The sequence below is a fragment of the Paenibacillus sp. J22R56 genome (assembly GCF_056269375.1).
The window spans coordinates 576,170-691,512 of sequence record NZ_JBWDNV010000001.1; the positions used below are offsets into that span (position 1 = coordinate 576,170).

101 protein-coding genes, 5 tRNA genes and 1 pseudogene (2 of these 107 running past the window's edge) are annotated in these 115,343 nt (G+C 46.6%); 26 read left to right on the top strand and 81 right to left on the bottom strand.

Going from position 1 to position 115,343, the window contains the following annotated elements; all coding sequences use genetic code 11:
• A protein-coding gene (locus AC0YNT_RS02505; RefSeq protein ID WP_475803175.1) for a serine hydrolase domain-containing protein crosses the window boundary here: on the bottom strand, window positions 1-81 show its 5' portion. 1,056 nt of this gene lie to the left of the window's left edge; the window shows 81 of its 1,137 coding nt (coding positions 1-81); the start codon lies at window positions 79-81; its stop codon lies off the left edge, out of view.
• 169 nt (window positions 82-250) lie between these two features.
• Here AC0YNT_RS02505 and AC0YNT_RS02510 point away from each other — a divergent pair, with 169 nt between their 5' ends.
• The gene (locus AC0YNT_RS02510) at window positions 251-460 is read left to right on the top strand and encodes an H-type small acid-soluble spore protein (protein ID WP_167279478.1); all 210 of its coding nucleotides are present in this window, start codon (window positions 251-253) and stop codon (window positions 458-460) included.
• Window positions 461-632: 172 nt separating this feature from the next.
• Here AC0YNT_RS02510 and AC0YNT_RS02515 read toward each other — a convergent pair whose 3' ends face one another.
• From AC0YNT_RS02515 to AC0YNT_RS02530, 4 genes are all read right to left on the bottom strand, one after another.
• Window positions 633-1,754 carry an FAD-dependent monooxygenase gene (locus AC0YNT_RS02515; RefSeq protein ID WP_475803176.1) on the bottom strand — a complete coding sequence of 374 codons (1,122 nt, stop codon included), beginning with the start codon at window positions 1,752-1,754 and terminating at the stop codon, window positions 633-635.
• 217 nt (window positions 1,755-1,971) lie between these two features.
• Window positions 1,972-2,556 carry a C40 family peptidase gene (locus tag AC0YNT_RS02520; RefSeq protein WP_475803177.1) on the bottom strand — a complete coding sequence of 195 codons (585 nt, stop codon included), beginning with the start codon at window positions 2,554-2,556 and terminating at the stop codon, window positions 1,972-1,974.
• Between the two features lie 625 nt (window positions 2,557-3,181).
• Window positions 3,182-4,009, bottom strand: coding sequence for a sugar phosphate isomerase/epimerase family protein (locus tag AC0YNT_RS02525; RefSeq protein ID WP_475803178.1), 828 nt, complete (start codon window positions 4,007-4,009; stop codon window positions 3,182-3,184).
• Between the two features lie 13 nt (window positions 4,010-4,022).
• Window positions 4,023-5,096, bottom strand: coding sequence for a Gfo/Idh/MocA family protein (locus tag AC0YNT_RS02530; protein ID WP_475803179.1), 1,074 nt, complete (start codon window positions 5,094-5,096; stop codon window positions 4,023-4,025).
• A 165-nt stretch (window positions 5,097-5,261) separates the two neighbouring features.
• On the opposite strand from AC0YNT_RS02530, the gene AC0YNT_RS02535 reads away from it, so the two are divergent.
• Window positions 5,262-6,116, top strand: coding sequence for an AraC family transcriptional regulator (locus AC0YNT_RS02535; RefSeq protein WP_475803180.1), 855 nt, complete (start codon window positions 5,262-5,264; stop codon window positions 6,114-6,116).
• Window positions 6,117-6,161: 45 nt separating this feature from the next.
• Here AC0YNT_RS02535 and AC0YNT_RS02540 read toward each other — a convergent pair whose 3' ends face one another.
• The 6 genes from AC0YNT_RS02540 to AC0YNT_RS02565 all read right to left on the bottom strand — a co-directional run bounded on the left by AC0YNT_RS02540 (window position 6,162) and on the right by AC0YNT_RS02565 (window position 11,570).
• Window positions 6,162-6,329, bottom strand: coding sequence for a hypothetical protein (locus tag AC0YNT_RS02540; protein WP_475803181.1), 168 nt, complete (start codon window positions 6,327-6,329; stop codon window positions 6,162-6,164).
• Window positions 6,330-6,501: 172 nt separating this feature from the next.
• Window positions 6,502-7,125: an FMN-dependent NADH-azoreductase gene (locus AC0YNT_RS02545; protein WP_475803182.1), complete on the bottom strand. Its 624-nt coding sequence runs from the start codon at window positions 7,123-7,125 to the stop codon at window positions 6,502-6,504.
• 139 nt (window positions 7,126-7,264) lie between these two features.
• Window positions 7,265-7,939, bottom strand: a complete 675-nt coding sequence (locus AC0YNT_RS02550; RefSeq protein WP_475803183.1) for a response regulator — start codon at window positions 7,937-7,939, stop codon at window positions 7,265-7,267.
• A complete protein-coding gene (locus tag AC0YNT_RS02555; protein ID WP_475803184.1) occupies window positions 7,936-9,615 on the bottom strand; it encodes a GAF domain-containing sensor histidine kinase in 1,680 nt (559 codons plus the stop codon). Before AC0YNT_RS02555 ends, AC0YNT_RS02550 begins: the two co-directional genes overlap by 4 nt.
• A gap of 26 nt (window positions 9,616-9,641) precedes the next feature.
• Window positions 9,642-10,439: a nucleotidyltransferase domain-containing protein gene (locus AC0YNT_RS02560; RefSeq protein WP_475803185.1), complete on the bottom strand. Its 798-nt coding sequence runs from the start codon at window positions 10,437-10,439 to the stop codon at window positions 9,642-9,644.
• Between the two features lie 12 nt (window positions 10,440-10,451).
• Window positions 10,452-11,570 carry a slipin family protein gene (locus AC0YNT_RS02565; RefSeq protein ID WP_475803186.1) on the bottom strand — a complete coding sequence of 373 codons (1,119 nt, stop codon included), beginning with the start codon at window positions 11,568-11,570 and terminating at the stop codon, window positions 10,452-10,454.
• Between the two features lie 1,120 nt (window positions 11,571-12,690).
• On the opposite strand from AC0YNT_RS02565, the gene AC0YNT_RS02570 reads away from it, so the two are divergent.
• Window positions 12,691-14,043, top strand: a complete 1,353-nt coding sequence (locus tag AC0YNT_RS02570) for a helix-turn-helix transcriptional regulator (RefSeq protein ID WP_475803187.1) — start codon at window positions 12,691-12,693, stop codon at window positions 14,041-14,043.
• Window positions 13,994-14,854 carry a WYL domain-containing protein gene (locus AC0YNT_RS02575; protein WP_475803188.1) on the top strand — a complete coding sequence of 287 codons (861 nt, stop codon included), beginning with the start codon at window positions 13,994-13,996 and terminating at the stop codon, window positions 14,852-14,854. Before AC0YNT_RS02570 ends, AC0YNT_RS02575 begins: the two co-directional genes overlap by 50 nt.
• On the opposite strand, the gene fabF is transcribed toward AC0YNT_RS02575, so the two are convergent.
• Window positions 14,798-16,036, bottom strand: coding sequence for a beta-ketoacyl-ACP synthase II (gene fabF, locus AC0YNT_RS02580; protein ID WP_475803189.1), 1,239 nt, complete (start codon window positions 16,034-16,036; stop codon window positions 14,798-14,800). The genes AC0YNT_RS02575 and fabF overlap by 57 nt on opposite strands.
• A 158-nt stretch (window positions 16,037-16,194) precedes the next feature.
• Here fabF and AC0YNT_RS02585 point away from each other — a divergent pair, with 158 nt between their 5' ends.
• Entirely contained in the window at window positions 16,195-17,052 is an 858-nt protein-coding gene (locus AC0YNT_RS02585) for a helix-turn-helix transcriptional regulator (protein ID WP_475803190.1), read from the top strand.
• A gap of 144 nt (window positions 17,053-17,196) precedes the next feature.
• Here the strand turns inward: AC0YNT_RS02585 and AC0YNT_RS02590 are convergent, their stop codons facing one another.
• From AC0YNT_RS02590 to AC0YNT_RS02645, 12 genes are all read right to left on the bottom strand, one after another.
• Complete coding sequence (locus AC0YNT_RS02590) at window positions 17,197-18,078, bottom strand: fumarylacetoacetate hydrolase family protein (protein WP_475803191.1); 882 nt, start codon at window positions 18,076-18,078, stop codon at window positions 17,197-17,199.
• A 132-nt stretch (window positions 18,079-18,210) separates the two neighbouring features.
• On the bottom strand, window positions 18,211-19,299 hold the full coding sequence (locus tag AC0YNT_RS02595) for a hypothetical protein (RefSeq protein WP_475803192.1): 1,089 nt from the start codon (window positions 19,297-19,299) through the stop codon (window positions 18,211-18,213).
• Window positions 19,300-19,545: 246 nt separating this feature from the next.
• Window positions 19,546-21,027, bottom strand: a complete 1,482-nt coding sequence (locus AC0YNT_RS02600; protein WP_475803193.1) for a hypothetical protein — start codon at window positions 21,025-21,027, stop codon at window positions 19,546-19,548.
• Between the two features lie 354 nt (window positions 21,028-21,381).
• The gene (locus AC0YNT_RS02605; RefSeq protein WP_475803194.1) at window positions 21,382-22,512 is read right to left on the bottom strand and encodes a TolB-like translocation protein; all 1,131 of its coding nucleotides are present in this window, start codon (window positions 22,510-22,512) and stop codon (window positions 21,382-21,384) included.
• 101 nt (window positions 22,513-22,613) lie between these two features.
• Window positions 22,614-24,125, bottom strand: coding sequence for a HAMP domain-containing sensor histidine kinase (locus AC0YNT_RS02610; RefSeq protein ID WP_475803195.1), 1,512 nt, complete (start codon window positions 24,123-24,125; stop codon window positions 22,614-22,616).
• Window positions 24,122-24,814 (bottom strand): response regulator transcription factor, encoded by a 693-nt coding sequence (locus tag AC0YNT_RS02615; protein ID WP_475803196.1) that lies wholly within the window; start codon window positions 24,812-24,814, stop codon window positions 24,122-24,124. The genes AC0YNT_RS02610 and AC0YNT_RS02615 overlap by 4 nt, the downstream gene beginning before the upstream one ends.
• Window positions 24,815-24,918: 104 nt before the next feature.
• Window positions 24,919-25,003, bottom strand: a tRNA-Leu gene (locus AC0YNT_RS02620).
• Window positions 25,004-25,055: 52 nt separating this feature from the next.
• A tRNA-Lys gene (locus AC0YNT_RS02625) sits at window positions 25,056-25,131 on the bottom strand.
• Between the two features lie 51 nt (window positions 25,132-25,182).
• Window positions 25,183-25,257, bottom strand: a tRNA-Glu gene (locus AC0YNT_RS02630).
• A gap of 74 nt (window positions 25,258-25,331) precedes the next feature.
• Window positions 25,332-25,422: transfer RNA gene (locus AC0YNT_RS02635), tRNA-Ser, on the bottom strand.
• 1 nt (window position 25,423) lies between these two features.
• Window positions 25,424-25,499, bottom strand: a tRNA-Asn gene (locus AC0YNT_RS02640).
• A gap of 114 nt (window positions 25,500-25,613) precedes the next feature.
• Complete coding sequence (locus AC0YNT_RS02645; protein WP_475803197.1) at window positions 25,614-26,087, bottom strand: SprT family protein; 474 nt, start codon at window positions 26,085-26,087, stop codon at window positions 25,614-25,616.
• A 101-nt stretch (window positions 26,088-26,188) separates the two neighbouring features.
• Here AC0YNT_RS02645 and AC0YNT_RS02650 point away from each other — a divergent pair, with 101 nt between their 5' ends.
• Both AC0YNT_RS02650 and cmpA read left to right on the top strand, forming a co-directional pair.
• A complete protein-coding gene (locus tag AC0YNT_RS02650; RefSeq protein WP_475803198.1) occupies window positions 26,189-26,539 on the top strand; it encodes a hydrolase/acyltransferase in 351 nt (116 codons plus the stop codon).
• A gap of 77 nt (window positions 26,540-26,616) precedes the next feature.
• Window positions 26,617-26,769: a cortex morphogenetic protein CmpA gene (gene cmpA / locus AC0YNT_RS02655; RefSeq protein WP_167279456.1), complete on the top strand. Its 153-nt coding sequence runs from the start codon at window positions 26,617-26,619 to the stop codon at window positions 26,767-26,769.
• A gap of 55 nt (window positions 26,770-26,824) precedes the next feature.
• On the opposite strand, the gene AC0YNT_RS02660 is transcribed toward cmpA, so the two are convergent.
• From AC0YNT_RS02660 to uptA, 6 genes are all read right to left on the bottom strand, one after another.
• Window positions 26,825-27,469: a nitroreductase family protein gene (locus tag AC0YNT_RS02660; protein ID WP_475803199.1), complete on the bottom strand. Its 645-nt coding sequence runs from the start codon at window positions 27,467-27,469 to the stop codon at window positions 26,825-26,827.
• Between the two features lie 255 nt (window positions 27,470-27,724).
• Window positions 27,725-28,222: an Rrf2 family transcriptional regulator gene (locus AC0YNT_RS02665; RefSeq protein ID WP_475803200.1), complete on the bottom strand. Its 498-nt coding sequence runs from the start codon at window positions 28,220-28,222 to the stop codon at window positions 27,725-27,727.
• A gap of 75 nt (window positions 28,223-28,297) precedes the next feature.
• On the bottom strand, window positions 28,298-30,535 hold the full coding sequence (locus tag AC0YNT_RS02670; RefSeq protein WP_475803201.1) for a Tex family protein: 2,238 nt from the start codon (window positions 30,533-30,535) through the stop codon (window positions 28,298-28,300).
• A gap of 142 nt (window positions 30,536-30,677) precedes the next feature.
• Window positions 30,678-31,313 (bottom strand): MBL fold metallo-hydrolase, encoded by a 636-nt coding sequence (locus tag AC0YNT_RS02675; RefSeq protein ID WP_475803202.1) that lies wholly within the window; start codon window positions 31,311-31,313, stop codon window positions 30,678-30,680.
• Window positions 31,314-31,337: 24 nt separating this feature from the next.
• Window positions 31,338-31,904 carry a thioredoxin family protein gene (locus AC0YNT_RS02680; RefSeq protein WP_475803203.1) on the bottom strand — a complete coding sequence of 189 codons (567 nt, stop codon included), beginning with the start codon at window positions 31,902-31,904 and terminating at the stop codon, window positions 31,338-31,340.
• A 21-nt stretch (window positions 31,905-31,925) separates the two neighbouring features.
• A complete protein-coding gene (gene uptA / locus AC0YNT_RS02685) occupies window positions 31,926-32,534 on the bottom strand; it encodes an undecaprenyl phosphate transporter UptA (protein WP_475803204.1) in 609 nt (202 codons plus the stop codon).
• Window positions 32,535-32,733: 199 nt separating this feature from the next.
• Here uptA and AC0YNT_RS02690 point away from each other — a divergent pair, with 199 nt between their 5' ends.
• Window positions 32,734-33,180, top strand: coding sequence for a cupredoxin domain-containing protein (locus AC0YNT_RS02690; protein WP_475803205.1), 447 nt, complete (start codon window positions 32,734-32,736; stop codon window positions 33,178-33,180).
• Window positions 33,181-33,259: 79 nt separating this feature from the next.
• A complete protein-coding gene (locus AC0YNT_RS02695; RefSeq protein ID WP_475803206.1) occupies window positions 33,260-33,571 on the top strand; it encodes a dehydrogenase in 312 nt (103 codons plus the stop codon).
• A gap of 52 nt (window positions 33,572-33,623) precedes the next feature.
• Here AC0YNT_RS02695 and AC0YNT_RS02700 read toward each other — a convergent pair whose 3' ends face one another.
• The 5 genes from AC0YNT_RS02700 to AC0YNT_RS02720 all read right to left on the bottom strand — a co-directional run bounded on the left by AC0YNT_RS02700 (window position 33,624) and on the right by AC0YNT_RS02720 (window position 40,395).
• Window positions 33,624-34,958 carry a glycosyltransferase family 2 protein gene (locus AC0YNT_RS02700; RefSeq protein ID WP_475803207.1) on the bottom strand — a complete coding sequence of 445 codons (1,335 nt, stop codon included), beginning with the start codon at window positions 34,956-34,958 and terminating at the stop codon, window positions 33,624-33,626.
• A 141-nt stretch (window positions 34,959-35,099) separates the two neighbouring features.
• On the bottom strand, window positions 35,100-37,409 hold the full coding sequence (locus tag AC0YNT_RS02705) for a YcdB/YcdC domain-containing protein (protein WP_475803208.1): 2,310 nt from the start codon (window positions 37,407-37,409) through the stop codon (window positions 35,100-35,102).
• Window positions 37,410-37,530: 121 nt separating this feature from the next.
• A complete protein-coding gene (locus AC0YNT_RS02710) occupies window positions 37,531-39,858 on the bottom strand; it encodes an S-layer homology domain-containing protein (protein ID WP_475803209.1) in 2,328 nt (775 codons plus the stop codon).
• A gap of 137 nt (window positions 39,859-39,995) precedes the next feature.
• Window positions 39,996-40,178, bottom strand: a complete 183-nt coding sequence (locus AC0YNT_RS02715; RefSeq protein ID WP_475803210.1) for an H-type small acid-soluble spore protein — start codon at window positions 40,176-40,178, stop codon at window positions 39,996-39,998.
• A gap of 34 nt (window positions 40,179-40,212) precedes the next feature.
• Complete coding sequence (locus AC0YNT_RS02720; protein WP_475803211.1) at window positions 40,213-40,395, bottom strand: hypothetical protein; 183 nt, start codon at window positions 40,393-40,395, stop codon at window positions 40,213-40,215.
• A gap of 249 nt (window positions 40,396-40,644) precedes the next feature.
• Here AC0YNT_RS02720 and ku point away from each other — a divergent pair, with 249 nt between their 5' ends.
• From ku to ligD, 3 genes are read left to right on the top strand one after another with little or no spacing between them, the layout of a single operon-like run.
• A complete protein-coding gene (ku, locus tag AC0YNT_RS02725; protein WP_475803212.1) occupies window positions 40,645-41,571 on the top strand; it encodes a non-homologous end joining protein Ku in 927 nt (308 codons plus the stop codon).
• Window positions 41,571-42,512, top strand: coding sequence for an ATP-dependent DNA ligase (locus tag AC0YNT_RS02730; RefSeq protein WP_475803213.1), 942 nt, complete (start codon window positions 41,571-41,573; stop codon window positions 42,510-42,512). Before ku ends, AC0YNT_RS02730 begins: the two co-directional genes overlap by 1 nt.
• Complete coding sequence (gene ligD / locus AC0YNT_RS02735; RefSeq protein WP_475803214.1) at window positions 42,509-43,423, top strand: non-homologous end-joining DNA ligase; 915 nt, start codon at window positions 42,509-42,511, stop codon at window positions 43,421-43,423. The genes AC0YNT_RS02730 and ligD overlap by 4 nt, the downstream gene beginning before the upstream one ends.
• A 7-nt stretch (window positions 43,424-43,430) precedes the next feature.
• On the opposite strand, the gene cls is transcribed toward ligD, so the two are convergent.
• The 4 genes from cls to rfbC all read right to left on the bottom strand — a co-directional run bounded on the left by cls (window position 43,431) and on the right by rfbC (window position 47,386).
• Window positions 43,431-44,867: a cardiolipin synthase gene (gene cls / locus AC0YNT_RS02740; RefSeq protein WP_475803215.1), complete on the bottom strand. Its 1,437-nt coding sequence runs from the start codon at window positions 44,865-44,867 to the stop codon at window positions 43,431-43,433.
• A 114-nt stretch (window positions 44,868-44,981) separates the two neighbouring features.
• On the bottom strand, window positions 44,982-45,854 hold the full coding sequence (rfbD, locus tag AC0YNT_RS02745; RefSeq protein ID WP_475803414.1) for a dTDP-4-dehydrorhamnose reductase: 873 nt from the start codon (window positions 45,852-45,854) through the stop codon (window positions 44,982-44,984).
• Entirely contained in the window at window positions 45,851-46,819 is a 969-nt protein-coding gene (gene rfbB, locus AC0YNT_RS02750) for a dTDP-glucose 4,6-dehydratase (protein WP_475803216.1), read from the bottom strand. Before rfbB ends, rfbD begins: the two co-directional genes overlap by 4 nt.
• Window positions 46,820-46,828: 9 nt before the next feature.
• Window positions 46,829-47,386 carry a dTDP-4-dehydrorhamnose 3,5-epimerase gene (gene rfbC, locus AC0YNT_RS02755; protein ID WP_475803217.1) on the bottom strand — a complete coding sequence of 186 codons (558 nt, stop codon included), beginning with the start codon at window positions 47,384-47,386 and terminating at the stop codon, window positions 46,829-46,831.
• A gap of 190 nt (window positions 47,387-47,576) precedes the next feature.
• Between rfbC and AC0YNT_RS02760 the strand changes: the two genes are divergently transcribed.
• Window positions 47,577-48,026, top strand: coding sequence for a bactofilin family protein (locus tag AC0YNT_RS02760; protein ID WP_475803218.1), 450 nt, complete (start codon window positions 47,577-47,579; stop codon window positions 48,024-48,026).
• A 61-nt stretch (window positions 48,027-48,087) separates the two neighbouring features.
• Here the strand turns inward: AC0YNT_RS02760 and AC0YNT_RS02765 are convergent, their stop codons facing one another.
• The 7 genes from AC0YNT_RS02765 to AC0YNT_RS02795 form a co-directional block, all read right to left on the bottom strand.
• Complete coding sequence (locus AC0YNT_RS02765) at window positions 48,088-48,882, bottom strand: ABC transporter permease (protein ID WP_475803219.1); 795 nt, start codon at window positions 48,880-48,882, stop codon at window positions 48,088-48,090.
• Complete coding sequence (locus tag AC0YNT_RS02770; RefSeq protein ID WP_475803220.1) at window positions 48,875-49,795, bottom strand: ABC transporter ATP-binding protein; 921 nt, start codon at window positions 49,793-49,795, stop codon at window positions 48,875-48,877. Before AC0YNT_RS02770 ends, AC0YNT_RS02765 begins: the two co-directional genes overlap by 8 nt.
• 152 nt (window positions 49,796-49,947) lie before the next feature.
• On the bottom strand, window positions 49,948-50,091 hold the full coding sequence (locus AC0YNT_RS02775) for a hypothetical protein (protein ID WP_167279437.1): 144 nt from the start codon (window positions 50,089-50,091) through the stop codon (window positions 49,948-49,950).
• Window positions 50,092-50,259: 168 nt separating this feature from the next.
• Window positions 50,260-51,228, bottom strand: a complete 969-nt coding sequence (locus AC0YNT_RS02780; RefSeq protein ID WP_475803221.1) for an LCP family glycopolymer transferase — start codon at window positions 51,226-51,228, stop codon at window positions 50,260-50,262.
• 38 nt (window positions 51,229-51,266) lie between these two features.
• Window positions 51,267-52,487, bottom strand: coding sequence for a sugar phosphate nucleotidyltransferase (locus AC0YNT_RS02785; protein WP_475803222.1), 1,221 nt, complete (start codon window positions 52,485-52,487; stop codon window positions 51,267-51,269).
• On the bottom strand, window positions 52,487-53,185 hold the full coding sequence (locus tag AC0YNT_RS02790; protein WP_167279434.1) for a CpsD/CapB family tyrosine-protein kinase: 699 nt from the start codon (window positions 53,183-53,185) through the stop codon (window positions 52,487-52,489). Before AC0YNT_RS02790 ends, AC0YNT_RS02785 begins: the two co-directional genes overlap by 1 nt.
• A gap of 21 nt (window positions 53,186-53,206) precedes the next feature.
• Entirely contained in the window at window positions 53,207-53,632 is a 426-nt protein-coding gene (locus tag AC0YNT_RS02795) for a PilZ domain-containing protein (protein ID WP_475803223.1), read from the bottom strand.
• A gap of 249 nt (window positions 53,633-53,881) precedes the next feature.
• Here AC0YNT_RS02795 and AC0YNT_RS02800 point away from each other — a divergent pair, with 249 nt between their 5' ends.
• Entirely contained in the window at window positions 53,882-54,250 is a 369-nt protein-coding gene (locus AC0YNT_RS02800; RefSeq protein ID WP_475803224.1) for a helix-turn-helix domain-containing protein, read from the top strand.
• A 572-nt stretch (window positions 54,251-54,822) separates the two neighbouring features.
• On the opposite strand, the gene AC0YNT_RS02805 is transcribed toward AC0YNT_RS02800, so the two are convergent.
• The 3 genes from AC0YNT_RS02805 to gltB form a co-directional block, all read right to left on the bottom strand.
• Window positions 54,823-55,347 (bottom strand): GNAT family N-acetyltransferase, encoded by a 525-nt coding sequence (locus AC0YNT_RS02805; RefSeq protein ID WP_475803225.1) that lies wholly within the window; start codon window positions 55,345-55,347, stop codon window positions 54,823-54,825.
• Between the two features lie 18 nt (window positions 55,348-55,365).
• Window positions 55,366-55,839 (bottom strand): DUF2975 domain-containing protein, encoded by a 474-nt coding sequence (locus AC0YNT_RS02810; RefSeq protein ID WP_475803226.1) that lies wholly within the window; start codon window positions 55,837-55,839, stop codon window positions 55,366-55,368.
• A gap of 390 nt (window positions 55,840-56,229) precedes the next feature.
• Window positions 56,230-60,831: a glutamate synthase large subunit gene (gene gltB / locus AC0YNT_RS02815; protein ID WP_475803227.1), complete on the bottom strand. Its 4,602-nt coding sequence runs from the start codon at window positions 60,829-60,831 to the stop codon at window positions 56,230-56,232.
• Window positions 60,832-61,234: 403 nt separating this feature from the next.
• On the opposite strand from gltB, the gene AC0YNT_RS02820 reads away from it, so the two are divergent.
• Window positions 61,235-62,536 carry a stalk domain-containing protein gene (locus AC0YNT_RS02820; protein WP_475803228.1) on the top strand — a complete coding sequence of 434 codons (1,302 nt, stop codon included), beginning with the start codon at window positions 61,235-61,237 and terminating at the stop codon, window positions 62,534-62,536.
• A gap of 46 nt (window positions 62,537-62,582) precedes the next feature.
• Here AC0YNT_RS02820 and kapB read toward each other — a convergent pair whose 3' ends face one another.
• Complete coding sequence (gene kapB, locus AC0YNT_RS02825) at window positions 62,583-62,957, bottom strand: kinase-associated lipoprotein KapB (protein ID WP_475803229.1); 375 nt, start codon at window positions 62,955-62,957, stop codon at window positions 62,583-62,585.
• A 337-nt stretch (window positions 62,958-63,294) separates the two neighbouring features.
• On the opposite strand from kapB, the gene AC0YNT_RS02830 reads away from it, so the two are divergent.
• The 4 genes from AC0YNT_RS02830 to AC0YNT_RS02845 all read left to right on the top strand — a co-directional run bounded on the left by AC0YNT_RS02830 (window position 63,295) and on the right by AC0YNT_RS02845 (window position 68,139).
• On the top strand, window positions 63,295-64,410 hold the full coding sequence (locus tag AC0YNT_RS02830) for an MGDG synthase family glycosyltransferase (protein ID WP_475803230.1): 1,116 nt from the start codon (window positions 63,295-63,297) through the stop codon (window positions 64,408-64,410).
• Between the two features lie 110 nt (window positions 64,411-64,520).
• Complete coding sequence (locus tag AC0YNT_RS02835; RefSeq protein WP_475803231.1) at window positions 64,521-65,936, top strand: NAD-dependent malic enzyme; 1,416 nt, start codon at window positions 64,521-64,523, stop codon at window positions 65,934-65,936.
• Window positions 65,937-66,061: 125 nt separating this feature from the next.
• Entirely contained in the window at window positions 66,062-67,255 is a 1,194-nt protein-coding gene (locus AC0YNT_RS02840; RefSeq protein ID WP_475803232.1) for an acyltransferase, read from the top strand.
• Window positions 67,256-67,284: 29 nt separating this feature from the next.
• Window positions 67,285-68,139: a polysaccharide deacetylase family protein gene (locus tag AC0YNT_RS02845; protein ID WP_475803415.1), complete on the top strand. Its 855-nt coding sequence runs from the start codon at window positions 67,285-67,287 to the stop codon at window positions 68,137-68,139.
• Window positions 68,140-68,178: 39 nt separating this feature from the next.
• Here the strand turns inward: AC0YNT_RS02845 and AC0YNT_RS02850 are convergent, their stop codons facing one another.
• From AC0YNT_RS02850 to AC0YNT_RS02875, 6 genes are all read right to left on the bottom strand, one after another.
• Window positions 68,179-69,066: a cation diffusion facilitator family transporter gene (locus AC0YNT_RS02850; protein WP_167279422.1), complete on the bottom strand. Its 888-nt coding sequence runs from the start codon at window positions 69,064-69,066 to the stop codon at window positions 68,179-68,181.
• A gap of 381 nt (window positions 69,067-69,447) precedes the next feature.
• Window positions 69,448-71,067 carry an ABC-F family ATP-binding cassette domain-containing protein gene (locus AC0YNT_RS02855; RefSeq protein WP_475803233.1) on the bottom strand — a complete coding sequence of 540 codons (1,620 nt, stop codon included), beginning with the start codon at window positions 71,065-71,067 and terminating at the stop codon, window positions 69,448-69,450.
• A 368-nt stretch (window positions 71,068-71,435) separates the two neighbouring features.
• Window positions 71,436-71,798 carry a hypothetical protein gene (locus AC0YNT_RS02860; RefSeq protein WP_475803234.1) on the bottom strand — a complete coding sequence of 121 codons (363 nt, stop codon included), beginning with the start codon at window positions 71,796-71,798 and terminating at the stop codon, window positions 71,436-71,438.
• Window positions 71,799-71,813: 15 nt separating this feature from the next.
• Entirely contained in the window at window positions 71,814-73,295 is a 1,482-nt protein-coding gene (locus AC0YNT_RS02865) for an FTR1 family iron permease (RefSeq protein WP_475803235.1), read from the bottom strand.
• A 335-nt stretch (window positions 73,296-73,630) separates the two neighbouring features.
• Window positions 73,631-74,701 (bottom strand): Gfo/Idh/MocA family protein, encoded by a 1,071-nt coding sequence (locus AC0YNT_RS02870; protein WP_475803236.1) that lies wholly within the window; start codon window positions 74,699-74,701, stop codon window positions 73,631-73,633.
• 129 nt (window positions 74,702-74,830) lie between these two features.
• A complete protein-coding gene (locus AC0YNT_RS02875) occupies window positions 74,831-75,793 on the bottom strand; it encodes an MBL fold metallo-hydrolase (RefSeq protein ID WP_475803237.1) in 963 nt (320 codons plus the stop codon).
• A gap of 174 nt (window positions 75,794-75,967) precedes the next feature.
• Between AC0YNT_RS02875 and AC0YNT_RS02880 the strand changes: the two genes are divergently transcribed.
• On the top strand, window positions 75,968-77,113 hold the full coding sequence (locus AC0YNT_RS02880; RefSeq protein WP_475803238.1) for a virulence factor: 1,146 nt from the start codon (window positions 75,968-75,970) through the stop codon (window positions 77,111-77,113).
• 57 nt (window positions 77,114-77,170) lie between these two features.
• Here the strand turns inward: AC0YNT_RS02880 and AC0YNT_RS02885 are convergent, their stop codons facing one another.
• Window positions 77,171-78,313: a transglutaminase domain-containing protein gene (locus AC0YNT_RS02885; protein ID WP_475803239.1), complete on the bottom strand. Its 1,143-nt coding sequence runs from the start codon at window positions 78,311-78,313 to the stop codon at window positions 77,171-77,173.
• A gap of 546 nt (window positions 78,314-78,859) precedes the next feature.
• Between AC0YNT_RS02885 and AC0YNT_RS02890 the strand changes: the two genes are divergently transcribed.
• Entirely contained in the window at window positions 78,860-80,725 is a 1,866-nt protein-coding gene (locus tag AC0YNT_RS02890) for an LTA synthase family protein (RefSeq protein WP_475803416.1), read from the top strand.
• Between the two features lie 63 nt (window positions 80,726-80,788).
• Here AC0YNT_RS02890 and AC0YNT_RS02895 read toward each other — a convergent pair whose 3' ends face one another.
• The 7 genes from AC0YNT_RS02895 to AC0YNT_RS02925 form a co-directional block, all read right to left on the bottom strand.
• Window positions 80,789-82,540 (bottom strand): glycoside hydrolase family 2 protein, encoded by a 1,752-nt coding sequence (locus AC0YNT_RS02895; protein ID WP_475803240.1) that lies wholly within the window; start codon window positions 82,538-82,540, stop codon window positions 80,789-80,791.
• 70 nt (window positions 82,541-82,610) lie between these two features.
• Entirely contained in the window at window positions 82,611-85,052 is a 2,442-nt protein-coding gene (locus AC0YNT_RS02900) for a glycoside hydrolase family 43 protein (protein WP_475803241.1), read from the bottom strand.
• A gap of 4 nt (window positions 85,053-85,056) precedes the next feature.
• Window positions 85,057-85,896 carry a carbohydrate ABC transporter permease gene (locus AC0YNT_RS02905; RefSeq protein WP_167279411.1) on the bottom strand — a complete coding sequence of 280 codons (840 nt, stop codon included), beginning with the start codon at window positions 85,894-85,896 and terminating at the stop codon, window positions 85,057-85,059.
• A gap of 14 nt (window positions 85,897-85,910) precedes the next feature.
• Window positions 85,911-86,804, bottom strand: a complete 894-nt coding sequence (locus tag AC0YNT_RS02910) for a carbohydrate ABC transporter permease (protein WP_167279410.1) — start codon at window positions 86,802-86,804, stop codon at window positions 85,911-85,913.
• 86 nt (window positions 86,805-86,890) lie between these two features.
• Window positions 86,891-88,303: an ABC transporter substrate-binding protein gene (locus AC0YNT_RS02915; protein ID WP_475803242.1), complete on the bottom strand. Its 1,413-nt coding sequence runs from the start codon at window positions 88,301-88,303 to the stop codon at window positions 86,891-86,893.
• A 298-nt stretch (window positions 88,304-88,601) separates the two neighbouring features.
• Window positions 88,602-89,525 (bottom strand): ArsR/SmtB family transcription factor, encoded by a 924-nt coding sequence (locus tag AC0YNT_RS02920; protein ID WP_167279408.1) that lies wholly within the window; start codon window positions 89,523-89,525, stop codon window positions 88,602-88,604.
• Window positions 89,526-89,738: 213 nt separating this feature from the next.
• Window positions 89,739-89,987 (bottom strand): substrate-binding domain-containing protein, encoded by a 249-nt coding sequence (locus tag AC0YNT_RS02925; protein ID WP_475803243.1) that lies wholly within the window; start codon window positions 89,985-89,987, stop codon window positions 89,739-89,741.
• Between AC0YNT_RS02925 and AC0YNT_RS02930 the strand changes: the two are divergent.
• Window positions 89,953-90,282, top strand: a pseudogene (locus tag AC0YNT_RS02930) (glycoside hydrolase family 130 protein); the annotation flags it as partial. The gene AC0YNT_RS02925 and the pseudogene AC0YNT_RS02930 sit on opposite strands and share 35 nt — an antisense overlap.
• A 303-nt stretch (window positions 90,283-90,585) precedes the next feature.
• Here the strand turns inward: AC0YNT_RS02930 and AC0YNT_RS02935 are convergent.
• The 3 genes from AC0YNT_RS02935 to AC0YNT_RS02945 all read right to left on the bottom strand — a co-directional run bounded on the left by AC0YNT_RS02935 (window position 90,586) and on the right by AC0YNT_RS02945 (window position 94,342).
• Entirely contained in the window at window positions 90,586-91,104 is a 519-nt protein-coding gene (locus AC0YNT_RS02935; protein WP_475803244.1) for a hypothetical protein, read from the bottom strand.
• A 347-nt stretch (window positions 91,105-91,451) separates the two neighbouring features.
• Window positions 91,452-92,444 carry an aldose epimerase family protein gene (locus tag AC0YNT_RS02940; protein WP_475803245.1) on the bottom strand — a complete coding sequence of 331 codons (993 nt, stop codon included), beginning with the start codon at window positions 92,442-92,444 and terminating at the stop codon, window positions 91,452-91,454.
• Window positions 92,445-92,449: 5 nt separating this feature from the next.
• Window positions 92,450-94,342, bottom strand: coding sequence for a beta-L-arabinofuranosidase domain-containing protein (locus AC0YNT_RS02945; protein WP_475803246.1), 1,893 nt, complete (start codon window positions 94,340-94,342; stop codon window positions 92,450-92,452).
• 185 nt (window positions 94,343-94,527) lie between these two features.
• Here AC0YNT_RS02945 and AC0YNT_RS02950 point away from each other — a divergent pair, with 185 nt between their 5' ends.
• Window positions 94,528-95,400: a helix-turn-helix transcriptional regulator gene (locus AC0YNT_RS02950; RefSeq protein WP_475803247.1), complete on the top strand. Its 873-nt coding sequence runs from the start codon at window positions 94,528-94,530 to the stop codon at window positions 95,398-95,400.
• On the opposite strand, the gene AC0YNT_RS02955 is transcribed toward AC0YNT_RS02950, so the two are convergent.
• From AC0YNT_RS02955 to AC0YNT_RS03010, 12 genes are all read right to left on the bottom strand, one after another.
• A complete protein-coding gene (locus AC0YNT_RS02955) occupies window positions 95,393-96,457 on the bottom strand; it encodes a glycoside hydrolase family 76 protein (RefSeq protein ID WP_475803248.1) in 1,065 nt (354 codons plus the stop codon). The genes AC0YNT_RS02950 and AC0YNT_RS02955 overlap by 8 nt on opposite strands.
• Window positions 96,457-97,521 carry a glycoside hydrolase family 76 protein gene (locus AC0YNT_RS02960; RefSeq protein ID WP_475803249.1) on the bottom strand — a complete coding sequence of 355 codons (1,065 nt, stop codon included), beginning with the start codon at window positions 97,519-97,521 and terminating at the stop codon, window positions 96,457-96,459. Before AC0YNT_RS02960 ends, AC0YNT_RS02955 begins: the two co-directional genes overlap by 1 nt.
• A 27-nt stretch (window positions 97,522-97,548) precedes the next feature.
• Window positions 97,549-98,703 carry a glycoside hydrolase family 76 protein gene (locus tag AC0YNT_RS02965; RefSeq protein ID WP_475803250.1) on the bottom strand — a complete coding sequence of 385 codons (1,155 nt, stop codon included), beginning with the start codon at window positions 98,701-98,703 and terminating at the stop codon, window positions 97,549-97,551.
• A gap of 14 nt (window positions 98,704-98,717) precedes the next feature.
• Entirely contained in the window at window positions 98,718-99,641 is a 924-nt protein-coding gene (locus AC0YNT_RS02970) for a carbohydrate ABC transporter permease (RefSeq protein ID WP_243865371.1), read from the bottom strand.
• A gap of 12 nt (window positions 99,642-99,653) precedes the next feature.
• Window positions 99,654-100,541, bottom strand: a complete 888-nt coding sequence (locus AC0YNT_RS02975) for a carbohydrate ABC transporter permease (protein ID WP_475803251.1) — start codon at window positions 100,539-100,541, stop codon at window positions 99,654-99,656.
• 84 nt (window positions 100,542-100,625) lie between these two features.
• Entirely contained in the window at window positions 100,626-101,939 is a 1,314-nt protein-coding gene (locus AC0YNT_RS02980) for an ABC transporter substrate-binding protein (RefSeq protein ID WP_208420425.1), read from the bottom strand.
• Between the two features lie 123 nt (window positions 101,940-102,062).
• Window positions 102,063-103,358 carry a glycoside hydrolase family 125 protein gene (locus AC0YNT_RS02985; RefSeq protein WP_475803252.1) on the bottom strand — a complete coding sequence of 432 codons (1,296 nt, stop codon included), beginning with the start codon at window positions 103,356-103,358 and terminating at the stop codon, window positions 102,063-102,065.
• Between the two features lie 266 nt (window positions 103,359-103,624).
• Entirely contained in the window at window positions 103,625-104,776 is a 1,152-nt protein-coding gene (locus tag AC0YNT_RS02990; RefSeq protein ID WP_475803253.1) for a GntR family transcriptional regulator, read from the bottom strand.
• Between the two features lie 128 nt (window positions 104,777-104,904).
• A complete protein-coding gene (locus tag AC0YNT_RS02995) occupies window positions 104,905-105,594 on the bottom strand; it encodes an SDR family oxidoreductase (protein WP_475803254.1) in 690 nt (229 codons plus the stop codon).
• 24 nt (window positions 105,595-105,618) lie between these two features.
• Window positions 105,619-106,503 carry a family 43 glycosylhydrolase gene (locus AC0YNT_RS03000; RefSeq protein ID WP_475803255.1) on the bottom strand — a complete coding sequence of 295 codons (885 nt, stop codon included), beginning with the start codon at window positions 106,501-106,503 and terminating at the stop codon, window positions 105,619-105,621.
• A 493-nt stretch (window positions 106,504-106,996) separates the two neighbouring features.
• Window positions 106,997-108,004: a LacI family DNA-binding transcriptional regulator gene (locus AC0YNT_RS03005; protein ID WP_475803256.1), complete on the bottom strand. Its 1,008-nt coding sequence runs from the start codon at window positions 108,002-108,004 to the stop codon at window positions 106,997-106,999.
• A 112-nt stretch (window positions 108,005-108,116) separates the two neighbouring features.
• Window positions 108,117-109,136 carry a PocR ligand-binding domain-containing protein gene (locus AC0YNT_RS03010; RefSeq protein WP_475803257.1) on the bottom strand — a complete coding sequence of 340 codons (1,020 nt, stop codon included), beginning with the start codon at window positions 109,134-109,136 and terminating at the stop codon, window positions 108,117-108,119.
• Window positions 109,137-109,341: 205 nt separating this feature from the next.
• On the opposite strand from AC0YNT_RS03010, the gene AC0YNT_RS03015 reads away from it, so the two are divergent.
• The 3 genes from AC0YNT_RS03015 to AC0YNT_RS03025 all read left to right on the top strand — a co-directional run bounded on the left by AC0YNT_RS03015 (window position 109,342) and on the right by AC0YNT_RS03025 (window position 112,623).
• A complete protein-coding gene (locus AC0YNT_RS03015) occupies window positions 109,342-110,475 on the top strand; it encodes a glycerol dehydrogenase (RefSeq protein WP_475803258.1) in 1,134 nt (377 codons plus the stop codon).
• 4 nt (window positions 110,476-110,479) lie between these two features.
• The gene (gene dhaK, locus AC0YNT_RS03020; RefSeq protein ID WP_475803259.1) at window positions 110,480-112,243 is read left to right on the top strand and encodes a dihydroxyacetone kinase subunit DhaK; all 1,764 of its coding nucleotides are present in this window, start codon (window positions 110,480-110,482) and stop codon (window positions 112,241-112,243) included.
• A gap of 185 nt (window positions 112,244-112,428) precedes the next feature.
• Window positions 112,429-112,623, top strand: coding sequence for a hypothetical protein (locus tag AC0YNT_RS03025; RefSeq protein ID WP_475803260.1), 195 nt, complete (start codon window positions 112,429-112,431; stop codon window positions 112,621-112,623).
• 121 nt (window positions 112,624-112,744) lie between these two features.
• Here AC0YNT_RS03025 and AC0YNT_RS03030 read toward each other — a convergent pair whose 3' ends face one another.
• Both AC0YNT_RS03030 and AC0YNT_RS03035 read right to left on the bottom strand, forming a co-directional pair.
• Window positions 112,745-114,349, bottom strand: coding sequence for a response regulator transcription factor (locus tag AC0YNT_RS03030; RefSeq protein WP_475803261.1), 1,605 nt, complete (start codon window positions 114,347-114,349; stop codon window positions 112,745-112,747).
• A 17-nt stretch (window positions 114,350-114,366) separates the two neighbouring features.
• A protein-coding gene (locus AC0YNT_RS03035) for a sensor histidine kinase (RefSeq protein ID WP_475803262.1) crosses the window boundary here: on the bottom strand, window positions 114,367-115,343 show its 3' portion. 736 nt of this gene lie beyond the right edge of the window; the window shows 977 of its 1,713 coding nt (coding positions 737-1,713); its start codon lies beyond the right edge, outside the window; the stop codon is at window positions 114,367-114,369.

The window sequence follows — 115,343 nt, forward strand, 5'->3', positions numbered from 1 at the left end:
ATGCATAACAAGCACTTCCGCCCACGGAATGCGCCAGACGGTGATGCGATCGATAAACCGGGACAGCGGTGTGAAGTCCATAATTTCTCATCCTCTACTAAAGGTTTCCCTTCCATTATTGTACAGGGAAACCGTTCCTGCAAACTATCCCTCCATTGTGTTGATGATATCAAGCCAGTGGTCAGTTCTATTCAGGCACGCGGATAAACAACAGAGGCTCTGTAAACACTTTATATGAGGTGATGACATCGTGGAAGCGTATAGAGCGAAGGAGATCGCCGATTCTCCAGAAATGTTAATCGTGTCTTACTTTGGTGTTCCTGTGTTTATCGAGCATGTTAACCTAGGAGCCGGTACGGCAAGAATTCATCCGCTAGATAGACCGGACGAGGAGCAGACGGTGCCGGTCGACGTGCTAACGGAAGAATTCAACGACGAGTTTGATACACCGTTTATGTAGGACGCCTCCGAAACGGCTGCTGTTCCTGTGATCAGCTGCCGTTTTATTATTCTCCACTAATAATCGTTTCCTAATTTGTTGCATTAATATGTACATTAACAAAATAAAGCTGCCGATCATGCGACCGGCAGCTTTGTTTCGTTTGGCTATTCAAATATCATTCTCCGTTTGCTTAGGTATGTCCAATGTCGGATGGTGGTTGCGAATTTCTTTCGCGAATGGCTTCTTCCGTTCGTGGGACAAGAAACTCTACGCCAAATTTTGCTGCGCTCGCTTGCACCTCCTCGATGAAAGGACGGAAAATCGTATTGTATTCTTGGAACGCAAGTTCAAAATCACCATCGCATTTTTGAAAAGCATCAGCCAAGGCGGCCGCTCCATCTATTGCCAGCGATCCTCCCATACCAGCAGCCGGAGAGGCGCAGTATCCAGCATCACCAACTAGCGCTACTCTGCCTTTTGTCCATGACGGCATTTTCATTTGGCACAGCTTGTCAAAGTAAAAGGTTTTCGAGTTCTTCACTTCTTCCAGCAATTCCGGCGTTCGCCAGCCTACCCCTGAAAACTGATCCAAAATGATATTCCGCTGCTGTTCTTCGTTTCGGTAGTCGTAAGGGATTTCCTTCTCCGAATAGAAACAGAGGACGATATCGGTTTTATTGTTGTAGGCGTTCAGGAAGACTGCCTTGCCCGACTCATTGTACATCTGTGTTGTATTCTCCCGGATCAACGACTTATTCACGATCGTAATAGAGAAATAAGTTTTAAGGAAATGTGAAAATCCCTCCTCCTCACCAAAGCAATATTTTCTGACTGCCGATTGAATACCATCGCAGCCAAATACGAGGTCAAACGAGCGCTTTTGCCCCCCTTTGAAAGCTACGTCGACGCCATTACTTTCTTCCTTCAACGATGTTATGCTTTCGCCGAAAAGAAACTCGACATCATCTTTGACTGCTTCGAACATCATATTCAGCAATACATTTCGCTCGATTTCGTATTCATCTTCCGCGGGCTGCTCACTGTCATTTTGAATGATCTCTAATCTTTCAGTTACATCATCGGAATTTTTGAATTCCATCGATTCCATGATTATTCTATTCGACTGGATTTGGTCGAACAGCCCCATACGCTTTACGATGTCGATCGTATTTCCGCGGATATTTACAGGAGTGCCGCCTTTTTTGAGACCTTTGGCGATCTCAACAACGGTGACGTTATAGCCCAACTTCTTCATCCAGTAAGCTGTTGAGAGGCCCGCGAAACTAGCCCCGCTAATTAGTATATTTTTCATATTAAATTTCCTCATTTCGTAAATTTATCTATGATCCACAATATTTCTGATGATGTTGTATAGATTAAAACAGTTATATAAACAGAATATAAATAGCTCGTGCAGAGCCAGGCGACCGCAAAAAACTGATGGGCAGACGACAAAAAAAACATATACACAAAAAAAGCCGCAGTTTATGCGACTTCCTTTGTATATATGTTCTTGTCGTTTTCCAGTATTAATTCACAATTCTTTTCGCGTAAACCAGTGAAGATGCAAACCATGTGCCTTCCATTGGCTCGTAGGTTACCTTTGCTCGTCCACCGCCGCACTGAAGGACATAATGCTTGCCATTTACGACGCCAGCATAAATTCCGACGTGACCACCGCCTCCACTTGTCGAGCGGTTTAATGTTCCGTCACCGGGATCAGCCGAGTTTTTAAAGAACAGCAGATCTCCAACCTTTAAATTTTTATATTTATTTTTGGAATCTAGGATGACTTGCTTGCCGATGCTGCTGCTGTAACGTTGTGTGCGCGAAGCGCTGGAGAACTTGATTCCGAGCGTGCTGCTGTATACCCAGGAAGTAAAGTTTGAGCAGTCAAAACCGTAGCCGGCCTTTTGTACGCCGCTGCGCCATTTGACACCAAGCTGAGTTTTGCCTTTTGTAATCAATTTACTGAGCTGCGTGCTCTGGACAGTAGATGCTGCTTCGACTTTAGGAGTAGTTACTCCAAATGCAGGTGCTTGTACAACTCCGGATAATGCAATGACGCCGGCAAGAGTGATAATCCCTTTTTTAAAAATTGTTTTTTTAGTCATGTATGTATTCCTCCCAGTATGTGTTTGTGCGAGTATAAGCTGCCAGATCAAGTTTTGTTTGGCACTTTTATACTAAAGACTTTCTACTGGGCAAGTCAGCCAATAAAAGTTACCAATTCGATTGCAAACCTGAAAAATAAATATTCTTTTATTAATCCTTTTTTCTCCTAAAAAGAAAAAAAATCAAATAAATAAGCATATTAATGAATAAAAAAGATTAATTTAAAAGTAATATATTTTATTTTTGAATGTAATCCTATAATTAATTTAGGAAAGGGGATATAAGGTTTACTATTTATCGAATTATGGCGTTACTCTAATGCGACTTTACATAAGGGGATTAGCTCGTTAAAGTTTTTTAATATGGGGTTTCGTTCCAAAATGAACCGGTTATTTATTTTTGTGGCTCACGGTTATGTATATGGCTTTGTAAGATGTTCTTGGCTTGAGCAAACGACAATAACATCTATACAAAAAATAAAAAGCCGCAGTTTATGCGACTTCCGTTGTATAGATGTTCTTCTGGTCCTGCGACAAGTTTGTTCGCTCTATAATACTACGATGCTTCTCCACGATGGCACGCGTGCAAAGCAATTCCGAATCATTACTTGAAATGCCTTTCAATTCAGCTAAATTTGCGGCTGGCCAAATTCCGACTCCTGCTTATGCACTGACGCAGCAGCTTGATCGAACGCTGCGAATCCTCCTTCATGCTTCTTACTGCATGAGTGTCCTCGCGATGCCATAATTCAAGGGTCAACCATCCCTCGTAACTTATTTCATTGAGCGCAGCGACAATCTCAGGAATAGAAAGCTCTCCTTCGAGCAAATCTTCGGTAGGAACCGAACCAAAGGCGTTTCTTATATGCAAGGAACCTATTCTGTCATGATAGTTGCGAATCCATTCAACGGGATTAATGCCCGAAGCATGCGCCCAAGCCGTGTCCACGCATAAGAGAACATCATCAGATGCATATTCGATAACCGATCGAAGGTCGCCCATGCATAACGGATAGGTTTCCGCATGGTTGTGGAATGAAGTCCTCAGCCCATAATTTCTTGCAAGCTCAGCTATAAAGCTCAAATTTTCGCCTTGACGTTTCAACTCATCCTCTGTTTTTAGCTCCGGATTTGCCCAGCTTCCTTTCGGATCGGCATTGACAATTAGATCACGAGCTCCCGCGGCCGACAGCAGCTTTGCGGCTGACCGAACCGATTCTAGCCTGAGTTCCTCCATGGGCTTATGCAGTTCAACACCAACATACCCTGAGGATACTCGGAGCGAGGTTCCTTTTATAGCTTCCAAAATCTCTCTTGTAGGCACTCCCTCAACAGCATTGAAACCGGATTCCTCACATTCGCGAAAGACTTGCTCCAATCTCCACACTTTACCTTCTGTTTTGTACTTTTCGCTCCAGCCAAAAAGATTAGTAGAAATTCCAAAGATATTCATTTAAATACTCTCCTTATCGTTTAATGATGGCATTTCCTCCGTTTAAAGCTGCTTCGTATAAACTGTTCATCACCTTGTATACAAACAACGCTTCAGACTGCAATAGAGCTGGCGATTCCTGTCCTAATACTGCCTTCGTGAAGAAAATAATCGGCTTATGCATCGGATCAATCGGAGTGCTCTCTTCTACAGTGATGATTGTTTCCACAGGCTGACCATCCCGATCGACCGTCAAGCGAATTTCATTGCCTCCCCAATAAGGAGAAAAGCTGATCGCCCCTTTTGTGCCCTCTAGCTGTAAAAGCTTCATCTCTTCCCCATGGGTGCAGGATGAACGCTCATAGTTGATCCAATAAGACTCTCCGTATGGACAGGCTGCTTTTATGCTGGCACCTACATGGAACTCCACGTCCATCAAGACCTTCGGGTCGGCCTGAGTTCGAGGCGCAGCTGCCCATGCTCCCTTAACCTCAATGGTCTTCCACTGCAGAAGTTCATTTAACAAAGCAAAATCATATGGTCCCCAATCAAACAGTGTTCCTCCTCCAGCCCTGCTGCGGTCCAAAAACCACCTGCTTTGCGCCTGGTATTCAATTCCGGAACGCCCCCTTCTTACTTTCTGAATAAAGCTGACCTGGTACAACTCCCCAATTTTCCCGTCCTGCAAAAGCCCTCTTACTTTCTTAATGATTTCACTGCCCAAAAAGCGCATGCTGCAGCATGCTAGAAGAACGCCTGCCTGCTCTGCAGCTGCTGTCATTTCCTCCGCTTCCTCTACATTCATCGCAAGCGGCTTCTCGCACAGTACATGTCTTCCCGATGCCAATGCCTGCAGGACAAGATTCTTGTGCGTAAACGGAGGAGTTGCAATAATAACGATGTCATCCGGCAGTGAAGGCTCGGCAAGCATAACTTCCGGATCCGTATACGGCTCCGCCTCTGGATACTCTTGAATAAAAGCTTTCAGAGCCTCAGGATTAACGTCCGCTATTCTCAAAGCTATAGAATTCATACTGCCTTTCATGCTATAAATGGCCTGAACATGTGTCCTCGCAATTACACCTGATCCGATAATATAAAAACGCAATATAATGACCTCCTGTACCTGTTCTCAAAATACAGTATAGTCACGAGGAAGCGGGCGGTCTTGCCAAACCCTGCTCGAAACTCCTCATTTTGTCCAGCCTGGCAAAATTCAAATATGCTATAGTGAAGTGAATTATCGATGCTGCCTTAAAAAGGGGAACTTATTATGTTTTTCGAATCCATCAGGCTTGAGCAGCCCTTTTCCTTCAGTTCATTTACCGGGGCTTGGACACAACATGAGCTTCATATTCATGATTGTCTGGAGATAGGCGTCATTACGAGAAATCGCGTGAAGTACCGGATTGGTTCCAGAGAATATGAAGGAAAAGAAGGGGATGTATTTCTGCTGCGCCCTTTCGAGCCGCATTGGTGCTTCAGTTATGAAGGAGAAAGTTATGATTGTCAGATGCTTCTATTCCATAGTTCTGCCGTAAGGAACGTGCCCGATGGAGATTTGCTGATTGTTCCTTTTTATTCCTGGGTGGATACGATGTCTCCTTGCATCGATGCCAGTACAGAAGCTGCTTTAGCCATTCGCGGTTGCATCGCCGAAGCTCTAACGGCCTCCGATCAGCAGCTGCCGGGATGGAGAGCCAAGCAATATGCCTCTTTTATTCAAATTCTGATCACGGTTTGCGATATATACAACTTGCGTGTTCCCGAATATTCTGACCATCGCCGTGCCTCGGATATGGCGTCTGCGCTAAAGGGCGTACAAGTCTTTTTAGCTCAATATCAAGAACCTATTACGACTGAGCAAGCGCTGGAAGCATCGGGCTTAAAGAGATCCTCTTTCCATACTTTGTTCCGGCAGCTTACCGGCTTAACTCCCCATGTATTTCTCAGCCGAATTCGAGTCCATGCAGCCATGGATCTTCTCGTTAACAGTAATCTGAGTATCCTTGAAATTAGTGAGGAAAGCGGTTTTCCTTCCCTCAGCACATTTAATAAGCAATTCAAAAGATTTCTAAACTGCTCGCCTAGTATATACCGTCAAAAAACCACCCATCGTCACCAATAAAAAAATAAGCCAGGCATCTATGCCTGGCTGCATCATATAAACATCTTAGATAAGATGCTTCTCTTCTTTTCTTCTTATAAAACCGAACAAGCCCCGCTTCCGCTTCTCCTGCTTCTCCTCCAGAATCCGCTTCACACCATGCATCAGCAGTTTAGATCTAAGCTCGTCCTCATGGCTGATCTTTCTCATCTCCGCAAAAAACTGTCTGTCCATCTGCTACCATCTCCGTCAAATGCATCATGTTGTACACTAGAGTCCTATTGTACTTCCGCACCAATAGATTTGTCAAAATTTGTCGTAAACCAAGAAAAAAGTCCCGTATTCCACCCTTTTCTCAAGGCAAATACGGGACTTTATATTCATTTATTTACACATATTGATAAAATTAGAAGCCTACTGCCACTTGCTCAGCTTTTGCTACGCCTTCAGCAATAATCGCTTCTGCTTTGTCGCTGAATTGGTTATGCCCTTCAACGATAACCGTTTCTAAGTTCGTTACGCCGAAGAAGCCCATGATGTTCTTAACATAGTTAAGGGACATTTCTGCTGCAGCAAATGGACCTTCAGAATATACACCGCCGCGAGCGTTCAGCAAAGCAACTTTTTTGTCGCCTTGAAGACCAACTGGACCTTCTGCTGTATATTTGAATGTTTTGCCTGCACGGTTCAAGTAGTCAATGTAAGTGTGCAGTACAGCTGGAACAGTGAAGTTCCAAAGCGGGAAGCCAAACACTACTTTATCAGCAGCAATAAATTGATCCAGGTATTTGTCTGCAATGCTTACAGCTGTTTGCTCTTCAGCAGTCAGCTCCATGCCTTGAGCTGCTTTGAAGCCACCGTTGATCAGGTTAGCATTCAGGTAAGGAAGCTCTTGTTTGAACAGGTCCAGCTCAATAATAGTGTCTTGCGGGTGAGTTGCTTTATAGCTAGCCAAGAAAGCGTCATACAGCTTAACGCTGACAGCTTGATCTCCACGGTCATTTGCTTTTACGAACAGTACAGTACTCATCTTTTTAATTCCCTCCATAAAATAATTTGCAGTAACTTTTTGTAACTACCTTTATTTTATAGAGATTTAACCCTGCCAACATCGGCAATTAGGCGGAAAATAGTTCTGAGCTGGTCTTACGACTTTTGGCGTAGACCCTTTATGCCATTTGCCCCTTATCTTGAAACAATGGTGCTGCAAACAGCGCTGCCTGCGTACGATCTGTTAATTCCAGCTTGCTTAATATGCTGCTTACATGCGTCTTAACCGTCTTTTCGGCGACAATAAGCGTCTGCGCAATATCCTTATTGCTTTGCCCTTTCGTAAGCAGCTCCAGCACCTCAAGCTCCCTTGGCGTCAGTGCATCAAGCGATTTGTCTTTCATCGGCTGTCTGACCGGCTCCGTTCTTGCCTCCGGCTCCGGACGGCTAAGCAGAGCACGTGATATATCCGGATGCAGCTGGATATTCCCTTTGTAGGCGCTTCGTATCGCCTCGGCAAGCTGATCTGGCTCCACATCCTTTAACATATAGCCGATCGCACCGGTTTGAAGGGCAGGAACGATATGGCTTTGATCAGAAAAACTAGTCAACACCAGCACTTTGATATGCGGATGCTGCTCCTTAATTAAGGCGCTTGCCTCAATCCCGTCCATAATCGGCATATTCAGATCCATTAGGACGATATCCGGCTGAAGCTCTGCCGCCTTTTCCACGGCTTCCTGCCCGTTATGTGCTTCCCCGACCAATTCGAAATCTGGCTGCATCGAAAGAAAGAATGAGATTCCTTTTAAAACGATTTGATGATCATCTGCAAGCAAAATTTTGATTTTCATAATAAGTAATCACCGCTGCTTCCCTTCTCTTCTGCGCAATGCGCCTGCACCGATTCAAGCGGAATAATCGCTCTAACAATGGTTGCTTTCCCTCTGCCGCTTGTAATCGTTAAGGAGCCGCCAAGCGTTTCTGCCCGCTCCCGCATAGAACGCATCCCCATCGTTTGACGTCCTTTTTTCCGATCTACTTGAAAACCAGCTCCTTCATCCTTAACCTCCAGCACCGCTGCCCCATCCTGCTGCTTATTGAGCCGTATATAAGCAGTCTCTGTCCCGGAATGCTTCCGAACATTATTTAAGGCTTCCTGACCGATCCGCCAGAACGCTTCTTCAATTGCACGAGGGAGCTCCTTCACCCCGTCCGTCCGGTCATAAACCGTTAAGTTAAGCCCTTGCCCATATTGCTTGAGCGCTGGCACAAGTCCATTCTCGAGGCCTGCCGGATGAAGCTGCCAAATGAGAGTGCGCATCTCCTTCAGCGCCTCCTGCGAGAGCTGCTGAATTTCAAGAAGAGACTTCTGCACAACGGGATCCTTCCCAGCAAGGATGGTCTCCGCTCCTTTCGCAAGGAAAGATAAAGAGAATACCTTCTGTACAACAGAATCATGAAGATCACGCGCCATCCTGTTCCGTTCCTCCATGCGGGCAAGCTCGCTCCGATGCTCATACACCCGCAAATTCTCTACACCTAATGTAAAATGGTCACCAAGTGAATACATAAAGTCTTCATTAAGCCCATCAAATTGCCGCTGATCCGGACTGCTGATGAACATCACGCCAATCGTACGGCTGCGGACACGCAGCGGAATAGCTGCTGCCGAACGATAAGGCGGAATACCAACACTGTTTAACAAACCGCCTTCGATACAAGACGATTCAGTAACCAAACGATTGTCCCGCAGAGCCAAGCTGACAAGACCAGCAGACTCAGTGGCGAGTGACTGCCATTCCTTTGTCACTTTTCCATTAGAATATAAAGCCCTAAGTGATAACTGCTGCCCGTCAAACATAAATAAGGAGACATTCGGCCAGCCGAAGGCGTCTCCAATATATTGTACCGCCTTGATCGGCAGCTGATTAATATCCTGAACACCGTTAATCTGCTGAATCACATCTCCAAGCTTTGCATATAGCATCGCATTCTGTTCTTGCGCCTGATACAGACGAATCCGATTTATCGCTGTTCCAATCTGAAGGGCGATAGCCTGCAGCAGAGCAAGCTCTTCCTCGCTGAATTGTTCCTTGCCAGCCTGCGCAACATTCAGCAGTCCGAACCGGTCTTTGCCTGCCTTAAGTGGTACAGTCGCATGATGGGTAATACCTTCCGTACTGCCCAATTGATGAGTAACTGAATAGTTAATTCTTTTGCATTCAATAATATTAACAGCATGGGTAAGCTTAAGTTGGCGATAACGCTCCACACACCAGCAGTCTTCCCCGCACATAAGCGCATAATTGCCGACCGTTAAAGCGGGAGGCAGGTTATGATGGGCCGCGCAAGTATTTCCAGGCACATCATCATCAATTAAGAAAATCCAGCCTGTCGTAAAATCAGTCACTTCAAGCAGCTTCGCTAACACATCATTCAACATTTGATCCATATCATTGGTCATGTTGAGCATTTCTGCGATTTCCTTAAGCGCAGCGAGCTCGCTCTCCCGAATTTCCCTTGGCATCCGGCATCCCTCCTCTTCTACGACCATTATACACTTACTTTTCCCCATGCCTCCAGCAAAGCATGCCGGAACAGCTCATCCAGCTGTTCATCCGCTAGACCTTCAGCTGAATGTAATGCTTTGGCTGCCTGCTCGTAATAAGTGATTTGGGCTTCCAAATAATCATTAAGCTGCTCGATACGTGGCTCCATGCTGAGCTCTTCTCCGGCACGTTTTCGCACAAGCAGGTTTTGAATGATGCGATACAGCTCGCTTTCAGCGGGCACCAGCTCAGCAACAAGCTGATCGAACAGGATAGGCGGCATTGCGTTATATTTCTCAATCCAGCCGCAGGCAAGCAGTGGACGAAGGACGTAGAAATATTTTTTCACCCGTACCGTATCGCCCTGCAAATATTCCCGGTAATTGCCCTTTGCCATATGAAGATAATGAAACATACAGGACTTTGGTGAAAAGGTAGCTTGGGAAAAGGTACGTATACGTTCAGCTGTTGAGTAAGGCTCACGATACCGGATCGTCGATTGCAGCCATTCCAGGAGAGGTGGATTCGACTTGCTGAACAAGCCCAGCGCCTTACGTAAATCCCAGCCATTAATATCAAGCATCTCACTGATCGGACGTTCGATCACATCCCGGCGCTCCCGGATCGATAAATACCATTCCACTGGGCGTACGTAGAGGAAACGAACGTCATAATCACTGTCTTTCGAAGGAAAGCCCCAAGCCCTGGAACCGGACTCGCAGGCATACAGGATACGGACATTCTCCTCCTCCTCGATGCGAGCAAGCTCGGCTTCGATCTTCAACCGATAGTATTCATTCATGCCGCACTCCCCCTAATTTGTACGTTTGCCGCCCAGCAGCTGATTTAACTGCTCAACTAAATTGCCTCCACCCGTTAATGATACACTTCCGACGTTATCGCATATTTTCTCCAAGAACTCGAGCTCCTTCAAGCGGTACAGCGTTGCGTTCTCATCCATCAGCTTTGCCGTGTTCAGCAGGCTTCTCGTAGATGCGGTTTCCTCTCGGCGGGTAATGAGATTAGCCTGCGCTTTTTTCTCCGCTAGAAGTACCGTATTCATAATGTCCTTCACTTCGCCCGGCAGAATGATGTCCTTCACCCCTGCACTTAGGAACGCAACACCATACTCCCCGCTCCTTACTGCCAGCCGCTCCAGCACAAAAGCACCAATCTCCTGCTTCGTACGAAGCAGCTCGTCAAGCTTCATTGTCCCTACATATTCCCGCAGTATTAATTGAAGCTGGATATACAGCTGTTCTTCGAATCCTTTAATCTCCATCGCCTTAAGCGGATCTTTCATGACATACTGGCTGACAAAGTTTAACCGCAGTGTCACTTTATCCTCTGTCATCATTTCTTGACCGGTTAGATCAAGCTGCTGACGGCGCATATCAACTGTTCGGACGGATACGGTAACTGGCGTGTGCCAGAACCGGTATTTGCCGGGACCAAGCTCGCGCTGCAGCACATTATCATAGAACAAGAAGCCTCTCTCATGTCCTGCGACCTCATGGGTGCTGTAAAGTCCGTTCAGCTTCATCAGATCAGCCGCTTTAAGCGTTGCTGGCAGTTCAATCTCCAGCGTGTTCAACCGAGTGAACGTATGCGTAATTGCGGATTGCCAAAAGGCATGTTTCCCTGCCTTTAGGACGCCCTTGCATCTATTATCTTCATAGTGAAGCACGTATTCATCATCAGCGACATCTACAACAAGAAGCTCTTCCATCAAATTACTGTCATGCAGGAACAACGCCAGCTCCTTGCCCGGTACCACAAATGGCTTCGTCACATCCATCACATAGACCGTCATTTTCGCGAAAAAGGGAAAGCGATGCTTGCCCGGACCAAGCAGACGAGTATAGCTGCCATCCTTGAATAACAATCCTCGCTGGTCATTTTGAATTGTAATCTTGTTTATATATGTAGTCATAGGTAGATAACCTCCTAAAATGAATTACCACACAATTAGCTTGATTTTGTGCTTATGGTGAAAATGCTCCCTAACCAGAAGCGGAGTCCAGCTTAAGAACGGATATTGTTCTGCTCTCCGGCGTACGCATCCAGCAGCGAAACAAGCATTCTTGCCTAGCTTGCTCTCACTCACTTTGTGCAGCAGCCATTGATGCAGTGCATCTCCAGATCGGTATCCGCGAACTGCATAGCTTCCGTGTTTGGTGCAGCTATAAGAGCCTGCTGAGCATTTTCGCCAACTGCATTATTACATGTTTGAATTCACTCGAGTGAAAGTCGAGTATTGGCTCAACCAAGATCGTCTTAACAGGACGATGGAGGAATCGAACCTCCGCTTTGTCGTAAAGTACGTTCCGACTCCGACAGCACACCACGTACAGAGACTGTACCGGCGCTGCGGGATTGATCATCCATCGAAATCCCAGCCCGGTTCGGCCCGGTCGTTGCTTTACAAAACCTATTATCATTCAGATCACACTTCCGGAACATGGTAAAAGTATGGCGATTAAAACTTTTCACAGCGTTTTTCTGTGAAAAGTTACTTCGAAAGCATAAACTTAAAATTTTCCATAGGAAAATTCACTTCGGAAGCATACGCTGAAACTTTTCACAGCGTTTTTCTGTGAAAAGTTTCTTCGAAAGCACAGGCTGAAACTTTTCACAGCGTTTTTCTGTGAAAAGTTTCTTCGAAAGCATAAACCTAAACTTTTCACAGCGTCACCCATCCCTGATGCTACATTGGATTTCGTCCACCTTGCTGGTTAGACTGACGTCACTTGCTCTGCTACGTTGGATTCCATACAGTGAAATACGCTCTTTGATCCGAGTAATTCATGAAGAAGCTTGATTAGGTTGGATGAAATCCAGCATAGAGGATCTCAAATAACAAATGGATTCAAAGCTAATGGATAAAATCCAACGTACCTTGTACTGCCAGAGAGATAGAAACTGTTTTTACCGTTACTTCCTTAAAAAACTTTCATCAGAAGCATTCACTCAAACTTTTCTATCCTCTTCCTCCATCGCTTGTTACAATAAAAGAATCAATCCTCTTCCTTTCGAAAGGGGCCTTAGGAAACGTGGCAAAAGAAAGCTTTGATAAAGAAATTCAATTCCTCCGCATGCTTGTACTGACAAGCGGCGCCTATAATCGGCAGCAGTTTGCTGACCGGCTTGGCATCTCTGTACATACCTTCGATAAGACGATCCGGCGGCTGAAAGATATTGCCGGGTCGGTCCAGCAGCAAGCTGCAGAGGAACCGAACAAAGCAATGTCGGATATGCTCCGGACGAGCTATTACGAATCAGCAGATCCGCTGCTGCTTTTCCTGTTCCGCTCCAAGTCACTTAAGGAATCCGAGAGCTATCGGTTATCCCTCATCATCGCTGTTTTACAGGAGCAGTCGCTCACATCCCTAGAGATATTAGACCTTTGCAGCGAAGGGATACCCGAGGAGCTGTCCCTGCCAGATGAGAAAACAATCCGTTCCGATCTAAAATATTTGGAGCAGGCTGGCGTCATAAGGCGACTATCAGGTGGAAGACCGCAGAAGTATACCGCGCATAATGATTTTGTCAGCGAACTGACGGATGAGGAATTATCGGACTTGTATGCTTTTGTAGACGTAATGGCGAATACGCAAGTCCCTTCCGTTCAAGGATACCTGCTCCGTGACAGCCTGAAGAAGGCGATGAGACGGCGGCAGCTGCCAGATGGAGCAAGCGATCTTTTCTTATATAAATACCATTATCATTCGCGTATTCTGGACGAAGCGCATCTCTATACGATCATGCAGGCGATTGAAGCAAGACGGAAGCTGAGCTTCCATTACTTCACACCAAAATCGAATCAAAGCTATCATTCGAAAAATACAAATCCACTGTTCGCCCGGCAATCCGAAGGCAGGCTGATCGAGATGCTGCCGCTGAAAGTTGCCTATGACCATCAATATGGACGTTGGTATTTGCTTGGCTATAGCTCAGGCAGATCTGGTGTTGCCATCTTCCGGATGGAGGGCCTTACACAGCTTGAGGAAAGTGTTCTAGTTAACGAAGAGGAGTATCAGACGAAGCTAGCCTCGCTTGAGCGGAATACGCAATTTAGCTGGCTGGTCGATATGGGCAGGCCCGTAGAAGTGAAAGTGAGGTTTTTTAATCCATTCGGCTCAAAACGCAACTTCATCAAAGAACGGGTGCTTCTGCAAGGACAATGGGGAGTAATAACAGAACAGGATGAGGAGTCTTTCCTCTTCGAGATAACGGTTAATGGCACACAGGAGATTAAGCCTTGGCTGCGCAGCTTTGGATCAAGCTGTGAGGTGTTAGAGCCTTCGGCATTACGCCGAGAGCTGATTAAAGAATGGAAGGAGCTGGCGGCTTATTATGAACCTGTTCGAAAAAATATTCAATTACAAGATGATGGCACAGCTTGATGAGCATGGTGCCATTGCCGTTACTACACAAGAACGACGCTGGCTCCTGATAATGCTGGAGCATCCGGAAGCTGCTTCAGCACTTGAAGTCGATACGCTGGCAAGACTTCGGCAAATTCTTGGTATGGATGACAAGCTGCAGGACCCTGAACGTATACGCGGCATTATTGTAGAAAAAGCTGGCAGCGTTTCTTCCTCCATCTATCATCCGCTAATGCGGACACTTCGGCGGATGATCGTGAACAAATCCGGCATGCAGCTCCTCTATTCCCGCAAGGACGGGACAATCTTGCCCCGTCAAACCGGCGTTCCGTATAAGCTGGAATATTCCATGGTGAAACGGGAGTGGTATCTTCTATGGTACAACAGGCGAACGCGCTCATTGATGTCGACCAAATTGAGGAGCATTCAACAGGTGGAGGAGATACCTGTAAGTGCGGAGTTTTTTGATCAGGCGGCCGCAACGCTTGCTAGACAACTCGACAAGCGTATGCAGCACGCAGCAATTGAGATCATTCCGGCATATAACAAAGAGCTTTCACGTATTCTTTATGCCTTCTCCTGCTTTGACAAGCAAGTTCATTATGAAGAGCAGGCGGACACTTATACGATTAAATTGACCTTTCTTGGCGATGAAACGGAATATATTCTGTCAAAGCTTCGTTTTCTCGGCCTTCGTGTCCGTGTGACTGACCATCCTTTTATGAAGTTTCGAATGCGCGAAGCCGCACAGAAATCTTTAGCCCGTTACGGATTAACCCTCGAACCGGCTGAGGACAATAACGGCGTTATGTCCGCCGAAGCCGAATGAATTGGATACCCCAATACGCAGCGGAGCAGATTGTAGATGCGAAGAGACATTGGTAATTCCGCATTCTGGATCCAACTGCTCCAAGTTTATCGTAGGCGGCACGATACCTTCGCGAAGACTTTGTATTAGAGCAATCGCTTCAATGCCGCCCGCTGCACCAAGCATATGGCCTAACATGGACTTGTTCGCCGTCACCGCGATCCGGCTGGCCTCCTCGCCAAACATTCGGCTGATGGCCTGCCCTTCCGAGCGGTCGCCAAGTCCTGTACTTGTTGCATGCGCGCTGATTATATCCACATCAGATGGGCTGATTCCTGCATCAGCAATAGCCGTCCGCATTGCCGTAAACGCCCCTGCCCCTTCAGGATGTGTGGCCACGACATGATAAGCATCGGAGCTCGCTCCATAACCCAAGACTTCTCCATAAATCTCAGCATTCCGTTTCTGAGCATGAGCGAGAGATTCAAGAACAACGATACCTGCTCCTTCTGACATCACAAATCCATCCCGATCTGTATCAAAAGGCCGGCTAGCTGCCTTAGGATCATCATTTCGTGAAGATAAAGCTTGGGCATTGCCAAAGCTTGCAAGAGACAGTTCATTTACCGCAGCCTCAGCCCCTCCTGCAATAACGATATCAGCGATACCAAGCCGAATGAGCCTCATCGCTTCACCAATCGCCGTATTCCCGATTGAGCAGGCGGTAACCGGCGCTAGTGTTGGACCTGTTAACTGGTATCGAATGCTGATGGATGCCGCCGCCATGTTCGCAATCATCATCGGTACGAGCATTGGACTAACACGCTCCGGTCCGCGATCACGTAATATGCGGTCCTGTTCCACCAATGTACTTAACCCGCCGATTCCTGACCCAACATATACGCCAATCCGGTCCCGATCCATTTCATCGAGCTTCAGCCCTGCATTACTGATTGCTTGATCAGCTGCCGCAACGGCAAATTGAACGAAACGATCCATCTTTCTTGCTTCTTTTCTCCCAAACAATCCTTCCGGGTCAAAGCCGCTTATTACCCCTGCCATTTTGGTTTTTAACCTTGCTGTATCAAAAGCCTCTATACGAGAAATACCCGATTCGCCCTGCTTCATCCGGGTCCACATTTCATCAACCGAATTTCCAAGCGGTGAGATAACTCCCATTCCGGTAACAACGACTCGTTCCATATTCATCAACACTCCTTCATTAGATATTGCTTCCTCAGCACTTGAAAATTAGTACCTGATATTAACTCATGTTGCCACAGTCGTTATCCTATTACAAGTTGTTGTTTATCCTAGTATAATGAGTACTATGAACAATCCTAATGGAGGTATCAAGCGATATGAATCATAGAACAAGGCTAGCCGCTCTCTCCAGCTTTCTTAAAGCACAACGCGCCAAACTATCTCCCGAAGATGCTGGTCTGCCACCAGGTATCCGAAGAAGAACACCTGGCCTAAGACGGGAAGAGGTTGCTGTGCTGGCCGGCGTAAGTACGACCTGGTATACATGGCTGGAGCAAGGCCGGGATATTCAAGTATCGCCCAATGTGCTGGATGCCGTCGCTTCCGCGCTGCGCCTCACTCATGATGAACGCAACTACTTGTATGGCCTTGCCATGGAGTCTGGAACTGGAACATTATCCACAAGCGTAGTCCCTTCTTACTCCTCCGATGCTGTCAGTCCGCCGTTACGAAAAATTTTACAGGAACTAAGGCAATGTCCTTCTATCATCTCGGACCGCCGCTGCCAGATTGTTGGCTGGAATGAAGCTGCTGCACATGTCTTTGTTGATTTTGCCCAGATTCCCGAGCAGGAACGAAATATGATCAGACTTCTTTTTACACGGCAAGAGCTGAAGCGTCTCGCTGTTAACTGGAAGCAGTTCGCCAGCGGCTTTTTATCGATCTTCCGTGCTTATTACGGGCAATATGTAGAGGATAATTGGTATGATCAGTTTTTGAAGGAAATGATGGAGCTGCACCCGGATTTCCAAGAGCTGTGGGAGCATAGCGAGGTTCGTACGGCGCCCGAGGTGGTGCTTGAATTCCGGCATGCGAAGGCAGGGAAAATGCTCTTCCATCTCACCTCCTTGCAATTACAAGGCGGGTCGGATCTGCGCTGCAGCATTTATACTCCAGCACCAGACAGCGATACGGAAGAAAAATTAAGCAAGCTGATGCGAGGAAAGCCGTCTTAGCCCTCGATCAGAGGCCAAGACGGCTTTCTTTTTCAAAATATAAGAAAGTATAAGTTTTCTCTATACTGTGCTTATATTTCACCCGCAAAACGTATGCTGCTCCTTACTAAGACCGGTGCAGCCGTTTATGCTTGCACTAACTTATTAAATGTCTGCAACCATACGATTGGTCAGAGCACCAAGCTTCTCGATTTCAATGGTCACAACATCTCCAGCTTTGAGATATACCTGCTTCTCAGGCGGATAACCCATCATAACACCTTCCGGAGTACCGGTAAGAATAATGTCTCCCGGCTGTAGGGTCATACATTGCGAGATATAGCTCACAATCTCCTGGCAGTTAAAGATCATATCGGATGTATTCGAGTCTTGGCGAACTTCGCCATTAACCGTACAACTGATCCGGAGTGTATTCGGATCTCCTACCTCATCCTTGGAGACAAGGTATGGCCCGATCGGCGCGAATTTATCGCAGGATTTACCGGCCAGCCACTGGCTTGTCCGCGTCTGCAAATCACGAGCTGACAGATCATTAGATGCACAATAACCAAATACATAATCAAGTGCTTCATCCATAGATACATTTTTCGCCGTACGTCCGATCACAATGGCGAGCTCCGCCTCATAATCAACCTTCTGCGTGGCCTGCGGCAGAGGCACAGCATCCCCATGAGCCGCCAGCGCGTTATTAAATTTGCTGAACAAAATCGGATATTCCGGCAGCGGCATGTTGGTCTCCTCCGCATGTTTGCGGTAATTGAGGCCGATACAAATGATTTTCCCTGGCTCCGGCACACAAGGACCATAATCGATTTCCGATTCGTTTATGTAAAAGACTTGTTCACCCTCCATGCCCGCAATACATTGTTGGAGCTTCTCCCATTCCGTCTCTCCGCCATGCAATAATCCACTTATTGTGTTTGCTGCTCCTGGAACGCTGCTTGCATCGATGATCCCTTTATTCGTCCAAATTCCCATGCGGTAAGAAGCAAAAGCTTCCTTTTCTCTGAAAGTGACTAATCTCATGAACAAATCCTCCCCATATGAGATACAAAAATAATTGCGGAACTTTCTCCATTATAGCCCTGCTTGATCCCTGGAACAAAATAAAAAACTCCCCGTACAGCACATAGGCTGGACAAGGAGCTGCTGTAATCCTTATTTCAACTTGCCCACACCAGTTGCGATTTGCTCAATTTGAGCATTTGTCAAAGCTTGATCCGCCGAGCTGATTGTTACATAGCGGTCGTCGATTTGGAAGGACAACATTGCCGTGTCACTTGGCTTAAACCATTTCGCTTTTACACCATTCGAAAGCGTTACACTCGTGCTGTCATATCCGAAGGAATAGTCACGCGGCGAGATTTGGACGGTCATATGTTTGAACCAGAAGATAACCGAATCTCCGCTTGCTACTTTTTGAAAAGCATCTCCTTTTGCCATTTGCATGGGAGCGTAAGCAGCTGTAAACCCATCAAACTTGGCATATTCCGCTTTAATTTCCTTCGTCTGTGCTGCCGTATACGTTACAGCAGTTAGATCCGTGTTTTGGGAAGCTCCCACTTTTGTTACGCTTACTACTGCTTTTTCCAGTTGGGATTTGCTCAGCTTCCCGCTCGGGGAGCTTACCGTTACAAAACGGTCATCCACTTTTACAGTCAGCATTTGTGTTTTGCCTTCTGTATACCATTTTGCTTTTGCTCCGTTTGATAAAGTCACCGTTGTACCGTCATATTCGTACGAGTAATCACGCGGCGATACATTTACCGTCATGTTCTTGAAGAGCAGGTTTACGCCATCTGCTGTTGCTGCTGCCTTTTGCAGGGCATCACCTTTGATCATCATTTGTGGAGCATAAGCCGTTTCGAATCCGTCGAAGCCAGCAAAAGCTTTCTTGATCTCGTCGAGCTGAGCTGCTGTATAGTTCGTCAATACCCACTGATCAGTTGTACTTGTACCAATATAGATCGTGTTCGTCTTGCTGTCATACTGGATTGGTGTATTCAACGCATTGGAAAGGGCGCGAACCGGCAGGTAAGTCGTGTCATGATACGTAATTGGTGCAAGCTTATTTCCGTTCTCATCTTTAGGAATATAAGTGCTGCCGTCAACTTTAAAGCCGATGCTGTAGTTCAAAAATGCACTGATCTTTTGCATATTCGTGCCGGCATATACCCCAGCCGCTCCTGAAAACGTCATCCCTGCGATCATCATCGTTGCAACAGTTCTTTTAACGTTTTTGTTCATTTTTATAATCTCCTTTAGAGTGAGTTTTTTGTATTTTTAACTTCTGAACCTTTTATCTCTTTAATTTCTTATAACCTGCATGCGCTTGTTTGAAGCTCCTTACTGACTTCAGTATATAGAGACGATATCTCTAAACCATTTCTGGCTTGTAACGAACCTGTAAACTCTGTAGTTGTATTTCAAAATCGCCTATACAAAAAAACTCCCCGTACAGCTGAAGAAGCTGAACGGGGAGTCCTTAAGAGCTTATTTCAATTTTGCTACGCCAGTTGCAACTTGCTCGATTTGAGCCTTTGTCAGGCTGTTATCAGCCGAGCTGATTGTCACATAACGGTCGTCAATTTGGAAAGTAAGCATCGCTGTATCACTTGGTGTAAACCATTTTGCTTTCACACCGTTTGGCAGCGTTACATTCGTGCTGTCATAACCAAACGAGTAGTCACGTGGTGAGATTTGAACGTTCATGTGCTTGAACAAGAAGTTCACAGAATCGCCGCTCGCTACTTTTTGGAACGCATCGTCTTTTACCATTTTTGTTGGAGCATAAGCGGCAGTGAAGCCGTCAAATTTCGCAAATTCTTCTTTAATCGCTTTTGTTTGAGCAGCCGAATACGTTACTGTTACCAGATCCGTTTGGACAGCGCCCACTTTTACAACGTTAACTGCTACTTTTTCTAGTTGAGCTTGAGTTAACTTCCCGTTCGGGGAGCTCAAAGTGACATAACGGTCATCCACTTTTACAGTCAGCATTTGAGTATCGCCTGGTTTATACCATTTTGCTTTTGCACCGTTCGATAACGTCACCGTTGTACCGTCATATTCAAAAGAGTAATCACGCGGCGATACGTTGACTGTCATGTTGTTGAAGAGCAGGTTCACACCGTCTGCAGTAGCCGCTGATTTTTGCAATGCATCACCATTTACGATCATTTGTGGTGCATATGGTACTTCGAATCCGTCAAAGTTGGCAAAAGCTTTTTTGAGCTCATCCAGTTGAGCTGCTGTATAGGTTACTTTTACTAGATCTGTTTGGATAGCGCCCACTTTCGTTACGCTTACTACTGCTTTTTCCAGTTGGGATTTGCTCAGCTTCCCGTTCGGGGAGCTTACCGTTACATAACGGTCATCCACTTTTACAGTCAGCATTTGCGTTTTGCCTTCTGTATACCATTTTGCCTTTGCTCCGTTCGATAACGTCACCGTTGTACCGTCATATTCGTACGAGTAATCACGGGGCGATACGTTGACTGTCATATCCTTAAAGAGCAGGTTTACACCATCTGCTGTTGTTGCTACCTTTTGCAGGGCATCGCCTTTGATCATCATTTGTGGAGCATAAGCTGTTTCGAATCCGTCGAAGCCAGCAAAAGCTTTCTTGATCTCGTCTAGCTGAGCTGCTGTATAGTTCGTCAATACCCACTGATCAGTTGTGCTTGTACCAATGTAAATCGTATTTGTCTTGCTGTCATACTGGATTGGTGTATTCAACGCATTGGAAAGGGCGCGAACCGGCAAGTAAGTCGTGTCATGATACGTAATTGGTGCAAGCTTATTTCCGTTCTCATCTTTAGGAATATAAGTGCTGCCGTCAATTTTAAAGCCGATGCTGTAGTTCAAAAATGCACTGATCTTTTGCATATTCGTGCCAGCATATACCCCAGCCGCTCCTGAAAACGTCATCCCTGCGATCATCATCGTTGCAACAGTTCTTTTAACGTTTTTGTTCATTTTTATAATCTCCTTTAGAATCGTTTTTTTTATGTTTTCTTCTAATTTCTAACCTTTTTATCTCTCTGATTTTTATAACCTGTTTGCACTTGTTTGAAGCTCCTTACTGACTTCAGTATATAAAGGCGATATCTCTAAACCATTTCCAGCTTGTAACGAACCTGTAAACATTTTGCCTCAACTTGTTTCTAATTCATTCGTTGCTCTCTCCTTCATTGCTTGTTGTTGTTCTTGTTGATAAACCTAGTATAGTAAGCCGATATCTCCAAAACATATCGGGCTTGTATCGAACCTGTAACGTTTATAGGGATAAAAATAAGATAAAAAAAGATCCGGATCAATTGATCCGGATCTTCACTTGAAATCAATAATATGTGTGACAGCTATACCGTTCTTATCCGACACCGTTACACCAAGACGTGTACCTGACGGATTCCAGCTTAGCGGATATTCAGGGAAATAACTTGGTCCGATTGGAGAAACCTTACCGGTTGCCGAATCAAAAATATAGACTCCGTTCATCCCGCTCTGATTCTCAGTATATAACGCCGCCGCAAGCTTCATCGAATCCGGTGACCACGCTATATAAGGGATCAAATCACCTTTTGCAATAGACAGCCCTTCCGCGCTTCCATTCGAATCAAATATACGCAGCTCACTGCCAGCCTTCCCGGCTTCCTTCTGAACTTCGACTGCAAGATGTTTGCCATCAGGCGATAGCTGGAATGTCATCACATTTTTGACCAGCACGGTTGGCTTCGGATCACCAGGTACGAATTGCTTCAAGGTCTGGTTGCTATCCGTGTAATAAATATGACCTTGGCCGGTTCCGAAGTTCGTAAATGGCTGTTCTCCCAGGTCTGGATCATCAAGCTTCAGCAGCGTCATGGTTCCATCGACCTTAATCTGACGGATATCACCAAGTCCGTTCATTGAACCTGCAGCGAGAATATAAGTTGTATTGTCCAGCCAGCCACCGCTCTCCAAATAGTTGCTGCCCGTTATTTCTGTCGTTTTTCCGGTGCTGACTTCTTTAATAAAGTTACGTGCCGTATATTTATCCTTCCACTGCTGGATGAAAACATATTTTCCGTCAGGCGAAGGCTGCTCCTTCTCGACCGTTTCAATCTTCTTCACAGGCTCAACGGCCGATTTCTGCTCGTTATTGCTCAAATCAATCTTCATCGTAGTGTATTCGTATTGAGCCTCCTCCGTAGCTGTAGCTTTCTTGACGATCTTGGTATACATGAGCTGTACCTGATCGTCAGACAGCCACTTCTCCATACTAGCTCCCTCGAACCTGTGAATGCTTTGCACCACAACATCCTGATTCGGTTTTGGCTTTGAGCCTTTAACGACCGTCAATTCCCCGTGTTTATTCGTGTTATTACCATTATTCGCAGGATCACCATTCTGAGTAGAGGAGCATGCTGCAAGAGCTGCTGCGAGCGACAGCACTGCGCCTAATTTTATGATCTTGTTCATCGCTAATCCTCCCGGACTTTATAACCAGTTTTTCTTAGTATAAAAGCCCCTTATGTCGAAAACATCTCTGAATTGTATCCAAGTTGTAACAACCTTATTATTTAGTTACCTACCGGATCGCCGGGCAAGGAAATAACGAATCGGGAGCCTTCGGGGCCAGATTCGGCCAGCTTGATGGAGCCATGCTGCTTCTCTGCCAGACTCTTTACCAAAGCGAGCCCAAGTCCAGTACCTCCGGTTTCGCGTGAACGATCATCACTAACCGTATAAAACGGATCAAAAATCTGACTCTGCAGCTCTTCAGGAATACCAATCCCGTTGTCCGCTACTTCGATGACAACTCGACGTTCGCCAGTCGCATCCGTCTCCGAACGGTTCGATAGCCGTACCCACCCTCCGGAACGATTATATTTCACCGCATTATCAAGCAGATTTGTGACCATATGCATAAGATTCTCCTGGTCCGCCCACACCTGGTCATCGATCAAATCGGAAGAAAGGGAAATACCTCGCTTTTCCGCTTTGATATGTAACCGTCCTAGAGCCTCTTCCAGCAGCGGCTTTACCTCGAATAAGGCAGCATTTGTCTCAAAATCGTAAATATCCATTGATGAGAGCTGAAGCGCCTTCTCGATAAGGGCATATAACCGTTCCGCTTCTTTGCTGATCTGGATACGAGCATTTTGCAGCAGAACTGGATCATCACTGTACATACCAAGCAGATCCGAATAAGCGAGAATCGAAGTTAACGGGGTTTTTAATTCATGGCTGATATTGCCGATAAATTGCTTCTGCTGCTGCTCAAGCTCCTGTAATCGCTGGATAGCGGTCAACAGCTTCTGCTTCTCTTCATTTAACTCGTTAACATAGGAAGAAATGCTGCCGCTCATATCATAAATCCCTTCTGACAGCTCTCCGATTTCATCCCGCCGACGGATAGGCGGCTTATCCAGATAACGGCCTTGACCGATCTCCCGGGCAGCCTGATTTAGTTTCCCAAGGATAAACACTTGCCGCCAAACGTATAAATATCCGAGCAGGAGGCCAACAGCCAATACGGCAGCACCTGTCCCGATAAACAAGTCACGGATATGACGGTAGAACATTTTTTGTTCTTGCAGCGAACCATGGAACTGTACACTGCCAAGAAATTGATCAGCATTATAAAGAGGTGCCAGGTACAAGACCTGATTACCTAGTGTAATGTATGCCGCTTGACCTTTGGCCGTATGAGCAAGTGCTTCCTTTACATCGGTCAGGGGCTGAACAGGCAGCGATGTCCCAGCAAACTCCCCAGCAGCACTATACAGCGTGACCGCGATGCCGCTTTGTCCACCAAGATCCACTGCCAGGCTTTGGCCATTTCGTTCCATAAATTCATCTGGCGATACCCGTTCCCCAGTCAAATACTCCTCACGTACCCGAAGATTCGCCGAATTCGCTAGTTGGGCGAAGTTTTGCTCCATCCTTCTTTGTTGATCCTCACGGATACCCGCAAGCACCAGCATACTCAGCAGCACCACAACAAAAGCGAGCAGCAAAGCGAGAAATAAGGTTATTTTCCCTTTCAGACCGATCCTCAACTTATGCCGGGAAACGGCGGATCGGGTCATGAGTTTGTCCTCGTGCTTTTATAACCGATACCATACACGGTCTGGATGTGTCCTTGCCAATCACCCAGCTTCTTGCGAAGCCGTTGAACATGAATATCTACCGTACGGGTTCCGCCAGCGAAATCCATCTCCCACACCTGCTCGAGCAGCGCCTCACGGGTATATACCCGATCAGGATGCTGGGCTAGCAGCGCCAGCAAATCAAACTCTTTTGGCGTCAAATCAAGCAGTTGTCCATCAATTTTAACCGTGCGGCTGAGCAGTTCGATCAATATCCCGCCAAGCTCGATCCGCCCCTCTTTGCTCGAAGCCGGATCCGGCGTTTCAATCTGGCGCCTTCTGTACAGCGCCTTTACCCGTGCGACCACTTCCCGGATATCAAACGGCTTCGTCATATAATCGTCGGCTCCAAGCTCAAGCCCAAGCACCTTATCTACAATATCGTTCTTAACCGTAAGCAGCATAACTGCTGGTCTGTTATTCTCGTCAAGCTTTCGGCACACTTCGTAGCCATTCATCTTTGGCATCATCACATCAAGCACCATTACATCTGGCTTGAATACTGCTGCCTTTTCCAGTGCTTCCAAGCCATCTCCGGCCGTCTCCACTATATATCCTTCACGCTGCAGCGCATAAGCAATCGCGCTGGAGATACTAACTTCATCATCTACAACCAGCACTTTGATCATGCCGTGTTCACTCCTCGTCCGTATTACTATGTATTCTTTTCATTATAACAAAAACAAAACAAAAAAAAGCCCTTGCTGCGCAAGGACTTGTTGGTTTTAAGATATGGTGCGGTAGACAGGATTTGAACCTGCACGTCCATGGGACACTACCCCCTCAAGATAGCGTGTCTGCCGTTCCACCACTACCGCACATTTTAAATTGTTTTCCTTCATACCACATCACTTCGAGGGAAGAAGTAAATGGTGAGCCATGAAGGACTCGAACCTTCGACACCCTGATTAAAAGTCAGGTGCTCTACCAACTGAGCTAATGGCTCTCATGTTGTAAAACGCACTCTTGAGAGCTTGCTTCACTCATTGAGGAAAATTGGTGACCCGTAGGGGACTCGAACCCCTGTTACCTCCGTGAAAGGGAGGTGTCTTAACCACTTGACCAACGGGCCTTATTTGTTTCTTGTTTCTTGTTTCTTGTTTCTATCGTCATCTCTCTCGAGCGACTTGTCCACCAAGAAAAATATGGCGGAGAGAGAGGGATTCGAACCCTCGCACCACTTACGCAGTCTAACCCCTTAGCAGAGGGTCCCCTTGAGCCACTTGGGTATCTCTCCATGGCTCCCCGAACAGGACTCGAACCTGTGACAACTCGATTAACAGTCGAGTGCTCTACCAACTGAGCTATCAGGGAATACATCCATCAATTGCTGCTAATTTACTTACTTTTGACTTGCTTTTTTCTTTCGTTTCAACCGCTTGTTTACCGCGGCGACAAGTAATAATATATCATGGTCATTTCAGAAGGTCAAGCGTTTTTTAAAAAAAGTTTTCCGCGACATTTTCCACATACATAACGGGCAGGATCAAGCCTTCTTTTACGCGGATATTCCGTACCACAGTTCTGGCAGACAAGCATGTATTTATAAGGCGTAGGCGCCTTTGCCGCACGTTCCGGAAGTGAGTTGCAATAACGGGATCCGCCAACATAAGCGAGCAGTTTTTTGAAATCCTCATCCCGATGCTGATACCCTCTCTTCATAATATGGAGATGATAATGGCACAGCTCATGCTTAATAATTTTTTCGGTTTCTTCAACACCAAACGCAGCTAGCTGATGTGGACTTATCTCAATATGATGTGACTTCGTAAAGTAACGGCCGCCTGTAGCCTTCAGCCTGCCGTTGAACGTCGCCAGATGTTTGAATGGTCGTCCAAAGCTTTCGAGCGATACACGCTCTACCCAGTGCTGCAGCTCTTCATTATTCATTGTTATCGTCATAGTATTCTCCCCCACTACTTGAATTTTAAAGCGATCATAGGCTACACTGTCAAGTAGCAATCATTATAGAACGTGTCTTACGAGGGGAGTTTAATTACACTATGCCTACTATGCGTTATGTCCTTATGAACAGCGGCAGCAACATCTTCTTTGTTGAAATGCCGGAATCTCATGCTTATCAGCTCAGCGCGCTTAATCTGCGTCTTCATAAAGAGATCGACAAGCTGACTGCTGATCATGTACCTCAACTGCCGTACGCTGTCGCAGAATGCGATAATGTAGAGCTGCACGACAGCTCGATCCGGATCGCATCCGGTCTTGATTACATTAATGAACTGGAACGTGATTTTGCAGCTGTGAAGGAATCGGCTTACCCGCTGATTGCCCTGCTTACTGAGATCCGCGCGCTGCAAGCTCAGCTTGAGCAGTGGTACGAGGAAGAAGAAGTCTAAAATAGGACCTGCACGGACATTCGCCCTTCCCCATATCGTATTAGTACATCAGGTATGGCCGGAAGGAGAAGATACGAATGCCACAATGGCTCTGCAATCAAATGATGCGTGCGTTTCAAAAGAAAGATCTAAGGCAGATTAAACTGCTGAATGAATGCTGGTATTTTTATCGCAGCAAACAAACGACGAAAACAGAGGACGGCGACCGTCCCGAAATAACGCTTCACTAATTCAACGAAAAACTCCCGCAGCTAACAGCTCCGCGGGAGTTTTTGCATTTATTTATTATTTCACGCCGTTCCAGAACGTGATCTCTTCCAATGGAAGACGTACGGTTGGACGGCCTTCTTCTTTTGCTTTGCCGATTGGCAGCACGAGAAGCGGCAGGTAACGCTCTGGAATTTCAAAGAAAGCTCTCAGCTTATCACGGTCGTATCCACCCATTGGCACAGTATCATAACCTTTGGATTTTGCAGCAAGCATGATTTGCATCGTTACAAGACCAGCGTCAAACGCAACGATTTCAGTTACACGTTCCTTCGGAATCGTAGGGAACAGCTTCGTGTAGTGATCTGTGAAGCGCTCAGCAATCTCCTCCGTCATATAGCCAGCCTTAACAGCTGCTTCGTTAATCTCGCCAAGCTTTGTATAGAATTCCAGGTCGCCAAGAATTACTACAACTGCAGAGGCATCAACAACTTGCTGCTGGTTATTGGAGATCGGCAGCAATTGCTCCTTCAAGCTCTGATCCGTTACAACGAGGAAACGCCAGGATTGTGTATTAGCAGAAGATGGTGCTTTTGTTGCCAGTTCCAAAATTTCTTTAATTTCTTCATCTGAGATTTTGAACGACGGATCATAATGACGAACAGAACGACGGGATGTCAATACTTCAGTAAATTCCGTTCCAACTTTTGTTTCAATAGCCATTGTCGGTTCCCTCCAAATTTGGTTATCTGTGTTACAGATTGCTCAGTTAAAATCATAAAAAGGCATATAGGACATTGACTGTGATGAATCATTCACAGTATTAACTGCGTATAATTATACACAGTTATAAGCAAACTTATATGCCGATTTCGCCGCTGTAGGTACGCCCGAATCTGTAACAGTTTTGATAACAGTATAAAATTAAGACGGCGGAAAGTCAACTGGGTCAGTGTGACTATTTTTCCGCCGCCAATGTTAATTATTCAAATCCATTCGTTTCAACGTACAGATCCGTTCAGAAAGCTGGGCAATTGTAACTTGCCCCAGCACTTCGATCGTTCTACGTTCCACCTCATCAGTTATCTCCATAAAAGCAACCCGCATTTCCTGACCGAAGTCATGGATACCGGTTGTGTCGAGCATTCCGCTGCATAAAGGCTCCCCTACACGCAAAGCCAAATAAACGTCAGCAAGCGTAATGGTCTCCGGAGTACGCTTTAAGCGATAGCCTCCATCTCTACCCTCTCTTGTCTCAAGCAATTGCTCACGAGCCAGCTTGGCAAGAACTCGGCGAAGCATCGTAGCTTCCGATTTCAAATGCCCAGCGAGCTCAGCGCTTGTGCATGCATTTGGTTTGCGTGATAATACAACAAGTGCTTGCAGAGATAAACCAAACCATTTGTGATTGGGTGCACTGCTGCATCGCTCGGGCTGTTTATCTGATTGATTGTCAGGCTGAATAATGATGTTCATCCTCTCCTTCCCAAGTAGGATCTTAGAGGCTCATCTGTATTATAGTGTTGGTCCTTAAGGCCAGCAAGCACGAAATTATGCCTGTTTGCGCATCGTGAGTGAAACTCTGCCCTTTTTCAGATCAACGCCAAGCACCCATACGGTGACATTGTCGCCTACAGAAACGACATCCATCGGATGCTTCACGAATTTGTCGCTCAATTGCGAGATATGGACAAGACCGTCATTCTTAATGCCGATATCGATAAAGGCGCCAAAGTCGATAACGTTCCGTACTGTGCCATGCAATTCCATTCCTGGTGTAAGATCTTCAATATTCAATACATCCGTATGGAAAATTGGCGGCGGCAGTTCTTCGCGCGGATCACGCCCCGGACGAAGCAAGCTCTCGATAATATCCTTCAGTGTTGGCACACCAACGCCAAGCACAGCTGCAATCTCGACTGGATCAATACCAGACAACTTTTCTTTCAGCTCATCGGTGCCAATCTGATTCAGCTTGAGACCAAGCTGACCAAATAGCTTATCTACAACATCATACGATTCTGGATGAATTGGCGTACGGTCCAATTGATTAGCCGCTTCAGGAATTCGCAGGAAGCCTATACATTGCTCATAAGATTTGGCGCCAAGCCGCGGTACCTTCTGCAGCTGGCCGCGCTTCGCGAACCGGCCGTTCTCTTCACGATACTTGACGATGTTTTTGGCAATTGTAGCATTTATCCCCGCCACGTAAGAAAGCAATGAAGCAGAAGCGGTATTCACATCGACACCAACATGGTTAACCGCCGACTCAACAACACCGCCAAGACTTTCGTCGAGACGCTTCTGGCTAACATCATGCTGGTATTGCCCAACGCCGATAGCTTTAGGCTCAATCTTCACCAGCTCAGCCAGCGGATCCTGCAGACGGCGTGCAATGGAGACGGCGCTGCGTTCTGCAACGTCCAAATCCGGGAATTCCTCAGCAGCCAGCTTCGATGCAGAATAGACACTTGCTCCTGCTTCACTGACAATAATATATTTCAATTCGGCAGCTCTGGTACGCTTGCGGATTAATTCGGCGATAAACTGCTCCGTTTCGCGGGAGGCCGTTCCATTACCGATTACGATCAAAGTGACACCATAGCGGTCAATCATACCGTTAATCGTCCGTTCAGCTTCCGCTACTTTATTGTTGGGAGGCGTCGGGTAGGTAACGGCTACTTCCATTAGTTTGCCGGTATCATCAATAACCGCAAGCTTGCAGCCTGTCCGATAAGCCGGATCGACGCCAAGAACTACATTGCCCCGAACAGGCGGTTGAAGCAGAAGATTGCGCAAATTCTCCGAGAAGATCGAGATCGCATGCTCTTCCGCCTTCTCAGTCAGCTCTCCGCGCACTTCTCGTTCAATGGATGGAGCGATGAGCCGTTTGTAGGCATCCTCAATCACATTAACTAGAACATCTCGAACGCTAGGAGCTGTTTGCTGACGCAGAACCTTGCGTTGAATAAACTCATGAATCCGATCAGACGTCAGATCAAACGTGACGCGCAGTACATCTTCCCGCTCCCCGCGGTTAATCGCTAAAACGCGATGAGGCGGCAGCTTACGTACTGGCTCCTGATAATTGTAATACATTTCGTATACGGATTCCGTCTCAGCATTCTTCACTTCGGTACGAAGCAATGCTTGATCAAATGTATGCTTTCGTACCCAGGCACGGATGGCTGCATCATCGGCAATATTTTCAGCCAAAATATCCATTGCACCTTGAAGTGCTTCTTCTGCTGAAGCAACTCCTTTATCTGCATCTATGTATTTAGCGGCCTCTGCAAGCGGCTCTCCTTGACGTGGTTGTGCCCACAGCCACAGAGCAAGCGGTTCTAACCCGCGTTCCTTCGCCACGCTGGCGCGTGTTTTCCGTTTTTGCCGGTAAGGGCGGTACAAATCCTCAATTTCCTGCAGCTTGCCTGCCGTTTGGATCGAAGCGCGAAGCTCGTCCGTCAATTTGCCCTGTTCATCAATCAGACGAATAACTTCCCGTTTGCGATCTTCCAAATTACGCATATATTGCAGCCGCTCTTCGATAGCCCGGAGATCATTCTCATCAAGCTCACCAGTCATCTCTTTTCGATACCGGGCGATAAACGGAATGGTGTTCCCTTCATCAAGTAAAGATACTGCTGCTTTCACCTTCGTAATAGGGATGGACAGCTGTGATGCCATTCCTTTAATAATCTGTTCGTTCTCAGTAGCAATCTGCTCGGGTGTCCGTTTGCCTGTGCTTGCAGCTTCCTCTTCCACTTGCTTCACTTTGATATCCGCCAAACAACTGCACGTCCTTTCAAGTTCTTTTATGAAAAAAGACCATAACTACATTGTCTCAGATTTGAAACCGCTTTTCCATATTTGTGGAGATGAAATAAAAAGAACCGTCGGTATCATCACCAACGGTCCTGATTTGAAGTTCTTATCTTACATAAGGATTATTCGCCATTTCGAATCCGATTGTTGTCTTTGGTCCATGTCCTGAGTATACCGTAACCTCGGGCGGAAGCTTATACAGCTTCGTCTTGATTGAGTCAAACAAATCCCGTTCACGGCCGCCTGGAAGATCGGTCCGCCCGATAGATTGTTTAAACAAGACATCTCCAGAGAACAGGTCAGTGCCGCAAAGGAAGCTTACGCTGCCCGGTGAGTGACCTGGGGTATGCATCACTTTAAACGTTTGGCCGATGAAGTTCAGCGTCTGGCCTTCATCCAATGCATATTCAGCTGGACTTGTTGTTAATGGCGGTGTTACATCCGACCAGCGGAGCGAGCCGTTCTTCTTCGCATCCGTCAGCCAGTCCGCTTCAAGATCATGAATGTACACCGGGCATCCTGCTGCTGTGCGTACTTCTTCCACACCGCCCATATGGTCAAAATGAGCATGGGTCAGTAAAATTGCTTCAATCTTCACATTGGCGATCCGATCGAGGAGTCGTTTTGGATTCATGCCTGGATCAATAACAATTCCGCGTTCCTCGCCTGTCTGTTCATTTTTCTCCGTCAATAAATAAGCGTTCGTCTGTATCGGACCAAGTGTAAACATCTCTATACGCATTCTTGTAAACCCCAATCTGATGATTTATACCGATTCAATCAAGGCACGCAGCTCTTGAACAACTAAAGCTTGATAACCTGTTCCCTCGCCGTAACGACGCATAATTTCTTGTCTTGTCGCGGTAAGATTCTCCTGATAATCTACTGCTTCGCGATCAGGATTTGCCTTTTTGAAGTTAACCATCGGCTCTTGGATGTATGTAGGTCTTGGCCCCCATGTGCCATGCACATTTCCTTCGGCATCTGCTACAATGACAACCGGCACGGAGCGACCGCCCATCGTGAGGAATTGATCCATCGTGTCGAGATTTTCTTCCATAATGAGAACCTCTGTTGGAACATTACCCGCTTCAAGTGCACGGAATACAACAGGAATATTGCGTACAACGTCACCACACCAGTCAGCCATCAGAATAAGGACACGCAAATCATTACGGCCTTTCAGTGATTCGAAAAATTCACGGTCGCCATTATCCGCCCATTCAAACTTATCATACCAGCCTTGGAAGGCTTCCTTATTCTTCGTCATACCTTCAATAAATTGCTGCGGACTAATACCTTTGTTTACTTTATCTGCAACGCTTCTGCTCATGTTCATCCCTCTTCCTCTGTGTTATACGGATTTCCCTTTGGAGCGAATAAACTTGTAGACGACGTACACAATCAACAGGGCAATAGCAATCAAGATAGCCGGCTGTACATATTGAGCTGCTTTATCGTCGATATCTTCCCAGTTCTCTCCTAATGTTTTACCCAAATGAACAAATAAAATCGTCCATGGAATCGACGCAAGCGCCGTCAGCAGTGTAAAAAGGGAGAACGACATCTTCGCCATACCAGCTGGAACGGAAATAACTTGACGCATCACCGGTATAAAACGAGCCGTAAACACAATACCCGCTCCATATTTCTTAAACCAGTTTTCTGCAATATCCACATGCTTCATCTTAATCTTAATGTACTTCCCGTATTTCTCCACTAGCGGACGGCCGCCGAATCGTCCAATACCATACAAGATCCAGTTTTGCGCGACCGCGCCTATTACACCAAAGATTATAGCACCAAAGTAAGATATTTCACCTTTTGATACTAAATATCCGCCATAGCCCAATACAATTTCACTCGGAATAACCTCTATCATTAATCCAATTAATATGCCGAAATAACCAAGACTTTCAATCCATAACAGAATCTCGTGTAACAGATCCGAAATCCAACCCAACTACATCATTCCTTCCATCCTAAATAATAGCAATTGACTGTATTCTACCATACGAAGTGGATGAGCATCCACCCGACTGGAGTCGGGCATATCCGTGAAAGCGCATTAGGCCCAGCAGTCATGTACGGACAAGCCCGAGCATACACTAGCAACATCTTCGAATCTACTCCCGCTTAAATATAGAAGAGGAGGAATTCTTATGTCTCGTGTATTCATCATTCATAAAAAGCATGTTCAGCTGTTTGTGTTCGTGACTCTTATCATTCTGATGGCTGCCGTCTATCTAAGCTGGGAACGAACACGTACCGCAAGTGGTCAGCCAACAGAGGTGCAGACCATCAAGCTTGTAACCGGCGAGTTCAGTTCGACGACAGAGGACGGCAAGAAGCTGGAGGTCTACCGCTGGGATCCTGGCACAATCAGCCTGCGCAAAGGCGAACCGGTTGAGCTCCAAATCAGCGGCGTAAATGGCAGCAGTCATCCCTTCATCATCGAGGGCCTTGATATTAAAGGAGAAGTGAAAAAAGGGCAAACAACGGTTATCCGATTTACACCCGAGCGGGCTGGCACCTATCCCATTATATGCCTCGTCCATACCGATATGAATAATGGCGGTCCAATGGTCGGCTACATCGAAGTCCATTAACAAACGGTAATACGTATTTCTTCTGTGACCGTCTCATTCTCAGACGCATATTTATGGGTTAGAGAGGAGTCGGTTCACCATGAAGTCACCCGCCCAGAAACATACGACCGGCCTGCCGTCCGCACGAAAAATCCGCCGCGCCTGCAGCAATGAACTATATCGAACCGTCAAACGGTTAAAGGTATATGTGCCGAAGGAGAAGATGGATCAGGCCGAGACCTTGTACTACAAAAAGGTTATTCTAAACCTGCTTTATATTGCGGAGAATGAGAAAAACCGCAAAGTGTTGTCCGATTGGTGGGACGAAAACGTCAGCGAGGAGATCGCTGAGTTGTGGGAGGTCGACCCTACCCAGCTACGTCGGGCGTTCAGAGATGCGTTCGGCGGATAAATAAATACCACGAAAAAGCTGCCGAGCTCGGCAGCTTTTTGCTTGCAGATTCTTATCTCCATATACGCTTAAGCTTTAATAGCTCCTGAAGGTATCCATATATGGAAACAGGACTCATAATAATCTGATAAATGATAATGAATAAAATAAAGCCCGTGTTGTTCCTTCTCACTTTTAGATCCAATGCTCGAAAGACCGACTTCTGATAACGGTACAGAATCATATAACTTAATATAGTAATCGGCAGTACAAGAAGGGTCAAAGGTCCAGCAATCCAATAAACGCCAAATAAAGCCAAAACCAATCCCGGCAGCCAAAAGAACGTATAGGCAGCGTCCACATAAGGCAAGATCAGATTAACGCCAGTTAAATATTTGCCGTACATGCGCGGCTGCTGCCAAGGCTTGACGGCTTTCAGTCCCTCAATCATTCCTCTCGCCCAACGGCTTCGCTGTATGCTGAAGGATTTGAAGGATGCGGGGACGCTTGTAAACGCAACAGATAATGGCTCAAAGAACACACGAAAGCCCTTCTTCATAAACTTCCACGTCAGTACGATATCCTCACCAATGACATCATCCCAGCCGCCAATTTCCTGTACAACCTTAGTTCTATAAAGACTAAATGCCCCTTGGGCAACAAGTGTTTGCTGATACATCCCCTGAAGACGTTTTACAGAGGCTATGGCAAGAAAGTAATCCCACTCCTGAATTTTGGTCCATATATTCTGACGGCTGTTGCGGACAAGTATTGCCCCAGCAACTGCACATACGTCTTCCGGTGCACTCATCATCCTGCAGACGATAAATCGAATCGCCGAGGTGTGAAGCAAAGTATCCGCATCCAAGGTAATCATTAGCTCTGTTTCAACGTACGATAGGGCCGTATTCAGGGCGTAGTTCTTCCCTGCTTTCTTTTCCGTAACAACTTGCATGAAAAGTCCCAGTTCCTTCGCCACCTGATCAGCAGCCTCAACCGTATCATCTGTACAATTATTATCGATGAGTATGATCCGAATATCACCTTCATAATCCTGCTTGGACAGCTGCCTTAGGGTGTCACCGATATTCTTCTCTTCATTCCATGCAGCAATTAGAACAGTTACCGGTTGTTTGGGATACTCCACCTTAAACTCTGGCTGTCTGTCCATGAGCAGACTGCCTAACATAAAGCTGATCAAATAACCGGGAATATAAGCTATACCCGTTATAATCAATATGGCTCCTGGCAATGTGACGACATGTCCAAGCGATACGATCCAGGGTCGAGAAATATAAATTGAAAAAAGCAGCCAAACTAATGCGAAGCAATGACCTATTATAAATTTATATTTAATTGGCACATAAAATTTTGGACTAGACAGTTTGCTCTTGTTGTAAGCCTTCATTTTGTTATCACATCCAATGAATTAACTCTAGCAAAAAGCTCGGATTAATACATTAGAACTATATGGAACGCAATATAAAAGCCCCAAATAAAAAAACGAACAGCTCGTGTAAGCTGTTCGTTTTCGGATCTACTACAAAAGTTAATAGTAGTTGTTCATGATTGGTGAATCGACTTTATTCTGCAAGGAGGCAAGCCTTAAAAGAACCGTGCTGATCTGTGCTTTGGTCACTGGTGCATCAGGATTAAACTTTCCGTTATCTGTTGTCAGCAAGCCAAGCTTAATGGCAATAGTTGCTGCTCCTTTATTCTTAATTTGAGCAGCATCCTTCAATTTTGTCACATCCGTATCGTTCGCCATAAATTCAGACAACTTTTCATATTTAAGCAGCTTTGTGAGCCATACTGCCAAATTGCCGCGGGTCAAAGCCTGCTCAGGATGCAGCTTTTGAGTTGGGGAAGCTTGCAGGAAGCCTCTTTGCACCAAATAATCCACGGCATTCGCATATTCACTGTCGAGCGGAATATCGGCAAAGCGCTGTTTTTCCGGTGTATTATAATACTGACCTGCTACAAAGCTGGCGAGCAGAATATTAACCCAATCCCCGGTATTAACCGTTTGGTCCGGATGGATGAGTCCATCGGATTCCGGTTTGATAATGCCATAATTGAACATAGTCTCGAGCGATTTGGAAGCCCAATGTTTCTTCGCGTCTGCTGGCAGCTCGCCCTTCTCTTCAGGCATACCAAGGAAATTATACTGCTGCTCCAGCTTGCCGCTAATCGCATTTACAAAGATGCTTATGTTGTTCTCGAAATCTTTTAATACAGGTGAATAAACAAGTTTCACTTGCTGTTCCTGAAGCTTGCCAGCAACATAATTGCCGCCGATTGTCACATACTGCAGCTCGGCACTAAGCGCATCACGATACACCTTGAGTGCTTCTTCCTCCGTAACCTTGGCGGTTAAGGAATCAAGTTTACCAAGCGTATCCTCTGGAGTTGTCGTAGAATAATACTGCTGCAAATTACCTTTACCATCGAGGTTAATCTGAACGGTCGACGGCTGGATTGGCTTATCTTTATAGAACTGCTGGAACAAGTAAGTATAAGCAATATCAGGACCGTATGAAAAATTGCCCGGACGCTCAATCAGCTTCAAATCGCCTGATGCGTTCGGATAAAGCTTCGTAACCAGATCTTGTGCTTTGGCTTTGGCTTCCGATTCTGTAATAGAAGACTGTGCTGCTTTCTCTGCTTCATCTCCAGAGGATCCATCAGACGAATAAGAATAGGTGAAAAACTGAATGAGCCGCCCAGTTGCAGCATCTACTTCCGCATGGATTTGTTCGCCGCCAAACGGATCTCCAGATGAGATATTCCAAACCTTATGACCATTCCGATCACTGCTAATTGAGCCTTGTTCTTCCGATAACTTTCGTCCCGAAGCGGCAGCCACAACGGCTACTGCCTCTTCCTTAGTCAGTTCCTCTCCTTTATGCGGCTGGAACGGTGCTGCAGTCGAAGAAATGGTGGAGTAGCCAACTTCCGGAAGGGAATCTACAGCCTGACCATTATCGTCAAGATATTTTCCTGATTTCGCATCAATTAAGCCAGTTCCGCTTATTGCAATATAGCCAAGACGGTAGTCTGATGCCTTGAGCGGAGAGTTGTAATAATCGGAATTCGGGATATAAGCTAACTGAAGCTTAATATTCTTTTTCATTTTTTCACCTGCCTCTGCCGCCGTCAGAGTCGTGTCAGGAGAAGGATAGTTCTTATTTGTGCTGGACCCGTAGTAATTCGTGACATTACCGTTACCGTCAACCGTTACTTGAATTTGACTGTTCGACGTTGGAATGCCATTCACTTGCATCTGATAAATAAAGGTATATTGTACCGGCCCAAACAAGGCTTGTGGATAATTGCTTTCCGTTGGCAAGAGCTCCAGCTTATCAGCCTTAATGGACGGCGCAGCGACTGTGATGAATTGCTTAGCAATCTTCTCCGCATCGTCCTTAGTCACTTTTGCCGGATAATAAGCGTATTCCTGATCAATTGGATAAAAATATGTAAGAATATCTCCTGTTATCGCATCAATGCTGGTACTAAAACCATGTGTCCCGTTGTCTACAGCTACACTCCATTCGATTGTCCAAATCATCTCATTGCTTGGCGGATACTGATTTTGGTTCCCGAGTTGAACACTAACCGCTTCAGCATCCTTAAATTCAGGGAACAGCTTTCTAAACTTTTCGACGGCCTCATCTTTCGAGATTTTCGCCAGGCTCTCATCCAATACTCCCACAGTAGATGAAGATGCCTCGCCAGATGCAACCGCTATACTTGTTACAGAATTTGCTGCATGGACAAGTCCACCAAACAATGGGACCTGGAGCAAACTTAGCGATAGTGCCGTTGCCAATGCCTTACCTTTGAAAGAACGTTTCATTACTTCTCCTCGCCTTCTCTCTAAATCTTGAACAACTTCCAAAATCATACACTTAACAATAAACGATGAACATGGTAGAAAAGTTTCATTTTTTTCCAAATAATTGATGATGTTCAATTTGTTATTCTTGCATAAAGGAAACATCAGCGCTGTTCCAAAATTGCAAAAGCCTAATCATGATTGAGCCAGCCTGCACTTTTGTCACTGGTGTATTCGGCCGGAAATTCCCCTTTTCCGGTGTTAGAAGCCCCAGCTTCATCGCGATTGCTGCCTCTGCTTTATGACTGATTTGTCCTGCATCCTTCAAGGAGTAGAGCCCCTGATCCTGCTGCAGCTCTTCCGGCCAATTCCGCTTTAGGAAGGCAGTCAGCCACAAAGCAAGTTCATCCCTTGTCATTACCCGTTCTGGATGGAGCTGCTTTTGCGTATTCGGGACCGGGAGCCAGCCTCTTTGATAAAAAAGATCTGCCGCAGCCGAATAAGGCCCGCTGCTACCGATATCCGAGAACCTGACCGCTGTCGGAAGGGCGGTATATAACTCTGGTTTTAGATAGTAGCCGGCCAGTATCATGTTCATCCAGCTGCCAATTGTAATCGCCTTATCCGGGTGAAGTAAATGATCCTCCTCGGGCTTCAATACACCAAACGTCAACAAAGTCGAAAGGGTCTTAACCGCCGTATGCTTCTTTGCATCGGCCGGCAGTTCCGTTGCCTTCTTCACAAGATAAGACATGTACATATCACGCTTCTCGAGCTGGCCGCTCACGGCATTGATCACATTACCATTGTCTGAGATGCCATTACTGATTGGCATATAATAAAGCTTCATGGACTGTATGACCGGTCTGCCGCTAGAATAGTCAATCATCGGCAGATACTGAAGCTCTGTCTTTAATGTTGCGCGGTATTGCTCCAGCGCCTTCTCTTTGGATATCTTCGGCTGTAATGCAAGCTTGGTTACCGGAATGTTGTTTCCGATGTAATTAATGAGCTTTCCTGCTCCGTCAAGACCTATTATCACCACACTATCCTGAATCTGGGCGCCACGATAATACTGGACAAAGTCAAATCGAAAGGTAGCCGGATAATCAATGCTGGGAAGCGGATTATCCAATATTCTAAGGCTGCTTGCAGCATTGGGATACAACAAATTGACGAGCTCCAGCGCCTTATTCCTCGCCTGTTCCTTTTTGATGGAAGGTGTCAGTTTAATCATGTCGCCATTGACCTCCAAAGCCGTTATTTGCCCGGTCTTCGCATTAACAGCTGCCGTTACAAAACCTGCACTGCCCGTCCCCGGACGTTTATTCCATACGAAAGTCCATATTTTATTAGAATAAATATCCGTATACTGCTGAACGGATGGCTCTCTGAATTCCGAGCTTAAAGGATATTGTCCTTTAACAATCGCTGATGCTTCATTGCTTGTCAGAACTTTGCCGGTATGGGGTTTAAAGGTTTTACCTGCAGCCTTGAATACCGTATAATGCTCTGCTGCAGCAGGAAGCGGTGTCCTATCTTTGTTAATATATTGACCCTTCTCATCCCTCAAATACTGCCCGGACTTCGCATCCATATAACCAATTCCTTGAACCGGCACGTAAGCAAGGCGATAGTTACCCTTATTATCCAAGCTGTTGTCTGGAAAATAGACGAGCTCCATTTTTAGTTCTTTTTTATATTTTTCTAACGCCTGACTGCTAGAGATCGACTTATCTGTCATTGAAGGATACGCAAGCGCGGAATGAAACCCTCTGAACCCGGTCACTGCGCCATTACCACTTATTTCAATGTAGTTGTCGTCCGCTGCGCTCGGAATACCATTTATTAAGTACTGAAAGCTGAAATGATAAGTAATGTCACCAAACAAAGTCTTTGGAACCGGATCCGTTGTCAGCTTTAATCTAACCTTATCGGAAGGAAGCATCGAAACAGCCGCTTTACGGATAAACTGATGAGCAATCCGTTCTGCTTCTGCCTGCGTAAATTTGGCTGGAAAGTAGGACGTTAGAGGATAGGAATAATACGGCGTTTGGCCTAAACCTAATAATTGATGTTCGATAATGTCTCCGGATATCGCATCAATCGTCGTTACGTATAAGTAAGAACGATTCCCGTAATGAAAGCTCCCTTGCAAATGCCAAATTGCATTATGATTGGATGACGGTGCCGTATAATCTACCTGCCATAGCTCAGCCGTTTCCGGCTGCAAATGACTCACTTTCGGAAACAGAGACTGCAAATGCTTGATTGCCTCTTCTTTTGTAACCTCCGTATCCTTTGTCTGAACGGAAGGCTCCGAAGTACTTGCGTAGATTTGCGCATATAGCTGATCTGCTCGTTCATTCGCGTAAGCTTTTTGTCCCGCATGTCCAACCAGGGGAATCTGCAATATACCAAGTATGATCATTGATGAAACGATTCGCTTGCTGTTAATCAAGCTCAACATGATTTCACTCACCTTTTGATATAATTACCAAATAAATACAACAACTATAAAACGCTGAAATGTTACAAAAGTTGCTTTTCCTTAGAAAATCAAAAAGCCGTTCGGGTTAGACCCAAACGGCTTTCCTCTATTCCTATTTATCTTTCCTGCAAGCGGTCAACAGAAACCGTCTTCGTGTTAACTGGATTGCCTCCAACTTGTACGGTAGCCATCCCATTAGCCTCATCTACATTCTCGATCCATACGGAATCGCCGTCATCCAGATGAACTTTTATCGTAGAATCCGAGCTGTAAATTTCCTTGGCGCGGTTTACGTCCATTACATTGCTGCCTCCTTCAACTTGCCTTTGCAGGTCAATCTTTTGTCTCCGGAACGATATAATCGGTAGTTGATTCATCGATTAACCCGTTTTGAGGGGACACAGTGCCTCCGCCTAAGCCCTCATTCACCATACGGTCAATATCCATAAAGTAATTGTCGCGGCCTTCGTCCCATTTGTCAGCCGGCGCCTTTTCATTATTGTCTTGATCCAACATAGTCGGTTCACTCCTCCCTGCTGCAAGCATTATTGGTTCAAGCAAAATATACCCGATTTGTTTGATTCTCATGCATTGCGGGAACAATAAAGCTTATATATAGCTGCTTTAGAAAGCAATGAATCATCACAATGGCCCGAATGGCCATTTGGGTGATCATTCATTAAGCGCATGCTTTCGAAGCAATGAATCATCACAATGGCCCGAATGGCCATTTGGGTGATCATTCATTTTAGGAGGAGATACCAGATGCATACCGTGTGGAAAGGTGCAATCAGCTTTGGGCTTGTCCATGTACCTGTCAAAATGTTCTCGGCTACAGAAGATAAGGATATATCACTGCGTATGATTCACGAGCCTTGCGGCAGTCCAATCGCTTATACAAGACGTTGTCCAAGCTGCGATGTAGAAGCAGAGTGGAATGACATTATTAAAGGCTACGAGTATGAGAAAGGCCGCTATGTGCTGTTTGATAAAGAAGAACTTGAGCAGTTAGCGGGTGAGAAATCACATACGATTCAAATTTTGGACTTTGTAGCGCTCGAAGAAATTGATCCTATCTACTTCCAGAAGACTTATTATCTGTCCCCCGATCAGGCAGGAGGCAATGCTTACGGCTTGTTACTGCAGGCCATGTCCGATACGGGCAAAATTGGTGTAGCCAAAGTGTCCATTCGTTCCAAAAGCAGCCTAGCCGCTATCCGTGTCATCGATAATTGCCTAGCGATGGAGACGATCTTTTTCCCGGATGAAATCCGCTCAATCTCCCATGTACCCGGAATTCCAGATTCTGTAAATGTAAACGAAAAAGAGCTGACGATGGCCAAGCTGTTAATCGAGCAGCTGTCGACGCCATTCGAACCGTCCAAATATACCGATGATTACCGGATCAATATGCTCGAGGCTATTAACAATAAAGTGGCTGGCCAAGAAATCCGCGTTGCGCCTCAGCAAGAGCAAACTAATGTACTAGATCTGATGGCAGCTCTGCAGGCAAGCCTTGAGGCTGCAAAACTGCCGCCTGGCGGAGTTGGCCTTGATACCGGCGCAGGACAAACGGCAGCTAACAGTGGTGCTCAAACCGACGGCGGCGCTGCCGCAAGCACCGATCAACCAGTAGTGAAGCCTCGTAAGCCAAGAACGAAGAAACCTAAGGCAACGGAGACCGTTTCTTAATGGCCGCATTCGTGCTCCCTTCCGAGCCGATGATTCCGATTGCGGATGATCGTATTCCGGAGGAACCTGGCTGGATTTATCAGATCAAATGGGATGGCGTCCGAATTGTGTCCACCATAAGTGAGGATGGTCAAGTAGACCTGTACTCGCGCAGGCTGCTAAACAAAAACAACGTCTATCCTGAAATTCACAGGACACTTCAAGAGCAAGCTTCGCTTCTTGGTCCATGCATGCTGGATGGTGAAGTCGTCTATTGGGATGGCGAACGGCCAAATTTCCAAATGGTGCTCACCCGTGAACGAAGCTTCGGCAGTGAACCTTCCCCTTCTACAAGCAAGGGGAGGGTTCTGTATGTCTTGTTTGATCTGCTACAGGACGGTGAACAGGATCTCCGTCTACTCCCTTACGCTCAGCGGCACGAAAGAATGATAACGAAGCTGAAGCCCGTTCATTCTGACCGGCTTCTTACAGCTGACCTCTATACTGATGCAGATTCGCTGTGGAAATGGGTGGATGAGCATCAGTGGGAAGGAATCGTCAGCAAGAGACTCGACAGCCCTTATAAGGAAGGCAAAGCACATCGTGATTGGCTGAAAAAAAAGCGAGCACTGCTGCTAGATGTTGGCATCGTAGGTGTCAAACGCCGTGAAGGCCGTGCGGCTAGCTTAATCATGGCCGATCAGGGCCGCTTCATTGGGAGCGTATCACTTGGCCTTGATGATGCGATGCGAGAGCTGCTTGGTGAAATGCTTCAGCTGAGGAAAAGTGATGCGCCATCATGGCCGATGCCCTTCGACACCCTGCCTTCCGAGCTAAAAGGCGAAAGTATCATTTGGCTGCCTTCACCGATGCCCTGCCGGGTAACAGGGCTTGAGCTGACATCGGCCGGATTGCTGCGGCATCCGAAGCTTGTTTCCTTTGGCACAGGAGGCCGCCTATGAATATGACGCGAGCTTCATCGAAACGCTCTGCAGTTGTCACGGTCGAAGGACATGAAATCACGGTCACAAATCCAGAGAAGCCGCTATGGCCGGAGCATGGAATTACCAAACTTATGTATTTGGAGAAACTCACCATACTTTCGCCTTTTTTGCTGAAGTACTGCAAGGATCGTTATTTGACGACCATTCGTTATCCGCATGGATATGCCGGCAAATCGTTTTATCAGAAAAATTGTCCCGTCCCTAAACCGGATTTCGTTCATACTGCTGACAGCGAAGGTATTTCTTACGTTCATCTCGACAGCCTGCCGACTTTACTGTGGCTTGGTAATCTCGCTTGTCTTGAATTCCATGCGTCTTTCGACAGGATTAAAGAGCCGGATTATCCGACGGAATGGATTCTTGATCTAGATCCTTCACGGGAAGATGAGCCAAGAATTATTGAAGCGGCTGCTCTGGTAGGAAAGATGCTGGAGTCTCTGAAGATCCAGTCCATTCCGAAAACTTCCGGAGCAACAGGTGTACAGATTATTGTACCCGTGCAGCCACGTTATACGTTTGATGAACTAAGAAAGCTTGGCCAATTTGTCGGAGACTATCTATCCCGTGCCTATCCGCAGCTATTCACTGTAGAGAGACTGACCAAAAATCGCGGTGACCTTATTTATGTCGACTATCTGCAGCATTACCGAGGAAAAACGATATCAGCAGCTTATACGCCAAGAGCCCGCTTTGGCGCACCAGTGTCTACTCCACTTAAGTGGGAAGAGGTGTATGCCGGAGGGATCAAACCCGCTGACTTTCATCTCCTGAATATTGCGGATCGGCTGCAGCGTTATGGCGACCTAATCGATCTTGCGCAGCCGCAAGATTTAGAGCATGTGCTCAGCTTTATCGGGGGGGCAAAATAAAGACATCTTACAATAACGGTGACAACAAATGGGCAGCGGCTTCCGCTGCCTTTTGCCGTCTCGACCTCATCCTGAAGGTAGGCAAATCCAGCTCAAGACTATCCAGCAGATCCTGCTCATAATCATTTCGAAGCTGATCAATCGTCTGCTGATTGAATAGGACGGCATTTTGCTCAAAATTGCTGTGGAAGCTCCTCATATCCATATTCGCTGTCCCAACTACGGCCAGCAAATCATCCACAATCATCACCTTCGCATGAATAAATCCTTTCTGGTATCGATATACCCGTACACCAGCTTCAAGCATTCGCTCAATAAACGATAAGGTCGCCCATAGGACCAGCTGTGTATCCGCAATGCCTGGTATAATGAGTCGGACATTAACTCCACTTTTCGCTGCATTGCCAAGAGCTGCCAGCAAGCTTTCATCCGGAATAAAATAAGGCGTCGATATATAAACGCTCGACTTTGCTGCTTTCACAGCCGCGAACGCTGTCTCTAGTATCGGCTCACCACTCCGGTCTGGCCCGCTGGATACAATAAGGACCGGCTCTTGCACCGCATCATCCGGATCATGCTCCGGCATATAACCAGCATGCACAGGAAGACGTTCCTTCGCCGCAAGCTCCCAATCCTTCATAAACAGCTCCTGCAGGAAATATACCGAATCCCCTTCAAGCTGAAGCTGCGTATCCCGCCAGAAGCCTAGTCTTTCATCCTTGCCCAAATACTCATCGCCAATATTGATTCCGCCTACGAATCCGATTCTCCCATCGATGACGGCGATTTTACTATGATTACGGCTGTTTAACAGCCTCTTGAACAAAGCGGCTCTTGCCGGCAGAAAGCAGCTGACCTTAACACCTGCTTGCTTTAGTTCCTTAATGTATCGCTTGCTCAAATGAACACTGCCAATCCCATCATAAAGTACACGGACCTCAATGCCTGCTTTTGCTTTTGCCGTTAGCAAGGTTAAAAATTGCTGCCCAATCCCATCATCCCGAATCGTGTAATAATCCAGATGGATATGATGTTTGGCTTCTTCAATTGCATGAAGAATAGCTGCAAACGTCTCCTTCCCGTTTGTCAGTACCTTCACCTGATTCCCTAACGTAATTGGTCTCCCGGAGCATACGTTCAACAGACCGAGTAACTGCTCTTGTTCCAGCATCCCGATATTACCGAGCTCACCTATGCTGCTAACAGAGCTGGACAGCCGTTCAGCGGCTTGTTCATATTCTCTTGAAATGTCTTGGCCTGCTTTCACCCGCTTCGAACGCCCAATCATCCAGTATCCGAAGAAGCCTAGAAAAGGAACAGCCAATGACAAAAAGATCCATGCAATAGCCTTAGTAGCTACTCGCCTCTCAAGCCATAGAATGATAGCAGGCTGAGCACTATATATCAGTAGTAATAAAATAATTGCAATAAGAAAGCCGATCATACCTGCACCCCATTAATCCAATCCATTCAACTAGTTTGGTCGGGCAGCTCCCAACGTATACGGTTATGTATAAAAAACAGCCTGTTCCAGCCACGATGTGGCGGAATAGACTGCTTAAATGTTTTTCGTATTCGATAGATAATGCCGCAGCGCTTCCCGCCATGGCCGAAGTGGCTCCAAGCCATTGCTGCGAATTGCACTATGATCCATAACGGAGTAAGAGGGACGCGGCGCTGGACGAGGAAATTCCGCCGTTGTACACGGTTCAATTTGTGTACCGTACCCACTCTCCTCCATGATAGCCTTAGCAAATTCGTACCAGGAACAGATCCCGCTGTTAGAAGCATGATAGAGGCCGTAATAATCGGTTGCTGCCAGCTCCAGTAGAAATAACGCCAGGTCATAGGTATAGGTCGGCGAACCAAATTGATCGGCAACAACCTTAAGCTGATCCCGTTCAGACGCTAGCTTCAACATCGTCTTTACGAAATTATTGCCGTACGCCCCATATACCCAAGATGTTCTTACAATAAAATATCGATCATGCAGGCTCTGTACGAGCTGCTCTCCTGCCAGCTTGGATTGTCCGTACACCGTTAACGGATTCGTACGGTCGTATTCCTTATACGGGATTGTCCCTGTACCATCGAATACATAGTCGGTACTGATTGCGCATAACTTAGCGCCAACCTCTCTTGAAGCTACAGCGATATTACGTGTCCCTGCCGCATTGATCCGGAAAGCCTCATCAGGCTCAGCTTCTGCTTTGTCCACTGTCGTATAGGCGGCACAATGGATCACCACATCGGGACGCAGCTGGGATAATACCTCGCGGCATTGTTCCAAATTAGTTATATCCAAGACTGAACGGTCAAGGCCTGTAATAGCAAACCTGCCTTTCGAGTCCATCATGACGAGTTCACGCCCCAGTTGTCCATTAGCTCCGGTAACGACTACCTTAAGCGTCCTCTGATCTACTCCGGTCATCTCGACTCCAGCTTTTTCAGCCAATCTTCATTCTGCAGATACCATTCAATCGTTGTCTTGATCCCATCCTCATAGGAACGCTTTGGTTCCCAGCCAAGCTCATTACGGATTTTGCTGGCATCAATCGCATATCTGCGATCATGACCTAGACGGTCCTCTACATGGCGAATGAGCGATTCCGCCTTGCCCAGCTCTTTCAATATGGTCTGTACCACATGAAGATTCGTCCGTTCATTGCTTCCGCCAACATTATACACTTCGCCGATTGTTCCTTGATGGAGCACCAAATCGATAGCATGGCAATGATCCTCCACATAGAGCCAATCTCTCACTTGGAGACCATCGCCGTATACAGGCAGCGGCTTATCTTGCAGAACATTACGAATCATGAGCGGAATAAGCTTCTCCGGGAATTGATAAGGACCATAATTATTCGAGCAGCGTGTAATAAGGGCTGGCAGACCAAAGGTCTCATGATAAGCGCGAACAAGCAGATCTGCACCGGCTTTGCTGGCTGAATACGGACTATTGGGCGCAAGCGAGGTTGTTTCGGTAAACAGCCCTTCTGAACCTAACGTACCGTATACTTCATCCGTTGATACCTGTACATATTTTGACACTTTATACGTTTTGGACAACTCAAGCAGCACCTGTGTTCCAAGCACATTCGTACGAACAAATACCCCAGGCTGCAGGATGCTTCGATCTACATGAGACTCCGCCGCAAAGTTGATAACCGCATCTATTCCATTCTCAAACAATGGAGTAAGTACAGCTTGATCAGCAATATCCGCTTTGACAAACGTATAATTGGGATGATCCTCAATAGACTTAAGATTTTCCAAATTGCCTGCATACGTTAAGACATCTACATTAAACAATTGATAATCGGGATAATGGTTTAACATATAGTGAACGAAGTTGCTCCCGATAAATCCCGCCCCTCCTGTAATTAACAGTTTCACTCTGCATGCTCACCCCTCATATACAAAATTATTTTCCGCTTGGGCAAGCTTAGGATGCTTTGCATCTTTATCCGACAATACCGGCTTCGTTACCGGCCAATCAATGCCAAGTGCTGGATCGTCCCAAGCGATACCTCGATCATGCTCAGCCGAATACAAAGCATCGACCTTATACTGTACTTCACAGTTCGGCACCAAGGTGCAGAAGCCATGGGCAAAACCTTGCGGTACAAGCAGCTGCCTCTTATTCGCCGCACTTAGAATAAATCCCTGCCACTGCCCATAAGCTGGTGAACCTTGGCGCATATCAACAACAACATCATAAATGGCACCTGCTGTTACCCTTACCAGCTTCGTTTGTGCTTTGGGAAGAAGCTGATAATGCATCCCCCTCAGCACTCCCGCTTCAACCGACAGAGAGTGATTATCCTGTACAAAAGTATGGAGGATTCCCTGGTTCCGCGCCGTTGTCTCATTATAGCTCTCCGAGAAGAAACCTCTGTGATCGCCATATACAGGAGGCTCCAGCAATTTGACACCTGGCAGCCTCGTTTCCATCACCTTCATGCTTCACCATCCTGTTATATCAAAACTCCACTATATTATATATATTCGACAAGCTCGTACTGACTCTTAGGCATACGCCATTTTTCTCCCCTCGGAGTCATATAATTCTGGCATGTTTCGAGCTTTGCGAGAATAAAAGTCAATAGAACGTTCCAATACCGGCCGGAAGGCAAGGAGGATCACAACAACTATGTTCAAAGACAATAAGCGCGCATCAGCGACCGATACGTTAATCGGACTTGGTACGCATATAGAGGGCAAATTGAACTGCGAAGCAAATATCCGCATCGAAGGAGAGCATAGCGGAGATATTGAATGTGCTGGTGATGTCATCATCGGAGAAAACGGTATGGCCCGCTCCACGATTACCGCAAGGGATATTACGATTGCCGGAAAAGTATATGGCGAAGTGACGGCAAAAGGCAGACTAACCATTACGGCTACAGGCCAGTTGACCGGCAGTATTTCGGCTCATACTATCATTGTTCAAGACGGCGGTATGCTAAACGGAACCTGTCATATGGAGATGGCAAATGAGATACGGACACGTCCATTGTCGGAAACGGGCAGCGGAAGCAGTTCTACCAGTAATACTAAGGACCAAACTCGCGAGAAAGAAAAAGCACGTCAAGCCGTTTAACAACATAAAAAAACTCCGATCAGGTCCTGTTGGCAGGGTCCTGATCGGAGTTTTTTGGTGATTACGCCGCAACATCTCTCTTCTTGAAAACATACCAAGCGAGTCCTACAAAAATCGCATAATAGATCGCTAATACAAAGAAAGCGAAGCCTAACGTCATGCCATCTCGCATTGGAGCATCGTTCAAATACTGTGTAAGATCAAGGTGGATGAACAATAAATAATCAGCCCACTTGTATTTGAGCGTTGCTAATAATGGCGCAAAGGAGTTGACCCCAAGAATGAGGAACAAGGACAGCCCAATGGATAAAGCTCCACTACGGGACACCGTAGCAAGCATAAACGCAAGAGTAGTCGTTACCACAAGGGATACATATTTCAATAGGCTGTATTTCATCAAATAAGCCGCAACGGATCCCGATACGAGCGGTGAAACGACCTCTGATGCTGTCACATCCTGATAGCCGAATAATACTGTATTTAAGATGAAACTAAACAACAGCATGACGACAGCCATTCCAAGCGCATACAGCAGCACAGCGATATATTTGGATAACAGCACCTTTGATCTTGACCATGGACGGATCAGCAGCAGCTTAATCGTACCGCTTGTGAACTCATCCGCCACACTACCGGAAGCGATAATGATTGTAAATACCGTAATGAGCATATAGGAAATCATTGTCTCGGTAAAAATCATGTTCCAAGCTAAAGTGTTGTGTGTATCGTCTACAAAATAAGTAATAATCGAGATAGCCGCTATCAACGCAAGCATAAGGCCCAACATCACGTAGGTACGAGGACGGCGGTAAATTTTCATATTCTCATTTGTAACCAGCTTCATAAATTTAAACAATGCGTTCACCTCCTGTTACTTCCAGGAATTGATCCTCAAGCGATTTGGTTTGGACGCGTATTCCATATACTTTGATTCCTTCCGCAACAAGTCTTGCATTAAAGGATGCCACGAAGTCACGGTTCGCTTCCAACACAATGCTATCGCCTTCCTTGAGCGCATCTTTACCAAGTTCAGCCGCAACAGCAAGCGCTTCGGCTGGCTTGTCTACTTCAAACAAAATATTAACATCACTCTGAGCGTTAATGCCGCCTTGTTGAATCGTACGCACGTCGATCAGCTTGCCATTCTGAATAATGGCTACACGATCGCACATGAGCTCCATCTCCGAGAGCAGATGACTGGAGACGAATACGGCGATGCCTTCTTCCTTGGATAACTGGCGAAGGTAGTCGCGCAGCTCACGAATGCCTGCTGGATCTAGACCGTTTGTAGGCTCATCTAGAATGAGCAGCTTTGGCCGATGCAGAATCGCTTGTGCAACACCAAGCCGTTGACGCATCCCTAACGAATACGTTTTTACCTTATCGTGAATTCGGGACTCCAGACCAACGAGGTCAATAACCTCCTGAATTCGCTGCGGTGTAACGCCGTCGATCATTCTGGCGAAATGAACAAGATTCTGATAACCGGTCAAATACTTGTACATTTCCGGGTTCTCTACAATTGCCCCAACATGGCGGATCGCCTGCTGGTACTGACTTCGAATACTGTATCCGCCAATTTTGATTTCACCTGAAGTCATCGCCATAAGCCCTACCATCATACGGATGGTAGTCGTCTTGCCTGCTCCGTTTGGTCCGAGGAAACCAAATACTTCACCCAGCGGCAAATCAAGCGACAGGTTGTTGATGATCGTCTTCTTGCCGATCTTCTTCGTGACCTGCTGCAACTGTACAATCGGTTGCTCCATAATATCCTCCTTAAATGAATTATCACCAAGATGACCTTATTAAGCCATTGTGATCATTCATAACCGTCAACTTTTTCCAAAATCTAGTTATATGTATTGTTCGTCTATTATAGCGAATTATTAGTGTGAGGGAAAGTTGCGTGAGTCATTATTTAGACTTGCGAGCAGCCTGAGCAGCAGCCGAGCGGTAGAACGACACGGAAAAAGCCTGTCCGAAACAACGACTTTGCTTCATACATCCGCACCATTTTACCACAGCCCACACAATAGAAATGTTCTTCCAGTTGTACCATCATTACTTCCCTACTTTCATGTAATTATACTTTTTGTATCAATTAGCATAACTTGTTACAATTCGTATCTTAACTTTATTGGATTTAGCGAAAGTTGTCAATACTTGTATACGTTTTGTCGTCTTTTCTTATTGTAAGCGTTTGCAGATTCTGCGATAAAAACAGCGCCCTTTAAGGCGCCGCCGCAGTAGTCAAACTATCTTCCATTTGCTCTTTCATGAGCTCGTGAATACGTTCCCGTTCATCTTTGTTCACGATTAAGTACCATACTGAGTTAATCATGCTTCCAGAACCACTTATCTCAACCATATTGATATTACCGACATCTTCCCGATAATCGGTCATAAAGGTTTTCATCTCGTCGAACGTTATGTTCGTTTTCACACTGGTACCAAGCTCTTTTAATATCTTCTGGATTTGTGTGATGTTGTTGAACTTAAGCGAACTCTTCATCACTTCCATTAAAATATCGCGCTGCCTGGCATTGCGGCCCAGATCACCTCTCGGATCTTCATAACGCATTCTGGAATACAAGAGTGCCAGATCACCATTAAGCTTAAGAGGGCCTTCATTAAATTGATGTTCACCATAATAAAACGAGAACGGGTTATTCACTTCAACTCCGCCTAAAATATCTATTAAATGCTCGAAGCCTTCCATGTTAATTCGGACATAATAATCGATGGGATAATCTAGAAAATGCTCAACCGTATTTTTTGCCATCGTTACTCCGCCAAACGCGTAAGCATGATTAATTTTATCCGTTGTACCGTGTCCGATAATTTCGGTTCTCGTATCGCGTGGGATGTTAAACATAAGAATGGATTTCTTGGCTGGATTAACGGCTAGCACAATTAACGTATCTGAGCGGCCTTTATCATTTTCCCGCTCATCTACGCCCATAACAACAACCGAGAAAGGATGACGCTTCTCTATTAAAGCCTCTGCAACATCCTGTGGTTTTGCCGTCACTTCCGGATCTTTGCTCACATATACAGTTGGCTCAATCGGCTCATATATTTTCGCGGCCGTATCTTTCACCGAGCCGTATAGATGCCAAGCATAACCGGCTATCCCCAATCCAATGATAACGACTCCTGCTCCAACCCCGATAAGTGCTCTTTTCCAGACCCGTTTCACACTCAACTGCCCCCTTCTTTCCTACGGAGACCTATTCTCTATATGGCAGCATAGTCTAGAAGCAGGTCTTCCCAATTGTCTGCCAGGATAATACGGTCATCTTCCATTAGCTCTGAACCGATCTGTACCTCGATTATCGATAGATGTGAAACAGCCCGAATCGTATGCTTCACTCTTGGTGCGATCTCGATCACATCGCCTGCCCGGATGACTCGTCTTTCCTCATTGAGGATAGCTTCTCCCTCACCAGCCAGCACGGTCCAAATTTTTTTTCGTTTCAAATAAAGCTCATAAGCCAGCTCTTTACCCGCCATTACAGTAAGCTGTCTAGTGACGGATTGGTGACCTTCAAGACTTCTTGTAGTGGTATGGATGACCGTCGCATAACCCCAGCTTCCTTCTTCATAACCAGACAAAAACAGCGGCTCTTCTGATCGAAATCCTTCAAGCTCCATCTCGGACTGGACTGCCCCTTTGGCTGCTACGAGAATACCTGCAGAAGACATGGCAATTGTAATGTCGTTCAGCCCCTTCAAAACGATGGGTACTGCCGAATCATTATAAATAGGATCGATATTCGGCAATGCGGTGTGAAGCGCATCCCAGCTGTTGATGTGATAAAAAGGCAGCTCCGGCATCTTAAAAGTAGGGCAGCCCTCAACCAGTTGCTCAACGACCTGAGCTAGGCTGCTGTGCAATTCTTCATAATGCCGATAAAGCTGCTCATATTGGAGCGGCAGCCCTTCTTGCTGCAAGCAAGAAATAACAGTCCCTAGCTGAAATGCCACTATCCCACTTCCATCGCTAGTCTGCACTAGGGATAGCTCATGCTTACGAAACTGCTCCGGTAGCTCCTTTAATGCTTCAAGCCATTCCTCGTCTTCGAGGTACAAATCAGATGGCAGCACTGCCACCGTCTCATAAAGCGGGATGGATGCAACGGAATATAAATAGGCAGCAGCAAGCGCGACGGCAGGATACATCCCTCTAGCCTCAGGCTCACGGATGACATTCGAGCTGCCTTCCATCTGATTGCGAACAGTCTCCACCTGATGACGGCTAATCGCAATAAACGAATCTTGTTGCAAACCGATTTTGCCTAACTGGCTCCAAAGTCGCTGCAACAAAGATTGCCTCGCTCCTTCTTCACCAGTTAATAAGGGAAGAAGCTGTTTCGCTCGCTTGGCATGAGAAAGCGGCCACATCCGCTTGCCCTGGCCGCCGGCGAGCAATACAAGTCTCACCTGCTGCTCTCCCATTACTGCCTCCCATTGGTACCGTAATAGGCGTAGTACAGCTGGTCTTTACTTTTCTTCTTTTTGTTGTTAAGTACAACTCCAAGCAGCCTAGCTTTTACATGTTCCAGACTGGCGTACATTTTTTTCGCTTGTTGGCGCTTTGTCATCCCTACGCTAATGACCGCAACCACTCCATCACATTTGGAAGCAAGAACTAAACCATCAGTCACAATAAGTGAAGGCGGCGCATCAAACAGGATCATATCGTAATGAGCAGACAGTTCCTCTATGAGCAGATTCATTTTTTTGGAGCCAAGCATTTCGGATGGATTAGGAGGAGTAGGACCTGAACCTATGAAATACAAGTTATCTATTGAAGTTGAACGAACAGCATCCTGCCATTCCATTTGATTAGCAAGAATATTCGTTAGACCGCTTTGATTAGATTGTACAAATATCGTATGAAGCGTTGGTCTGCGCAAATCTGCATCAATTAGGAGCACCCGCTTACCTTCCTGTGAGAAAGCAACCGCCAGATTGGCTATCGTGGTCGTCTTCCCGTCGCCAGATTGGCAGGAAGTTACCATTAAGGTTTTTACAGGCGCATCAATTGAAGAGAATAAAATGTTCGTACGTAGTGAACGGTAAGCTTCGGAAATGGGAGACTCCGGATTAAGCGTCGTGATCAGATTGCTTTTTTCCATTGCGGATTGTTGCATGAGTTAACCACCTGCCAGCTATTATTGGTAAGCCTTATGATTTAGAGCACGATATAAAGCGTGGATTTTGTACTGCTGCGGGCTTTGACGTAGAAGTTCTTGATTTAGCATACGGACCAGTACAGCTCGAAGCCTATTAGGCGGATGAAAGACAATGCCATATTCATATTGGTTATCCCGTTTATTCCGCCAAACCACATGACCTCGAAGATTCATAGCAACGCCGGCCAGGTTCATCTGAAAATCCAGCATATAGCCTTTATTCACAGGAAAACGCAAGCCAGACATAAAACAAAGCCCATGACGGCTGATGTTCATGATTAGAACCGAGCATGTTGACGAGGTCAGCAATAAGCCTTGCTCATCCAGCAGCCCTGCCTGAGCAGTTACTCCTTCATGTAAATGAATACGAATGTTGGTCCGTGGAATATAAGGGTCGGAACCCATGATGATGCAACTCCTTGCCTAATTTTCATAGGGAGGAATAACGGCAACGATTAGCGTGAATACTGGAAATCATAATGATACGTTTCGTATCCCTTGTTCTTCTCACTTTACGATACGATCTGTATCATGTCAAGGAAAATTACTAATACGGTAAAATTTTTGCGACGTTTTGTTGCAATAAATGCATTTCTAACGTTTCCGTATTAATATAGGTGTAGCGGAAATCGGTCAAATTTAGGAGGATATGTAATGAACATTGGGAACCGAATTGCTGGCATGAGGGAAGAAAGAAAATGGACACAGGAGCAAACCGCTGCGAAGCTCGGCATATCCAGGGCTGCTTTATCTCATTATGAGAAAAACCGCAGAGAACCTGATACGGAGACATTGGCAAAGTTCGCTGACCTGTATCAAGTATCCATAGATTATTTGGTAGGTAGAACGATGAATTCACAAGCGGCGCTAAGCGATGATATTCGAAACTTTGTCGATCATCTGGAGTTATCTGACGAAGAGCTGCTGGAGAAATATAATTTAAGCGTGGATGGACGTAAGCTTACGGTTGAAGAAACCAAACGGTTTATTGCCTTCGTTCGAGCTGAACGTATGATGAATTAGTCAGGTATCATTTGTTAGGGCTGGATGAGATCTGAAGGCCATTTTTCCGGCGGAATATCCAATTGCATAAGAATTTCTCTAATGTTTAATTCTGTTCGTGTGTCTTCTACATTCGTTACCTGAATTTCTACTTCTCTCATCATATCCGATTCCTACTCTCTATAAATATGAAATCATTAGTAAAACAATAATGTTATTATACCTAACAATTAGACTGGAATATGTCGGAAGTTGTGGTAACTTTAGTTCTTTTTTTGTCGAAAATAGGAAAAACTGCCCATTTATTTTTTGAGATGATGCCTTTTAGATTGGCAATCCCTCATTGGTTAGCAAAAGGTTAGAAGCAGATTGGTTCTGCTCCTAACCTTTTCTTCATTTCTGAAGTCGATTTATCTTCCATTTTTTTGTAAAATAGACGAACATAAGAATCGAACCACCTAGCCATATTATCTACAGATGGTGACGATGGAATATATCTAGCCTTGGCAGTAATTTTCTCTCTTCAACTTTCATTCCTTACTGCTTACATCCTATGCAAGTCCAACACATAAAATAACCGCCCAAATGGGCGGTTATTTTATGTGAAATAATACATGTTTGCAGAGTGGACTAGTATTCTCAACCTTTGGGTGATCAAACGATTTTAAGTAGTTCATACCTAGCTTGCTCATTACATTTTTCGACGGGGTATTAATCTCGGCTGTGAAACTATAAACATCAATAAAACCAAGCTTGCTAAACCCATATTGCAAACAAGCCTTCGCCCCCTCTGTTGCATAACCCCTTCCCCATGCCTCTTGTTTCAGCCGCCACCCAATCTCTATGCACGGTGTAAAATCAGCTTTAAACGTTGCCCGATGAAATCCAATAAACCCGATAAACTCTTTGTTATCTTGGAGCTCCACGGCATATAATCCAAACCCGCACTTTTCAAACTCTGCAGCAATATTTTTGTAGAACACGTTTGTCTCTTCGGCCGATAACGTTTTAGGAAAATACTCCATCACCTTCTCGTCCGCGTTCATCCGGCTAAAAGGCTCCAAGTCCGTTTCTTCCCAGTCGCGTAATCGTAATCTAGGTGTTTCGATGTAGATCATTCATTCTCTCCTTCCACCTCAGACTGTGTGCTCGTTTTCTGACTTCAAATAAATGACGTTTTGCAATAACCGTTCAAGCAAAGCTCCGAATATGGCGATCACAAACGAGGCGAAGATTACAACTAAGCCAAGTACAACAACCCCCGGCGCATCTTCCTGTCTTGCCATGATGTACAAAACAGGCTCCATTGCCACAAAAATAAGACTGATGCTGAACCCGCAGTATTTGATTTTCTTTAATGCCCGGACAGACAGCTCAGAAAAAGCGATCTTTTTATCAATATAACCAATCAATTGAAACGCTTTATACAAAGCAATGAAATAAGGAATAACGGCTGTAAAAAATCCGATATCCGATACTTGCATTTTTCCTGGAAACTGATCAGGGTTATCTCGAATTAATGCAATCACCGCAAATACGCACACAGCAATCGCTGGCAACCCCATCAGAACCACAGTAATCTTCAAAAACAATATTGTAAATCGACTCACAAATAACACCTCATCTGTATAGATTCAGTGATATTATAAACCGTCGTTTATCGTTTTACAATATATATTAATTGTTTTGTGAGATGTTTCTCACAAGGAAATTGAGGGAATGGTTCCACATTCCCGCCTCCCCTTGTCCTATCCATTCAGGCGAGCGGCATTTTGCTTAGCTTGCCTTTTTTTGAGTGGTGGCTACGAATGGATAGAGGAAAAGTATCTCCTGGAGGAGTGCAGCGTTCGCCTTTGAAATCGTGGGACAGCCTCAACCTATTCTAATCAAAGTCCCACGATTTCAACAGCGACCGTAAGGAGATACTTTCCCGGCATCCAGAGTACACAGCCACCATCCTCAAAAAAAACAGGCTGAGCAACTGCCCAGCCTGTTTCCCTTTATCCTCCTGTACGAGCCAACTCTTTCATGCTTGCTTCAAAAGCTGCAAGAAGAGCTTTGTCGTCAGTCAAGCCGGCATCTTCCGCTTTGCGGATATGCTCCAGCATTTTCTTGTAGTCCTTCGGAATAACCTTCACGAATTTGTTAAGCGATGCTTCCCAATCGTTCAGAACACGCGAACCAACGGCGCTTTCTGTATATTCCACATGGCGCTCAACCAAGCCGCGAAGCTCAGCAACTTCTTCTTCTGTCTCGAGACGCTCAAGCAGAACCATCTCAATGTTACAGTTTTTGTAGAAGTCACCATGCTCATCGTAAATGTAAGCAACACCACCGGACATACCTGCCGCAAAGTTACGGCCTGTGCTTCCGAGTACAACAACTCGGCCGCCAGTCATATATTCACAACCGTGATCGCCTACGCCCTCAACAACAACCTTCACGCCGGAGTTCCGAACCGCGAAGCGTTCGCCTGCGATACCGCGGATATAAACTTCGCCATCCGTTGCACCGTACAGCGCTGTGTTGCCGATAATAACGTTCTCTTCTGCTACGAATGTAGCCTTCGGAGATGGAGCAACGATAATTTTACCACCTGATAAGCCTTTACCAACATAGTCATTGGAGTCGCCTTCCAGCGAGAGCGTAATGCCCTTCGGAACGAATGCGCCAAAGCTTTGACCAGCAGTACCAACGAAGTGGTAGGAGATTGTATCTTCAGGCAAGCCTTTCGCGCCGTAACGACGAGTTACTTCGCTGCCGAGAATGGTACCAACTACACGATTCGTATTGCAGATCGGGAATGAGCCGCGAACACGTTCGCCGCTTTCCAATGCTGCCGCTGCTCCTGGAACAAGCTCTTGCATGTCGAGCGAAAGCTCGAGACCATGATTTTGTTCTTGTACGTTATGACGCGCTGCGTCTTGCGGTACATCCGGGGAATGCAGCAGAAGGCTAAGATCAATACCTTTTGCTTTATAATGGTCAACCAGATTCTTCGATTCAAGAATATCAACACGGCCAACCATTTCTTGAATGGTACGGAAGCCAAGCTCAGCCATAATCTCACGAAGCTCTTGTGCAATGAAGTGAAGGTAGTTCACGACATGGCTTGGATCGCCCATAAATTTAGCACGAAGCTCTGGGTTTTGTGTTGCAACGCCAACCGGACAAGTATCGAGTTGACATACACGCATCATAACGCAGCCCAGTACGACGAGTGGTGCAGTCGAGAAGCCGTATTCTTCAGCACCCAGCAAGATTGCAATCGCAACATCGCGGCCGTTCATCATTTTACCATCGGTTTCGATAACGACACGGTCACGCAGATTGTTCAGCATCAGCGTTTGATGCGTTTCTGCAAGCCCAAGCTCCCATGGCAGACCCGCATGACGGATCGAGTTCATTGGAGATGCACCAGTACCGCCGTCATAGCCGCTGACCATGATTACGTCTGCACGTGCTTTAGCAACGCCGGCAGCAATTGTGCCCACGCCAACCTCGGATACAAGCTTCACGTTAATGCGAGCACGAGGGTTCGCATTTTTCAGATCGTGAATCAGCTCAGCAAGGTCTTCGATCGAATAAATATCATGATGCGGAGGAGGCGAGATCAGACCTACACCAGGAGTGGAACCACGAACTTCAGCAACCCAAGGGTAAACCTTACGTCCTGGAAGCTGACCGCCTTCACCTGGTTTCGCGCCTTGCGCCATCTTGATTTGAATCTCATCCGCATTAACCAGATAGTTGCTCGTTACGCCGAAACGGCCCGATGCAACCTGTTTGATCGCACTGCGGCGGGAATCGCCATTGGCATCAGGAATGAAACGTGCTGGATCTTCGCCGCCCTCACCTGTATTGGATTTACCGCCAATACGGTTCATTGCAATTGCGAGGCTTTCATGCGCTTCTTTACTGATCGAACCAAACGACATTGCGCCTGTTTTGAAACGTTTGAAGATAGATTCAACCGGCTCGACTTCGTCGATTGGCACGGATTGCCGTCCATCCTTGAACTGGAGCAGCGAACGAAGCATCAGATGCTTCTTGTCTTCGCCTTGCACCATGCTCGAGAACTTCTTGTAGAGCTTATAGTCGTTCTTACGGGATGCCATTTGCAGCGTATGAATCGTTTGCGGGCTGAACAAATGGTCTTCGCCGTCTTTACGCCATTGATAATCGCCGCCGGAATCGAGTTCTTTCTCCCCGCCCTCTTGGTCAGCGTATGCTTTGTTATGACATTTCAGCGCTTCTTGAGCGATGATATCAAGACCGATACCGCCGATACGCGAAGGTGTCCATGTAAAGTACTCGTTGATCAGCTCTTCTTGCAGACCAAGTGCTTCGAAGATCTGTGCACCGCGGTACGACTGAATCGTCGAGATACCCATTTTGGACAATACTTTTGTTACGCCCTTCGTAGCGGCTTTAATGTAGTTCTTAACTGCCTTATCATGCTTGATGTTGCTCAGCATGCCTTGGCGGATCATATCGTCAAGCGTCTCGAACGCCAGATATGGGTTAACCGCATTGACGCCGTAACCAAGCAGCAAAGCATAATGGTGCACTTCGCGCGGATCGCCGGATTCAAGCAGAATCGCAACCTTCGTTCTTGTACCTTGACGGATCAGGTGATGATGCAAAGCGGATACAGCAAGCAGCGACGGAATCGCAGCGTTGTCTTTATCCAGACCACGGTCAGACAAAATAAGAATATTATGACCCTTTTCAATAACGCGGTCTGCCGCTTCGCGCATAAGCTTAAGTGCGGAGCGGAGGCCTTCTTCGCCTTCAGCAGCCGGGAAGAAGATCGGAAGCGTAATCGACTTGAAGCCAGGACGGCGTACATGGCGAAGCTTCGCAAATTCTTCATTCGACAGGATTGGCGTATCCAGCTTGATATGGCGTGCGCTTTCCGGTTCAGGCTTCAGCAGGTTGCGCTCAGGCCCAATCGTTGTGCTAACGGCTGTAACAATTTCTTCACGAATCGCGTCAATCGGCGGATTCGTTACTTGCGCGAACAGCTGCTTGAAGTAGTTGAACAGACGCTGTGGACGCTCCGACAATACAGCAAGCGGCGCATCGTAACCCATGGAAGCGATTGGCTCTTGGCCGCTGCTCGCCATTGGTTCAAGCACTTTACGTACATCTTCAAAGGTGTAGCCAAATGCCTGCTGACGCTGTTGCACCGTAGCATGATCCAGTTCAGGAAGCTCAGGTGCGTCCGGCAATGCTTCGAGGTCTATCAGATGCTCGTCAAGCCAGTCACGGTAAGGCTGTTCAGCCGCGATTTGTGCTTTCACTTCCTCATCGGAAATAATGCGGCCTTCTTTCGTATCTACAACGAGCATACGGCCCGGACGGAGACGGTCTTTGTACAAAATCTCTTCAGGAGCGATTTCGACAGTGCCGGCTTCAGAACCAAGGATGATATGATCGTCTTTCGTTACATAATAACGGGCTGGGCGCAGGCCGTTACGGTCAAGGTAAGCGCAGATTTGCGTACCGTTCGTAATCGCCATTGCAGCAGGTCCGTCCCACGGCTCCATCAAAGTGCTGTGGTATTCGTAGAATGCTTTTTTCTCGTCGTCCATGCTTTCATGGTTCGACCAAGGTTCCGGTACCATCATCATAGCAACATGCGGCAAGGAGCGGCCGGACAAATGCAGGAATTCGAGTGCGTTGTCGAACATTGCTGTATCCGAACCATCCGGGCTGATTACCGGTTTTACTTTCTCCATATCGCTGCCGAACAGCTCGGTTTCGAACAATGTCTGACGCGCATGCATCCAGTTGATGTTGCCGCGAAGCGTATTGATCTCGCCGTTGTGGATCAGGTAATGGAACGGATGCGCACGTTCCCAGCTCGGGAATGTGTTCGTACTGAAACGGGAGTGAACAAGTGCCATAGCCGACACGACAGACTCGTCGTTCAGCTCTTGGTAGAACGAGCGTACTTGCTCCGTTGTCAACATCCCTTTGTATACGATCTTCTTGCTCGAAAGGCTTGTGAAGTAGAACATTTCTCCGCCTTCTTTGCCACCGAAACGGATCGCAATCTCAGCGCGTTTGCGGATCACATACAGTTTGCGCTCGAAGGACAATTCGTCCTTAAGCTCAGGGTTCTTCGCAATAAACACTTGACGAACAAATGGCTTCACCGACAAAGCGGATTGACCAAGTTTCGAATCATCCGTAGGAACAGTACGGAAGCCGATCAGCGATTGGCCTTCTTCACGGATAATGATCTCGAGCTCACGCTCAAACGAACTGCGGATCGCTTCGTCTTGCGGCATAAACATCATGCCAACTGCATATTCTCCTTCTTGCGGCAGGTCAATCTCAAGCTTTCTTAATTCACGCGAGAAGAAATCATGCGGGATTTGGAGCAGGATGCCTGCGCCGTCCCCCGTGTTAGGTTCGCTGCCTTGACCGCCGCGATGCTCCATGTTCTCGAGCAGCGTCAACGCTTGACGAATGACAGTATGCGATTTTCTTCCCTTGATGTTTGCCACAAATCCCATGCCGCATGCGTCTTTTTCATAGCGCGGATCATATAGACCTTGTTTCGGCGGTAATCCAAAAATTTTCTCTTTCATCGTGTGCAACCTTTCTATCAGAAGATTTTTGGGCAAGCATAGCTCAGCTCAATAACGGTATATCGAACGGCAGCAAACGTGACACATCGGCCAGTTGCTTGCTGTTCTTGCGAGCTTAAACGTGATGGCTTTATGGCCAATTTTCCGCGGACACAAACTTTCCAGAAGCTTAGAGAGGAAAATGTTCGTATCTAGCGGAAAATTTTTAGCTGAATGAAGCTTTCGTTTAAGATTGACCATGTTCCGGGCCGTGTTCCGCCATTGCGGTTATTATATTATTTTAACATCACCCCAAAAGGGAATCAATTTAATATTTTTATGAATGTGATAAAACTTTACTTTACAGTACATTGTTCGTGTTCTTATACTATGGCTAACATTTTATCATTAGGGGGATGAACATTTGTATAGCAAATCAAGGAAACTCAGTATCCGATTCACATTTGTCATGCTTGCAGTCATCATATTAGCCGTCTCGGCTTGGGGAGGTACATACGCATCAGCCGCCCAGCAAGAATCTAGGCCTTACCAAATCGTCGCATTAGGCGACTCCCTTACTGCCGGTTATGAGCATGGTTTTACGGAAAAATCCGTTCCTTACGGTTATGTAGAACAGGTGTACGAGCAAGCTTTGTTCCATGGACTTCGCGCAGAATATGTCAACTACGGGATTATTGGCCTTAAAGCTGAGGGGCTTAAGCTGCTGCTACAGGCTGCCTCGGAAGGACGAATGGTGAAACCCGATGAGATTCAGCAGCAACTGCAGGATCCGCGCAAGGATGTACTCATTGGGCAAACCGCTCAAATGGCCAAATCCATACGTTCTGCCAACCTTATCGTCTTAACGATCGGGGGAAATGACCTTATCCCGGTTATGGACAAACTGGCATCCGGTGCTTCAGATGAGGAAGTCACTAAATATATCCAAGATCTGCTGGATCAGTATGAAAAAGATCTCGAGAGCTCTATCCGAACAATCGCTGGTCTTAATCCGACTGCACAAATCGTCATTGCGGATCAGTACTTGCCGATTCCTGCGCCGGTGAAGATTGGCAACGTTACGATTCCTCTTTACCCAGAAGAAGACCGCCTGCTCCTATTGGACGGTGTAAAGAAAATCCGAAACAAGCTTGACCTGATTAGCAGTAGACTCGCGAAGGACGATATCAAGCTTCAAATCACCAGTGTGAGTGACTTATTCGTCGGCCATGAGCTGGAGTATACCTCTATCGCCAATAAGGACATCCACCCGAATCAACTCGGTTACGCAGTTATGGGCCGCGCATTCGCCAATACGATATGGGGTGATTACCGCACCGTTCGGACACGTCCAGCCAATGTTCAAATGTCTGTCGTTGTCGCTGGCAAAGAGCTTCCAGCCGGAGCTGCCCCGCCTGTTCTGCGCAGCAATCGCAGCTTTGTTGCGATGAGGGACATCGTGGATGCTCTTGGTGCAAAACTTAGCTGGAGCAACACATCACAAAGCGCATCCGTAACCTATAACAGCCATAAAGTGGTCTTTATCATTGGTTCGGCTTATGTAACGATCGACAATAAGAAGGTTAAGCTGTCCACGCCGCCAGCCTTCCTGCTTAAATCCGGTAAAGAAACAAAAACCTACCTGCCACTGGCTTCCCTTTCGGAAGCCCTTGGCCTGCAGGTCATTTATCGCAGCACCCTGCAAACCGCCTTCATTAACAAGTAATTTAAGCAGTAAGCAAGGCAGCATACTATTGTAGCAATAATTCTATTTACTTATAATCCTTCCGCAATTCCTTCAGCAGCTCCAGCCCGCGCGCGGACCAGCGCATCAGCCGGTCCAGCGCGGCGATCTGCGAAGCTACAGCCTCATGCAATGAAGTATTGTAATCCGGCACTTCTCCCTCGTATGGCTTCAAATCACGAAGCAAAACATTCGTCTTCTCTGTATAGCCGAGTGCCCTCCGCTCATGGAACATCGCGACATCCGGATCATAAGGATGATGCAGATCCCCTTGCTCAGGATGCTTCAGCACCGCCAGCACCTTGAATACAGCCCGTGGTCCATTAACCTCTATAATCTCACCAATGTACTGCCCCGATCTTACATCCGCCCGGGCAATCGTGCCTGGAGTTATCTCATTCATATGTAGTCCTCCTCAAAAGAATTGTGAAGCAATTCTTGCTTCGTAAGCATTAGCTTAAAAGAATTGTGAAGCAATTCTTGCTTCATAAGCATGGGCTCAAGAATTTCTTACGCACGCTTCTGATTTCCAATGTGCTATAATACCGCTTAGCGTCCATTCCTATTTTGAATGATTCCCCTATCATATAAAATTTTTTTAACGCAAATCAACCCATGATTTTCTCGGTTGCAGCATGCATGTCCGTACTAGGACTACCGCACCTGCAACTTCAATAGCAGGATGACTTGTTTTAAATCGAACAGAGTCGTAATATGGAACTAGAAAAGTAGGTGACATTATGCGTAAGAAAAGAGTGCTCCTGCTCTCCGAAGGATTCGGATCAGGGCACACGCAAGCCGCGCACGCTTTGGCGGCAGGCATGCGTCAGCTCAGTCCGGATATACAAACCCGCGTTATGGAGCTGGGTAATTTTCTTAATCCCGTACTAGGACCTTTGATTATTTCCGCCTATCGCAAAACGGTCAGCAGTCAGCCGAAGATGGTTGGTCTCATGTACCGCAGCAATTATAAAAAATCGTTAAATCGATTCGCTCAGCTTGCGCTCCATCGCGTATTTTACACACATACCTCGCAAGTTATCGCACAGCTTAAGCCGGATCTCGTTATTTGTACCCATCCTGTTCCAAATGCTGTAGTCAGCCGACTGAAGCGGCTAGGCCTTCATATCAAGCTTTGTACCCTCATTACCGATTATGACGCACATGGCTCATGGGTAAATCAGGAAGTGAATAAATTCTTGGTCTCATCCGCCCTTGTGAAGGACAAGCTGATCAATCACGGCGTTCCTGAAAACCGCATTGACGTAACCGGCATCCCTGTCCATCCGCATTTCTGGAAAGCTCATGACAAGGCTGAGGTTCGTCAGCAGTTTGGTTTGAAATCATTGCCTACCGTCCTTATTATGGGCGGCGGATGGGGACTTATGTACGAGGACAGTTTGCTGGAATATATGACGAAATGGCGCGAGCACATTCAATTTATTTTTTGCGTAGGGAACAATGATAAGGTTAAGGAAAAGATGCTTTCCAACTCTAATTTCCGGCATGAGAATATTCGAATCCTAGGATTCACCAAGGAAGTCAGCAAGCTGATGGATGTGGCAGATGTTCTTGTAACAAAGCCCGGAGGGATGACCTGCACGGAAGGCATGAGCAAAGGAATCCCAATGCTGTTCTATGAACCGATTCCGGGGCAGGAAGAAGAAAACTGCGAATATTTCATTCGTAACGGTTTTGGAGAAATGCTGGAGAAACCAGAGACGGTAGACAAATGGATGGCTGCGATCCAGCAGACCGATGCATCCAGCCGTTACCGCCAAACCCTGCTCGACAAAAGAAATGAACAATATAATCCGACTACGTGTCCGAAAGCCGTCTTGCAGCTGTTGCAGTGACGGCTTTTTACTATGTACATCCTTTTATTTTAGGAGAATAGTACAAGCCATTTCCGGTTATTGTTATAGAGAGGATGTACTTGTCAGTGTAAAAAAGGGAGCGGATAAGGATGAAAGAACGGAGTATGGATGGAAAAACAATCATATTACGACTCGAAATTGATACCCAGCAGGCGCAATTTGGCAAAGCCGTCACAGCCATTGAAGCGGCCGGCGGAGATATAGTCGCAATTGACGTTATCCAAACCGATAAATTGATAAGCATACGCGATTTAACTGTAAAAATTACCGAAGCCGGGGCAGCCGAGCGGCTGCAATCTGTCTTGCAAAGTGTACCTGGCATTCGTCTGCGGCATGTATCCGACCGCACCTTCCTCCTTCATCTTGGCGGCAAAATTACGATTCAGCCTAAAACTCCAATTCAAAACCGCGATGATCTATCCCGTGTCTACACACCGGATGTAGCCAGAGTATGCCAAGCGATAGAAGCGGACCCTAAGAAAGCTTACACTCTTACTATTAAACGAAATACAGTGGCTGTTGTCTCGGACGGAAGTGCTGTTCTTGGCCTTGGCAACATCGGCCCTTACGCAGCCATGCCCGTTATGGAAGGTAAAGCCATGCTGTTTAAGCAATTTGCAGATGTGGATGCTTTCCCTATCTGTTTGGATACGCAGGACACGGAAGAGATTATCGCCTCTATTAAACATATTGCTCCTGCTTTTGGAGGAATCAATCTGGAGGATATATCGGCGCCGCGCTGCTTCGAGATCGAACGCAGACTACGTGAGGATCTGGATATCCCCGTCTTCCATGACGATCAGCATGGAACGGCCGTCGTACTGTATGCCGGGCTGCTTAATGCACTAAAACTAACGAAACGGAAAATAGAGGATACACGTTTTGTTGTATGCGGCATCGGCGCTGCCGGTACAGCTTGCACCAAAATGCTGCTCGCCGGCGGTGCAAAACATATTGTTGGCGTAGATCGTGAAGGGATCCTAACAGCTGATCTAACTTATAACAATCCTATGTGGCAGTGGTATGCCGAACATACAAATGAAGCTAGAATCAGCGGAGGGCTAAAAGAATCGCTTGAAGATGCCGATGTATTTATAGGGGTATCAGCAGGTGGCATTCTTACCAGAGAACATATCTTATCTATGGCACCTGATCCCATTGTGTTCGCAATGGCTAATCCCGAACCAGAAATCCGACCAGAACTAGCCGAAGATATTGTTGCCGTTATGGCTACAGGAAGAAGCGATTATCCGAATCAGATTAACAATGTCCTCTGCTTCCCCGGTATATTCCGCGGAGCACTCGACAGCCGGGCAAGCAACATTACAGAAGAGATGAAGCTCGCAGCAGCCGAAGCGATTGCATCTGTCATCAGTGAAGATGAACTGAGCAGATTGTATATTATTCCAAGTGTGTTTAATACGAGAGTTGTAGAGGAAGTTCGTAAGCGTGTCGTTCAAGCGGCGCAGGACAGTGGAACAGCGCGAAGAAAGCCTAGAGAGTAAAGAAAAAAACAACAATTTGTCTTCGTTTCTCTCTGGGAGATAAAGACAAATTGTTGTGTATGCCTGTCCGTTTATACTATAATAACTAGGTTAATAGTATAAACAGTTGGAAGGATGAATAACGAATGGCTACGGCTTCTCCATCACTGCAGAAACGGGATAACATACCTGAACTGCTACTCGTTCGGGCAATGGCTATCATCGGTGTCTTGTCCGTCCACTCTACTTCGTTCGCTACCGTTGATATGGTGAACTCGAATTACTTTTTCATGTATAACTTCTTTAATATTTTTATGAAAATCGGAACGACGACCTTTATCTTCCTAAGCAGCTTTGTCCTCTTCTACAACTATTACAACCGGCCTTTGGACAAGAAGTTGCTAGGCAGCTTTTATAAGAAGAGACTGCTGTATATTATAATTCCATACCTGGTCTTTTCCTTGTTCTATTTCGCTATTTTGCATTTCTATTATTATCCGGACCGGACTCTACCAACTGAGTTTCATAACTTTATTGATAAAGTACTAACCGGCAAGGCTTATACGCATCTTTATTTCGTCTACATCAATATTCAGTTCTATCTGATGTTCCCACTATTCCTGTGGCTGATGAAAAAGTATCCGCGTACGGTCAAATGGGCCATTCCTGTCGGCTTTGCGCTGCAATGGGGCTTCTTCATGCTTAACAAATACGGCCTGGAGACACCTGTTCCCAACCGCGGAAGCTGGTCGTTCTCTTATTTCTCGTATTATTTGATGGGCGCAGCTCTAGGAATCTATTATCCGAAAATAAAAGAATGGATTATAATCGCCAGAAACCATGCAACTACCCTTCGTGTGATCACATGGATCGCTTTGTGGGCCCTTTGGATTGCAGCAGGGTTAGCGCATGTGTATTTGTATTACGAGACTAGACTTCACCTTGATTCATTCAATACTACATTGTTCGATCTCGTGTGGAATATTCATGGGGTACTAACGGCACTTGTTTTAATGCAAATTGCATTTATTTTATCTCGTAAACTACCAAAAGTCCTAACCAAGCTTATTGGAAGATTAGGTGCTCTATCTTTTGGTGTCTACTTGATCCATCCATTCTTCCTGCTCGTCTACCGGCAATATCCGCTCCATACGGGTACAGCCTGGAAGCTTCATCTCTGGTATCTCGGCGGCTTCGCGCTCGCCCTGGTCGGATCCTGGATCGCTGTTTCTTTCTTTGCCCGTTACGTTCCATTTAACTGGATCGCCTTCGGCAATCTGCCGAAGCCAAAGAAACGCCCTTCCGGGCCAGTCGTTCCAGAAAGACAGCTGGACGCGTAATTCATCCGTAGGAGGAATAAGTCGTGAGAATGAAAGTGATTGCTGCACTCCTCGTCATCGCCCTCGCGATCACTTGGCCGGTGTCCCAGTATCAGCTAAACGCTGCTACTAATAAACCTGCACATTATAAGAACAAAGTTATCGTTCTCATGTATCACCATATCGATGAGAAGGAAAGCGGAGCAACGATTTCTCCAAACCGGTTCGGCACGCATATGAAGCTTCTGAAGGAGAACGGCTATAACGTGATCAGCGTTGAGCAGTTTGCAGATTTCATGAAGAAAAAGGCCTCCGTTCCTGACAATGCAGTTGTCATTACGTTCGACGACGGCTACGAGAGCTTTGATCAATATGCAGTTCCTATTATGAAAAAGTATAATTTTGTTGGTACTCATTTCATAATTGGGGCAAGCAGCGACAAACAAAATGTACACACCAAGCATCTGACTTGGGATACGATGCGTAAGCTTAAAGGTGAAGGCAACAGCTTCTACAGCCATACTTACAATCTTCATGAATATGCTGCGCTCGATAAAAAAGGAAAGAAAAAAGGGCCAATGCTGAGCAATCCAATCTATCTGCCAGACAAGGGCCGGGTAGAAACGAAGAAAGAATACATGACACGTGTGGAAGCAGATGCACAGCTGATGGAAAAACGTTTGAAGGAAGAATTGAACAATTCCTACCAGATGATTGCTTTCCCATTTGGCTCCTACACCTCCAGCGTTAAGCAGCTTGAGAAAAACGCAGGCGTCAATTTATTTTTCACTACCCGCCCAGGTATTAACCGACCGGGATCGGATGAAGTATTCCGCTTGAATGCAGGAACACCGGCTCTCACAGCCAACAAATTCCTCGATATGATGAAAAAGTACGGAAGATAATGATACGAAAAAAACCTTAGCCAAACGGCTAAGGTTTTTTTAATGAGGTTCAATTGCGGTTGCCTCATAAGGCTCTACATGCACATGAATGCTCATAATATTATGCTTGTTCTCCATTCGCTGCTCAATCTCATCACTTATCCGATGGCTTTCGATAAGCGACAAGCCAGGATCAACTTGCACAATTACGTCAATAAGTACATTACTGCCGTGTACACGTGCTTTAATGTCTTTAATCGACCTCACGCCCGTCGTCCGCTCGATCGTCGAGCGAAGCGTCATCAGCTCATTCGCATCAAAGCCGTCTGTGAGAGCATGCGTGGAGCTGTAGAAAATCTCCCAAGCTGTCTTGCAGATAATCCCGCCCACTAACAGCGCAGCAACCGGATCAAGCCAAGGCAGGCCAAATTGAGCGCCTATGATGCCGATAGCAGCTCCGATACTAACCAGCGCATCAGATAAGTTATCCTTCGCCGCTGCATGTAATGCCTGATTATTAATGCGATTAGCAAGTCTACGGTTATAGATATAAACGGCTCCCATACACACTGCCGCAAATAAAGCGACCCATGCCGAGTTCAGAGAAGGTATCTTCTGCTCATCGGAGAACAAGGAGCGTACTGTATTGATAATAACCTGCAGACCTACTGTCGCCATAATAAACGAGGCAATCAGGGCTGCAATGGTCTCCGCCCGAAAATGCCCATACGGATGATCCCTATCAGGCGGCTTCTGTGAAATTCGCAAACCGATTAAGACAGCTACTGATGCAACGATATCCGTTAAGTTGTTAAATCCGTCCGCAACGAGTGCGCCTGAGGCGAACCAATAGCCGGCGCCAAGCTTGATCGCAGACAGCCCGATATACGCGCCAATGCTGACCAAGGCTCCCTTCTCGCCCTGCCTGATCTCTTCATACTGATTCATTTATGTCCCCTAACCTCATTTCACTGTTAATCCATGAATGCAATATGGAGTATCATACCCGAACGAATACAAGTGGGTCTAGAGAAACAGTGTTTACCATATACGTACTTTTATGCATAGAGGCAACTATAAGAAGGATCGCGATTGCTCGGGATTGCTGTGCTGCGTAAAAGCTTTGGCCTCCGATCACTGTTGTTCCCAGATTTCTTTAATCAACTCGCTTAGGCGGTTGAAATCTGGGAACAAAGGCGAACGTTTCACTTCTCCGGCTCAAACCTTTTACTCCGCACAGAGGCTCCCTTACAAAAGCGACTACTTAGTAAAAGTAAAACAAACAAAAAGGCTGTACGGAATAAAACCCGTACAGCCTCTTATTCTTATTTATACCGCGTACATACGCTCGCGGAGCGCTTTAACTTCTTCGCTCTCCAGGTACTCGTCATACGTCATCATTCTGTCGATCAAGCCGTTTGGCGTGATTTCCATGATGCGGTTAGCGATCGTTTGCACGAACTGATGGTCATGCGAAGTGAATAGAACCGTGCAGTCTGTATCTGTCAGACCATTGTTGAGCGCTGTAATGGACTCAAGGTCCAAGTGATTCGTTGGCTCATCCAGGACAAGCACGTTCGCACCGCTCAGCATGATTTTCGACAACATACAACGTACTTTCTCGCCACCAGACAAGACAGTTGCTTTCTTCATCGCATCATCACCAGAGAACAACATACGGCCTAGGAAGCCGCGAATGAAGGTTTCATCTGGATCCTTCGAATATTGACGAAGCCATTCCACGAGGTTCAGCTCAACCCCATCGAAGTAACTTGCATTATCTTTCGGGAAGTAGCCTTGAGTTGTTGTAACGCCCCATTGGTACGTACCCGAATCTGCTTCAAGCTCGCCCATGAGCAGTTGGAACAATACCGACTTCGGAAGACCGTTTGGACCAACAAATGCGATTTTGTCGCCTTTGTTTACAGCAATCGTCAAGTTATCAATGATTTTCTCACCATCGATTGTTTTCGTCAGACCTTCAACAAGCAAAAGCGATTTACCCGCTTCACGGTCGCCTTTAAAGTTAATGAACGGATATTTACGGTTCGACGGACGAATATCGTCAAGCGAAATTTTGTCCAGCAATTTTTTACGCGAAGTCGCTTGCTTGGATTTCGATTTATTCGCACTGAAACGTTGAATGAACGCTTGCAGCTCTTTGATTTTATCTTCTTTCTTCTTGTTCTCGCCGCGTTGAAGCGCGAGAGCCAGCTGGCTCGACTCATACCAGAAGTCATAGTTGCCCACATACATTTGGATTTTAGCAAAGTCGATGTCCGCAATGTGCGTACATACCGTATTCAGGAAGTGACGATCATGGCTGACTACGACAACAGTGCCTTCGTAGCCGGACAGGAAATCTTCCAGCCAACGGATGGACTCAATGTCCAAATGGTTGGTAGGCTCATCGAGCAGCAGGATGTTCGGTTCGCCGAACAATGCTTGTGCCAGCAAGACGCGGACTTTCTCGTTACCGCCAAGCTCAGCCATCTTCTTGTCATGCAGATCAGGAGTGATACCCAGACCGTTCAGCATTTCAGCTGCTTGCGATTCAGCTTCCCACCCGTTCATGTCAGCAAATTCAGCTTCAAGCTCGCCTGCGCGCATGCCGTCTTCGTCAGTGAAGTCCGCTTTCGCGTAGAGAGCGTCCTTCTCTTTCATAACGTCATACAGCTTTTTGTGACCCATAATAACCGTTTCAAGTACAGCGAACTCATCGTATTCGAAATGGTTCTGCTTCAATACTGCAAGGCGTTCGCCTGGTGTGATATGAACTTCCCCGCTGGATTGTTCAACCTCGCCGGACAAAATTTTCAGAAACGTCGATTTACCGGCGCCATTTGCACCAATGAGGCCATAGCAGTTGCCAGGCGTGAATTTAATATTTACATCTTCGAACAGAGGCTTCTTCCCGAAGCGAAGTGTTATGCCGCTAGTACTAATCATTTATTTAATCCCGTCCTTCTTTACCATACTCAATTATCTCGAACCATTATACCACAGTCTCCATCGGAAACGAACGTTCAATTGCACCCAGCAGGGAAAAAGTTAGCTGCCTGCAGCGCTAGTTCCTCTTGACTCGGGAACCCTTGTCACTGCTGCCTTTCGCATCCGCCATATCGCCCATGCGCTTGCTCCATAGAGATATGGTTCAGATTTCATTTTCTCTAGATTGTCTTTTCCCAGAGTAATCTTCGGATGCTTTTCCTATTTTTCTAGTATAAAACAAACCCAGTACGGGTGCGGTACTGGGTTTGTTTTTTCAGATACTGTATTCGTTTTACAGGGCTGTCGAACCCAGCTTCTTTTATTGATTATTTAATTTCTTTAAGGACTTCATTTAATTTGGCGATTTGTTCTTTAAGCACTGCTTGGTCCAGTGGAGTTTCTTTAACACCAGTTTGAATCGCACCCAATGGATCTTCAACTTTACCGTATACATCGGCTTGATTAGCCTTTACATCGTCTTCAAACTTCTCCCAATTCGACTCAAGCTCTTCAGCGTTCTTTGCTGCTTTTGCGGCATCGTTCGCATCCACGTTCTTCTGCATCTCCGTTAAAGTATCCTGCATTTTCTTTGCGCCATCTGTGGTAGAGCTCGAATTTGAATTTGACGAACATGCTGCTAGAACAAGAACCAAACTTACTAATACTGTTAGCCCTTTTAACGTTTTCAAATAAATAACCCCCGATTAAATATGATTTATTTTTGTCTGCTGTTGAATCTTTAACTCTTGTATCCGTTTAAAAACAACTACAAGGATTGCAGCCAGCAGAAGGATACCTTGCGGAATGATATTTTCCCAAGTTGGATACAGGCCAAATACATCGGCCACCGGGAGACTGTCGGAGTGCGTAGCTTTCAATACGCCTGCTAATTGCAGTCCGTGGATTCCCATGCCAAGAAACTTGAAGCATAAGTAAAATACTAGAATGCTGGAGATGAGGAAAAAGGGTCTCATTGGAACTTTCACGCCAACTTTTATGATCAAGAAGGCAACAATAATCAAAATCAACAGCCCGATTGCAATACCCGATAATAAACTGATCAGGCTAATGGAGGAAGCCATACCGATAAAGAAAAGCACCGTTTCCGTTCCCTCTCGGAAGACGGCAAGAAAGGAAAGAATGGCAAGCGACCATAGGCTTCCGGAAGCAAGTGCCTTGGTGCTTTTGCCATCGATATAGGCTCGCCAATTGGAAAGGCTTGATTTGCTGTGCAGCCAATAGCTCATATAAATAAGCATGACCGCAGCAAATAGTCCGGTACAGCCAGCAATCAAAAAGTTATTATTGCCAAATGTGCCCTTAGCGAACAGTTGCTGGACAACGATGCCTAGAATAACGCTAACCAGTGCTCCTGCCCCTAGACCATACCAAATCCAGTTCTTTTTCTCCCCATGGCCTGATTTCTTTAAAAATCCAAGAAGAGCGACGATTACCAAGAGTGCTTCAAGTCCTTCGCGAAGCAGGATCGTGATGACATCGATTATCCCGTAACCGGTTTTAGCTGCCAGCGGCGCTAGATATTCGCTCATGTCCTTCAGTATCTGTTCAGACTTCGCGATTTGGGGAGGATTTGAAGTAAGCAAGGCGTACGAGGAGACCATATCCCGTTCCGCATCCCCATAAATTTTAGAGGACTGCGTGAGTACGATGCCCTCGACATCCAGCCATGAATTACGAAACGCCTCGATCTTGGCTTTCGCCGTCTCCACATCATTTTGGGCTAGAGCCGTATTCGCTTGGTCGAGCAGTTGAAGGATGTCTTCAATCGTTGCATCACCGGATGAGACAGGCTCTGTAAAGGAAGATAAATCGTCAGTTTTAACTTTTTGATTGATGCTTATTAGTTTGTTAAGGCTTTGAACGACTTGATCTTTAGAAATCGGATTCTTGGCAAAGGCATATTGAACTTCGCCCATTGTTTCTTCAATACTGCGATAGGCGCCTTTAGATTTGGATTTTATATCCTGTTCAAAGACGTACCAGCTCTTGTTAAATTGGTCATATTGCTGCTTGGCAAGAACAAAATCATTTTGCTTGGCCGATTCTGCAGCCTTTACAACATGATTATTAGCGTCCGTTAATGCATCAGATGCTTGATCTGCGAATACACCGGATGGCAATAGAAGCATGCAAAAGAAAATGAGAACAGTTAATTTAAACTTCATAAATCCACCCCAAATAAATGAGAATCGTTATCAAAAAACTTTCCACGCTCAATATTACGTATTGGGAAGAAAAATGTCAATAATGATTCTCATCCGCAGCGGTTACAATATATTGAAATTTCTTCAGGGGCGATGTGCAATTTAAAAGGGGTGTCCGAAACGACCGAAAACAGGTTTGGCCATGAGGCTGTTGAGCATGCGGCCAAAGAGATTAAACGCTCGGTTCAGCGACAATACAACAAACCCAGTACCGGTGCGGTACTGGGTTGCTTATTACAGATACTGTATTCGTTTTGCAGGGCTCTCCTTGTGGGGCAGCCCATGTCATGTTCCTATTACTCCCAGTTCAGCTTTACTTCATTGCCTGTACGGGATGATTCATAGATCGCATCCAGAATACGGCTGTTTGTGTAGCCCGAGAGCGCAGAAGAGATTGGCTCTTTTCCTTCGTTGATACATTCGATGAAATGTTTGCTCAATAATACGCGGTCCTCTTCGCCTTCCAGCGGCTCGATATTGCTCTCAACAACCTCGTCGCCTGCATGGGTCACAAATTTGCCGTCATTGCCAACAAGCGCAGCGCCGCCTTCTTTGCCCATCAAATGGATGTACGGGTCTTGGCTCATACCTGCCGCATGAGCAGCCCAGCTCACATCAAGCGACAGCGTCGCTCCGTTATCCAGCTTAATAAGTGCTGTTGCAAGGTCTTCTACATCGTAATAGCCCTCCCAGTTAGGTGTACCCCAAGTGCCAATACCACGACGTTCCGGTCCAAACTCAGCATAAGTGGAGCCGTATACGGATACTGGCTTTGGATTCCCCATTAGGTACAACGAAAGGTCAAGCATATGAACGCCGATATCGATAAGTGGACCGCCGCCTGCCATATCTTTGCGAGTGAACCAGGAGCCCCAGCCTGGGATGCCTTTTTTACGGATCCAGCCGGTCTTGACATTATACACATGGCCGAGATCACCATTCACAACCCGCGCTTTAATCGCACGGTTAATACCGGTCCAGCGCATTTGTTGTGCCATCATTAGTATTTTCCCAGAAGCCTTCTGTGCTTCGTAGATCGTACGGGCAGCTTCAGCATCAATAGCCATCGGTTTCTCGAGCAAGACATGCTTGCCCTGCTTCAGTGCTTCGATTGCGAGTGGAGCATGGAATTGGTTCGGAACACCGATAACAACTGCATCGATTGCCGGATCCTCCAGCAGTGCCTGCGGATTCACATGAACAGTCTTAATCCCGTGCTCCTCTGCTCTTTGTACCGCAAGCGGCAAATATGCGTCCGTAATCGCAGCTACATATACCGACTCTGCACCTACCTTTGCGAATGTTTCCAGATGAACTTTACCTATAGCTCCTGCACCAATAATGCCAAGACGGATTGGTTGACTCATGTTCTCTAGTTCCTCCTAAAATGAATGATTACCCATAAGGTAATCAATTATATCCATGTATATATTAAGTATAGCTTGAGGGACTTTGTCCGTCATTGCGCTTATTTGGCTTACTCTTGTTCTCGTTTGTTATTTTTCGCTCCGTTTCGGGCAGCGCCATGTCTCCCCATGCGGAAGCACCATAACCTTCTTCTCATCGATTCCTCGTTTAACCCGGTCCCGCTCCAGTCGGTCAAGTGCCTCACGAGGTGTATCATCGGCAAGCTTGAAGGCGCCGTAATGCATCGGCACAAACCACTCGGCTCCGGTATCTTCGAACGCCTGCAGCGCTTCCTCCGGCGTTACATGCTGATCCCCCATGAACCACTCCGGTTCATAAGCACCAATCGGCATCAGTGCGATATCTATCTGGAACCGTCGGCCAATCTCCTTAAAGCCTGGAAAATAACCGCTGTCCCCGGCAAAATAGATGGTTGGATCTGAAGAGTCCTTCTCCACCGATTCTAGAATCCAGCCTCCCCAGTGGGAGCTGTTCGTGTCCCAAAGATTACGGCGGGTCCAGTGCTGGGAAGGTACAAAGGTAATACGAATCCCATTTATCACAACGGATTCCCACCAGTGCAGTTCTCTTACGTTTGTAAAACCTTTCAGCCTAAGCTTCGAACGAAGGCCGGCGGGTACAAGAAGCTGCTTACGGCCTTGAAGCCGGCGCAGCGATTGAATATGAAGATGATCATAATGGGAATGAGAAATAAGAATGAGATCAACAGGCGGCACATCATCTATCGGTATGCCCGGCGGTGTTAATCTTCGCTGAAAAGCCATCTGCCCCGCCCAGACCGGGTCGGTCATGATGTTTTTGCCAGCTAACTGAATAAGGAAAGAAGAATGCCCCACCCACGTTAAGGCGGGCTCTTTTTTATTATGATGCAGGAATTCCAAATCCGGCTTTACGTTAGGAACGGAATAGGAATAATCTTTCGTTTTCACTTTACGAAGACGTTCTTGCCGCTCTAACCGCCAACGTTGCAATTGCTTCATGGAATTATGCTGCCGAACTGGCTCGCTATTCGTAAATTTCTGCTGCCTCAACCGTTCATCCCTCCCATTTGTCATGTCCTGTACCTTAAAGATACCAAGTTGAGGATGCCGAGGCAACTGCCTCAAGGCTGACTACTTTATGATTAGGCCTATTCGCACAAGCGGTTTTTTTCATGTACACTATGATTATAATATCGAGTTAGTGAACAGGAGGGCATAATTAAGATGAAACTTATTTCTATAGAACCAACACCAAGTCCAAATTCCATGAAGCTGAATATGGACGAGTCGCTGCCGCGTGGTGTTAGACAATCCTTTACGAAAAAAGAAGCAGAGTCCGCCCCAGAGCCGCTCCGCTCACTTCTTGCCATAGATGGCGTGCGCAGCATCTTCCGCACAGCCGATTTCATTGCCCTCGACCGCGTATCGAATGCGGACTGGGCGCGTATTCTCGCCGATGCAAGAGCACTGCTGCTCAGCGGGGCTGACGGCGACACCGCAGGTGGAGCCGCACTTGCTGCTGAGAGCTACGGCGAAGCACATGTGCTTGTGCAAATGTATCGGGGAATTCCGATGCAGGTGCGCGTGAAGACGGGCGAGCGTGAAGCACGCTCTGCACTGCCGCAGAAGTTCACCGACGCTGTAACCGAAGCGGCTGGTGCATCCATGATCCGCGAACGGAAGCTCGAGGAGTTTGGTGTCCGTTATGGCGAGCTGGAAGAGATCGCTGCCGAGATCGTCAAGGAGCTCGAAGCAGCATATACACCTGAGAGGCTTCAGGAATTGATCGCAGCAGCTCAGGTGCAAGGTCCGGGCGAAGAAGCTCTCGCTCCAGCAAGACCGGCACCACTGTCCGCAGTTGAAATCTCAGAGCGGCTGGATTCGCCGGAATGGCAAATCCGCTATGCCGCGCTTGAGCGGATGTCACCGGAGCCGGAGCTGCTGCCGCTGATCGCAAGAGCACTGCATGACGAGAATATGTCGATCCGCCGACTTGCTGTTGTCTACCTTGGCGATCTTCGCACGCCAGAGGCAATGCCATACTTGTTCGAAGCGCTGCGTGACAAATCCGTATCTGTGCGCCGTACAGCAGGAGACACGCTGTCCGACTGGGGCGACCCTGCTGCTACCGGCCCGATGATTGAAGCGCTTCGTGATCCAAACAAGCTTGTCCGGTGGCGCGCCGCACGCTTTTTGTATGAAGCCGGTGATGAAAGCGCCGTGGAGGCTCTTCGTGAGGCGGCAAAGGACGCTGAATTCGAGATTCAGCTGCAAGCTCAGATTGCGCTGGAGCGGATTGAGCGCGGCGAGGAGGCTGCTGGATCAGTCTGGCAGCAAATGACTGCGGCCCGGAACCGTGAACAGCAATAAGCATCTTAACCAAAGAGCCGTATCCTCAGCAAACGCTAGGGATACGGCTCTTTTTTACTATTGATAATCTAACTGAATCTGAACCAGCATCGAACCATCATTGCTGTATGGCTCGTAACGAGCGGAGTATCGTACCGATACATGCGCTGCCTTGAAGGCAGCCGTCAGATCAGCAGCCAGCTGTGAGCCATGGAGATAGCGGAAATGCATACTTGTCTGCTGTTCCATAACCGCCTCACGAATGTCTTGTTCGAGCTCAACAAGGCTTGCTACAGTATGCTCAGGCTCCGTCCATTGAAGACCAATTGCGGTTTTGAGCTTCTCATACACCGCGGCTTTAGCGCTGTCTGTGCTCTCAAGCTTTTTCAGCTCTTCACTATACGAATGGTTCGCCGTTGGATAGGTTTTCACCCATTGATGATCGACATGCATCTCATCATCTGTCTTCAAATAATAATTGTAGCTGATAGTGGATGCGGCCTGCGTCTCTGTACCAGCCTGCTTAACAATAGGATCATCCCATGTTAAATCCAGATGGTACCAATCGCCATTCAACTGCACCATATTCCAAGCATGGTCACCTGTTTTTACTTTGCCTTCTGCAATCAAAACCGGAATTCCGACAGCTTTTAGCATTTTGTAAGCCAGTAGTGAATAACCTTGACATACAGCCGTTCCTGTCGTTAATGCGTCATAGGCAGTATAATGCTTCAGCGTTTCATCATACTGCAGCTTTTCAATGATCCAGTCGTGAATGGCTTTTACTTTCTGATGCTCATTCATTCCCGGGGTAATAATCTGGGCGATCGCTTTCGTCACTATCTCGTCAACAACGGCCGTTTGCTCCGTTGTCTCGCGATATCTGGCTTCCAGCTTAATCGTCGACAGATTCCCCCAGCTGCGGATTGTATACAAATAGGAGTCGAGAATGTACGCTGTGTAATCATCCTGTGCCAGCGCCAAATTTATCGTATTCTGCAAGCCGTCAGAAAGCTTGTGCTTGTCTCCTTTATATTGCAGTGTAAAATGTTCGGACCTGCTTTGAAATTGCGATGCCAGCTCCTCTTCAAGCTGATCAATCGTGCCGCCTCTTTCTGAGGCTGACGCAAACACAGAGAACAGATCGGATTTCATGTTCAAACCAATTGAAGCAGCAAGAAGCACTGCTACTGCCGTAATTTTCCAACCTGTATTTCGCATAGGTACCTCCCGTTTGCGGGAATATTAGTGTATTACTCCATTTTATGCGATTCCCTTTTGTGTTAAACACAGCAGTACCTAAAATTTATATAAATGTTATATCTACCTTCATCATAACGCTAATTCTCACTATGGCAAGATAAGATTTCGTTGTTAAATAATTGATAGATTAATATACCCTTCCAATGCAATTGCTGGGGTGGCTTGTCGTCATCTTGCTTTTCATAATAGCAATGAATTATAGTAGTTAAGTAATAATTACTAGCTTAATTCATTTGTCATATTAAAGATTTTCTACACCGTGCTCGGAGGTTGATGCTTTACCGTCAAACACCCCGCAGCACTTTTTCGTTTGTTGCGATGCATGTAAGTTAGGAAATTAACAAAGCTATCTAATAAGAAGCAAGTTGCGTGCTGTTTACGGTACATCACCGATGCAGCCGTTCATGTTATAAAGCTTACCCTTAGTTATTACATTAAGGAAAAGGGAGACGATTGGTTTTGAGTAACGAGACGGGATGGAAGGCGCTTCTTAATAAGCCGTTTATGGTCTTTTCCATCATCATGATTTTAAAAATGCTTATCGTCTGGATCATCGTATTTGATGGCGGGACCGGAGATATTATCAAAATGCTGCTTACCGGCATTTCATCTATTGGATTTATTTTCTGCTTAATCGAGTCCTTCGCTTATCGGAAGAAGTTCATGACTTATTTAATAAGTGATCTCATCTTAACTGCTATTTATTTTGCCGTTATTATGTACTACAAGTATTTCGGCGTTATTGTAACTTATCATGAATTGCGTCAAGTCAATCAGGTAGGAGAAGTGAACAGCAGCGTATTCTCGCTGATGGATCCGTATTTCCTGTTTATCTTCACCGACATTGTCGTTCTGTTCATCCTGTTTGCCAGCAAAAAACGTTTCCGTGCTTGGAGCCGCACCTTGTCAGTGAAAGGAAAACGGACCTGGTTCGTCGCTGGACAAGTGCTTGCGGTTGCAGCTTGTGCCACAGCTATTATTCCTTATCGCCAAGATATGAATGAGTTCCAGCAAGCGAAAAACATGGGGATCCTGAACTACGAGATCTATGCAACATTTGCTCCATCTAAAGACTTACCGATCAATGCAGAAGAAGTCACACCTGCGATGGTTGAACAGGAAAAAGGAAGCGCACAGCCCGCACAGCCTGCCTATTGGGAAGCTGCCAAAGGGAAAAATGTCATTATCATTCAGCTTGAAGCATTCCAGAATTTCTTGATTAACTTAAAAATCGACGGCAAAGAAATTACTCCGAATATGAATAAGCTGGCTGCTGATCATTTCTACTTCCCGCATTTCTTCCAGCAGGTTGGCCAAGGTAATACGGCTGATGCCGAGTTCGTCGTGAATACATCGCTTTATGTTCCGCCAAATGGAGCTGCCTCTGAGGTTTATGCGGATAAAGAACTGCCAAGCATGCCGAAGGCTTTCTCCGCTAACGGCTATCAGACTGCATCCTTCCATACAAATAATGTTATGTTCTGGAATCGCGATCAGCTGTATAAGGCGATTGGCTGGGACAAATATTATGATGACACCTTCTTTGGCAAAGAAGATCCTGTTGCTTTTGGCCCTTCTGATGAAGTGCTGTATGCCAAATCAGCCGATGAGCTCGCTCGTATGCAGCAAACTGGCCAGCCGTTCTATGTGCAGCTTATTTCCATGTCCGGCCATCATCCATTCCGTATTCCTGAGAGCAAATATAAAATGGAACTTCCGGAGCGTTATAAAGATACACTTGTTGGCGATTATATCGAATCTCAAAACTACGCTGACTACGCGCTTGGCCAATTTATTGACGAGCTGAAGAAAAACGGCGTTTGGGATAACAGCGTTATCGTCTTGTATGGCGATCATCAAGGCTTGCCGATCTACTCGCTCAACAACGATGAGAAAAAGCTGATGAAAGAAATTTACGGCCGTGATTATACACTGCCTGATATGATGAACATCCCGTTTATTATGTCTGTGCCTAATGAGCAGCATCAAGTGTTTAATCAAGTTGGCGGACAATCGGATATTTTCCCGACTGTATCTAACCTGATGGGCGTATCCATTAAAGATCAAGTCCACTTCGGACAGGATCTGCTGAATCATACAAGCAACATCTTGCCTCAACGTTATTATCTGCCTTCCGGTTCGTTTATCTCGGATCTAGGTGCATTTGTACCAGGCTCTGGTTATGCAGATGGAATCACTTATCCACTAGCAGGCGGCCCTATAACAACTCCGCAGGATACAGAGGACACGTATACGAGAGCACACAGACTGATTAGTATGTCTGACGAATATGTCGCTTCTCTTCCGGAATGGGATAAGAAAGTAGTTAAATCGGAGGACGATGATAAGCAGGTTGCATCAAGCAAATAACAGTTAAACAAAAAAGGCCTTGCAGGTATTGTACCTGCAAGGCCTTTTGGCTTTTGTATCACACTAGATCATATTAACTTCCCGGATTTTTTCTAGCGGGATCTTTGGTTTGCGATCTGCAGTCAAGAGACCATTAACCTCCTGCTGAACATCGGTTACTTGGGTATAGCAATAGCCTACGATGTAATCCTGGTCCTTAATCGCCTGATGGATATTACGGAACCGATTCAGGAATGCATCATCGGATGCGACCTGATTGCCGTATCCCCAGCCTGCTTCCGTCTGGAAGGCGATACCGCCAAACTCGCTTACGATAACCGGCTGTCCTTTATATTCATACCCATCTGCAAAAGCATATTTCCAGTGGTTGAATGATATCTCATTGTTCAGAAGCTCATCCTTATTGCTGTAACGCTTCTCGAACTCTTCCTTTGTCTCCACATAATCATGGAGCGTTAGAATATCCGATACGGTATGCTCCCAGCCGTCATTCGTAATAACCGGACGGTATGGATCAAAGCTTTTCGTCAGATGATAGATGGCTTCGGTAAACTTCTGCTGCTTCTTGTCCTTCTTAATGTTCATGACACCCCAGGATTCATTAAACGGTACCCAAGTGATGATAGAAGGATGATTGTACTGCTGACGTACAACCTCCATCCACTCATTGGTGAACTTATGAACGGCGTTGTCATTAAATTCAAAGGTCGCAGCCATCTCTGACCAAACAAGCAGGCCTTTAACATCACACCAGTACAGGAAGCGTGCGTCTTCTACCTTCATATGCTTACGGACACCGTTGTAGCCCATCGCTATAATGAGATCAATATCCTCTATCAGCGCTTCCTCCGATGGAGGCGTCAGATGGCTTTCCGGCCAATAGCCCTGATCCAGAATAAGACGCTGATACAAAGGCGCATTATTAAGCAAAATACGTCCTTTATCGATTGAAATCTTTCTCATGCCAAAGTACGAATAGACGTGGTCCAGCTTGGTGTCATCCTTGTACAATATAAATTCAACATCGTACAAATTCGGATGCTGCGGCGACCAATGGCTATGCATCCAAGGTCCGTTCATTTCATGAACCAGATCGGCATCCAGCTGCAGCCAAGGGCGGTCGATGCTTAGGCTCATCCGCTTTACTGGCTTGCCCTTCAGGCTGATGATCGTCTCAAGACGAATGTCAGACTGCGAGAAGTCACCTTCTACCTGATATTCAAAACGAACCGTACGAGAATCAATATCCGGCGTCATCTTAACGGAGTCTACACGGACGGGCGCTACAAATTCCATCCATACCGACTGCCAGATTCCCGTTGTCTGTACATAAAAGCATTCAAAGTTATCCTTCACCCAGCGCTGCTTGCCGCGTGGCTGTGTAGCATCCATGCTGTCTTCTACTTTTACCGTGAGCTGATTCGCTCCTCCAACTGTGATATACGGCGTAATATCAAAGGAAAATGCCGCATAGCCGCCTTGATGGGAGCCAACGTAGGAGCCGTTAATCCATATTTTCGCGATGTAGTCAACGGCCTGGAAATGCAGCAGCACTCTTGAGCCTTCCACATCTGCCGGAATATCTAAGGTACGGTTGTACCAAACATAAGGATGATGACTTTCGTCACCAATCCCGCTAGCCTGTGTTTCGTAAGTAAATGGTACATTGATTTTCAAATCACCAGTGAATGCAGTGGGCAACTCGCCGGTATTCGCGTCATCAAAGGCAAAATTCCATTCCCCGTTTAGATCAACCCATTGCTCGCGAACGAATTGCGGCCGTGGGTAATTTTTGATATACATTTTTGTTGTCATACAGCTTCTCTGCTCCCTGTCACGCTTTTATATTGCTGCGTTGTATTTATGAAATTATTTATGAAAAAATTTAATTATCAGATGTTACTGTCATATTGCTGAACAGCCAGCCTGACGAGCTTGTTCTTAGACCTACCCTGCCATGCAGAAATGCGTTCCGGTCCGTCCATTCCAGCAGCGGCTCCTTCTGCTTACCGTCATACACGCTGATCTTGGCGCCGTCCAGTTTGATTCTAAGTGCTCTGGCTTTGCCGTTCGTAAGCTCCAGCACACCCGAAGTCAGCTCCTGATTCACTTCATAGCTGATTTTTCGCAGGATGATTCTGCCGTTACGCAGAGCCAGCTCATAACCGATGAAAGAATCAGCTACCTGATCACGGAATGAAGATTCCATCGTTGTCCGCAGCAGGATCGAAGCTTCACCTTCCGCTGTATCAGTTTGTGTAACCTCGACACCAACCTCCATGTCCGTCCAGCGGGTATCTCCGCCGAAGATCATGGCATTATTGCCGTCCAGCAGCAGTCCAGTCGTCCCGTTATCTTCCTGCCAATCTCCAAAGGTTGAATCTAGGCCAAAGCTGACCTCCTGCTTCCCTTTGGATATAGCTGCTTCACTCGTTTCTATGAACCGGATGTTTGGACTCCCTTTCCCGTTCGTGACGGTCAGCCACTGCAGTCCTTGCTTTAATGAGAATTGACCAAGCGGAACCTTCATCCATTCTGAAGAGTCATCCTCCGTTACGAATGCCTCCGCCTTCAGCTTCACAGACCGTTTCACACCACCCGCCTCGACCTCAAGTGTCGAGCCAACTGAAGCATCGGATACCATCGCTGCGATGGTATAGTCACCATCCGCGCGTACATTTACTGGGAAGGAAAGCTCAGCATCATGGCCAGTGAGCTCAGCCGAATAGCTGCCGTCTGGTGTACCTTCTTGATGAATCGTAATACCTTCCTCACCAATCGATGTTGCATGAACTGCCTCCATCGTACCTGGCACTTGCTTAATCGCTTTATTGTCGCTGCTGCCGCCCGCTTCATTGGCGAATGCTGTGTAATGAAGCTCCGGCGTAAGTCCGCCTTTCCAGGCATAACCGATCCGTCCAGCTTTCGCCGTCAGTTGCTTATTGTCGATAAGCAATAATCCGTCCCAATACACTATCGTACCTTTCTGATCTGCTTCTACCCGAACCGTATGCAGCTTGGCAAAGTCCATGCCTTCAGGTAATGCTGCCTGCTGCAGCACCTCATCTGCTGCTGTATCCCGTAAGGCAATCGATTGGCTGCCTGGATCAATGCGAACACTGCGGTAATTGTCTTCATCGGTATAGGAGAAGATCGTTTCTAATTCACCAGCTGCCATTGAAGCCTGCCCTTTGTCCAAGACTACGTTGTACTCCGCAGTAAACCGGTCTTCCGTCGACGTCTTGGTCAACCAAGCTGCATCTGCTCCGGAAACTTTCACCGATTCCCACTGCTCTGTCTCCGGATTATCGCCAAGCGAATCCCGAAAGGCCGGAAGCGCTGGAGCTGGAGCAGGCATGCCATGCGTGGGACCAACCACCGACATTTTATCGCCGTTGAACGTCAGCCGATCCATATTGAGCTTTCTGACTGGCGGCCCTTCAGCCGATTTGCCTGCCAAATTGTGATAAACGATGTAATAAGAGTCCATATCAGGGCCAAGTACAGTCGCACTGTGGCCAAGTCCGTTAAAATCTTTTTCTGTTGAAATAATAATAGGATTATTGTCAGGTATCATATAAAGGCCGTTTGGCGACTCATGTCCCACCGCGTAGTTCACACGGTAACCCTTGGAGAATACATGGTTGCCGGTATAAGTCATAAAATAAGTACCGTTTCGCTTAATAATCATCGAGCCTTCCGTCCAATGCCCAAGGGAAGTATTCAGCTTGTCACCCGCATCCATCGTATAAGGGTCACTCATACTGCTGGCCATAATCCCACCGGATTCCGCATGGGTAAAATACCATTTGGCATCATCATCGATGAAGACGGAGCCGTCTATGGTCAGGCCGAGATTCTCAGTCTCCACAGTGAATGGTCCTGTTGGACTGTCGCTGCGCAGTACATAATGCCCTTTCCCCGCAGGTGAGGTGTACATATAGAAGGAGCCGTTCCAATAGACTACCTCTGGTGCATAAGCACCTTCAGTGAGAGGATCTTCCGTTACCAGCCCTTCATAGCTCCAATTGACCAAGTCATCGGAGCTCCAGGCTTTTATGCCAACCCGCCAATCTTTGGTGCTGCAGTACAGATAATATTTGCCGTTGTACCGGAGCACATAAGGATCACCAATACCGTAATCCTCCCATTCCTGGTCGAGTGTCATGGGATTCTGATAGGAGCGGTCCATGGTTACGGTCTCTCTAACCTTCACTTGATCTTGATCCTGCTTCTGCGTCATCATCCATATCCCCCCTCCTCCTGCTGCCAGTACAACCGCGATGCTAATGCCGATCAAGGATCGTTTCATTTGCGATGCGCTCATGTAATTACCCCTTAATGCCGCTGATTGCCATCGATTCAATAAAGTAGCGCTGCGCCATAAAGAACACGATAACAACCGGCACAAGAGCAACAACCGATGCCGCCATCAGAGACGGGTAGTTCGAGGTGGAGATATAGTTGGACTGCATGCTTGCGATAAGCACCTGAATCGTTTGACGCTCTGGCGTATGCAAGTAAATAAGCGGACCCATAAAGTCATTCCAGATACCCATAAAACCAAGTGCTGCCTGCGCGGCAATTGCGGGCTTCGCGATTGGCAGCGCAACCGTTGTAAAGGTACGGAAATATCCGCAGCCGTCGATTTTGGCCGCATCAATCAGATCGTTTGGGATAGCCCCCTGCATAAACTGCCGGAAGAAGAAGATCGTTACGATATTACCGAATAAGCCCGGTACGATCAGAGGGGCAAGCGTATCGACCCAGCCCAGCTCGGAGAAGCCGATATACTGCGGAATCATAACGACTGAATACGGGATCATCATTGTTCCGAGCAGAGCCATAAAGATCCATTCCTTGAATGGAAATTCAAACTTGGAGAACGCATATGCGGCCATTGCTGCCACAAACAAGCCGACAGTCAGTACGCATACTACGACGATGGCACTGTTCATAAACCCATATAAGAGAGGTGCCTTCGACCAAACATCCTTATAGTTGAGCCAAGTTGACGGATTAGGAATCCATTGCGGCGGAACATCAAACACGTGCTTCTGTGTTTTAAGCGAAGTCGATACTGTCCATGCAAGAGGGCCCAGCATAATAACGGATCCCGCAAGCAGCAGCACGAAAATAATTGTATCTATAAGACGGCGTTGATTGGCCATAGCGTAGGGGCCTCCTAATCCTGATACACCCACCGCTTGGACAAGCGGAATTGTACCAAAGTAATGATAAATATAAGGATGCCAAGCACCCAGGCTACCGAGCTTGCATAACCCATGTTGAAATATTTGAACGCTTCTTGGAAAATGTAATAAACAATTGTCGCACCGCTGTATTCAGGACCTCCATCAGCAGCCAGTATGTACATCTGACTAAACGATTGGAAGGTACCGATAATACCCATAACAACAACGTAGAAATGAATCGGCGACAAAAGTGGAAGCGTAATATGCTTGAATTGATGCCAACGGGTAGCCCCGTCAACTTCTGCTGCCTCGTAATAGGTAGAAGAAATACCCTGGAGACCGGCTAGATACAGCACCATTGTGCCGCCTACACCGCCCCATAATCCCATAATAATGAAGGATGGTTTTACCCAATTCGGATCGCCCAGCCAGTTCGGCCCCTGTGTTCCGAATATTTTCCAAATAAACTCGTTAACCAGACCGTAATCATAGTTCAGCATCCACTGCCACAAGAGTGAAACGGCAATAATAGGTGAGATGACTGGGATATAATAGATCGTCCTGAAAATCGAGATCCCTGAAAGCTTGCGGTTCATCATGATAGCAAGAATCATCGAAATAACCATGCCAACCGGGATGCCAAGAAGCAGGAAGAACGTGTTGTACAATGACTTATAGAACTTCTCGTCATTAAACATATAGTTGAAATTATCAGCCCCGACAAACTTCGATGGCGTCAGCATATCCCAGGACATAAAGCTAAGCCCAAACGAAGTGAGCAGCGGTGCCAGCCCAAAGATCAGAAACCCGAGCACGGGCGGCATAACGAATATAAGAGACCAGATCATTTCTTTGCGCCGGTATCCGACTTTTGTATTCTTCATTATTAATCCTCCCTGGCCGAAGGTGAGAAGGGCAAAGACGATGAATGATCATCTTTGCCCCACTGCCTCAGCAAGTTCAACCTGCTTTACTTATTGCTTTCGTCGTACAGCTTTTGAAGCTTCGGCTGCTCAGCTTTCACAAATTCAGCTGCGCTTTGCTTGCCGTTCCAGACAACGCTTGCATCCTGCCAGAACGTATCAAGCCATTTCGTGTTTTTCGAGCTGTTCTCGATTGGAGGACGGCCGTAATCGGAAATAATATCAAGGAATACTTGGCGGCTCTCTGGTTTTTTGTCCATTTGCAGGAACTCGCCTTTTGCCATATCCATCAAGTTTGGTACCGCTTGACCAAGCTCATAGTTTTGTTTTTGTGATTCTTGATCAAGGCTGAGGTAAGCAGCAAGGCGGAATGCATCGTCAGGGAACTCTGTTTTGTCCGATACAACAAAACCAAGCGATCCAAGCCATGTTGCTGTTTTACCTGTGTTCGGGCTAGCTGGCCATGCTGCGATATCCCAGTTGAATGGCAGATCCCAGAAGCCTGGCTGATCCCATGGTCCCATTGGGAACATCGCGATTTTACCAGCTACGAAACGTGCATAGCCATTTTGCGCTTTTTCGTCATCCGGGGAAGGACTTACTTTATTAACAAGACTAAGGTCAGCGACAAATTGCATTGCTTGTGCAAATTCAGGAGTGTCGATAGTGATTGTTCCTTTGCCGTCTGTCCAGTCGCCGCCATTTGCCCATACAGCAGATTCAGTGGAGTAACCAGCAACACCAAAGGTATCAATTTTACCGCGATCATTAGCAACGGTCAGTTTCTTCGCATCAGCAATCATATCGTCCCAAGTGTACTCGCCTGCTTTGGCACTTGGATAAGGAAGACCTGCTTTGTCGAACAAATCTTTGTTATAAGCAAACGACCATGGACCAACGTCTTTCGGCAAGCCATAAATATCGCCTTGGCCTGTTGTTGTGCCGTCATAACGATAACGGTCCAGCGCCGCCGGCCATACATTGGTTTGATCAACCAGGCTGCTAGAATCCAGCATCGTCTGCAGGTTTTTCAGAACGCCGCTGCTTACGAGCTTGTTAAAGTTCGCGCCGCCTGCATAGAATACATCCGGCGTTTTCTTCGCTGCAATCAACGTATCAAGCTTTTGATAGTATTCTCCTGGTGGAACAACCGTGTACTTCACCTTTTTGTTCGGGTACTTCTTCATATAAGCATCGATCAGCTTTTGGAATACAGCCTTCTCCGTATCGCCGCCCCAGCCCATAAATTCGATACTGGACTTCGCATCAGCACCGCCATCCGTAGCTGCGTTTGTTGCACCCGTATTCGCAGAATCCTGCTCTGCTGCTGCATTGCTGTTGTTTTTACTGTTGTTCGTGTTTTCCTTGCTGCCACCGTTATTGGAACTGCAGCCTGCCAGCACGATAATGAGGCAAAGCATTGCGGCCATCCATACTTTACCGTTTTTCCAAGTCGCCATTTGTTACTTCCCCCTTCATAATGAATGAACGATTCCCCGTAACCCCTAACCCCTAAACAGATAAGTTTTGATCCGTATGTACAATCCGATCGGCCCCCGCTAGCGTTCCTTAAAACAGGCTCGATTAAACCGACATATTTTTTAATTTGTTACAACTTATTTGTTTATAAACAAAATATACAATTGCTCAATCATAATGTCAACGCTTTCTTTCAATAAATCTGTATCATTCAACAAAAAAGTTCCAGATGCCTGTGTTCCCACAAAACATCTGAAACAATTGGACAATCTATCCCATTTATTCGTATTGCATTCGCATGATGATGCCCTGCGCATAATCGCCAAATGATTTACCAAACAAATTCATACCACCTTGATGTTTAGCGTCCTGCTTCAAACCAATACGGAAAGTGATATATGGCTTCTGATCCAGATTCAAATCACGGAGTGTGGTCAAAGAGCTTTTATCGTTGTCGACCGTACTGCGGCTTTCGTCCACTGCCCATGTCTTAAGCAGACCATGCTGGGTGCTGGAATCATTCCACCATGGCGGATTCAGCTTGCCCCGATGATCTCCGAAATCGCCCGGCGAAATCCAGGAGCCTACCTCTACATCATTCACCCAGACTGTAATTTCAGAAGGCCAGTCATTATTATAGTTCGGCGCTTCCGAGCATAATTCGAGCGAGAACTCGATTGACTTTACCTTCGCACCTGCCGGAACCTTCTTCGGAAACCGGTATTCGATCCAGCCCTTGCGGAACCAGATAATCTCTGCTGTCCGGCTGTCCGGATGATAGAAGTTATCCGGCTCGTCCTCCGTAAACAGCATACCTGTCGTATTTGCCATTCCGCAGGTCGGTAGGATATCAAAGTTAATGAAATGGCCAATCGGCATTTCGACTTCAACGGCTTTGCTCGTATTCTGGTAAAAGGCAATTGGATTAAGTATCATGCGCACATCATCGAAATTACGGCTGCAAACTTTCATCGCTCCGCGTGAAGCCGGCTGCAGTTCGGTTAAGATCAGCTCCGCTTCCTCAAGCACCTTCACATTGGTCGCCGCTGTGGAGACCGGAATATGAAGTGCTTCGGCAATTTCGATAATGTTTAAATTCGGTTTGGCGAGCAGCAGCTTTATGATGCCGATTCTTGTATGTGTACTGAGAGCATGCGCGACCTTTACGAGACGATCGGGCTCGTCTATCGTTAATTCTAACAACGCAAAGTCCCTTCTTCCTCTTATCTGATAACTTTCTTACAATAAGATTAGCGCGATCTGCCTGATTTGTCCAGTTTAATTGTAACAAAATATAATTTATTTTTTGTTACAGATTTATTGGATGATAAAATAAAAATCAGCCGCGTTTGTCTGGCTTGGGGTGTTAGCCAATTCAAACGCGGCATGTTCGCACAAAAACATCCGTTCATTAAGTTAAGCACGCGGGGCCGAAGTTGATTCACGTTCAATAAGTGTTGTCGGCAGCAGCAGCTCCATATGTGGTGCATCCGGCTGCTTCATCCGCCAGAAGAGCTGCCGGATAGCCGTTTTCCCGAATAACCCAAGGTCTACACCCATTGTGGTTGTTTTTGGTGTGGCTAGTGTGGAAAGCTGTCCATTATCAAAGCTTACAATAGAAATATCAGTCGGAATCTTGGGCTGCGGGGCTGTACCGTTCCGCACTGAAAAAGGCTGGCTCGAGTAATACCACGGCGCATCGCTGGATCACCGCTACTGCATGGGCGCTCTGCTGCTGGATCTGAACGACCCGTCCAAAGTCATCGCCCGCTCCAATCAACCAATCATGGAGCCGGAAACCGACTATGAGAAGAACGGATTTTTCGGAGACGTTGTGTTCTCCTGCGGCGCATTAGTCGAGGGCGATGTCGTGAAGATGTATTATGGCGTAGCCGATACGTCCATGGCTTGCGCTGAGCTTAGTGTGAAGGAAATTTTGGACAGCTTGACTTACGTATAGGATGACTTATTTGCTCCGCCAAGGCCTTCAACAACTAGCCAGGATAGAGCTATGCTGGATTATATCCAGTATAATTCATTGCAAATGAGCGACAGATTAAGCTGCGATGGATTTAATACAGTAGAATTAGCTCTATTTGAATGATATAACCTTTTACCGTGAAATCTACTGGATGAAATCCAATGTAGCTGTTAATCTTTTTAGCTAGAGCCTGCTCCTGCTGGAGAGAATCCAACGTAAAAAGCCTGACATAGAATGAGGGTTGTCCCGTAAATCATCTTTATGACTTATGGACAGCCCTTTTTATTTTTCATATGGAGCTTTTAGTTGTTTTAGCTCTTCGGCTACTTGTTTCGCCTCTTCTATAGTACTAGCAGGAGAGCTGACAACCAGTTCAGATACGCCATCATAGCTTTCTGAAGTTATAAGCTTATAAATCACAGGGTCTGTTACCTCAAAGGATAATCTTAAACTTTTATGATCAAAAAATCCCTGACCTACAGAAGTTCGTGTTGCGCCTTCGTAAAATCTTAAACTGAATCCGTTCGTGATCATAACATTTTCGAGCTTGATATTGTCTCCTAACGTTAGTGTACCCATGAAACTATAGTTCCGCTTATCATAATGCCCATCCATAGTAAACCTAGTCTCTTGATTAAATTTATTACCGTATATAATTGCAGGACTATCCATGTGTATTTTCTGATAGGGATCCGTGCAGCCTGTCATAGAGAGTGCGGTAAAAAGTGATATGAACAATATAGTAAAAAGGCTTCTCAGCAAAACCACTTCCTTTTTCTCGTTAGTATTGTAGATCAGCACTCCATTCACACCTTCCGTCCCGCTAACGAATCGTCAGATTCTTATTTATCAAAAACTAGTAGCTTTACAATTATAACGAATCCTCACAGTGTTATTTGGATGTTTGGAGGCAAAATTGAGCGGTTTAAAGGACAATAGCGATATGAGAATTCGTTACAGATTCAACCGCCTCTAGTTCGGGCAAATAGCGTTATGAGGATTCATTAGCGCATCTAGTACTTAACATAATAACGCATCACCCTCCTATTAAGTTCCATTTATAGTTGATATACAACAAGATGGCTGTACGAAAAAAGACTGTCCCATAAGCCAACGGCTTATGGGACAGTCCACTTCGATATATAAGACTAGCCTTTGATCACATAAAGTCTGCTGGATTCTTCAAAGATCTCCCCAGGAGCTAGGCTCAGGAGGCCGATCTCATCTGCAGGCAGATCCACATTAGGAGCGTTCACCAGATTGATCTGTGGTTCCGGACAGAAGAAGCCTTCTGTTGCGTTATTGTTCCAGATCATCCACTGCTTGTAGGAGGTTCCTACATCATAGACAAGCTTGATATTCGCCTTGGTATCCGTAAGCTCCATCCGGTTACGTCCGTTCTGCGAGCGAGACGTGTAATGATTATCCATTGCTTCGAAGAATGGATACACGCCTTCGCCTTGCATTTGGAGCTCTTCTTCCTTCAGCGGCTGATATTCCTTTGTAGGAAGCATCCGCTCATCCAGTTCCCAGCGCTCGCCGATTGTCATATGAATGCGGTAATCCTGAGCTTGTCCTCCCGGCACGAATGGTGCATTCACCGAGGTATGGAAAGCAAGAAGGCATGGCATATCCGATTGCCCATCATTGCGGACCGTAACCTGCTGAAGCAGACCGTTCTCGCTTAATGAGTAACGAAGCTGGATCGTGTAGTTGAACGGGAAGCTTTCATAAGAAGGATGCTGCTCATCCACTTGAACGGATACAACAACGTAGCTTTCTGTTTTCGTAGAACCATAGTCATCTACCTGCCATGGTGTTTGATAGAGAAAACCATGCAGATGATTGCCCGTTGCAGGCTCATTTACAGCGAACTGAAGCGTCTTCCCAGCCCAAGGGAATTTGCCGTCCTCATAACGATTCGGTGGGAAAAGCACAGGAATACCATGGATCATCGGCCTTGCCTTGAAGCTCTCCATCTCCTCCATTGTTGGCTCATGCAGAAAACGGTGCTCCGCTTCTACATCCCGGAATGCGATCAGATTACCGCCAATCTCCGGAAGCAGCGCCGCTTCATATCGTCCTGAACGCAGCCAGATCGCACGTTCGCCATTAAACAATCCTTCATTCGCTTGATTCATCGTCTTCACCCTTCTCCTCTGCTGTTCATTCTAAATGTCTTCCGTTCACCAATCAGCGGGAATTCCCCAATTCGAAGCTTGGCTCCGCCATAAGGTACAAGCTCGAGATCTACTACTGGCTGATCATCTGTTGCTGGAGCAAGCGGTGGAGTTCCCGCGTTATTGCCTTCCATCCGCCAATCTGGCACCAGCTTGCCTTGCGCCTCCAGCTTAATAGGAGAATCCACAGCCAAGAATGGCTGATAAGGCAGGTCTCCTTTATTCACGACAACCTTAAATTCGGTATCCGCAAGCAAGCCGTATTTCCATGGCGAAGCCGGGTACAGCTCGTAGTCATGGAATCGCTCGCGCTTCCGCAACAGCTGCCAGTTCTCCTCCAGAGGAAGCGCATAAACGAGAGGGCCACGTTCCACGCTCACGGCAAATAGATTACGTGATACCGTTTTCGCTTCCATCGGCAGTGTGAGCTCCACACGATCACCAATGCGCCATTCGCGGTCAATTGTAGCATATCCTTGCTTAATGGCAACCGTAATTTCTTCTCCGTTCACCATAATAGTCGGGGAACTGCACCATCCCGGAATTCGCAGCTGCATAGAGAAGTTCGCCAAACGGTCCAGTTGGATATCGATTCTAACCCGCTCCCGGAAAGGATACTCTCCAGATACACGAAGCTCAGCTTTTACATCTCCGGCAACTGTTGCACGTACGAGACAAGGAGCGTATGACACCGCTGCCAGTCCACCTTCATTGTCCTGCATCCATAGATGCGAGACCAGCTTTGGCCAGCCTTGATGCATATTTGCTGTGCAGCAGCCGAAATTCGGCTCTAGACCAAACACATTGGCATAAGGACCGTTGCTCCAGGCGCGTGGTGCAACATTACAAATAATCTGATTCACCTGCTGATCGTATTGATGGGAAGTCCAGTCCGCCGAAATAGCGGCAGGCAGCGCGTTAAAGGCCACCTTTTCCAGCACATCCGCAAACTTGCCGTCTCCGGAAATCCGTGCCAGCTGCTCAAGCGTGTACATATATTCAACAACCGCACATAATTCAACACCTTGGCTTGGGTCTGTTCCCGACAGCCATTCATCGCCAGAGAACATACCATGCGCTTGCCCGTGGTAGGTCATCAGACTTTCAATCCCGCGGTACACTGCTTCCAGCTCATGGCTGTCCTCCGTCAGTTCATAGAGGACTCCGGGAGTTTTGAGCCCCATGGCCACATTCACCACATGTGTTCTCCAATCCCACTGTTCTACCTTCCGCCAGAACGGAAAATCATAAAAAATATCGGTCCAATCCGTTGTCTGTTCCTTCACAATAGAAGCGAGCTTCAGCAGCTCTTCTTGCTTAGTCCGCTTATACAGCCAGACTAGGCAGAGCAGCAACTCCGCTCCACGGGCTTTCGCCCATCCACGCAAAGGGTGCTCTTCGATCTGTCCGGACACATAATCCGTGAATTTCGTCAGGAAAGGAATGACCCGGGAATCACTAGTCGCTTCTTCATACTGCATCATCACCTTGAGCATGATCATGTAGTGCCACCAGTCCTGCTCCTTGTCTATATCGTTATTTACAGTCTCAATCCGTGCCGGCCCGAACATACCATTCTCCTGCTGACTGTTCAGTGCCCACTCGACCCAGCGGCCTGCCTTAGCGATCAGCTTCTCGTCGTTTAATATATAGGCAAGCGGCAGTAATCCGTCCAAATAATACGGACCACGCTCCCAGCTTTCACCGTTTCCACCAATCCAGCCGTTATCAGGACCTACATCTGCCCAATGCTCCTCCAGATGCCCCGTTAATCCATCTGCCTGAATCCGAAGCTGGTTGTACAGCCACCCTTCCGCCTGAATACTGCCAAGCGGCAGAGCCTCAAATGCACTCTTCATCGCTAGATTCCCTCCCTTTCTGTTGCAACTCCTTCGAATATACCACTAGAGCCGTCTGCCGATGGATAGACAATCGCAACTACTATTTATCCGATTACAACATAATAGGGAGAATCCGCTTATTTACGAATCTCTTGTATTTACTTATACTGGAACCATAATTCCGCGATATGAGGAGAACAATAATGTTTCATTTTGAATGTCCGCCTATGCCCCACTTTATCCAAATTGGCCAAGATACCTACAGCATCGGCAGAAAACATCCCGACCGCAGCAGCATTGGTGTATTTGACCTCTTGTTTGTGACAAGCGGCTGTCTGTATCTGGCTGAAGGCGAGCATGAGCTCACCCTGCCAGCCGGACACTTCGGCATCCTTCGCCCGGATTTGGAGCATCGCACCGTCTCCCCTTGTAGGGAAGAAACGCATTTCTATTGGCTGCACTTCCAGACAACCGGACAATGGCAACACGATTCCTATGAAAAAGAGCCCTTGCCGCCTGAGCAAGAGCATCTGTATTCCCCTATCGAATACTTCTCCTTCTATTTGCCGCAGTCAGGCTCTGTACAAAGCCTTGGACTCACGGAAGAGCAATTCCGCGAGCTCCTTCAGCTGTATCAGAATCCCTCCGGCAATTCCCGCTGGCAGGAGCAGCAGCAATTCCATGCTATTCTGCTCCGGCTTCAGGAGGATAGTAAGGAAGAAGCGGCACAAAGCTCTCATCTTCAGCTTGCGGAGGAAGCCGCCCTCTACTTGCGTAAAGTTTACCGCGACCCGCTCAGCTATAAGCGGATGGCAGAGGAGCTGCATTTTCATCCGAATTATATCGCCTTATGTATGAAAAGAACGTTTGGCTGCACACCACTCGATTATGTGACCCAATTCCGGATCGAACAAGCGAAGCGGCTGCTTATTCATACGAATGAGCCTGTTGGAACTATTGCGGAGGAGACTGGCTTTGGTTCCTTCCCGTATTTCGTCCGTTGTTTTCACAAGCGTACCGGCAAGACCCCAAAGCAGTTCCGAATGCAGTACCGACAGCACTCATCTTCTACTTAGGATCCAGGAAGCCCGTTCTTTCCAGCTCCGCCATCGCTTCAAACAGCATCACGCCACTAAGCTGACCGCTGAGCTGGACCTCTGGTTCCGGCTCTCCTGCCCAGGATAAACTGAACAATCCGGCCTCAGAACGCCCGCGCTCCCATAAGGAAATTGCATTATGTTGGATCAAATTGATCCATGGCAGCGATAAATCTGGCTGAATGTGAATGAGATTAACGAGATAACGGATAAGGATCCCTTTGAACAGACCACAATCATCATTACCTTCACGCGGCAGCATTCCCGTGTCTGGGTCTACAAGCTCCTGTACAGTAGCTGCTGCAGTTCTCTGTGCATCAACTAGATAGCTTTCATCTCCCGTACAGTTGAACAGCTCGATGCCCGCGCCAATAAAGACACCTTGGCAATACGTATACTTCCAGTCGTAATCGATCTGGCCATCGCCCAGACGGTTCATGCCGTCCCAGACAAAGCCAGTCTCCGGATCAACAAGACGTTCCTTGTTAAATTGATAGATGCGCTGTGCCCACTCCAAATCTTCTTCCCGGCGGTCCATTTGGTAGATTCGTGCAGCCAGAATAGAAGCAGGAGCATTCGCAGGCGTATTCTTGTAATCCAGCTGATCCTTCTTCCAGGCCATGCCGCCGCCCATATTGTCGTTCCAGGCTGTCTTAATATCTTCCCAAAGCTCAAGTACGCCTTCCTTATAGAACGACTTACCTGTCTTATGATAAGCACGCAGCAGCGCCAGTGCCATCCATTCCATATCATCATAGTAGTTATGCAGCAGCGTATCGCCGTTCCACTTCTTTGCACCGCGGAACGCCCGCTCCAACAGCACTTCATCCTCACTTGCGTCTGTGCGCTCAAGAGCATCGACCAGCACATCCACAACATGCGCATGCCACCAATAAATCCAAGGATCATTGCACTTGCCGCCAACTGGAATCACCTGCTCCATCACACCACGAGCTTCGTTCCAGAACAAACGCTTGAAGTCTTCCTGAGAGATTGCCGCGCGTTGTGCCCATTCAACCTTAACTTGTACGGTCATTACTTGCGTGCCTCCTCTGTCTGTTCCGTGTTGATCAAGCCGCGCCGCTCCAACGTTGCCAGCTGCTCCAGCAGCATAATGCCGCTAAGCTGCGTGCTGAGCGTGACGCATTCCTCAGGTGGAATGGCCCAAGAGGTGCTGAACACTTTGCGCGAAGCATCGACCCCATTTTGCCATAGCGTCTGCCCTTGCTGCTCTAGTAAAGCTCCAAGCTCCTCCCGATCCGCAGATACGGCAGCAAGCTCTCCCAAATAACGGACGAGTATCCCCTTAAACAAACCGCCGTCTCCATTACCTTCATCAGGCCATAACCCGTCACTGAGCAGTTCATTACGAGCTGCCTGTGCCGTACGTTCAGCATCCTGCAAATAATTAGCGTCACCTGTAATCCGGTACAATTCTACGCCTGCGCCAATAAAGACACCTTGGCAGTACGTGAATTTCCAGTCTTTATCGATCGAGCCATCTCCGGTACGGTTCATGCCATCCCAGACAAAGCCGGTCTCCGGATCAACAAGCTTAGCCTTCAGCCAGTTATAAATGTTATTTGCCCAGGCCAGATCTTCTTCTCTGCCGAACGCCTGGTACAGCCGTGCTGCCAGAATAGCAGCTGGTGCATTCGCAGGAGTATTTTTATAATCTAGCTGCGACTTCTGCCAAGCAATTCCTCCATCCACATGATCATTCCATCCGGTCTGGATATCGTCCCACAATAGGAGGGTCGCTGCCTTATACTTCTCTACTCCGGTTGCCTGATAAGCCCTGAGCCAAGCAATCGCCATCCATTCCATATCGTCATACAGCTCATTTGGCCAAGCGCCGTCGTTACGCTGCAGGATCCCTTCGTAAAAAGCAGCCAGCCGCTCTCGATAGGCTGCGCTGCCCGTCCGGTTAAGACCATCTGCCAAGGCGTCTACGGCATGCGCCATCCACCAATAATGAAAGATCGTATTACAAGCACCATCCGGGCATGGGATCTCGATGTCATACATGTTAATCGAAGGATTCCAATATAATTGCTCCAATGCCTGCTGCGCTTCTTCCGCCCGTGCTGCCCACATCATAGTTCTCACTCTCCTATATCTACTGCCCTAATGTAATTGTCCGTTTTTCTCCAATACAGCCATCTGTTCGAGCAGCATAATGCCGCTTAATTCCGTGCTTAACTGCACCACGGCGTCCGGCGTCTGTACCCATGAATTGCTGAATACCGCTTTATCCTCCGCTTTACCGTATTGCCATAAGCTGTCTGCGTTTGTCTCAAGCATACCAATGAGCTCCTTCTGCTCCGGACCATCCGGATCAGCAGCAATCAGCTCTCCTACATAGCGAACTAATACACCCTTAAACAAGCCTCCGTCCCCTTCACCTTCCGAAGGAAGCATACCGGTTGCAGGAGATAGGAATATGTCCTTCAGATTAGCCGCCGTTTGGCGTGCATCCTCCAGATAAGCCTTATCTTCTGTCGCGCGGTATAGCTCTACGCCGGCTCCGATGTACACTCCTTGGCCGTACGTGAATTGCCAGTCCTTATCGATATTGCCATCACCAGTCCGGTTAATGCCGTCCCATACGAGCCCGGTATCCGGATCAACGAGCGTTTGCTTTTGCCAGTTGTAAATCTTCTTAGCCCAGTCCAGATCTTCCTCGTTCTGAAAATGTTCATAGAGACGTGCAGCCAAAATCGCAGCTGGCGCATTCGCCGGCGTATTCTTATAATCGATTTGCTCTTTGCGCCATGCGATACCGCCGCCTATTTCCTCGTTCCAGCCGCCTTTAATTTCTTCCCACAGTTCAAGCGATGCCTGCTTATACCGCTCATCTTTAGTCGCATCATAGGCTCTTAGCCAGGCGAGTGCCATCCATTCCATATCATCGTAATAATCGTTTATCATAACGCCGGCGTTACGGTCGAGCAGTCCCTGATAAAGCTTAGCGATCTGCTCGGTATACCGTTCATCACCAGTACGTTCGTAGCCGTCTGTTAGTACATCAACAGCATGAGCCAGCCACCAGTAATTGAACGGATCGGTACACAGCTGCGCAATACATGGTGCTGCATTACTAAACAGTCCACGTTTCTCGTCCCAGAACGATCCCGAGAGTTCAAGCTGTGCTTCTTCCGCCCGTTCCTGCCATACAGCGGAGGCTGCCGCTGGTTCATTGTTACCCGCGAGCTGCCAGACTAAAGCTGCTACAAGAATGAGCAGCACGGCCACGCTGGCTATTATCTTCTTTTGTTTCAACTGGATTCCCCCGCTTACCCTTTTGTTCCCGTAAACGCAATGCCTTGTACGAAGTACTTCTGAAGCAGGAGGAACAAGACGAGAATAGGTAAAATCGCTATGAGTGCCCCGGCCATCATTGGTCCAAAGTCGGTCTGATGGTTAAACGAGAACGCCTGCAGTCCCATCTGTATCGTTGCTTTCGCCGGATCATTCAGAATGATCATTGGCCACAGGAAGTTATTCCAGCCTCCTTGGAAGGTGAAGATTGAGAGCGTTGCAAGTGCCGGCTTCGTTAGCGGCAGGTAGATGTTCCAGAAAATACGAAACTCTCCAGCGCCTTCGATCCGTGCCATCTCCATCATGTCAGAAGGCAAGGTCAGGAAGAACTGCCGCATGAAGAACACCGCGAAAGAACCCGATGCACCTGGCAGAATAATCCCCCAGAAGGAGTTCAGGAAGCCATTGCCTCCAGCGCCAAGCAAGTCATTTCCGCCAATAAGTGGGAAATGCTTCAATACATAGAAGCTTGGAATCATCGTAACGATGCCCGGAATCATCATCGCTGCGAGCAGGATACGGAACATTGGCTTATTCAGCTTGAAGTTCAGCTTTGCAAAGGCGTAACCGCTGATGGAACCAAAGAACAGATTACACAGCACGCCAGCTGATGCCAGGATAAATGAGTTGGCGAAATACCCCGCAAACGGCACCGTTGTAAACGCTGATTTATAGTGCTCTAAAGTAAGAGTGGAAGGAATCCACTTAATCGGCACCGAGAAAATTTCATTACTTGGTTTGAATGATGTAATCAGACTCCAGAAAAAAGGTAAAAACATTGCTACCGCTATCGCCACAGTGACGACATAGAACAAAACTGTCGCCAACACCTTTTTTAAGGCGTAAGAAGGCGGCTTTGGTGCGCGTACTGCAACAGATTTAACAACAGGCTGTACCATGTGCTTGCCCCCTTACACGATTGGCTCTTCGGATTTATTAATGCGCATGTTAATGAATGAGAAGATCAGAATGGCAACTGCCAGCACAAAGGCTTGAGCCGAAGCATAGCCCATCTTAAGCTGGTTGAAGCCTTGATTATAAATCAGGTATACCGGTGTTTTAGTCACGTTGCCCGGACCACCTTGTGTCAGAACAAATGCCTGGTCGAACATCTGAAGTGCCCCGATAATCGCCATCGTGCTGACAAGGAAGGTTGTTGGTCTAAGCTGCGGCCAAGTAATATAGCGGAAGCGATTAAAAGCAGTCGCGCCGTCAAGTTTTGCGGACTCATACAAATAGTCTGGTACACCTTGCAGGCCAGCGATATAGATAACCATGTTAGAGCCAACTGACTGCCATAAGGTCACCATAATAATAGATAACATTGCTGTCTCAGTCTGAGCGAGCCAAGCCGGACCTGTAATACCGACATAACCAAGGAGATTATTAACTAAGCCAAACTCCGGGTGAAGCAGCCAGATCCATACGGTTGCCGCTGCAACGGAAGAGGTCAGTGTCGGTAGATAGTTCATTGTACGGAACAGCTTAACGCCAAACCGTTTGAAGTTAAGAAGCATGGCAAGCAGTAAGGAAATAATGATGTTGAGCGGTACGAAGATTACGGCATAGAAGAATACATTTTTGAACGTTGTCCAATACAAATCGTCATCCAGCATCTTCTTGTAGTTGTCGAATTTAACGAACTCCATCCGGCTGACCACATCATAATTCGTAAAACTTAAATAGAGCGCCATGACGACCGGTATAATGGTAAAAGCGATAAACAGCAGCATCGTTGGTGTAACGAACAGATAGGCCATGCGGGCCTGATGTTTGTTCAGCTTGCCCATTGAAGACATCAGCACTCCTCCTTTCCTTGTGAGAAAGGATAAAGGGAGGTCTCCCTCCCTTTATCTCTTCCTTATAGCTTTACAGAAGCGGTATTATTTCACGTCTACGTTGTCAGCGAGCTGCTGATCTCCCCGCTCTTGTGCTTTCTTCAGTGTATCCTCTGCTTTTTGCTTCTTCTGCTGGAACAACTCCAGATTCGGAATAAGTGCTTCCGTCTCCATTACGGAGTAGCCAGGGTGAGATGGACGAACTTTTGCGAATTCAAGCGTGTCAAGGAATGGCTTATAGAGCGGATCATCTTGGAAGAACGGATCTTCCAGCGCCGGTTTGTAGCCAGGGATGTTAAGACTTGTTTTTGCCCACAACAGTGCATTGTCTTTGTTAGCCGTCCACCATTTGATGAACTCCCATGCTTCTGCCTGATGCTTCGAAGCTTCTGGAATTACAAGGCCAAAGCCGCCCATCACGCCGCCCTTGTCACCATTTGGTCCTGCTGGTGGTGGAACAACCCCGAAGTCCAGATCCTTACCGTATTTCTTGTAAGTGCTGAGCATCCATGGACCGTTATAAGTCATGGCAACCTTGCCAGTTGCGAAGGCATCCGTACCTTCACCAAGCCCTTGCTCAAAGCCAACTTTATACACTTTTTCCTCGTTCAGCATACGATCCCAGAAATTAAGCACCGCTAGGCCTTTTTCATTATTAAAGTTTGTTTTGCCATCATCGGTCAGCATTTGGCCGCCCGCCTGTTGAAGATACATATTAAAGAGGCCATTGTCGCCAAGCGAGAAGCCGGCCACTTCGAGCTTGCTGCCGTTCCACTTGGTTGTCTTGACTGCAGCTTGTTCGAGCTCATCCCATGTCGTAGGAGGCTGCGTTACACCTGCATCGCTCAGAAGCTTTTTGTTATAGAAAAGAGCACGGGCATCAACCGTTAAAGGAAGGCCGTACAGCTTGTCACTATTGGTCAATTCCTTCAGCGCTTCGCCGTAGAAATCATCCTTGTTCAAGCCGTCCTGATTCATGTAATCATCAATTGGATGAAGGACATTTTTTGGTGCATACAGCGGTGTACGCCATCTATCCCAGAGCAGAACGTCAGGTGCGCCGCCGGATGTAGCAGCCGTCAGGAACTTCGTAATCAAGTCCTGCTGCAGCACGTATTTGACATGGATTTTATCCTGCGACTTGTTGAAAGCATCAACCATCGTCTGGAATTGCTTCTGGCCGTCACCAGCCCAGTCACCCCAGAACGTCAGCTCTACTGCCTTGCCGCCTCCAGCATTCCCTGATGCGTTATCTGTTTGCTCGTTCGTACCAGTGTTTGCATTTGTATTGCTGTTACCGTTGCTGCTTGTAGATGTGTTTGCGCAGCCAGCTGTTGCTACAACTGTGACCAAGGCCATTATCGTGATCCATTTTTTCACTTTTCATGCCTCCCTTTTTTAGTAACCCAATGAGTTTCTACTTGAACCTTTTATATTTCGAAGAAAGCCGCCTTAAGGGCAGAACCTTCTATGAAACCGCTTTTATTTTGTTTGCACTTGAATCCCGCAATAATCCAGCAGAAGCTCGCTGAACATCATGTTCGCCCAGGAGAACCAAGGACGGCTGAACTGGTACGGATCATCCACATGGAAGCCTTCATGCATGAAGCCGGTACCGGCTGTTGTTGCCTCCATGAGAGTAAGCAATCTTTCCTTCTCGGAACGATCTTCCGTCGTTAAACCCTGCATCGCCAGCGCAATATGCCAAATGTATTGGTCAGGCGTATGCGGACTGCCGATTCCGGCTGCTGCTTCGCCTGCGAAATAATAAGGATTGCTGCTGCTCAAGATAAAGCTTCGAGTATTGCGGTAGATCGGATCCTCCTGTGAGGTATAGCCGAGATATGGAATCGATAAGAGGCTTGGTACATTCGCATCATCCATAAAATTGTAATGGCCAAGTCCATCTGTTTCATAAGCGTAAATTTTTCCAAATTGCGGATGCTCGGTAATGCCGTAGGTTTGGATGCCTTGATCGATTTCCTCGCCAAGCTTAGCTGCGCGTGCTGCAAGCTCCTCGTCGCCAAGTACTTCTTCAGCAATTTCCTTCAAATATTTCAGCACAACAACCGCGAACATATTCGCTGGAATGAGATAGCCGTATGTACAAGCATCATCGCTTGGGCGGAAGCCGCTCCATGTCATGCCGGTATAGCCAGTCTCTGTTCCTTTCCCCTCACGGAGAAGCGTATCCGTTGGTGCGCAGTTAAAGCGCTGGAACCGGTAAGGAGAAGCGGTCTCGTGATTTTGCTCCGTGGTCCATAGATTCAAGATCGCATCTGCCGCCTGCTTGAACGTCTCATCAAATTGCGAGGTCCGGCCGGTATTTTTCCACAGCAGATAGCTGAGCTGGAGAGGGTAACAAAGCGAATCAATTTCGTATTTGCGTTCCCAGATGGATGGGCCTGTATCTGTCAGGTCATCCTGATGACCTTTCCCCGTTGGTCCGTTGTTGAAGGCATTCGCATACGGATCAATGAGCACCGAGGCCATTTGTCTTCGTACCAGACCTTCGATCAGATCAGCCAGCTCGGCATCCTCAGATGCCAGTACCAGAAACGGACGAAGCTGAGCCGCCGAATCACGAAGCCACATAGCTGGTATATCACCTGTTATAACAAATGTCGTTCCATCTGGCATCCGCTGAATAGTTGTCTGCAGTGTATTGTGGATCGCCTTCTCGAATATTGCGGCCCAATTGGGGTGGTCCGGTAATTTATCCTTTATACGATCCACCAGTTTTGTGAGGGATGCTGGGATTTCTGTCGATTGAGCCATGCTATTCCTTCCTCCTTGTTGCCGTTAATCAACGATTTGTAAAACGCTTTCATTTGATATTGCTATTATATTGGCATGTATATGGTATGTCAATATGTATTTTTTTATATTGTTTATACCAATCTTTTATACTATTTACACAGGACTAATGGCTCATGAAAAAGCCCCATACTTGGAAACTTGAGTTCCCTTCTGCCATACTTCGACAAAACGATTGCAAAGAAAAACAGCCTCCGAATGGAGGCTGTTGGCGCCTTAATCATATCTTATTGTTTAGCCTGACCTGTCGAGTCGCTGATGACAAGCGAAGCATCCAGCAGGATTTTATTTGGCACGGATTGTCCACCCCAAAGCTTGAGCACGTTCTCGAACGCAACACGCCCCATCTCATGCTGGTTCTGACTAAGGTGAGTGAACGGATAACGCCCATTCGTCTCCGGACAGTCAAAGCAGACGATTGAATAGTCCTCAGGTACAGACTTACCCATCTGCCGCACCGCTTGATAAGCAATCTGACCGATATTATATTCGGTCGCAAACAGCGCAGTAATCTGTGGATGATTAATCAGGTGGTCAATAATTTTCTGAATATCCATCTGCTTATTCTCTTCTGTATTATGTTTCGGGAGCGTTGACGTAATATTCTCCATCCAGATCTCACGGTCCACAACAATGCCTTTCTCCGCATGGGCTTGAATAAACCCTTCGATCCGCTCCTCAATCGCGGTTGTATCAACCGGCGGAGGGGTCAGAAAGCCTATATATTTGTGCCCCAGCTCGAATAGATGGTCTGTACCATCCTTCGCTGCGCCTACATTATCTGTTGCAATTGAACTCGCCGAGATGCCTTTCAAATGGCGGTCGACAAGCACAAATGGAAATTGGTTGATGACCAGCTTCAAGATCTCCGCATTAAAATATTCGCCCTGCGCAGGAAAAATAATGAGGCCGTCTACTCCAAGCTCCAGCAGCCCCTTGATCGCTTCCTCTTCAAGAGTCGGATTGCCAAACGTCCGCCGAAGGACCAGATAGCAGTTGTGCTGGCGCGAAGCCTCCTCCATGCCATAGATCAATCCGTTGCCGTAGCTGTCCGCAAAGTCAGTAATGACAAGGCCAATCAGCAGCCTGCCGTCTTCTTTACGCGTCTTTTGAGCCGGAACGCTAGCGACAGCGGAATGCTTCGCTTGCGGCGTTGGCTGATCCGACACGAATGAGCCGCGGCCCGGCTGCCTGACAATATATCCTTCAGTGGCCAGCAGCTCAAGCGCCTTCTTGCTTGTGATCCTGCTGACATTGTATTCGTCACCCAGCTCCTTCTCGGAAGGAACTCGGTCGCCCGGTTCATATTTCTTCTCACGAATGTCTTCGCGGAGTGCTTCAAATATCCGTTCATACATCGGTTTCGATGATTCATTCATCCTGTTCGTTCCCCCGTCTTCCACCTGACAAGTGTTCAATATATATAATAATATATCATGATATATGTTATTTGCCAAGTTGAAATGACATATCAACCTCGGAAGCGAAGATAGAGAAAATGTTGTGGTTAAATTGGCATTTCCTTGCCGGTATAATCCACAAAGTTGAACTTGCCTTGAGGCACAATCCGCCCCTCGATTATATCAAGAATGCCCTTCGAGCTCTGCCGTGGATCAGTAGGAGCCTGCTCCCCGCCCATGTCTGTCTTCATCCATCCCGGATGCACGCTCACCACTTGAATTCCCCGTTCCTTCACAGCGGAAAGCAGCTGTTGAGTGAACATATTTAATGCCGTCTTCGTTATACCGTATGGATAATCGCCTGGATAAGCATTCGTTATACTTCCCGCTTCAGAGGAAATATTCATAATGGCACTGCCTGACTCCGTTACAAGTGGCAGGAAGTGCTTCACAACTCGCATAGGACCAAACAGATTAATATCAAAAGATTGCAGAACCTCATTCATATCAAGCTCTTCGATAGATGTATTCCGCGCTGCTAGAATCGCTGCATTATTAATGATGGCACCAAGCGTCCGATCCTGCTCCTTCAGGGAAGCTGCCAGAGCAGCTAGTCCAGCCTCATCCGTAACATCGAGTTGTACCGTCTCAAGCTGCTCACCATACTGCTCTTGTAAGCCCGCCAGCTTTTGACTTGCCTGTCTTGCTCCTGCTATAACATGATGGCCGCGTTCAAGCGCCTCAACAACCATTTCATAACCAAGTCCCCGATTAGCACCCGTAATTAGTATATTCATTATCCTATTTCCTCCCTTATCTTATTACTCCAGACAGGCATCTACATTAACGATCAGCTTGCCATCGATAAATTCCATCTTGCTAATACATGTCTCTCGAAGTACGGTTGTCTCCGGATCAATCAGCCGGTGGTAGCATAACACCCAGCCATCCTCATAGCGGGCCATTGAAGCGTGACCAGTGCCAAAGAACTTCTCTGACGGTGTTGTCACGCGATTATCCTCAGGTGATTCATAAGGCCCAAAGATATGGCCGCTCCTCGCAAAACAAATTTGATAACGCGGATCCCGTGTATCGTAATTGCTCCAAGTCAGCACATACTCGCCGTCGATTTTTTGCAAATGAGGACCCTCATTATAAATACCGTTATCCGTCATACTTGGATCAGCCCCTTTATTACGATACAGCTGATCGGACAACAATACCGGCTCCGTCTTGAAGGTTACCATATCATCCTCAAGGGGAACGATCCAGCACTTTCCTTGCCCCCATAGCAGATACGGCTGGTTGTCATCATCGATGAATAAATCCGCATCAATACTTTGACATTGATATTGATCCTTCGTAATAAGCGGCCGGCCAAGAATATCCCGGAAAGGGCCAAGTGGAGAATCCGCAACAGCTACGCCAATCTGCGCTTCTGCAGAAAAATACATATAGTACTTGCCATTAAATTTGTTAATGCCAGGCGCCCAAGCTCTCGAGCTGGCCCACTCTACATTATTAAGATCCAGAGCAAGATAAGGGCCATCCCAATTAATCAGATCCTTACTGTGAAAAACATGGAATTTCTCGTACAGCCATCCTTTGCTGTCCTTCGTTGGGTAAAGATAATAGTCATCGCCGTCTTTAAACAGGAACGGATCTGCCCATTCTCCCTTGATTGCCGTTTGTTGATTCGCCATCATATTCCCCTCCATATTTGCACAATCCGAGATATTGAGATCGCTTTCATAAATGACTGTCGCTACCAGTTGTCTGGTATTCGTCCAAGTCCCCTATGTCAATTAATGATAACATCTGGGAGAGATTGTTCAATATAAAACTAGAAAATCACGACAAATATGAAAAAAGAAAAGCAGTTCGCACGCCTAATGCTATGTTGGATTTAATCCAGTAGAATTCCCTTTGCTAGCTTTTCTCGCTCAGCTATGTTGGATTCCATACAGCATAATGAACTCATATTCACCAGTAACTATCCATTTAGCCTGATAATGTTGGATGGAATCCAGCATAGAGACAAAGTCGCAGCACTAACCTTGCGTATACTGGAGAAAATCCAACATGTGCCGAATAATAGATCAATTAACCGATATAATGTTCGAGCCTCCCCGCACCTCCTCAATAAGCAAAAAATACGTGACAGTCCAATTCCTTTGGCCCGCCACGCTTTTTCATATGTTATGTATGCAAATCTCTAACGGTCTGCCGCTCTACAATCTCATGCGGAACGACTTGGCTTGAAACTGTACGACCTGTTTCAATTATCGTGATCAGTTTGCTGACCGCTTCCTGCCCCAGCTCCTGCAAGGGCTGCCCTACCGTCGTCAAGGCCGGATAGATCATTCTAGACAGCCGGATATTATCATATCCGATAAAGGAAATCTCTTCGGGGATTCGAATCCCTTGCTGCATAGCATAATTCATAGCACCAACCGCCATTTCATCACTTGCAGCAAAAACCGCCGTAATCCCTTTATCTTGCTTCAGCAGAGTCTCCATCGCTGTCATTCCACTGTCATAATGGAAATCCCCATACGCGACACGAGAGCTGCGGAATGGAATTCCTTTATCGTATAAGGCATCCCTATACCCTTGTTGTCGTAACACTCCGGCGATCGGATCCTCTTGCGAACCACTGATCAGCCCGATGTCCTTATGGCCCTTCTCGATCAAATAACGGACGGCATCGTATGCAGCCTGCCTGTCATCCACCCTTACGAACGGAATATGGGGATCATCGGTAACCGAAGACACGAGTACAATCGGCACCTTCATCGCATCAAGCAGATTCTTATGCTCATGCTTCAGCACTTCACTTGCAAATACGATGCCGTCAATCTGCTTCTCCCTAAGCACCTGCAAATACTTCATCGTCCGGCATCCGACCACGGCCGTATTGCAGACAAATACGCTGTAGCCCCGCTCCAGCGCATACTCTTCGACTCCCTGCAGTACAGCAGAGGCGAACTCATTCGTAACAGCCGGGAACATAACCCCGATCGTCTGGGTGCGTCTATTATTCAAGTAACGCGCAATCGCGTTTGGATGATAGCCCATATCCTCAATCGTCTTAATTACCTTTTGTTTGGTTTTATCGGAGTATCCTGTTAATCCGTTTAGAACGCGAGAAACGGTCGCAATTGATACATTAGCTTCTCTAGCTACATCTCTGATTGTCGGTATCATAGACCATCCTTCTCATTCCCGTTAGTCGTGTCGCCAGTTTACGTAACCGGTTTCTCAAAGTATATGGGCATGAAAAAGTTATTGCAATCGCGCAGGTATAGTTAATTTTTTACTAAAATTCTCGATTATTTCGATAGATTTTCCGATAGGCAGCAGGAGTAAGGTTCTCGAATTTCCTAAACGTCTTGATAAAATAGCCTGCATCAGCGAAGCCCAGCTCGTCGCTGATCTGATTAACGGCCAGCTCCGTTGTCTCGAGCAGCTCCTTCGCCCAGCCAATCTTTAGATGAGGGACAAACACCGAGAAGTTCTCCCCTGTCTCCTTTGTAAAGATCCGGCTGAAATAACTTGGGCTGACGTGGCATAAGGCGGCCATGTCCTTCAAGTCTGCATTCTCATGCTTATGCCGGAATATATGGTCAAAAGCAGGCTGTAAGAGCGAATTACCAGCCTGATAAACACTAGAAGACTTCTTGATCTTCTTCTCAATTAAGGTATTCGACAGCTCGCTTTGCAGCGCTTGAATATGCGCATAAGAAGAGTCTGGTGCATGTGCCGGATGCTCCAGCGTTATAGAACTACGGTACATCTCAAGCATATCGCTCTTCCGAATCGCTTCCTCTACGATATAGTTGCATAGATGGAACAGCATATCCGCAATCTTCTCAACCTCTTCGAAGGACAAGACTGGCAGCGATTCATATTCCTCGCGCAACGCTTTAAACTTTTTATCTGTCTCCACATTTGGAGATCTCGTTACAATCTGCTCGATTGGCACATCCGGATCTCGAATCTTAACCTGCCCCGCCATGACGGCACCAATATATTGATCATCGACTACAATTGGAATGGCGATATCAAGAATTTGAAAATGGCACTGATATATATAAGGCTTATTCGACCGAACCGCCTCAAGCCCGCCCCGCGCATCACATTTCTGGCAATAGGAAGATAAAGTGGGATCCTTCCTCACCGCAGAGCAGAATGCCTGGCACTGGCTATGCTTTGATACTGGAACACCTTTGTAATCCACAGTAATAATAGCCATCTTCGTAACAAGCGACATCGAGTCCTGAAGCTTATGCCATTTATCTATATCCATAATTTGCTTCAAATCATATCGTGAATTCATAATGTTCGCCCCAAACGTCCAGCCTAATGTGTACAACAATATTATACTCGAAGGCAGACTCAGGACAAAATAGTACAATTCCAGATCGTTTTGCACAAAAAAACACCATCAGATACTGCATGAATTTGCGCTTATCGTACAATGAATCCCCTTTCATCAACGCTTATAATGGCAGTAATCAATTCATTTCAGGAGGTTATCTATAATGAGAAAAGCATTTATTAGTCCAAGTAAATATGTTCAAGGCGAAAACGAACTGCTGAACCTGGGGTACTTTATTCAAACGTACGGTGATTCCGCCCTTCTTATTGCCCATCCAGATGATGTGAAACGTGTAAAGGACAAGCTGGACTTCACTTCAAATAAATTCAATATTACGCTGGTAGAAAGCGGCTTCCGCGGAGAATGCTCCCGTGAAGAGATCGGGCGGCTCAAGGACCTCGCTCGCGAGAAAAACTGTTCATGCACGATTGGTCTTGGCGGAGGAAAAGCGATTGATACGGCGAAATGTGTAGCAGAAGGCGATGCGCTTATTATTGTTCCAACGATTGCCGCTACTGATGCTCCAACAAGCCATTCTGCTGTCATTTATTCGAACGAAGGAGCTTTCGAGGATTACGCTTACTTCAAACAAAGCCCAAGCGTCGTAATGATCGACACTACCGTTATTGCGAATGCTCCAACCCGCTTCCTCGTATCCGGTATGGGTGACGCGTTGTCAACGTATTTCGAAGCGAGAGCAACTTCCCGCTCCTTCTCCAAAGTGAATGCTGGCCTGCCTAACGGCGTACATGCTGGTGCAGCACCAATTGCACGTGGGACAAAAGCAGCCCAAGCGTTAGCAAAGCTATGTTATGAAACTCTGCTTGAAGACGGTATTCAGGCGAAATTAGCTTGCGACAGCAACAAAGTGACGCCTGCTCTCGAGAACATCATCGAAACAAATATTCTTTTGTCCGGTCTCGGATTCGAAAGTGGCGGCCTTGCGGCAGCCCATGCGATTCATAACGGCCTGACTGTACTCGAAGGCACTCACCATTATTTCCATGGCGAGAAGGTTGCGTTCAGCACGATTGCTCAGCTCGTTCTTGAGAATGCACCGAAGGAAGAAGTGAATGAAGTACTTGAGTTCTGCGTGTCTGTTGGACTCCCGGTATGCCTTGCGGACATCGGTGTAGACAGCATGACGGATGAGGAGCTTATTAAGGTAGCTGCACTGGCCTGTATCCCAGAGGAATCGATTCATGCTATGCCATTCCCGATTACGGAGGAAGCTGTAGCCGCTGCGATCATTGTAGCTGACCGGCTCGGCCAGGCTTTCAAACAAGGAAGGAACTAAAAACATGAAAAAAATCATGAATCAACCGGAGACGCTCGTAAGAGAAATGTGCAACGGTTTTGTCATGGCACATCCGGGCTTGGAATTTGTCTCTAAATATAAAGTGATTAAAAAGCAGAACATTAATACTTCTAAAGTGACGTTAATCAGCGGCGGCGGCAGCGGACATGAACCCGCTCATGCCGGGTTTATCGGCAAAGGCATGCTTGATGCTGCGGTATGCGGCGACGTGTTTGCGTCCCCTTCTCAAATTCAGGTGTACCAAGCGATCAAGTCTACAGCAAGCGAACAAGGTACCCTTCTTATTATTAAGAACTACAGCGGCGATATGATGAATTTCAAAAATGCCGCTAACCTTGCTGCGGAAGATGGGATCCGGGTCGACTATGTCAAAGTGGATGACGATATTGCGGTTGAGGACAGCCTGTATACGGTTGGACGCCGCGGTGTTGCCGGAACTGTGCTTGTTCATAAGATTGCAGGTGCAGCAGCGGAAGCAGGCATGACTTTGGAGCAGGTGAAGGCAGCTGCTGAAAATGCGATTGCTAATGTCAGAAGCATTGGATTTGCTTTTACCTCCTGTACGGTTCCTGCCAAGGGCACTCCAACATTCTCGATCGGCGAGGATGAAATGGAGTATGGTGTCGGCATCCATGGTGAGCCGGGTATTCGTAGAGAAAAGCGTATTTCCGCAGACGAACTGGCAAATCGTATGGTGTCTGAACTATTAGCGAATCTGAGCTTGAAAGACAATGCTGCAGAGGAAATTGCCGTACTTGTTAACGGCTTTGGCGGCACTCCGCTTCAAGAGCTCTATCTATTGAATAACGCTGTAATGCGTGAATTGCATGCGAAAGGCATTGCCGTAAATAAAGTGTTTGTCGGCAATTACATGACTAGTATCGATATGGCTGGAGCATCACTCTCCATTATGAAGCTGGACGAGCAGCTGAAGCAGCTTCTGAATGCAGAATGTGATACACCTGCTTTCCTCGTACGCGGCGGAGATACTTCCGAGCCTGTGTCCTATGTGGCGCTAGAAGAGCCGGAACAAGTGGGTAAATCGGTGTCTTACCGTGTGGAGACAAGCGAAGAGTATGCGGTTGTAAAAAACGACAAGTTGTCACTCAACAATATGATTTATCTCATTGATAAGATGAGCGAGATCATTGTTGAGAACGAAGTGCCCTTCTGCGAGCTGGATTCCCATGCCGGCGACGGCGACTTTGGCATGAGTGTAGCTAAAGGCTTCAAGCAGCTGAAAGCAGAATGGATCGATATTCTTGGTGAGTCGCAAGATATCGGCAGCTTCCTGCATGCCTGCTCGCTCATCATTATGGAGCATTGCGGCGGTGCGTCTGGTCCAATCTGGGGCTCGGCTTTCCGTGCAGGCGGCAAATATGCTGAAGGCAAAACAGAGCTTTCGGTCGCAGAGGTTACACAGCTCCTCGACGCTGTTGTGAAGGGTATTCAAGCAACAGGCGAAAGATCGTTTGGCCGCGGAGCTGAAGTAGGCGATAAGACTTTGATCGACGCGCTGATCCCTTATGCAGAAAGCTGGAGGTCGGCTGCTGTAGCTGGAACAGAGCTGAAGGCTGCCGGTATAGCAGCTGCTGAGGCTGCGGTTGAAGGCGCCAAACAAACGGAGACGATCGTTGCCCGAATGGGCCGCGCCGGCACGGTTGGCGAACGCAGCATCGGTTATCCTGATGCCGGCGCTTATGCGCTTGGTGTTATTTTCACAGGATTGTCGGTTGTGTTGAAGTAATAACTGTTAGATTTTAAAACAAAAACAGCAGCAGTCATGGACAAGAACCTAACTGCTGCTGTTTTATTATTATATTAACTAAGGTTAAGTATTTTCCTAAATAAGAAGCGCATAATGAGTTGGGTTTATTGCGAGAATAACAACGAAGTGCAGCATCATATGAGTAAAGGAGAGGCGCTTAGTTAATGTCAAACAAGAAGAACTACTATTCATTCGAAGATCCAGCTGGCACTGCAATTGAATTTCAAGCCACCAGCTTACAGCAGGCCATGGTAATTAAGAAAAACAAGGCCCTAGAACTTGGGATTCCTAAAGAAGCTTTCGAACTAGTGAGCATTGGCAAAAAACCAAACCAAAGCGAAATCGCTGTTTCAGAGTAAAATAGACGGTGAACCCCTACCATTCAAAAACTAACGTCCCAAATGAGCTTAGAGAACATCTGCCTTTGGTAGGTGTTCTCGAATACCATTAAATAATAACCCTCCCCGCCATAAGTCCTCCTCATAGACTGTTCTTAAACTCTTGCGGCGTCATCCCATATTGCGTTTTAAACAGCTTAATGAAATACTGCGGTTTCTGATAGCCGACTTCATGCGCAATTTGGCTGATCCTCAAATCCTTGTGCTTCAATAGTTGAACCGCTTTCTCCATTCGCAGGCGCAGCACATAGTTCGAGAAATTCTCTCCTGTTTCCTGTTTGAATAGGTTAGACACATACACGGGATGCAGATTGACATGATCGGCTACCGTTTGAAGGGTGATATCTATAATATTCTCTTGTATAAATCGGCGAATGCGTTCCATCAAGTCTGATCGAATATTGTCCGAGCGTCTGTCGCTGTAAGCTTTGATTTGGACATAACTGCTGAAGGCCCATTCTTTTAACGGCTCCACACTCCAGCTGGCATCAATTTTCAACATCTTCTCAATATCTCTTCCAAACACATCAAAGATCCGTTTACCTTTCTTGTGCAAATAATAGGAGTAGGCTTGCAGCAAGGTAACATAGATTTCAACTCCGTATTCACGAGCTCCGCTGCCTGCACCTTCAAGCTCATCAAATATCCGGTTCAGCTTAGTCTCAAATGCCGTCCACTGTTCGAAATCAATTAACTCCATAAAAGTATGGGAACGATAAAGCTCCGCAAGCGGCTGGATTTCAAAAATTTCTTTCTCTTGCGTCGCATGAAAAAAGCTTTCCGTCTGATAGCCGATGTAATCGGTATAGATCGATAATGCAGAGTGATACATGGACATGATGTCCTTAGGGAAAGCTCCCCAATTGCTAAGCACAATGGAAACCTTAGACTTTAAATATAATTTGATTTGATGCTGGGAGAGCCTCGCCAAATCTTCTATACTAGCTTTGTCTGCTTGTTCTATTTGATTGGCCTGAACCAGGAAAATCAAATAATCATGCGAATCTTTACAATACATCACATTAAACTTGTTCGTAAAAACTTCTTCCACGATATTAAACATGGCATATTCGATCAACGAGAGACTATAAAGATCCGTATTCGAATAATCCTCCTCTACTCTCATACATAAGAGGATAGCTTCCTTTTCAACAGAAAAGGGAAGACCATATAACTGGATCTTATTCTTCAGATCAGATAGGGGGTAATTTTTTCCTGCTATCAAATCAAACAAGAACATTTCTCTTAATTTGGGCAGACTTTCCCGGAAACGGTAAGCAAATTTTTGCTGATTGAGCAGCTCATTTCCTTCTTCTTTAATCCGATCAATAATACTTCGAAGGGTTTGTTCCAATTCCTCGTTTGATACCGGCTTGAGCAGATAATCGCATACTTGCTGTTGAAGGGCTTCTCTTGCATATTGAAATTCATCATAGCCCGTTATAATAACAGCCTTTGTGTTCTTCCACTTCTCATTTATCCGGGCGATCAATTCGAGTCCGGACATTCCGTTCATATGGATATCCGTCACCACAATATCTACGGAACGGTAATTCAGCAGCTCGAGAGCCTCTTCGCCGGAATAGGCTTTATAGACATTGGAAATCCCCATTTGCTCCCACGGAAGCCCAATCGCCAGACTATCAACCAAATGGGTGTGGTCATCCACAATTAATATTTCGTACACACTCATTCCCCCTTCAATCAAGACACGCTTTCCTTACTGCTCCAGCTTAATTGGACGCAAAGTCCACCTAATTGGGATTGGCTAAGCTGCAAGCCTGAGTCGCTGCCGTACATTAGTCGTAGTCGTTGATGAACATTTTTTAGCCCGGATTCTATTTCTTCGCTGCTCGAATAGATCTTCTTGCGGATAGACTCGATTACTGAATAATCAATTCCAGTGCCCGTATCCTCAACGGCTACATGATTCATCCCATCCTCACTCCAGCACCTGATTTGAATCATTCCGTAACCCTGTTGATTATTGAACGAATGAAGAATTACATTCTCAACAAGCGGCTGCACAATTAATCGCGGCACTTCGAGATCCTCCATCTGCGGATCGATCTCAATATGAAATTCAAAGTCATCTCTAAGCATGCAATGGATTTCCAGATAGAAATGAATCAAGTCCAGCTCTTCTCGGAGCCGCACCATCTTGTTCCCCGTCTTGGTCGTATAGCGATAATACTTGCTCAAATTCATGGTCATCGAAATGGCGGCTTTATTTTCATTGAGCTCAATCATACTTTTGATATAAGCAAGCGTGTTATATAGAAAGTGCGGATTGATCTGCGATTGCAGCTGCTTCAGCGTTGCATCCTTCGACCTAAGCTGTTCTTTGTATACATCGACAATCAGTTCTTCTATTTTTGAAGCCATGGAGTTAAATCGCTCATAAAGAAACCGATACTCCCCTTTAGGCTTGTCTGTCATTCTGACGGAATAAATCCCTTTTTCGATCAAATTCATGTTCCGAATCATCTTACGGAATGGAATCTGTATATTACGATACATAACAAAAGCAAGATAAGCCCCCATAAACAGAAGCATACCGCTTATCACATAAAACATGGTCTGGTTCCGACTAATAGGCGCCATGATATGGCTGATGGGTACGTAATCAACAAGGTACCAATCTAATGATTCCAGCTTTTGATAATGAACCTGAAACTTCG

Coding starts and splice junctions, on each gene's coding strand:
- AC0YNT_RS02515 (WP_475803176.1), bottom strand. CDS start 1,754: ATGAAAAATATACTAATTAGCGGGGCTAGTTTCGCGGGCCTCTCAACA.
- AC0YNT_RS02520 (WP_475803177.1), bottom strand. CDS start 2,556: ATGACTAAAAAAACAATTTTTAAAAAAGGGATTATCACTCTTGCCGGC.
- AC0YNT_RS02525 (WP_475803178.1), bottom strand. CDS start 4,009: ATGAATATCTTTGGAATTTCTACTAATCTTTTTGGCTGGAGCGAAAAG.
- AC0YNT_RS02535 (WP_475803180.1), top strand. CDS start 5,262: ATGTTTTTCGAATCCATCAGGCTTGAGCAGCCCTTTTCCTTCAGTTCA.
- AC0YNT_RS02540 (WP_475803181.1), bottom strand. CDS start 6,329: ATGGACAGACAGTTTTTTGCGGAGATGAGAAAGATCAGCCATGAGGAC.
- AC0YNT_RS02545 (WP_475803182.1), bottom strand. CDS start 7,125: ATGAGTACTGTACTGTTCGTAAAAGCAAATGACCGTGGAGATCAAGCT.
- AC0YNT_RS02550 (WP_475803183.1), bottom strand. CDS start 7,939: ATGAAAATCAAAATTTTGCTTGCAGATGATCATCAAATCGTTTTAAAA.
- AC0YNT_RS02555 (WP_475803184.1), bottom strand. CDS start 9,615: ATGCCAAGGGAAATTCGGGAGAGCGAGCTCGCTGCGCTTAAGGAAATC.
- AC0YNT_RS02560 (WP_475803185.1), bottom strand. CDS start 10,439: ATGAATGAATACTATCGGTTGAAGATCGAAGCCGAGCTTGCTCGCATC.
- AC0YNT_RS02565 (WP_475803186.1), bottom strand. CDS start 11,570: ATGACTACATATATAAACAAGATTACAATTCAAAATGACCAGCGAGGA.
- AC0YNT_RS02575 (WP_475803188.1), top strand. CDS start 13,994: ATGAACCTGTTCGAAAAAATATTCAATTACAAGATGATGGCACAGCTT.
- fabF (WP_475803189.1), bottom strand. CDS start 16,036: ATGGAACGAGTCGTTGTTACCGGAATGGGAGTTATCTCACCGCTTGGA.
- AC0YNT_RS02585 (WP_475803190.1), top strand. CDS start 16,195: ATGAATCATAGAACAAGGCTAGCCGCTCTCTCCAGCTTTCTTAAAGCA.
- AC0YNT_RS02590 (WP_475803191.1), bottom strand. CDS start 18,078: ATGAGATTAGTCACTTTCAGAGAAAAGGAAGCTTTTGCTTCTTACCGC.
- AC0YNT_RS02595 (WP_475803192.1), bottom strand. CDS start 19,299: ATGAACAAAAACGTTAAAAGAACTGTTGCAACGATGATGATCGCAGGG.
- AC0YNT_RS02600 (WP_475803193.1), bottom strand. CDS start 21,027: ATGAACAAAAACGTTAAAAGAACTGTTGCAACGATGATGATCGCAGGG.
- AC0YNT_RS02605 (WP_475803194.1), bottom strand. CDS start 22,512: ATGAACAAGATCATAAAATTAGGCGCAGTGCTGTCGCTCGCAGCAGCT.
- AC0YNT_RS02610 (WP_475803195.1), bottom strand. CDS start 24,125: ATGACCCGATCCGCCGTTTCCCGGCATAAGTTGAGGATCGGTCTGAAA.
- AC0YNT_RS02615 (WP_475803196.1), bottom strand. CDS start 24,814: ATGATCAAAGTGCTGGTTGTAGATGATGAAGTTAGTATCTCCAGCGCG.
- AC0YNT_RS02645 (WP_475803197.1), bottom strand. CDS start 26,087: ATGACGATAACAATGAATAATGAAGAGCTGCAGCACTGGGTAGAGCGT.
- AC0YNT_RS02650 (WP_475803198.1), top strand. CDS start 26,189: ATGCCTACTATGCGTTATGTCCTTATGAACAGCGGCAGCAACATCTTC.
- cmpA (WP_167279456.1), top strand. CDS start 26,617: ATGCCACAATGGCTCTGCAATCAAATGATGCGTGCGTTTCAAAAGAAA.
- AC0YNT_RS02660 (WP_475803199.1), bottom strand. CDS start 27,469: ATGGCTATTGAAACAAAAGTTGGAACGGAATTTACTGAAGTATTGACA.
- AC0YNT_RS02665 (WP_475803200.1), bottom strand. CDS start 28,222: ATGAACATCATTATTCAGCCTGACAATCAATCAGATAAACAGCCCGAG.
- AC0YNT_RS02675 (WP_475803202.1), bottom strand. CDS start 31,313: ATGCGTATAGAGATGTTTACACTTGGTCCGATACAGACGAACGCTTAT.
- AC0YNT_RS02680 (WP_475803203.1), bottom strand. CDS start 31,904: ATGAGCAGAAGCGTTGCAGATAAAGTAAACAAAGGTATTAGTCCGCAG.
- AC0YNT_RS02690 (WP_475803205.1), top strand. CDS start 32,734: ATGTCTCGTGTATTCATCATTCATAAAAAGCATGTTCAGCTGTTTGTG.
- AC0YNT_RS02695 (WP_475803206.1), top strand. CDS start 33,260: ATGAAGTCACCCGCCCAGAAACATACGACCGGCCTGCCGTCCGCACGA.
- AC0YNT_RS02700 (WP_475803207.1), bottom strand. CDS start 34,958: ATGAAGGCTTACAACAAGAGCAAACTGTCTAGTCCAAAATTTTATGTG.
- AC0YNT_RS02705 (WP_475803208.1), bottom strand. CDS start 37,409: ATGAAACGTTCTTTCAAAGGTAAGGCATTGGCAACGGCACTATCGCTA.
- AC0YNT_RS02710 (WP_475803209.1), bottom strand. CDS start 39,858: ATGTTGAGCTTGATTAACAGCAAGCGAATCGTTTCATCAATGATCATA.
- AC0YNT_RS02715 (WP_475803210.1), bottom strand. CDS start 40,178: ATGGACGTAAACCGCGCCAAGGAAATTTACAGCTCGGATTCTACGATA.
- AC0YNT_RS02720 (WP_475803211.1), bottom strand. CDS start 40,395: ATGTTGGATCAAGACAATAATGAAAAGGCGCCGGCTGACAAATGGGAC.
- ku (WP_475803212.1), top strand. CDS start 40,645: ATGCATACCGTGTGGAAAGGTGCAATCAGCTTTGGGCTTGTCCATGTA.
- AC0YNT_RS02730 (WP_475803213.1), top strand. CDS start 41,571: ATGGCCGCATTCGTGCTCCCTTCCGAGCCGATGATTCCGATTGCGGAT.
- ligD (WP_475803214.1), top strand. CDS start 42,509: ATGAATATGACGCGAGCTTCATCGAAACGCTCTGCAGTTGTCACGGTC.
- cls (WP_475803215.1), bottom strand. CDS start 44,867: ATGATCGGCTTTCTTATTGCAATTATTTTATTACTACTGATATATAGT.
- rfbD (WP_475803414.1), bottom strand. CDS start 45,854: ATGACCGGAGTAGATCAGAGGACGCTTAAGGTAGTCGTTACCGGAGCT.
- rfbC (WP_475803217.1), bottom strand. CDS start 47,386: ATGAAGGTGATGGAAACGAGGCTGCCAGGTGTCAAATTGCTGGAGCCT.
- AC0YNT_RS02760 (WP_475803218.1), top strand. CDS start 47,577: ATGTTCAAAGACAATAAGCGCGCATCAGCGACCGATACGTTAATCGGA.
- AC0YNT_RS02770 (WP_475803220.1), bottom strand. CDS start 49,795: ATGGAGCAACCGATTGTACAGTTGCAGCAGGTCACGAAGAAGATCGGC.
- AC0YNT_RS02775 (WP_167279437.1), bottom strand. CDS start 50,091: ATGATGGTACAACTGGAAGAACATTTCTATTGTGTGGGCTGTGGTAAA.
- AC0YNT_RS02785 (WP_475803222.1), bottom strand. CDS start 52,487: ATGGGAGAGCAGCAGGTGAGACTTGTATTGCTCGCCGGCGGCCAGGGC.
- AC0YNT_RS02790 (WP_167279434.1), bottom strand. CDS start 53,185: ATGCAACAATCCGCAATGGAAAAAAGCAATCTGATCACGACGCTTAAT.
- AC0YNT_RS02795 (WP_475803223.1), bottom strand. CDS start 53,632: ATGGGTTCCGACCCTTATATTCCACGGACCAACATTCGTATTCATTTA.
- AC0YNT_RS02800 (WP_475803224.1), top strand. CDS start 53,882: ATGAACATTGGGAACCGAATTGCTGGCATGAGGGAAGAAAGAAAATGG.
- AC0YNT_RS02805 (WP_475803225.1), bottom strand. CDS start 55,347: ATGATCTACATCGAAACACCTAGATTACGATTACGCGACTGGGAAGAA.
- gltB (WP_475803227.1), bottom strand. CDS start 60,831: ATGAAAGAGAAAATTTTTGGATTACCGCCGAAACAAGGTCTATATGAT.
- kapB (WP_475803229.1), bottom strand. CDS start 62,957: ATGAATGAGATAACTCCAGGCACGATTGCCCGGGCGGATGTAAGATCG.
- AC0YNT_RS02830 (WP_475803230.1), top strand. CDS start 63,295: ATGCGTAAGAAAAGAGTGCTCCTGCTCTCCGAAGGATTCGGATCAGGG.
- AC0YNT_RS02835 (WP_475803231.1), top strand. CDS start 64,521: ATGAAAGAACGGAGTATGGATGGAAAAACAATCATATTACGACTCGAA.
- AC0YNT_RS02840 (WP_475803232.1), top strand. CDS start 66,062: ATGGCTACGGCTTCTCCATCACTGCAGAAACGGGATAACATACCTGAA.
- AC0YNT_RS02845 (WP_475803415.1), top strand. CDS start 67,285: ATGAAAGTGATTGCTGCACTCCTCGTCATCGCCCTCGCGATCACTTGG.
- AC0YNT_RS02850 (WP_167279422.1), bottom strand. CDS start 69,066: ATGAATCAGTATGAAGAGATCAGGCAGGGCGAGAAGGGAGCCTTGGTC.
- AC0YNT_RS02855 (WP_475803233.1), bottom strand. CDS start 71,067: ATGATTAGTACTAGCGGCATAACACTTCGCTTCGGGAAGAAGCCTCTG.
- AC0YNT_RS02865 (WP_475803235.1), bottom strand. CDS start 73,295: ATGAAGTTTAAATTAACTGTTCTCATTTTCTTTTGCATGCTTCTATTG.
- AC0YNT_RS02870 (WP_475803236.1), bottom strand. CDS start 74,701: ATGAGTCAACCAATCCGTCTTGGCATTATTGGTGCAGGAGCTATAGGT.
- AC0YNT_RS02880 (WP_475803238.1), top strand. CDS start 75,968: ATGAAACTTATTTCTATAGAACCAACACCAAGTCCAAATTCCATGAAG.
- AC0YNT_RS02885 (WP_475803239.1), bottom strand. CDS start 78,313: ATGCGAAATACAGGTTGGAAAATTACGGCAGTAGCAGTGCTTCTTGCT.
- AC0YNT_RS02890 (WP_475803416.1), top strand. CDS start 78,860: ATGGTCTTTTCCATCATCATGATTTTAAAAATGCTTATCGTCTGGATC.
- AC0YNT_RS02895 (WP_475803240.1), bottom strand. CDS start 82,540: ATGACAACAAAAATGTATATCAAAAATTACCCACGGCCGCAATTCGTT.
- AC0YNT_RS02900 (WP_475803241.1), bottom strand. CDS start 85,052: ATGAGCGCATCGCAAATGAAACGATCCTTGATCGGCATTAGCATCGCG.
- AC0YNT_RS02905 (WP_167279411.1), bottom strand. CDS start 85,896: ATGGCCAATCAACGCCGTCTTATAGATACAATTATTTTCGTGCTGCTG.
- AC0YNT_RS02910 (WP_167279410.1), bottom strand. CDS start 86,804: ATGAAGAATACAAAAGTCGGATACCGGCGCAAAGAAATGATCTGGTCT.
- AC0YNT_RS02915 (WP_475803242.1), bottom strand. CDS start 88,303: ATGGCGACTTGGAAAAACGGTAAAGTATGGATGGCCGCAATGCTTTGC.
- AC0YNT_RS02940 (WP_475803245.1), bottom strand. CDS start 92,444: ATGAATCAAGCGAATGAAGGATTGTTTAATGGCGAACGTGCGATCTGG.
- AC0YNT_RS02945 (WP_475803246.1), bottom strand. CDS start 94,342: ATGAAGAGTGCATTTGAGGCTCTGCCGCTTGGCAGTATTCAGGCGGAA.
- AC0YNT_RS02950 (WP_475803247.1), top strand. CDS start 94,528: ATGTTTCATTTTGAATGTCCGCCTATGCCCCACTTTATCCAAATTGGC.
- AC0YNT_RS02955 (WP_475803248.1), bottom strand. CDS start 96,457: ATGACCGTACAAGTTAAGGTTGAATGGGCACAACGCGCGGCAATCTCT.
- AC0YNT_RS02960 (WP_475803249.1), bottom strand. CDS start 97,521: ATGATGTGGGCAGCACGGGCGGAAGAAGCGCAGCAGGCATTGGAGCAA.
- AC0YNT_RS02970 (WP_243865371.1), bottom strand. CDS start 99,641: ATGGTACAGCCTGTTGTTAAATCTGTTGCAGTACGCGCACCAAAGCCG.
- AC0YNT_RS02975 (WP_475803251.1), bottom strand. CDS start 100,541: ATGTCTTCAATGGGCAAGCTGAACAAACATCAGGCCCGCATGGCCTAT.
- AC0YNT_RS02980 (WP_208420425.1), bottom strand. CDS start 101,939: ATGGCCTTGGTCACAGTTGTAGCAACAGCTGGCTGCGCAAACACATCT.
- AC0YNT_RS02985 (WP_475803252.1), bottom strand. CDS start 103,358: ATGGCTCAATCGACAGAAATCCCAGCATCCCTCACAAAACTGGTGGAT.
- AC0YNT_RS02990 (WP_475803253.1), bottom strand. CDS start 104,776: ATGAATGAATCATCGAAACCGATGTATGAACGGATATTTGAAGCACTC.
- AC0YNT_RS02995 (WP_475803254.1), bottom strand. CDS start 105,594: ATGAATATACTAATTACGGGTGCTAATCGGGGACTTGGTTATGAAATG.
- AC0YNT_RS03000 (WP_475803255.1), bottom strand. CDS start 106,503: ATGATGGCGAATCAACAAACGGCAATCAAGGGAGAATGGGCAGATCCG.
- AC0YNT_RS03005 (WP_475803256.1), bottom strand. CDS start 108,004: ATGATACCGACAATCAGAGATGTAGCTAGAGAAGCTAATGTATCAATT.
- AC0YNT_RS03010 (WP_475803257.1), bottom strand. CDS start 109,136: ATGAATTCACGATATGATTTGAAGCAAATTATGGATATAGATAAATGG.
- AC0YNT_RS03015 (WP_475803258.1), top strand. CDS start 109,342: ATGAGAAAAGCATTTATTAGTCCAAGTAAATATGTTCAAGGCGAAAAC.
- dhaK (WP_475803259.1), top strand. CDS start 110,480: ATGAAAAAAATCATGAATCAACCGGAGACGCTCGTAAGAGAAATGTGC.
- AC0YNT_RS03025 (WP_475803260.1), top strand. CDS start 112,429: ATGTCAAACAAGAAGAACTACTATTCATTCGAAGATCCAGCTGGCACT.